The sequence below is a fragment of the Streptomyces sp. HUAS CB01 genome, assembly GCF_030406905.1.
Taxonomy (GTDB): domain Bacteria; phylum Actinomycetota; class Actinomycetes; order Streptomycetales; family Streptomycetaceae; genus Streptomyces; species Streptomyces chengbuensis.
On record NZ_CP129137.1, the window covers coordinates 4,027,666 to 4,142,402 of the forward strand.

A 114,737-nucleotide genomic window follows, 5' to 3' on the forward strand; every position below is an offset into this window, starting at 1 on the left:
GATGTAGTTGGCCTGTGCCCAGGGGTCGGGAAGTCGCGCACCTCGGTGTCGGTCGAAAGTCCTGGTGGGGCCCGTTTCTCGTGTGAGCCGTGCCCGGCTCGGGCTTCGACCGGTTTCACTCGGACCGGTTGAGCGTCTTTTGTGCGCTTTGTCTCTTTCGCGTTGCGCGGCATCGCGACCTTCGGCGGACAAGGGTGCGACGAAAGTGAGCAGTGGCCGGGCCGCCGGGTGCCTAGGGTGCGGTCGTGGACGCGTCATCGAAGATATGGGCCGGGGTGCGGGCGGGCGGCAGATGGCTGGCGCCGCCGGAGCAGTGGTCCCGACGCAGGTTCGCGGGCGAGGTGACCGTCGCGCTGCTCCTTGCCGTCCTGGCCGCGGGCCTGGGACAACTGCTGGAGGCGTCCACCTCGGCCGTGGTGGCCGAGGCCGTCGCGATCGCGGTCCTCTCGCTGCTGCGGCGGCGCCTGCCGGCGACCGTGCTGGCGGTGACCGCCGCGCTGACCCCGGTGGGGAACGGGTTCCTGCCGCTGATGATGGCCGTTGGCTGGTCGGCCGGGCGCCGGATCACCGGAGCGGGCCGGGCCGTGGCCGCCTTCGCCGGTGCCTACGTCCTCTGTGTCGCCGTGTCGCTCGTCGACACCTGGTCGCCGTCGAGCGCGCTGACCCTGGTGCTGCTCACCACCCTCTACTTCCTCGCGGTCGCGGTGGTGCCCGGACTGGCCAGCCGGTACTGGACGCAACGGCGGACCCTTCTGCACACCCTGCAGGAACGCAACAGCCAGCTGCTGCGCGAGCGGGCCATGGTCGCCGGCCAGGCACGGCTGAGGGAACGGCAGCGCATCGCGCAGGACATGCACGACAGCCTGGGGCACCGGCTCGCGCTCATCTCCGTGCACACGGGAGCCCTCGAGGTCGACCGCGAACTCACCCCGCGACAGCGCGAGGTGGTCGGGGTGCTGCGGGAGGCGTCGGTGACCGCGATGCACGAGCTGCGCGAGGTCGTCGGCATTCTCAGGGACGGGGTGGAGGCGCCCGCGCCCGCCTCCGTGGACGAGTCGGGCCGGGCCGCTCGCGGCACCGCCGGTATCGCGGCGCTCGTCGATGCGGCGAGGGCGGCGGGGAACGCGGTCGAGCTGAAGTACGCGGGGGAGGCGAGGCCGCTCGCCGCGGCCGCCGACCATGCGGCGTACCGCATCGTCCAGGAGGCCCTCACCAACGCCTACAAGCATGCGCCCGGTGCGCCGATCACGGTGGACCTGCGGTACGAGCCGGACTCCTTCGTCGTCGAGATCGTCAATGGGGCCGCCTCTGGACCGGCGGGCGAAGTCGTCAGCGGCGGGCAGGGACTGACGGGGCTGCACGAGCGCGCCCGGCTCGTCGGCGGCATGGTGCACGCCGGTCCGGTTCCGGCCGGCGGGTTCCGGGTGGCCGGAGTCCTTCCGTACGGCGTCGGGGAGGCGTCGCCGTTCGTCGACGGGGTGGACGACTTCCGGCAGCAGCCGCTGAAGGCCCCTTCCGGGGACGGTGTTCCGGTCATGGACTGGACCGTCCCGGAGAAGGAGTGGGCGATGGGTGGCAGGAGCGGGCACAGCAGGTACAGCGGGGTGGCCATCGGGTGCGGGATCGCGGTGGGCGTCGTGATGCTGCTGGGAGTCGCCGTGCTGGTGGGGGCGTTCTTCCTGGTCGGCTCGCTGGACAAGGGCATGATCGAGCCGTCCGAGTACGAGGCGGTCAAGGTCGGGTCGGCGGAGAAGACCGTGCGGGACCAGTTGCCGAGCGGGGACACGATCGCCACCGCGGGGCTGGAGGGCAAGGGGCCGAAGGAGCCGGAGGGTTCGAGCTGCCTGGTACTGATGTCCTCGGCGATGGGGGAGACCCTGGAGTCGGAGCCGGTGTTCCGGTTCTGCTTCAAGGACGGCAAGCTGGTCGAGAAGAAGTCCTACGAGGTCAAGCGCTAGGACAGGCGCTGGGGGAGCAGAGGGGGGCCTGTGACCGGTTCGCCGATCAGGGTCGTGATCGCCGACGACGAGCCGCTGATCCGGGCCGGGATCCGGATGATCCTCACCTCCGATCAGGAGATCGAGGTCGTCGCCGAGGGCGCCAACGGCCGTGAGGCCGTCGAGCTGGCGCGGTCGCACCGGGCGGACGTGGTGCTGCTCGACATCCAGATGCCCGTGATGGACGGGCTCACCGCGCTGCCCGAACTGCGCCGCGCCGCCCCCGCGGCACGGGTCATCGTGCTCACGACCTTCGGGGAGCGCGACAACGTCCTGCGGGCGCTGGAGCACGGCGGCGCGGGATTCCTGCTCAAGGACACCGCTCCGGCGGAACTGATACGGGCGGTGCGGGCAGCGGCCGCGGGGGATGCCTATCTCTCGCCCGCTGCCACGCGCCATGTCGTCGAGCAGCTGGCGTCGGTGCGGGCGGTGACGCGCGACGCGGAGGCCAGGTCCAGGGTCGCGACGCTGAGTGCACGGGAGCGCGACGTGCTGGCGCTGCTCGGCGAGGGGCTGTCCAACGCGGACACCGGGCGCCGGCTGCACATGAGCGAGGCGACGGTGAAGACCTATGTGAGCCGGATCCTGGCCAAGCTCGACTGTGAGAACCGGGTGCAGGCGGCGCTGCTGGCGCGGGACGCCGGGTTGTAGCGCGCCGGCCCTTCGGCCCGCCCCTCGCCGGAATCCCTCCGCCGCGATCCCTCTCGAGGACCGTGGCGGAGGTTTCACGTGGAACATCGGCGGGGCGGCCCCGGCCCTCGGGCATGCCGTTATGCGGCGAGCCGTGACGCCAGGTCCTTGGCCTTCTGGGCGGCCTCGACGAACGCCTTGGAGCGGGACGCCTCGGCCAGCGGAACGAGCTCGGCCATCTCGGGCTTGCTGGGCGCCAGGGTGAGTTCGGGAACGATGAAGTCGACCTCGGCCCCGAACATGCCCGTGAACACCTTCTCCAGGTAGGTCTGGACGAACTCGAAGTCCTCCCGGGGCGTGCCGGGGGCGTACGAGCCGCCGCGGCTGGCGACCACGGTGAAGGGGGTGCGGGACAGCGGTCCGTCCGGGGCGCCCGCGTTGTGACCCACGATGATCACCTGGTCGAGCCATGCCTTGAGCGTGGACGGGATCGTGAAGTTGTACATCGGGGCGCCGATCAACACGGCGTCGGCCTCGGCGAGTTCGGCGGCCAGTTCGGCGCGCAGTGTGTCGTCCGCGCCTGCGGAGACCGCTGCGAAGTCCAGGTGGGGCAGGGGGTTCGCGGCCAGATCGCGGTAGACGACCCGGCCCTCCGGGTGCTCCTCCAGCCAGGTCTTCACGAACGTGGCGGTGACATCGCGCGAGGCGGAGCCCTGCGGGAAGAGGGCGGAATCGATGTGCAGCAGCGTGGCCATGGGGTTCTCCATGAGGGGAAGGAAGGCTCGACGGCTCGACGGCTCGACGGCAGGAGGACGCTCACTACCGTTCCGTTCGCTACTACAAATAGCATAGGTGCTTACTTTTTTTCATCACCGCACGGCGGGGCAGTACGCTGGAGCCATGGCGGAACACGGAGAGCACGCGTGCCGACAGGTCGACGGGGGCATCACGCGCGTCTTCGGGCTGTTCGGGAAACGCTGGACCGGCCTGATCGTGTCGGTGCTGATGCAGCGGCCGGTCTACTTCGCCGAACTGCGGCGGGCCATCCCGGGAATCAGCGAGCGCATGCTGTCCGACCGGCTGACCGAACTCGCGGCCGCCGGGCTGGTCGTGCGGGAGGTCGACGAGGGGCCGCCGCTGCGTGTCGCCTACCGGTTGACCGACGCCGGAGCGGCGCTGGAGCCCGCCCTCAAGGAACTGGGCCGCTGGGCGGAGTCGCACCTGCCCGGCGGGGTCGAGGACGGAGCCTGCTGAGGACGTGACCCGTCACGCCCCGAGCGCCCAGGGGCCCGTACGGAGCCTTGCCGACCGGTGACCTCATCTGACCGCCGACCTCAGGTGGGCCCCGTCCCGGAGCAGGTGGAGCGGGTGATGACGGCGGTTGTCCACAGGGGGAGACGGCGGCCTGCTCCGACGGTACGGTCGTGGGCACTTGATGGTGCACGACAGTGGGGGAGGCGGTCACGCCGTGAGCGAGACCCAGACGGTGGCGTACCGGCGGACGGCGTCGGAGGAGGTGCGCATACCGGAGGTCGCGGGCTTTGCCCGGCGGGTGCCGGGCGGTGTGCCGGACGCCCCCAAGCGGGACGGCAAGGCCCTGCGCCGGCAGGTGCCGCGTTCGTCCCACGACGCGATGGTGATCCCCGAGGGGCGGCCCGACGCGGTACAGGCCGTGGAGGAGTCCAGCCGGGGCCGGGTCCCCGAGCTCACACCGATACGGGTGGGACGGATGGCGGCCGCCCCGTTTGCCTTCCTGCGCGGCTCCGCCGGACTGATGGCGCATGACCTGGCGGGCACACCGGTCACGGGCATCGCGGCGCAGATCTGCGGCGACGCGCACGCGGCCAACTTCGGTCTGTACGGCGATGCGCGCGGCAGTCTCGTGATCGACCTCAACGACTTCGACGAGACCGTCGTCGGCCCCTGGGAGTGGGACCTCAAGCGGCTGGCCACCTCGCTGGTGCTCGCCGGCCGCGAGGCGGGTGCCGACGAGGACGTCTGCCGCAAGGCCGCGTTCGACGTGGCCGGGTCGTACCGCCGCACGATGCGGCTGCTGGCCAAGCTCTCGGTCCTGGACGCGTGGAATGCGATCGCGGACGAGGAACTCGTCTCGCACGCCGACGCACGCGACCTGGTGGGCACGCTGGAGCGGGTCTCGGAGAAGGCCAAGAACAACACGAGCGCGCGATTCGCCGCCAGGTCGAGCGAGGCGTCGGAGGACGGGGGCCGTCGCTTCGTGGACGCCCCGCCGGTGCTGCGCCGGGTCTCCGACGCCGAGGCCGCGGCCGTCGCCACGTCACTCGCCGGCTATCTGGAGACCGTCTCGGAGGACCGTCTGCCGCTCCTCGCGCGGTACGCGATCCACGATGTGGCCTTCCGGGTCGTCGGTACCGGCAGCGTGGGGACACGGTCGTACGTGGTGCTGCTGCTCGACCACCGGGACGAGCCGCTCGTGCTGCAGGTGAAGGAGGCGCGCCCCTCCGTGCTGGTGCCCTACCTGCCCGCCGGCTTCGAGGTGCCCGAGGTCCCGCACGAAGGCCGCCGTGTGGTGAGGGGCCAGAAGCGGATGCAGGTGGTCAGCGACAACCTGCTGGGCTGGACGACGGTGGAGGGCAGGCCCTTCCAGGTGCGGCAGTTCCGCAACCGGAAGGGCAGTGTGGATCCGGCCGCGCTCGCGGCCGACCAGGTGGACGACTATGCCCGCATGACGGGCGCGCTGCTGGCCAGGGCGCACGCGCACAGCGTCGATCCGCGGCTGGTGGCCGGCTACTGCGGCAAGAACGAGGAGCTGGACGAGGCGGTGGCCGGTTTCGCGGTGCTGTACGCGGACCGGACGGAGGCCGACCACGCCGATCTGGTCGCCGCGGTCCGCAGCGGGCGGATAGCCGCCGAGCTGGGGGTGTGACGGGCATCGTCCGTCCGCTCGCCGGAGCGGCCGGTGCTCTGCCATACGCTGGGCGGGTGACTCAGGACGCTCCCGGGGGCCCGGCCACCCGGCACGAGGACGAGCAGGACGACCACCGCGTGGACGATCAGGACGACCACCGCGTGGACGATCAGGACGTGCAGACCGCCCAGGCGGCGCAGGACCAGCCTGGCGCCGCCGGCGTGCGCGAGGACGCCACGGAGGAGTCCGAGCGTGCCGAGGCCCGGCTGGAGAAGGCCGTGCGCGCCGCGGAGCAGGCCCTGATCGAGTTCGAGATCGCGGTCGAGACCTTCCGGGTCGAGGTGGAGAACTTCTCCCGGCTGCACCACCAGAAGCTCGGCCCGATGTACTCGCGCCTGGACGAGCTCGACGCGCTGATCGCCGAGGCCCGGGCGGCCAAGAGCGGCGACCCGGAGGATCTGCGCAAGGCCCGGGAGGCGCGGGCCATCGTGATGCCGATGCCCGGCGTCGAGGAGCTCTTCCACAGCTGGATCGATTCCGACGGCCTCTCCGCCGAGGCCGCGGCCATGCTGACGGACCGGCCCGTGCAGCCACCCAAGCGGGTGCGGCCCACGGACGAGGCCCGGAAGCTCTACCGCGAGCTCGCCCGCAAGGCCCACCCCGACCTCGCCCAGGAGGACACCGAGCGGGCGCGCCGGGAGGAGTTCATCACCCGGGTCAACGCCGCGTACGGACGCGGTGACGAGGCGCTGCTGCGGGAGCTGACCCGGGAGTGGGAGGCGGGGCCCGCGCCCGAGGAGCCGCGGCTCGGTGAGGTCGAGGAGCTCTACGCCCGCCTCGAGTGGCTCGCGCGGCGCAAGGAACTGCTGACGGTGGTCGCCCAGGACCTGGAGGAGAGCGCGATCGGCGCGATGCTGCGGATGGCGCCGGACGACCCCGACCGGCTGCTCGACGAGATCGCGGAGCAGCTGCTGGCCCAGGTCGCGGAGCGAGAGGCCGAGCTGGCCGCGCTGGTGCAGTAGGTTTTCGGGGAGGCCGACCACCTTCCGCGCCCGGACGTGCGGCGGGTGGAAGGCACGACGAGTCCAGGTACGAGAGAAGGCCCGACCATGAACTTCGCCCCGCTGCCATCGGTGGACGCCGCTTCCGTGCCCGCCGGTGCTCTGGTGCTCGACGTCCGGGAGGACGACGAGTGGGCGGCCGGCCATGTCGAGGGTGCGCTGCACGTCCCGATCGGCGACTTCGTGGCCCGCTTCGGCGAGGTCACCGAGGCCGTGGCCGACGGCCGCCGAGCCTATGTGATGTGCCGGGTGGGCGGCCGGTCGGCCCAGGTCACCCAGTACCTGGTGCAGCAGGGCATCGACGCGGTGAACATCGACGGCGGCATGCAGGCCTGGGACGCCGCCGGCCGCCCGATGATCACGGACAGCGGCAACCCGGCCTTCGTCCTGTAGACGTAGGAGGCGGTCTCGGGTCCCGGACAGCGGGGGCCTCCAGCCCCGCCGAGTGGGCCGAGCCCTCTGGCCGCGTACCGCCCCGCCGCTGTGACGTCGGGCCGCGCGGCCACCGGACCTGCGGGTTCCCGCGGCCCCCGTCTCGAGGGAGGACGGGCCCAGCCTCCGTCCCGCCGAAGGAGGGTTCGAGCATGCTGGCCGCGTGCCTGCGGCGCTGCTCCGAAAGCTGACCTCGGCCACCGGACCAGTGAGCCCTACGGTCCGACCCCGAAAGGCACGAGCGCTCGACTGCGTGCCGCGTGCTGCCCCCGATGCCGGACCCCGGCCACCGGGCCCGTGGGGCCTGCGATTCCTGCCCTTCCGGAACGGTGAGGCCCCCGCGGCTCCCGCCAAAGGGACGCGCGGGTTCCTTGGCCGCGTGTGCGCGCCGCTGCTGCGAGGCCGGGACCCGGCCACCGGACCTGCAGGTCCCGCGCCGCAGCTCCGACAACGGACAGGGTGGTTCCCGCCCCGCCGGTGCTCTCCTGTCTCCGGAGGGTGCGTCTGTCTCCGGAGGGTGCGTCGCCGTCAGCCGAGCGGGTGTGCGGCGAGCAGATCTCCCAGGGCCTCCTCGTGAGCGGCCGCGGGCCCGAGGGACAGCTCCAGCTGCTTGGCCCAGGCGTGGTACCGGTGCAGGGCGTAGTCCGTGTCCGCGCCGAACCCTCCGTGCAGATGCTGTGCGGTCTGGACGACCCGGCGGACACCGTCGGACGCCCAGATCTTCGCCACCGCCACATCACCGGAGACGGGCAGTGGTCCGCCCACCGTGCCGCCTGCCGCGGTGGGGGCCCCGAGCCGCCATGCCGCCTGCCAGAGGGTCGCCTCCATCGCCCGCAGGTCGATGTACCGGTCGGCGGCCTGTACGGCCACGGCCTGGAAGGTGGCGATGGGGAAGCCGAACTGCTCGCGCTGACCCGTGTACTCACTCGTCATGGACAGCGCGCGTTCACCGAGACCGAGAGCCAGCGCGCAGGTGCCGGTGGTGAGCAGGTCGCGCAGCCACTCCCAGGCACCTTCGGCGTCGATCACGTCGACGCCGTCGATCCGCACGCCGTCGAGCCGCACCTCGGCGAGCAGTTCCCCGCTGGTGGAGACCTGTCCGGCGAGTGTGACGCCGTCCCGGCTCCGAGGGACCAGAGCGATCACGGCGCGGCCGTCCTCGGCGTGTGCGGGCACGGCGATCAGGTCCGCGCACTGCCCCCAGGGCACGGCGGTCTGTACTCCGTCCAGGAGCCAGGCTCCGTCGCCGGGCGTGCGGTGGGCGGTGACGGCGAGCTCGGCCGGGTCGTGGCCGGTGCGTCCACTCGAACCGGCCGTCAGGACGACCTCGCCGCGGCCGACCCGCGGCAGCAGGCGCGAAGCGGTCCCGGAGGCGCCGAATCGCTGAACGGCCGCCGCCACCGCGCCGGTCTCCAGCAGCGGCACCCGGGCCAGCACTCTCGCCGACTCGCGCAGCACCAGACAGAGCGCGATGGGCTCCAGGCCGGCGCCGCCGTGCTCGGGACCGACGACCAGACCCAGCAGGTCGGCGGCGGCCAGCCTGGCCCACAGCGCCCGGTCGATGTCGTCGGCCACGGCACCCGCGGTGAGGGCGGGACTCGGCACCCCGTCGGGCGCGACGCCCGAGAAGACCGCCCTGGCCGCCTCCACGGCCGCTTGCTGTTCCTCGGTGAAGGTGAAGTCCACAGCCCAGTCCCTCCCGTGCACCGGCTCCGCGCGACGGTCTCGTCGTCCGCCGGCCGGCGTTACCCACCGGCTATCTGACGGACCGTCAAGATAGGGCAGGTCTCCGAGGAAGGGAATGGTGCCGTCAGCGGTCGAAGTCCAGCTCCACGTCCGAGGTCATCGGATGCGACTGGCAGGCCAGCACATAGCCGGCTTCCGTCTCCTCCTGCTCCAGCGCGAAGTTCCGGTCCATGCGGACCTCGCCCGAGACCACGAACGCCCGGCATGTCCCGCACACCCCGCCCTTGCAGGCGTACGGGGCGTCGGAGCGGGCGCGCAGCACCGTCTCCAGCAGCGACTCGCCCTCCTCCACGGGCCAGGAACCCGAGCGGCCGTCCAGAGTCGCCGTCAGCCTGCTGTGCGCGGGCGCCGCGACCGGGGCCGGGGCGGACACGTCGTCGACGTGGAAGATCTCCTCGTGGATACGGCTTCGCTGGACGCCGAGTCCGCGCAGTGCCCGCTCGGCGCCCTGCACCAGCCCGTACGGCCCGCACAGGAACCAGCCGTCCACCTCCGGGACATCGAGCAGCGCCGGCAGCAGAGCCGCCAGCCGGTCCTGGTCGAGCCGGCCGGAGGGCAGCCCCGTCTGCTGCTCCTCCCGGGAAAGCACCGTCACCAGCTGAAAGCGGTCCGGATAGCGGTCCTTGAGGTCGGCCACCTCGTCCAGGAACATCGTCGAGGCGGCCGTACGGTCGCTGCGGATCAGACAGAACCTCGCCGCCGGCTGACGCGCCAGCAGTGTCGCCGCGATCGACAGCACCGGGGTGATGCCGCTGCCGCCGACGATCGCCGCGAAGTGCCCGGCACGCGGCTCCAGGACGAAGCGGCCCATCGGCTGCATGACCTCGAGGGTGTCCCCGGCCGAGAGCTCCTTGAGGGCGTAGGTGGAGAACTCGCCGCCGTCTACGAGCCTGATGCCCACACGCAGCACGGACTCCTCCCCCGCCGCGGCGGCTGGGGAGCAGATCGAGTAGGTGCGGCGGATCTCCTCGCCGTTCGCCCCCGTGCGGCGCACGGCGATGTGCTGGCCCGGTGTGTGGCGGAAGGCCTCACGGAGCTCGGCGGGCACCGTGAGGGTGACGGCCACGGAATCGTCCGTGAGCCGCTCGACCTCGCTGACCCGGAGCGGATGGAACATCTACAACTCCTTGAAGTGGTCGAACGGTTCGCGGCAGCTGACACAGCGGCGCAGCGCCTTGCACGCGGTGGAGGAGAAGCGGCTCAGCAGCTCCGTGTCCGTGGAACCGCAGTGCGGGCAGCGCACCGTCAGCGTGAGCGGCACCGGCCCGTCCACCGCAGTCGGCCGCGGCGGCGCTATGCCGAACTCCGCCAGCTTGCGCCTGCCGTCCGCGCTGATGTCGTCCGTCGACCAGGCGGGGGAGAGGACCCTGACGACCGACACCTCGGCCACGCCGTGGTCGTGCAGCACCTGCTCGATGTCGGCGGTCATCGCCTCGATGGCCGGGCAGCCGGTGTAGGTGGGGGTCAGCTCGACCTCGACCCGGCCCGGGCCGAGGATGTGCACCCCGCGGAGGACGCCGAGCTCCTCCAGGGTCAGCACCGGCAGCTCGGGGTCGGGCACGGAGCCGGCCAGCCGGCGCAGCTCCGCCTCCAGAGCGGTGTCGGTCCCGGTCACCATGACGCCCCCGGGTGGCTCCGGTGCAGATGCTGCATCTCGGCCAGCATCCGCCCGAACGGCTCCGTGTGCAGTCCCTGGCGGCCGGCACCGGCGGACCAGGCACCCGTGTCGGCGGTGTCCGGCACGCTCAGGGTGGCCCGCTTGAGCACGGTCGTGACCGACTCCAGCCAGGCGGACCGCAGCGCCTCCCGGTCCACGTCCAGACCCTCCACGGGCTGGAACATCTCGCCCGTGAACCGCCACAGGGCGTCGCAGCCGCGCTGCATCCGCTCATGGCTCTCGGCGGTGCCGTCGCCCAGGCGCAGCGTCCACTGCTCCGCGTGGTCCTGGTGGTACGCGACCTCCTTGACGGCCTTGGCGGCGAGCCCCGCGAACTCGCTGTCCCCCGCCGCCAGTTGCCCGTACAGCAGCCGCTGGTAGGTGGAGAAGTAGAGCTGGCGGGCGATGGTGTGGGCGAAGTCGCCGTTCGGCTGCTCCACCAGCTGGAGGTTCCGGAAGGCGCGCTCCTCGCGCAGATACGCCAGTTCGTCCTCGTCACCGACGAGGGAGAGCAGCGTCCGGGCCTGCCCGAGCAGGTCCAGCGCGATGTTGGCGAGGGCGACCTCCTCCTCGAGGACCGGGGCGTGCCCGGCCCACTCCCCCAGCCGGTGCGAGAGCACCAGCGCGTCGTCGCCCAGGGCGAGTGCGGCGGTCACAGGTGCTTCACCCCGTCCGGGATCTCGTAGAAGGTCGGGTGGCGGTAGGGCTTGTCCGCCGAGGGCTCGAAGAAGGGGTCCTTCTCGTCGGGCGAGGAGGCGGTGACCGCCGTGGAGGGGACCACCCAGATCGACACGCCTTCGTTGCGCCGGGTGTAGAGGTCACGGGCGTTGCGCAGGGCCATCTCGGCGTCGGGTGCGTGCAGGCTGCCGGCGTGGGTGTGGGACAGCCCGCGGCGCGAGCGCACGAAGACCTCCCACAGCGGCCAGTCCTTCGAGCTGCTCATGCCGTCGCCTCCACCTGTGCTTCGCCGGACTCCGTGCCCGGCCCGTCCGACGCTGATCCGTGCGACGCCCCGGAGCGGCCGGAGGCGTTCTTCTCGGCGTACGCCGCGGCTGCCTCGCGCACCCAGGCGCCTTCCTCGTGGGCCCTGCGGCGCTGGGTGATCCGCTGTTCGTTGCACGGTCCGTTGCCCTTGAGGACCTGCCGGAACTCGTCCCAGTCGATGGCGCCGAAGTCGTGGTGACCGCGCTCCTCGTTCCAGCGCAGGTCCGGGTCCGGCAGGGTCAGGCCCAGGGCCTCCGCCTGCGGGACGCAGATGTCGACGAACCGCTGACGCAGCTCGTCGTTCGAATGCCGCTTGATCTTCCAGGCCATGGACTGCGCGGAGTGGGCCGACGCGTCGTCCGGGGGGCCGAACATCATCAGTGACGGCCACCACCAGCGGTCCACCGCGTCCTGGGCCATCTCGTGCTGCGCCTGCGTGCCCTGGGAGAGGGCGAGCAGCAGCTCGTATCCCTGGCGCTGGTGGAAGGACTCCTCCTTGCAGACCCTGACCATCGCGCGGGCGTACGGACCGTAGGAGCAGCGGCACAGCGGGACCTGGTTGGTGATGGCTGCGCCGTCGACCAGCCAGCCGATCGCGCCGACGTCGGCCCAGGTGAGCGTCGGGTAGTTGAAGATCGACGAGTACTTCTGGCGGCCCGAGTGGAGCTTGTCGAGCAGCTCGTCCCGGCTCGCTCCGAGCGTCTCCGTCGCGCTGTACAGATACAGGCCGTGGCCGGCCTCGTCCTGGACCTTGGCCATGAGGATGGCCTTGCGGCGCAGGGAGGGCGCGCGCGTGATCCAGTTCGCCTCTGGCTGCATGCCGATGATCTCGGAGTGCGCGTGCTGTGCCATCTGGCGGATCAGCGTCGCGCGGTAGTCGTCGGGCATCCAGTCGCGCGGCTCGATGCGCTCGTCGGCGGCCACTGCAGCGTCGAACCGCGCCTGGTGCGTCGAAGCCGCAGTCCCTGCTGTCACTGCCGTCATCGGACCCCCTACCGACCGATCGTTCGGTTGAATGACTTCAATGGTGAGTCGGCGGCCCGTAAGGTGTCAACCCTGTGGATAACCGCGGTGGACCAATGGGGAACGGGGCGGGATGGACTCGTACGACGGCGACGGCGCCGCGCGCGCCGAGGCGGCTCCCTCCGCCGTGCCGGGCGGGATACGCGATTCGGGCAGCTCAGGCGGCCCCGGCGGTCCGGACGGGCACGAGCCGACGGCGGGGGCGGAGGCGACCGGTGAGCCCGATGGGGCCGGCCGCGCGGGCCGTCCGGACGACCCGGACGACCCGGTCGGCCTGGGCGGAACGGGCGAGGCGCCGCTCCGGCAGGGCCCGGCCGGCGGGATCGCCGCACTCTCCCTCCCGTACCAGGTCGTGGCCGCCGTCGCCCTCGGACTCGTCGCCGTCTTCGCGGCCGTTCACCTCGCCGTGGTGTTCCTCCACGTCGCTCCGTCGAACACGCTGACCAAGCAGCACGGCAAGCGGGTCGACGGGTGGGTGTACCCCGAGTTCGAGCAGAACTGGAAGCTCTTCGCGCCCAACCCGCTCCAGCAGAACATCGCGGTCCAGGTGCGTGCCGAGATCGCCGGGCGCGACGGCGGCCGCCGGACGAGCGACTGGGTCGACCTCTCGGCCGGGGACGGTGAGGCGATCCGGGGCAACCTCCTCCCCAGCCACGTGCACCAGAACGAACTCCGACGGGCCTGGGACTTCTACTCCAACTCGCACACCGACGACAACAAGCCCAACGGCCTGCGCGGCCAGCTCTCCGAGCGCTACGTCCGCCGCATCGTCATGACGCGCCTGGAGCAGCACGACCTGGGCGGACGCGTCGAGCGCATCCAGCTCCGCTCCGCCACCCGCTCCGTCAAGGCGCCGCTGTGGAGCCGCGAGAAGATCGACACCCGCCCGTACTACCGGGTGCTCCCCTGGTGGACGGTGACCTCCGCCGATCTGCCCCTCGACGTGCGCAACGGCGCGGGCGACGAGGAGGCGGGCCGGTGACCCAGCCACTCGACCGCGGGCTCGCCGGTGCCGTCCAGCGGGTGACCTCTACGGCGCTCGGCCCCTACCAGAGCGCGATCGTCCGCATCGGCTTCTCCCTGACCTGGCTGCTCTTCCTGCTGCGCGAGTTCCCGCACCGGCGGGAGCTCTACGGGCCGGACGGCCCCTGGAGCTGGGACATGGCCCAGCAGCTGATCGCCCAGAACAACGCCCTCACCGCGCTCATGTGGTCCGACAGCGCCCTCTGGTTCGAGATCGTGTACGCGGTCGCGATGCTCTCCGCACTGCTGCTGCTGCTCGGCTGGCGCACCCGCGCCATGTCGGTGGTCTTCATGGTCGGTGTGCTGTCGCTGCAGAACCGCTCCGTCTTCATGGGAGACGGCGGCGACAACGTGATCCACCTGATGGCGATCTATCTGGTGTTCACCCGCTGCGGCCAGGTCTGGTCCCTGGACGCACGGCGTGCACGGAGCAGGACGGAGGCGGACCGGCCGCAGGACCGGTGGGGACCGGTGCTCTGGACGGTGCTGGGGCTGCTGCTCCTCGTCGGGACGCTCACGCACCGGACCGGCGGCGATGACTGGCTGGCCGTGCTGCTCTGGGGGGCGTGGGTGGGCCAGGGCGTGTGGTGGGCCGTGAACCGCCGCGCGCCGGACAGCCAGACCCGCACCCTGCTCGACGTCCTCGCCAACCTGGCCCACAACGCCGCCCTCGTCGTGATCATGGCGGAGGTGTGCCTGATCTACGCGACGGCGGGCTGGTACAAGATCCAGGGCTCCCGCTGGCAGGACGGCAGCGCGCTGTACTACCCGCTCAAGCTCGACTACTTCACGCCCTGGCCCGCGCTCTCCGACATCCTCGCCAACAGCGGGCTGATGGTGATGGTGCTGACCTACGGCACCGTGCTCGTGCAGGTCGCGTTCCCCTTCACGCTGTTCAACCGGAAGGTCAAGAACGTCCTGCTGGTGGCGATGATGCTGGAGCACGCCGGCATCGCCGTCCTGCTCGGCCTGCCCTTCTTCTCCCTCGCGATGATCGCCGCCGACGCGGTCTTCCTGCCCACCTCCTTCCTGCGCCGGCTCGGCGGCTGGGTGGCCGGTGCCCGGGACCGGGTCCTGCGGCGGGCGGTACGGATCCCCGAGCAGCGCACTACGCCCGAGGAGCAGGCCACCCGTACCCTCGTCGGGTGAGCACCGAGACCCAGGAACCCGTTCAGTACGACGACGGCTACGGCCCGGAGGTGGGCGTCGGGCCCCATCCGGCCCCGTGGCCGGACGGGGCGCCGTACGATCCCGAGCTGCTCGCGCACGGGGACCGGCGCAACGTGGTCGACCGGTACCGGTACTGGACGCGCGAGGCGATCGTCGCCGACCTGGACACGCGGCGGCACGACTTCCACGTGGCCGTGGAGAACTGGGGCCACGACTTCAACATCGGCTCCGTGGTCAGGACGGCCAACGCCTTCCTGGCCAAGGAGATCCACATCGTGGGGCGGCGGCGCTGGAACCGGCGCGGGGCGATGGTCACCGACCGCTACCAGCATGTGCGCCACCACCCGGACACCGAGTCGCTGACCGCCTGGGCGGCCGCCGAGGAGCTCCCGATCATCGGGATCGACAATCTTCCGGGCGCGGTCCCCCTGGAGCGGACCGTGCTCCCGAGGCGCTGTGTGCTCCTGTTCGGCCAGGAAGGTCCCGGGCTCACCGAGGAGGCGCGGAAGCACGCCGCCATGGTGTGCTCGATCGCCCAGTTCGGCTCCACCCGCTCGATCAACGCCGGTGCGGCCGCCGCGATCGCCATGCACTCCTGGATCCAGCGGTACGCGGACGTCCCGCCGGCGTCCTGACCCGCCATGAGAGCGGGACCGGCCGCCCGGCCCGGCCCGCTCGAGCGGGACGCGGGCCGGACCGGACGGGGGGCAGGAGGTCAGGCCTGGCGGCGGATCTCCACCATGCGGAAGCGGTTCGACACGAAGGCGCCGTCGCACAGGGCCGCATTGGCCGCGGGGTTGCCGCCGGAGCCGTGGAAGTCCGAGAAGGCCGCGGTCTGGTTCACGTAGACACCGCCCGTGAGGTTCAGGGAGAGCTGCGCCGACTCCTCCAGGCAGACCTCCTCGACCGCACGCTCGGTCTCCGCCGAGGTCGTGTACGCGCCGACCGTCATCGCGCCCTTGTCGCGCACCGTGCGGCGCAGCAGCTCCAGCGCGTCGCTCGTCGAGTCGACCGCGACGGCGAAGGACACCGGCCCGAAGCACTCGGACATGAACGACGCCTCGTCGTCCGGCTTCGCACCGTCCAGCTTCACGATCACGGGCGTGCGCACGACGGCTTCGGGGAAGTCCGGATTGGCGACCTCCCGGGAGGGCAGTGCCACCTCGCCCAGACCCGCCGCGGCCTCGAGGCGCGCCTTCACATCCGGGTTGACCAGGGCGCCCAGCAGGGCGTTCGCCCGGGCGTCGTCGCCGAGCAGACCGCTCACGGACGCCGCGAGGTCGGCCACCACCTCGTCGTACGACTTGGGGCCGGCGTCCGTGGTGATGCCGTCGCGCGGGATGAGCAGGTTCTGCGGGGTGGTGCACATCTGGCCGCTGTACAGGGACAGCGAGAACGCCAGGTTCGAGAGCATGCCCTTGTAGTCGTCGGTGGAGTCGATCACCACCGTGTTGACGCCGGCCTTCTCCGTGTAGACCTGGGCCTGGCGGGCGTTCTCCTCCAGCCAGTCGCCGAACTCGGTCGACCCGGTGTAGTCGATGATCCTGATCTCCGGGCGGAGGGCGAGCGTCTTGGCGATGCCCTCGCCCGGGCGCTCCGCGGCCAGGGCCACCAGGTTCGGGTCGAAGCCCGCCTCCGCCAGCACCTCACGGGCGACCCGGACCGTCATGGCGAGGGGGAGCACCGCGCGCGGGTGGGGCTTCACCAGCACCGGGTTTCCGGTGGCCAGCGAGGCGAACAGGCCTGGGTAGCCGTTCCACGTCGGGAAGGTGTTGCAGCCGATGAGCAGCGCGATGCCGCGCGGGGCGGCCGTGAAGACCTTCCGGAGCTCCAGCGGATCCCGCTTGCCCTGGGGCTTGGACCAGTCGGCGGTCTGCGGGGTGCGCGTCTGCTCCTCGTAGGCGTACGCCACCGCCTCCAGACCGCGGTCCTGGGCGTGCGGGCCGCCGGCCTGGAGCGCCATCATGAACGCCTGGCCGCTCGTGTGCATCACGGCGTGCGCGAACTCGTGGGTGCGGGCGCTGATGCGCGACAGGATCTCCACACAGACCAGGGCACGCGTCTCGGGGCCCGCGTCGCGCCAGGCCGCCATGCCCGCGCGCATGGCGGGCAGCAGGACGTCGAGGTCCGGGTGCGGATACTCGATCCCCAGCTCCGGGCCGTACGGCGAGACCTCGCCGCCGGTCCAGCCGTCGGTGCCGGGCTGGTCGAGCTCGAAACGGGAGCCGAGCAGGGCCTTGTACGCCGCGAGGCCGTCGGCCGCGCCGGTCTCGCCGTAGGCCTTCGGGTGCTCCGGGTGGGGCGACCAGTACGCCCGGGAGCGGATCGCCTCGAGAGCCCGGTCGAGCGTCGGCCGGTGGGTCTCGGTCAGCTGCATGAAAGACCAACTCCTCGGTGAGCTGGGCAGGGGAACGCGGACAGAGTTAGAGTAACCGAACGATCGGTCGGGACAAGGGGGGTCCGCAGATCCTGTGGATGACTCGTAGGGGAGGATCACTGTCATGACCGTCACCGACGCCGACGCCGCCGGCGGCCAGAGCGGCACCGGCGCCATCGCGCCCGGTCGCACCGTCGCCGTCGTGGGCGCCGGCACCATGGGGCAGGGCATCGCGCAGGTCGCGCTGCTCGCCGGCCATCGCGTGCGCCTCTACGACGTCGCCCCCGACCAGGCGGAGACCGGTGCGGGCGCGATCCTGACCCGCCTGGAGCGGCTGGTCGAGAAGGGGCGGCTGGAGGAGGAGGCCCGCGGCGCGGCCGCCCTCCGGCTGACGCGCACGACGGAGATCTCCGAGCTCGCGGACAGCGCCCTGGTCGTCGAGGCGGTCGTCGAGGACCTCGACGTCAAGCAGCGGCTCTTCCGCGCCCTGGAGGAGGTCGTCGCCGACGACTGCGTCCTCGCCACCAACACCTCCTCCCTGTCCGTGACCGCCATCGCGGGCGCGCTGCGACGGCCCGGCCGCTTCGTCGGGCTGCACTTCTTCAACCCGGCGCCGCTGCTCCCGCTGGTCGAGGTCGTCAGCGGATTCGCCACCGACGAGGACGCGGCCACCCGCGCCTACGAGACGGCCAAGGCCTGGGGCAAGACCCCGGTCCGCTGTGCCGACACCCCCGGCTTCATCGTCAACCGCATCGCCCGGCCCTTCTACGCCGAGGCGTTCGCGGTCCACGAGGAGCGCGGCGCGGACCCCGCCACCATCGACGCGGTCCTGCGCGAGTGCGGCGGTTTCAGGATGGGCCCGTTCGAGCTCACCGACCTGATCGGCCAGGACGTCAACGAGGCGGTCACCCGCTCCGTGTGGGAGTCGTTCTTCCGGAGCCCCAAGTTCGCGCCCTCGCTCGCCCAGCGCCGTCTCGTGGAGTCGGGCCGGCTGGGCCGCAAGTCGGGCCACGGGTGGTACGCGTACGAGAACGGCGCGGAGCGACCCGAGCCGCACACCGCGCCGGCGACCGAGCCGCCGCCCCACATCACCGTGGAGGGCGACCTGGGGCCGGCCGGGGAGCTGATCGCGCTCTGCCGCGAGGCCGGGATCACGGTGTACGAGGAGGACGAGGACCATGGGACCCGTGTCCTGCTCCCGAGCGGCGGGCAGCTCGCGCTCGCGGACGGCCAGACGTCGGCCGAGTTCCGCGACGTCGTCTACTTCGACCTGGCCCTCGACTACCGCGCGGCGACCAGGGTCGCCCTGTCCGCGTCCGAGGTCACCGGCTGGGAGACGCTGCGGCAGTCGATCGGCCTCTTCCAGGCCCTCGGCAAGAAGGTCAGCGTCATCGGCGACGTGCCGGGCATGATCGTCGCGCGGACGGTCGCGATGCTCGTGGACGCCGCTGCGGACGCCGTCGCCAAGGGGGTCGCCTCCCCGGAGGACATCGACACCGCCATGCGGCTCGGGGTCAACTACCCGGTCGGCCCGGTGGAATGGGGTCACCGGCTGGGCCGCGCCTGGGCGCACGAACTCCTCGACGAGCTCCACGCGCGCGTGCCGACCGGCCGCTACGCGCCGTCCCTGGGTCTCTACCGCCAGACGTACGTCCGGACGAAGGGCGAGCAGACCTCATGACGACCGCGAAGCGCGACACCTACACCCCGGAGACGCTGCTCACCGTCGCCGTACAGGTCTTCAACGACCGCGGCTACGACGGCACCTCCATGGAGCACCTCTCCAAGGCCGCGGGCATCTCCAAGTCGTCGATATACCACCACGTGGCCGGCAAGGAGGAGCTCCTGAGGCGGGCCGTCAGCCGGGCTCTCGACGGGCTCTTCGGGATCCTCGAGGAGCCGGGCGCGACCCGCGGACGGGCGCTGGAACGGGTCGAGTACGTGACCCGCCGCACCGTCGAGGTGCTGATGGCGGAGCTGCCCTACGTCACGCTGCTGCTGCGGGTCCGGGGCAACACCAGGACCGAGCGCTGGGCCCTGGAACGGCGCCGCGAGTTCGACCACCGGGTCGCCGATCTGCTCAAGGCGGCCGCGGCGGACGGCGATCTGCGGGCGGACATGGACACGCGGCTGGCGACGCGGCTGCTGTTCGGGATGGTCAACTCCCTGGTGGAGTGGTACAGGCCGCAGGCCGGTACCGGCTACGACCGGCAGCAGGTCGCCGACGCGGTGGTCCGGCTGGCCTTCGACGGGCTGCGCACGGCCTCCTGAGCCCACGGGCGCGCCGCCCGCTCGGGGTCGGCGCGCGCACGGCGCCGGACCTTGCGAGATGCGGTGTGCCGGCGGCCCGGGGGCCACGTCGGCCGGCCCGGGAGCCCGCTGTGCACCCGTGCCCGGGGCGCGGCGCGGGCGCGGCACGTCAGGGCCGGGCCGGACCGTGGGGGCCTTCGGGAGACCCGACCTCAGCGGGCCGGGTCGGGATCGAGGTCCGTCTCCTCGAAGACCAGCAGCGTGCGTGTGGAGAGCACCTCGGGGATCGCCTGGAGCCTGGTCAGCACGAGTTCCCGCAGGGTGCGGTTGTCCGGTGTGTGGACCAGCAGCAGCACGTCGAAGTCGCCGCTGACCAGCGCTATGTGGGCCGCCCCCGGCAGCGCCTGGAGCTGCTCGCGCACCGTGCGCCACGAGTTCTGGACGATCTTGAGGGTGATGTAGGCCGACGCTCCGTGGCCTGCCCGCTCGTGGTTCACCCGCGCGCTGAAGCCCCGGATCACCCCGTCGTCGATCAGCCGGTTGATGCGGGCGTAGGCGTTGGCGCGCGACACGTGGACCCGTTCGGCCACGGACCGTATCGAGGCGCGGCCGTCCGTCTGGAGGATGCGGAGGATGGCGCGGTCGATCGCGTCCAGGGTGCGCGCCGGCGCTCCCTGGTCCGCGCCGGGCACCGCTTCGTACACCGTGCGGTCCTCGCCGTCGGCCATTTGTTCAGCTGTCACGTCCCCCCACCTTTCTGCCGTGGACGACCTGCTCCTATCCCAGGCTGTGGAGAACCGTTTGTCCACAGGCTGAAGGTGCCTGTAGCCAAAATGCGCCCACGACCGAACAATCGGTAGGTGAGGCGCCTCACACTCCGCGCCCTTCATGGGTCCTTATGCCCGCTCCCACGAGGAGGTGCTCGCGTTGAAAAAGAGCAGCATGACGGTCCAGGAGCGGCCGGGTGCGGCCTACCGGCCCACCCCGCCGCCCGCCTGGAAGCCGCGCACCGACCCCGCGCCGCTGCTTCCCGACCCGGAGCCGTACCGGGTCCTCGGCACCGACGCCGCGGCCGGTGCCGACCCCGAGCTGCTTCTGCGGCTGTACGCGGAGCTGGTCCGCGGCCGCAGGTACAACGCGCAGGCGACCGCCCTCACCAAGCAGGGCAGGCTCGCCGTCTATCCGTCGAGCACGGGTCAGGAGGCCTGCGAGGTCGCCGCCGCCCTCGCCCTGGAGGAGCGCGACTGGCTGTTCCCCAGCTACCGGGACACCCTCGCCGCCGTCGCCCGCGGGCTGGACCCCGCGCAGGCGCTGACGCTGCTGCGCGGTGACTGGCACACCGGCTACGACCCGTACGAGCACCGCATCGCGCCGCTGTCCACCCCGCTCGCCACCCAGCTCCCCCACGCCGTGGGGCTGGCCCACGCCGCGCGCCTCAAGGGCGACGACGTCGTGGCGCTCGCCATGGTCGGGGACGGGGGCACCAGCGAGGGCGACTTCCACGAGGCGCTCAACTTCGCCGCCGTCTGGCAGGCCCCGGTCGTCTTCCTCGTGCAGAACAACGGCTTCGCGATCTCGGTGCCGCTGGCCAAGCAGACCGCGGCACCGTCCCTCGCGCACAAGGCGGTGGGGTACGGGATGCCCGGCCGGCTCGTCGACGGGAACGACGTCGCCGCGGTGCACGAGGTGCTGGGCGAAGCCGTCGCACGGGCCCGCCGGGGCGGCGGCCCGACCCTGATCGAGGCGATCACCTACCGCATCGACGCGCACACCAACGCCGACGACGCCACCCGGTACCGGGGCGACAGCGAGGTCGAGGCCTGGCGCGCGCACGACCCGATCCGGCTGCTGGAGACGGAGTTGACGGGCCGAGGACTGCTCGACGAGGACGGGGTACGGGCGGCCGCCGAGGCCGCCGAGACGATGGCCGCACAGCTGAGGGAGCGGATGAACGCCGATCCCGTGCTGAACCCGATGGACCTGTTCGAGCACGTCTACGCCGAGCAGACCAGCCAGCTGCGGGAGCAGGCCGCCCAGCTGCGGGCCGAGCTGGACGCCGAGAGCGGAGAGGACGCCCACGGCGCGGAGGGTGACGCACGATGAGCACGGCAACCGCACGGCAGGCCAAGCCCGCCACGATGGCTCAGGCCCTCCAGCGCGCGATGCGCGACGCCATGGCCGAGGACCCGACCGTCCACGTCATGGGTGAGGACGTCGGCACCCTCGGCGGGGTCTTCCGGGTCACGGACGGCCTCGCCAAGGAGTTCGGCGAGGACCGGTGCACGGACACCCCGCTGGCGGAGGCGGGCATCCTCGGTACGGCCGTCGGCATGGCGATGTACGGGCTCCGGCCCGTCGTCGAGATGCAGTTCGACGCCTTCGCCTACCCCGCGTTCGAGCAGCTGATCAGCCATGTCTCCCGGATGCGCAACCGCACGCGCGGGGCGATGCCCATGCCGATCACGGTGCGGGTGCCCTACGGCGGCGGAATCGGCGGCGTCGAGCACCACAGCGACTCCTCCGAGGCGTACTACATGGCGACCCCGGGTCTCCACGTCGTCACGCCGGCGACGGTCGAGGACGCGTACGGACTCCTGAGGGAGGCCATCGCCTCCGACGACCCCGTGGTCTTCCTGGAGCCGAAGCGGCTTTACTGGTCCAAGGCCGACTGGTCGCCGGATGCCCCGGCGGCCGTGGAACCCATCGGCCGTGCGGTGGTGCGCCGTCCGGGGCGCAGCGCCACACTCATCACCTACGGACCCTCCGTGCCGGTCTGCATGGAGGCGGCCGAGGCCGCCGAGGCCGAGGGCTGGGACCTGGAGGTCGTGGATCTGCGTTCGCTCGTGCCCTTCGACGACGAGACGGTGTGCGCATCGGTGCGCCGCACGGGCCGGGCCGTCGTCGTCCACGAGTCGACGGGCTTCGGAGGTCCGGGCGGCGAGATCGCGGCACGGGTGACCGAGCGCTGTTTCCACCACCTCGAGGCCCCCGTGCTGAGGGTGGCCGGTTTCGACATTCCCTATCCGCCGCCGATGCTGGAGCGTCACCATCTGCCGGGTGTGGACCGGGTGCTGGACGCCGTGGCACGGCTGCAGTGGGAGGCGGAGAGCTGATGGCCCAGGTGCTCGAATTCAGGTTGCCGGACCTCGGTGAGGGCCTGACCGAGGCGGAGATCGTCCGCTGGCTGGTGGACGTGGGCGACGTCGTCGCCATCGACCAGCCGGTCGTCGAGGTCGAGACGGCCAAGGCGATGGTCGAGGTGCCCTGCCCGTACGGGGGTGTGGTCACGCAGCGCTTCGGTGACGAGGGGGCGGAGCTTCCGGTCGGCGCTCCCCTGCTCACCGTCGCGGTCGGCGCGACCGAGCCCGCGCCCGGTGGCTCCGCCGAGCGCGCCGGCGCCGCGGCGAGCAGGTCGGAGGAGTCCTCCGGCAACGTCCTCGTCGGCTACGGTACGGGCGCACCGGCGGCACGCCGCCGGAGGATCCGCCCGTCGTCGCTGTCGGGCGCCGCGGGCGGCGCACGGGCCGCGAGCGGTCCGGGGCCGGTCGGGCCCGCGGAGGGACCGGTGTCCGGAGGGGCTCCCGGGGCGTCCGCCGCGGGACACGAACCGGTGTGGGACAGCGCCGTGGAGAGCCCGGCGCCCGACGCGCCGCGTGGCACGCCCGCCCAGGGCGACGCCGTCCTGGCAACCGTCCCGTCCGCCCACGAGGGACCCGTCGCGGTCATCTCGCCGCTGGTGCGGCGGCTGGCCCGGGACAACGGGGTCGATCTGCGGGCGCTGCGGGGATCCGGACCGGACGGGCTGATCCTGCGCGTGGACGTGGAGCACGCGGTACGGGCCCGCGCCGGCGCGGCCGAGCAGCACGTCGCGACGCAGCCGCATGCGCAGGCCCCCCTGCGCACCACGGTTCCCGCCGAACGCGCACCGGCGCCGGCCGCCACGCGCCCGGTGGCCGGGGGCGAGCGGATCCCGCTGCGCGGGGTGCGCGGCGCCGTCGCGGACAAGCTGTCCCGCAGCCGCCGCGAGATCCCCGACGCGACCTGCTGGGTCGACGCCGACGCCACCGAACTCATGGCCGCCCGCACGGCCATGAACGCGGCGGGTGGGCCGAAGATCTCGCTGCTCGCCCTGCTGGCCCGTGTCTGCACGGCCGCACTCGCCCGCTATCCCGAGCTCAACTCCACGGTCGACCTCGACGCGAGGGAGATCGTGCGGCTGCCCGAGGTCCATCTCGGCTTCGCGGCACAGACCGAGCGGGGGCTGGTCGTCCCCGTGGTCCGTGACGCGCAGGACCGCACGGCGGAGTCGCTCACCGAGGAGTTCGCGCGTCTCACCGACAAGGCCCGCCAGGGAGCTCTCACCCCGGCGGACCTCACCGGCGGCACCTTCACGCTGAACAACTACGGGGTGTTCGGGGTCGACGGCTCCACGCCGATCATCAACCACCCGGAGGCGGCCATGCTGGGCGTGGGCCGCATCGTGCCCAAGCCCTGGGTGCACGAGGGACAGCTCGCCGTCCGCCAGGTCGTGCAGCTCTCCCTCACGTTCGACCACCGGGTCTGCGACGGCGGCACGGCCGGCGGCTTCCTCCGGTACGTGGCGGACTGCGTGGAGCAGCCCGCGGTGCTGCTGCGCACCCTGTGACCGCGCACTAGCACGGAAAACCCGCATCCGCGGGCCGACGGGTTCCGCATCGGCGGTCACGGCCCATACTTCTGGGGTGACTGCCGATGCGGAAGCGGACTACGACGCCATCGTGCTCGCCGGAGGTGCCGCCAGGCGGCTCGGCGGGGCGGACAAGCCCGGTGTGAGCGTCGGCGGCCGGACGCTGCTCGACCGGGTGCTGACCGCGTCCCGGGGCGCCGGCCGCACGATCGTGGTCGGCGGGCGCCGGCCCACCGCGCGGCCGGTGACCTGGACGCTGGAGGCCCCGCCGGGCGGCGGCCCGCTCGCCGCACTCCACGCGGGGCTCCGCCGGTCCGGCGCGCCCACCGTCGTGGTGCTCTCCGCGGATCTCCCCTTCCTCGACGAAGGGACCGTGCGGCGGCTGCTCGACGCCCTGGAGGACGGAGGGCGGGAGGGCGCGCTCCTCGTCGACGCCGACGGACGGGACCAACCGCTCGTCGCTGCCTACCGGGCGGAACCACTCCATCGCGAACTGGCCCTGCTCGCCACCGAGCACGGCGGCCTCACCGGGCTGCCGGTGCGCCTGCTGACGGGCGAACTCGACCTCGACCGGGTGTCCGCCCGACCGCTCGCCGCGTACGACTGCGACACCTGGGAGGACATCGTCACGGCCCGGGCCAGGATCAGGGAGCATGGGAACGTGCTGGATGAATGGATCACCGCAGTCAAGGACGAACTCGGCATCGACCTCGAGGTGGACACGGGTCTGCTGCTCGACCTCGCCCGGGACGCCGCCCATGGTGTCGCCCGGCCGGCAGCGCCCCTGACCACCTTCCTCGTCGGCTATGCGGCGGCCAGGGCGGGCGGGGACGGCGCCCAGGCCGTCGCCGAGGCCGCCCACAAGGCCGCGGCACTGGCCGAGCGGTGGGCCGCCGAGGCGGACGAGGCGGCGACCGGCAGGGCCGGTGCGGACGGACTCGAGGACGACCGGAACGGCTCCGGCCCCGACGACGAGGCCGGCAGCCGATGACCGCACAGGACCATGACCTCGGCGCTGCCGGGGCCCCCGGGGAGCCCGCGACGGGTCCCGTGCCGCACGGCAGGTCCGGTGACCGTGCCTCCGCGCCCGCGGGGGACGGCGACGACGGCGTGGAGGACGCGCTCGCGCTCGTGGGAAGACGGTCGGCCCCCTCGCCGCAGGGTCAGGGGACGCCCGCACCGGGTCAGGACGGACCGCTTCCGCGACGGCATCGCGGGATGCCCTGGAACGAGGCCCGCGCCGTCGCCTCGCGCGCCGGACGGGCCGGTGCGCTGCGCACCGGCCGTGATCCCCTCTCCGCCTCCCTCGGCCGGGTGCTCGCCACTCCGCTCACCGCCTTCATCGATCTGCCCTCGTTCGACACCTCCGCCATGGACGGCTGGGCGGTCGCGGGCCCCGGACCGTGGACGGTGGTGTCCGGTGAGCACGGCATCCTCGCCGGGCACGGCGAGGCCGAGACCCTCGTCGACGGCACGGCCGTACACATCGCGACCGGCGCCCGTGTCCCGCCCGGCGCCACCGCGGTGATCCGCAGTGAGCACGCCCGGACCGACGACAGCGGCCATCTGCACGCCCAGCGGCAGGTGATGCACGGTCAGGACATCAGGCCCCGCGGCCAGGAATGCCGCTCCGGCGACCAACTGCTGCCCGCCGGAACGCTGGTGACCCCTGCCGTGCTGGGTCTGGCCGCGGCTGCCGGCTACGACGAACTGCACACGGTGGTCCGCCCGAAGGTGCAGGTGCTCGTCCTGGGCGATGAGCTGCTCACCGAAGGGCTGCCCCACGACGGGATGATCCGTGATGCGCTCGGGCCGATGATCGGTCCCTGGCTGCGGGCCCTCGGGGCCGAAGTCACCGGCACCCGCAGGGTCGGCGACGACGCCGACGCACTGCAGCGGGCCGTCACCGAATCCGAAGCCGACCTTGTGATCACCACGGGCGGTACGGCCGCAGGGCCGGTCGACCATGTCCACCCGATGCTCCGCAAGGTGGGTGCCGAGATGCTGGTCGACGGTGTCGCCGTACGGCCCGGGCATCCGATGCTCCTGGCCGGGCTCGCTCCCGGCCGGCACCTCGTGGGACTGCCCGGCAATCCGCTCGCCGCCGTCTCCGGGCTGCTCACCCTCGCGGAGCCACTGCTGCGCCAGCGGGCCGGACAGGCAACCCCGGCCCCGTACCGCGCGTCCCTGAGGGACGAGGTCCATGGTCATCCGCAGGACACCCGGCTGGTTCCGGTGGTGCACCGCGGCGACACGGTCGTACCGCTGCACTACCGCGGCCCGGCCATGCTGCGCGGTATCGCCGCCGCGCACGGGCTCGCCGTCGTGCCTCCCGGGGGAGGGCGGCCCGGAGACGAGCTGGAGGTCCTCGATCTGCCCTGGCCACCGACTTCCGAAGGGTGTTTCACGTGAAACTTCCCGGCCATGACGCCATGGCCCGGCAGGCGGACGAACAGCTGGCCGTCTCCAGGGTGCATCTGCCCAGGCAGACCGTCGAGAGACCGCTGGTGCAGGTCACCAAACGGCTGTTGCTGGCCCTGTTCGTCCTCGTCCTGACGGTCTTCATCGTCTGGCTGGACCGCGCCGGCTACTACGACAACGCGGACGAGAAGGTCGACTTCCTCGACGCCGTCTACTACTCCACCGTGACCCTCTCCACCACGGGTTACGGCGACATCGTTCCGCACAGCGACAGCGCGCGCCTGGTCAACGTGCTGCTGGTGACGCCGCTGCGCGTGCTGTTCCTGATCATCCTGGTCGGTACCACCCTTGAGGTCCTCACGGAGCGGACCCGGGACGAGTGGCGGCTGAAGCGTTGGAGGTCCACCTTGCGTGACCACACTGTCGTCATCGGCTTCGGCACGAAGGGGCGTTCCGCGCTGCTGACCCTGTGTGCGACGGGCCTGCAGAAGGCGCAGGTCGTCATCATCGACCCGAGCTCGAAGGTGATCGAGGCCGCGAACGCGGACGGCTTCACCGGCGTCCTCGGTGACGCGACCCGGAGCGATGTGCTGCTCCGGGCCGAGGTGCAGCGGGCCCGGCAGATCATCATCGCCACCCAGCGCGACGACACGGCGGTCCTGGTCGCGCTCACCGCGCGGCAGCTCAACCGGGGCGCGAAGATCGTCGCCGCGGTCCGCGAGGAGGAGAACGCGCCTCTGCTGCGCCAGTCCGGCGCCGATGCGGTGATCACCAGTGCCAGCGCGGCGGGCCGCCTCCTCGGGCTGTCCGTGCTCAGCCCGCACGCGGGCACGGTGATGGAGGACCTGATCCAGCAGGGCAGCGGCCTCGATATCGTCGAGCGCCCGGTGATAAAGAGCGAGGTCGGAAAGAACGTCCGGGAGACGGAAGACCTGGTGGTGAGTGTGCTCCGCGGGCACCGGCTGCTCGGTTACGACGACCCCGAGGCCAGCCCGCTGCAGCTGACGGACCGGGTCATCACCATCGTGCGGGCGACGAACCCGCGGCCCGGAGCGGTGCGGGGTAGCGGTAACGCCAAGCCGGAGTAGCCTCGCGGCCATGCATGCGATCACGATTCCCGAACCAGGTGGTCCCGAGGCGCTGGTCTGGGCGGAGGCGCCGGACCCCGAACCCGGCCAGGGGGAGGTCCTCGTCGAGATTGCCGCGAGCGCGGTCAATCGCGCGGACGTCCTCCAACGGCAGGGGTTCTACGATCCGCCGCCCGGTGCGTCCCCGTACCCGGGGCTGGAATGCTCGGGGCGGATCGTGGCCGCCGGCCCCGGGGTCTCCGGATGGAGCGTGGGCGACGAGGTGTGCGCTCTGCTCTCCGGCGGTGGGTACGCGGAGAAGGTGGTGGTGCCGGCGGGCCAGCTGCTGCCGGTCCCCAAGGGCGTCGACCTCGTCACGGCAGCGGCACTGCCCGAGGTCACCTGCACCGTCTGGTCCAATGTGTTCATGGTCGCCCATCTGCGGCCCGGCGAGACGCTGCTGGCACACGGCGGCGCCAGCGGGATCGGCACGATGGCGATCCAGTTGGCGAAGGCAGTGGGCGCACGTGTGGCCGTCACCGCCGGCGGGCCGGAGAAGCTGGCGCGCTGCGCCGAGCTGGGCGCCGACATCCTGATCGACTACCGCGAGCAGGACTTCGTCGAGGAGCTGCGGAAGGCGACCGACGGGGCCGGGGCCGATGTCATTCTCGACATCATCGGCGCGAAGTACCTGGACAGGAACGTGCGTGCCCTGGCCGTCAACGGACGTCTGGCCGTGATCGGGCTCCAGGGCGGGGTGAAGGGCGAGCTCAACCTGGGGGCGCTGCTCGGCAAGCGTGCCGCGGTGACCGCCACCTCGCTGCGCGCGCGGCCGCCGGAGGAGAAGGCGGCGATCGTCGCGGCGGTGCGGGAGCACGTCTGGCCGCTCATCGAGGCGGGAGCGGTGAAGCCCGTGGTGGACCGCGCCCTGCCGATGCCGGAGGCGGCCGAGGCGCACCGGATCCTGGAGTCCGGCGCTCATGTGGGCAAGGTGTTGCTGGTGGCGCCGGCGGGGCAGCGCTGAGTCACGCCCTCCGCCGATGGAGCCGAGCGCCCAGCGGCCCGGCACATGCCGACGGCGACGGTCGGCGAGGACGACGGGCCCGAAGGGCGAGCCCCCGAACGACGGGCCCCCGGATGACGACGGCCCCGCCCCCTTACGGGGACGGGGCCGCTGTGCGTGGGGTGCCACTCAGAGGTTCATCAGAGGTAGGGACCCGAGCGGGCAGCCCCGCCGTGGAGTGCCTCGTCGTCGGTGGGGGCCCCAGGGGGGAGGGCGCGGCGCATCTGCTCCAGCTGGGCGCGGGCCGCCATCTGCTGGGCGAACAACGCGGTCTGGATGCCGTGGAAGAGCCCCTCGAGCCAGCCGACCAGCTGGGCCTGGGCGATGCGCAGCTCGGCCTCCGACGGCACGGCCTCGTCGGTGAACGGAAGCGACAGCCGCTCCAGCTCTTCGACCAGTTCCGGAGCCAGTCCCTCTTCGAGCTCCTTCACCGAGCTCGCGTGGATCTCCTTCAGCCGGACGCGGCTCGCCTCGTCCAGGGGTGCCACCCGCACTTCCTCCAGCAACTGCTTGATCATGCTGCCGATCCGCATGACCTTCGCAGGCTGTTCGACCATCTCCGTCACCGGGACCTCGCGTGCCTCGCCGTCACCTTCACTGCCGCCGAGCGCCATCCCGTTCTGTCCCACGATGAGGACCGGGGGGTTCTCCTGCGACCGTTCATTCCTCGGCATCTCCATGCCGTCCATTCTCTCGCACATGTGGCTCACCCCACGGTGTGCCCCCGCACCGAGGTGATCCACCCTGGTGCGGGGGCACGATTTCGTACCGCGTGTCCCGAAGGGGCTCAGCTCGCCTCGCGGCGGGCCAGCGCTCCCCGGGACCGGGTGACCAGGGCCGCCAGCAGGGCCGCGCCGAGCGGCACCGCGACCAGCAGCGCGGCCAGCGTCTCCCACGGGATGACGATCGTGGACGTCGGCGGGGTCAGGCTCCCGCCCCAGCCGGAGTCGAGGGCCTGCTCGTACCACGTGAGCTCCTGCCGGTGCTCGGTGAGCCGCAGGCCGATCGCCGGCAGGACTCCGGCGGCCGAGCCGAGGACCACACCCATCGCGGCGATGACTCCGCACTGGAATCCGCTCAGCGTCCGGCGGACCCGGGGAGGGGCTCCCACGGCCGCCAGCGTCTTGAGGTCGGCCTCCGCGTCGGCCTGCGCGAGCCCGGTGGCGATACCGGCCGCCCCGATCGTGATCAGCCCGGCGAAGACCGTCAGAGCCAGCAGAACGATGCTGTTGTCGCTGGTGTAGCCCTCTTCGATGTGCAGATCGATGCTCGCACCCGTCTTGTCGAGCTCGCCTTCCAGCTTCTGTCGCTGCTCGCTGCCGGGTGTCCCGTCCGTGGAGTAGTACGCGCCGAGCGGGACGGTGGTGAGGCCGGACGTCTTGGCCGCCGCCGGCGGCAGGATCATGGCCACGCCGTAGGCGTCGACGTCGTCGGCCGCCTGGTGGGCGGGGAAGGACTTGACCACGCCGGGGACCTCCTTGTCCTGCTCGATCGCCCGGTTCGCGGCCTCCATGTCGGTGATCAGCCGGATGCCGACCGCACCGCTCTTGTCGAGGTTGCGCTTGTCGAAGGAGACGGCCTTGCCGTCGGCGAGGGCCTTCGCGGCGGCGGGATCGTCGACGGCGAGCACCTTCAGCAGTTTCTCGTCGGCGACGAGCACCCCGCTCTCCGTGTAGACCATTCCGGAACTCTCCTTGCACCGCCAGTCCTTGGCGAGTGCCCGACGCTGAGCCTTGGAGAACTTCTCCGCGGGGTCCTCGTCGCCGGAGGTGCCCCACAGCGGGCACTGGTTCGCCTTGGGCACGACGATCTCGTAGGAGCCGCACTCCTTGCCGCCGCCGTACGGCGTGCAGCCCTTGTTCCCGACGACGATCCGGTCCACATCGGCGCGCACATCCACCGGCAGGTACTTCTGCACCATGGTGCGGGCCGCCGGAACGTCCCGTCCGCCGCCTTCGGTGATGACCATCGAGACCGCGCCGTGCGGCAGCCGCGCTTCGTACGCCGCCTCCGCCTGGGCGTCACTGCTGGAGGCGTACGTGGCCACGGCGACGGTCCCGGCGACCGCGGCGAGCACGGCGGCCACCGCCGGTGCCGTGCGGCCGCGGTTGCGCACGGCGTCCCGCAGCGCGAGCCGCGGCGACAGCGGCAGCCAGCGACCGGACCGGCCGAAGAGGCCGACCAGCGCGGGCGTCATGGCGACCACGCCGAGCTCCGCCAGGGCGCTGCCGCCCGCGACGATGATGAACTGCTCGGTGAGCAGCGAACCGTAGAGGGCGATCGCCGCGCCGAGCACCACGGCGACCAGTCCGAGCACGGGCAGCACCCGGTTGCTGCGGCGAATACCGCGGCGCCCGGTGAGCGAGGCCAGAACGGTCTGCCGAGAGGCGGTCACGGCCGGGACGATCGCGGCCAGCAGGCCGGTGACCACGGCGAGCAGTCCGATGCCGAGCAATTCCAGGGGCCGGATGTCGAAGCTGCCGAAGCGCGCGCCGATGTAGTCCTCCAGCAGGGGGCGCATCGCGAAGGTCAGCACCAGGCCGAGGACCGTGCCCACGACAGCGGAGGCGAGGCCGATCACCAGCCCGCCGGCCAGGACGATGGCCCGGATGTGGCGGCGGTCGCCGCCGTTGGCGCCGACCAGCCCGAGCTGGCGGCGTGAGCGCCGGGCGCCCACCGCGAAGGCGGGCCCCGCCAGCAGACAGATCTCCAGCATCGCCAGACCGACGACCGTGCCGACCGCGGCGAGCGCGGCGGCCCGGGCGGCGGTGCTCTGCCCGTAGTCCCTGCTGTCCCAGCCCTTGTGCTTGTACAGCGGCACGTCCGCGTCGGCCGGCGGCGAGAGCTGCACGGCGCGCGACAACACCGAGACGCCCTTGGTGTTGATCTCCTGGACCATGTTCCACGTGAAACCGCCGGGCACGTTGACCAGGTAGCTCGTGGACTTCCCGGTGCCCGACAGGCCGTCTGCGCTGAGCGCCTTGTCGAGGGGGTCCAGCAGCGCGCCGGGGAGCGCGTTGACCTGGTCGCTCTTCAGCGAGTCCGGCAGTTCGTAGGAGCCGGTGATCGTGTACTCGCGGTCCAGCCCGCGCGCCACCAGCTTCGAACCCACGCTCAGCCCGCTGGACTCCAGGAAGTGGGTCGTCGCCGCCACCTCGTCGGGCGTCTTCGGGAAACGTCCGCTGACCGGAGTCATGATGCCCTCGGCCATCGGATCGGTCGCCCTGAGCTCCCGGATCTCGGCGTTCAGCAGCCCGTGCGCGGTGCGCAGCTTTCCGGAACCGGCCGAGTCCTCCAGGGCCTTCGCGCCTGCCGGGAGGGCCTTGCGGACATCCGTGCTGCCCTCGGGCCAAGCCTTGTCCTCGAAGTCCCCGACGGGGTCGACGCCGTTGCCGTCCGGGGTCTGGTGGATGGGCACCCCACCGGTGTGGGCATCCTTCACCTGGGCGTCGGCGCGGCCGAGTGTCCGCTCCAGGGTCTGTTCGGTGGAGAGCTCGGCGCTGCGCAGGGTCAGATCGGCGGCGCTCACCCCGAGGATCGGCAGGGCGATCATCGCCAGGACGAGGAAGCTGCGTCCCTTGGAGCGGACGGCGTCGCGGCGGGCGATACGGATCGCTGCGCGCCAGGAGTGGTACCAGTTCCTCACCGCTCGGCCGCCTGCCCGCTCAGCAGGGAGTCCGCGTCGCTGCGGACGGTCTGGTCGACGACCGAGCCGTCGCGCAGGAAGACGACCCGGTCCGCCCAGGCGGCGAAGCGGGGTTCATGGGTGACGAGGATGCCCGCCGCTCCCGCGTCGCAGCGGGTGCGCAACAGCGCGAGGACGGACTCGCCGGTTTCGGAGTCCAGCGCGCCGGTGGGTTCGTCGGCGAGCACCAGACGGCGGTCACCGACCAGCGCGCGGGCGATGGCCACTCGCTGCTGCTGTCCGCCGGACATCTCGTCGGGGAACCGGTCGGCGAGATGACCGAGGCCCATCTCGTCGAGCGCCGCGACGGCCTCGGACCGGGCCTTGCGGGCGGATCGGCCGTCGAGTTCGCGCGGCAGCGCGATGTTCTCCGCGGCGGTCAGCGCCGGTATGAGGTTGTAGTCCTGGAAGACGTAGCCGATGCTGCGCCGGCGCAGGGCGGCGAGCGTCTTGCGGTCGGCGGTGGTGATGTCGGTGTTCTCGACGATCACCTGGCCCGACGTGGGTGTGTCGAGACCGCCGGCGATCGTCAGGAGCGTGGACTTCCCGGAGCCGGACGGGCCCATGACGGCGACGAGTTCACCGGGGAACACATCGAGGTCCACACCGCGCAGCGCGTGCACTTCGGTGGCGCCGCTGCCGTGCACCCGGGTCAGATTCCGTAGTTGCAGGACGGGCTGTTGGGACTGCTGGGGCTGGTGGGAATGGTCGGACATGAGAGGTCCCCTTTGGCGTACGCCTGGCGCGTACGTGAGCGGATGTGGAAGGCGAGGTGCGTGGGAGGCACCGGGGTGAGGTGCCGGGAACGTGCCCCTGAGGAGGGCCGGGTGGAGCGGGCGAGCGACGCCGGGCGTACGGCGGGGCTTTCACCGGGGACGGCGGTGGATCGATGCCGTCCCCTGCCACCGGCCCCGACGGGGGGCCGGGCTCAGCCGGGCCTCCTCCGGTGACCGTGGACGGGCGCCGCAGCCCGGGCGGATGGGGGTGCGGGCTCCGGGCGCTGTTCCGCCGTCGCCGCGGAGAGCCGGATGAGCCGGGCCTCGCAGTGGTCGAGCCAGCGGGCTTCCGCCTCGGTCTGGAAGATGAGCTGCTCCAGCACGAGCAACCAGGCGATCTCGTCCCGGTCGGCGGGCGCCGGGTCCAGTGCCTGGGCCTTGAGCCGGGTGTAGTCCTGCATCGCCTTCACGGTGTGGCGGCGCTGGGACTGGATGACATCGCGGATGTCGACGGCCGGCGCGCCGACCGCCATGGCGAGCTTGATGGCCAGTTCGTCGCGCGCGGGGCTGGTCCGGTCGACGGGCCGGCCGAACCAGGCCCTCAGCTCGTCCCGTCCGGTGTCGGTGATGGCGTAGAGCGTGTGTCCGGCCTCGTCCTCGCCGTCCTGGACGACCATGCCGTCGCGTTCCAGCCGGTTCAGGGTCGTGTAGACCTGGCCCACGTTGAGCGGCCAGGTCGCCCCCGTACGGGACTCGAACTCCGTGCGGAGCTGGGAGCCGTAGCGGGGACCGTGTTCGAGAAGGGCGAGGAGCCCGTGCCGGATCGACATACCGAGTATGTATACCGGGTATGTCGCCGGCGACCAACCGCCCTGAGACGGACGTCGGGCGTAGGCCGTACGGGGGACACGCGGACCCGGGGAGGACGACACCCCCGTACGCACCCGGACGAAACGGTACGACGCGCTCCGCCCTGGGAGGCACGGGCGCGTCGCGGGGCGGAGGGAGGACGGGCGCGTGGGCCGGACGGAGACGGACGGGCGCCATGGGGGCGGAACCGGGGCGGGTCGAGCGGATCGCGGAAGCGTCCCCGGCGGGTTGCGGGTTGCGGGTTGCGGGTTGCGGGTGCGGCTGGGCTGCGGCTGCGTGTGCGGGCTCAGCCGCGGCGCAGCCGCAGCCCCATGTATCCGAGTCCCAGTCCCATGAGGGCACAGCCTGCGCCCAGCGTCAGCACCGGGATCTGGCGTTCGAGCGGCTCGGACACGGGCTGCTGGTGGGACTCGCCCGCGGCGGCGGGGGAGGCGTCGTCCGCGGGCGTGGACTCCGAGGGGGACGGGGCGTCGGACGCTTCCCTGGACCCGTCCTCGGCCTCCTCGTGCGGCGCCACGTTCTCGTCGCGCCGGCGCTCGTGGTCGTGGCCGAGACCGTGGTCGTCATGGCCGTCGTGCGGCCGAACGGGTGACGTCGGCACGGTGAGCGAGGGAGCGGTGGTCCGGCCGGGCCGCAACCGGCCCTCACCGGCCTGCCGCCCGGCCAGCGACGCGGTGGGCGACGGATCGGGGCGTGCGGCGGCGTTCTCGTCCGGTGGGGTGTGGGGCTTCCCGGCTTGCCCTGGGTGCGCCGGCGGACGATCGCCGTCCGCATCAGGGACCGTTTCCGGTGCCGCGAGGCCGGAGGCCCGCGCGGCCGACGGCGCGCCGTGCGCCGGGCGGCCGTGCGTCCACCGGCCCGGGCCGCCCTGTCCGTCCCGGCTCCGCCCCCGGGACCGCTCGCGATCCCCGTTGCGCGCGTCATGGCCGTACCGCCCGCTCTGGCCGCGGACCTCGCCGTCGTACTGCTCGCTCCGGCCGTGCGCCCCGCCGTCGTACCGCCCGTCCTCGTCGCGATCGAGGGCCCCGTCCCGCCCGTCTCCGCCGTTCTCGCCGCCCGCTCGCCGGCCCTCGCCGTCCCCGCGCGACTCCACGGCGCGGGTCAGGGGGCCGTCGGCGTAGGCGTACGTCGCCACGGGCAGGGCGAGCACCAGTGCCGCGAGGGTCGTCGCGCAGTGCGTGCGGAGCTTCGGAGTCACGAGGTGACCCCCTCCCGAGCCGGGGCGCCGAGGTTTCGGACTCAGCGTCACATGGCCGGGAACTTCCGGCATCCCGGGTAAAACCGGACTTCTTGGCGGTGAGCGGATCGGCACGAACGCGTGCCGGGCCGCTCACTCCCGGGGCCGCTCACTCCCAGGACCGCTCACTCCCGGGCAGTTCGCTCTCGGGGCAGTTCGCTCTCGGGGCAGAAGCCCCGCTCGGCGTGCGAGGGGCGCTCCGCGCGGTCCCTGGGCCGTGCCGGACAGGGCCCCGTCCTGCGGGCGGACGGCGCCATGTGTCGGACACGGCCTAGTAACCCGGGTTCCCCGTGCCGACCGTCAGCTCGAAGGTCTGGTTGCCCGGCACCACGGCGGTGCCCTCCGTCGGGAACTGGTTGATGACCTGGTCCTCGGCGAACTGCGGGTCGTCCTTTTCCGTGACCTTGAACTTCCAGCCCGCGGCCTGCAGGCACGACTTGACGGAGATCACGTCCTTGTAGACGAAGCTCGGCGCCTGGACCTTCGCCGGGTCGTCGCTGTCCTCCGTGGCGTCCGTGCACTCGTCCGTGTCGATCGTGCGATTGCGCTCCGGGGGCTTGTGGCCCGCGACCGACGGTGCCGACACCGACGGGTCGGCGCCGCCTCCGCCTCCGCTTCCGCCTTCGTCGTCGCCCTTGTTCAGGGAGAGCGCCGTGATCACTCCACCGACGGCGAGGAGCGCCACGACGACCGAGCCGACGACCAACGGCATGTTCCGCCTGCCGCTGCCGGACGGTGCGGGGACGCCGGTCGGCTGGGGCGAGAGGTGGTACGCGGGGGGCACCGGGGTCTGGGTCTGGTACGCCGGGACCGGGGCCTGCTGCGGGTAGCCGTAGCTCGGGGCGGGGCCCGGCACCGGGGCCGGGGTCGACGGGCCGTACGGACCGGGCTGGAACGGCTGCTGGACGCTGCCCGGGCCCGGAGCCGGGGTCGACTGGTCCACCGGCGGGAACACCGCGGAGGCCACGCCCGAGCCGCTGTTCGTCGTCGGAGCGCCCTGCACGATGACCGGCGCGTGCGTCTGGCCGGCGCTCGCGACGCGCAGGCACTCGTCGCGCATGGCGGCGGCGCTCGGGAAGCGCTCGTTCGGGTTCTTCTTCAGCGCCCGTGCGACCAGGGCGTCCATCGCCGGGGTCACCGAGCGGTTGATGGAGGAGGGGGCGACCGGCTCCTCCTGGACGTGCGCGTACGCGATCGCCAGCGGCGAGTCGGCGTCGAACGGCAGCCGGCCCGTCAGCAGCTGGAAGAGCATGATGCCGACCGAGTAGAGGTCGGAGCGGGCGTCGACGCCGCGTCCGAGGGCCTGCTCGGGCGACAGGTACTGCGGGGTGCCGACGACCATGCCGGTCTGGGTCATCGACGTGACGCCCGACTGCATGGCCCGGGCGATGCCGAAGTCCATTACCTTGACGACGCCGCGCTTCGTCATCATCACGTTGCCGGGCTTGATGTCCCGGTGGACCAGTCCCATCTCATGGCTGGTCTCCAGCGCCGCCAGCACGTCGGCGGTCACCTTCAGCGCCTTGTCGGCCGGCATCGCGCCGAACTGCCGGGTGTCCTCCTGGAGGACGGACCCGAGCGGCTTGCCCTCCACGTACTCCATGACGATGTACGGCATCACGCCGCCGTCCCCCGCGGCGGAGCCGCTGAACGCCACGGCGTCCTCACCGGTGTCGAAGACCGACACGATGTTGGTGTGGGACAGCTTGGCGACGGCCTGCGCCTCGCGGCGGAAACGCTCGCGGAAGGACTGTTCCCGGCCGAGTTCGGTGTGGAGGGTCTTGATGGCGACCTGCCGGTCCAGCGCACTGTCGTACGCCAGGTACACCGACGCCATCCCGCCTTCGCCGAGAAGGTCGCGAAGCTGGTACCGGCCGCCCGCTACCGAACCGCCCGCGTAGCGGCCGCTGTGTGCGCCGTCCTGGCTCATGACTGTGCTTCCCCCTAGGCACGCACACCGTCGAGCGGTGGCCGCGGTGATCCGGATTACGGGGCAAGTCTGCCCGAGGGCAGTAACACGTCAAGCCGGGTGCCCGTTCCGTGACCGTACGCACAAGAAGCGTCTCGCAAGCGTTACAGGAACCGGACGTGAGTGGTCCGCCGTGGCGGCGGCGGGTTCGCCGACCGGTCCATCCCGGACCGGCGTGTCACCGGAAGCCTGTAGCGTGACGTGTCGAACCACCGAGAGACGCCGCTCGCGCGCAGCGCGCGGCGCGGCAAGACACGACGGCGAGGACTGATGGCACCCGAATCCGAACCACATGGCGGCGGAGTGTCGGATGCTGCTGACTCCTGGGGCGTCGGCGGGCTCGTCGGCGACGGCCGGTACCGGCTGACCCACCGTCTTGGCCGGGGCGGTATGGCGGAGGTGTTCGCGGCGGAGGACGTCCGGCTCGGCCGGACCGTCGCCGTGAAGCTGCTCCGCGCCGATCTGGCCGAGGACCCGGTGTCCAAGGCGCGCTTCACGCGCGAGGCGCAGTCCGTGGCGGGCCTCAACCACCATGCCATCGTGGCCGTGTACGACTCCGGCGAGGACGTCGTGGACGGCCAGTCCGTGCCGTACATCGTGATGGAGCTGGTCGAGGGCCACACCATCCGCGATCTGCTGATCAACGCCGAGGCGCCGCCGCCCGAGCAGGCGCTCATCATCGTCTCCGGTGTCCTCGAGGCCCTCGCGTACTCCCACCAGCACGGCATCGTCCACCGCGACATCAAGCCGGCGAACGTCATCATCACCAACGGCGGCGCGGTCAAGGTGATGGACTTCGGCATCGCCCGTGCGCTGCACGGCGCTTCGACGACGATGACCCAGACCGGCATGGTCATGGGCACGCCCCAGTACCTCTCTCCCGAGCAGGCGCTCGGAAAGGCCGTCGACCACCGTTCCGACCTGTACGCCACGGGCTGTCTGCTCTACGAACTGCTGGCGCTGCGCCCGCCGTTCACCGGCGAGACACCGTTGTCCGTCGTCTACCAGCACGTCCAGGACATCCCGGTGCCGCCCTCCGAGGTCTCGGACGTGGCCCCGCCGGAGCTGGACGGACTCGCGATGCGCGCCCTCGCCAAGGACCCGGACGACCGGTTCCAGAGCGCCGAGGAGATGCGGGCGCTCGTGCAGTACGGGCTGCAGATGCTCCAGCAGCAGGGCAGCCACACCGGCGCCTGGAACACGGGCCCCGTCGAGATGCACGAGGGCGGCCACACCCCGGCGCAGGGCATGGGCGCGACGGCGGTGATGGGGCACCCGCACCACGGCGAGACCTCGTCCGGCCCGCTCCTCCCGCCGCGCAATCCGGAGGACGGCGCGTACAGCGTCGGACCCGGCGGTGGCAGGGGCGGCGGCAAGGGCAAGGTGTGGCTGTTCGTCGCGCTCGCGGTGATCGCGGTCGTGGCGGGCGTGGCCTTCGCGCTGGACCGGGCCGGCAAGCCCGGCACGAAGCCGAAGGACGACCAGAAGGTCTCCAGCACCCCGACCGAGTCCGACTCTTCGCCGACCCCCTCGGAGGAGCAGCCCGAGGAGGAAGAGCAGCCGGACCAGGGGACGAACGGCAATCAGGGCGAATGGCCGCCGAGCGAGCGTCCCTCCCAGCAGGAGCCGCAGCCGTCGCAGCCGCAGAGCCCGAGCCACGATCCCTCGGACACGCCCTCCGACACCGAGGGCACCACGGACGGGACGACGGAGGGCAACACCAGCGAGGGCACGGACGCGGGCACGTCCACCGGCACGGACGCGGGCACGTCCACGGGGACGGACGCCGGCACCACCACCGGTACCGACGCGGGTACGAGCACGGGCACGGACGCGGGCACGACGACCGGTACGGACGCGGGCGCGGACGCCGGCGCCACCACCGGAACCACACCGGGCTGATCCGGGCGGGCCGCCCGGCCGGCGCCGTCATCCGGCGAAGGCCTCGCACACCGCCTCGTACTCCCGCGTCCACCACACCGCCAGGGCCGACACCGCAGGGAACTGCGGGTCGGCCCTTCGGTCGTGCAGCTGGTAGCGCCAGCGCAGTATCCAGAAGTCGTTGAGCCGCTCCCACCACACCCGGTGCACGGCGGCTGCGAGTTCGGCCGGGTCCGCCCCGGCCGCACACCGGTAGGCGCGCGCATAGGCCCGTACCTTCGGGAGTTCCAGCCGGCCCGAGGGCCGCACGAAGAAGATCGCCGCGGCCCGTACCGCCTCCTCGGCCCGCGGCTGGACGCCCAGCCGGTCCCAGTCGACGATCGCGGCCGGCTCCGCGCCGCGGTGGTCGCCCCGGTAGAGCAGGTTGAGCGGGTGGAAGTCCCCGTGCACCCAGCCCCCGACGGCGGCGGGCGGCGGCCTGCGGTGCGCATGGCCTTCCAGCAGGGCGCGGCGCTCCCGCAGCCGGTGCTCGGCGAGGGCGTCGAAGCTGTCCCTGGGGCGGTGGGCGCGGGCCAGTTCCAGCAGTGCGTCGATGAGGGCGAAGGTCTCCTCGGGGTCCGCGCTCTCGTGCGGGCGGACCGCCTCACGTCGCTCCCCCGGCTCCGCGTCCATGACCCGCTCCAGACCGGTGTGGACCAGACCGAGCAGCGCGCCCAGCCGACGGGACTCGACGGTGGTGAGCTGGGCGCCGCGGCGGTGCCGGCCGTCCACCCAGGGGTGCAGGGCGTAGCAGCGGCCGCCGATCACGGCCACGGTGTCGCCGGACCTGTCGGCCACGGGCGGGGCGACGGGGACGCCGAGCGACTGGAGGCGGCGGACGGCCCGGTGCTGGCGGGCGATGGTCTCGCGGTCCGCGGTCGGCTCGTCCACGTGCTGTTTGAGGAAGTAGGAGCCGCGTGTGGTGGCGAGCCGGTAGCCGCGGTTCAGCAGGCCCTGGGTGACGGGTTCGCAGGAGAGGGGTTCGCCGGTGTCCTCGTACCGGCGCAGCAGCTCGGCGAGAGGGGGTGGGGCAATGGGGGGTGGGGCAATAGCAGATGAGCGCGGCACCCGTCAGATGTTAGATCACTCAGCGTGTCGCCGGTGTCGCTGCTCGGGACAGTCCAGGGTGTGCACGGTGACGAAGCGGGGCGTAAGGCGCATGTAGACCGGCTCGAAGGGTTCGCCGTCGACATGGAGCGGGGCCTGGCCGAAGCGCGGGATCTCCTCGTCGGCCGGCCGGACCAGTTCCGCGGTGCCGGTGATCTGCACCGACCAGTGGCCCGCGGCGGGGTGGCCGAGGTTGTCCGCGCCGTAGGCCACCACCGTGCCGGCGCAGGCGTGGTGGTAGCCGGGGCGGCGGTGGAGACGCAGCAGGACGGAGCCGTCGGAGACGACGTGACGGGCGGGCACGACCGTCAGCATGGCGCTCATGGTGGTGGCCAGCCGGCCGTACGGGACCCGCGACAGCAGCTCCACGGCGCGGAGTTCCTCGGCGGAGCAGAGATCCTCGATCGGCATGGTTCCACTCTCCGAGGCCCGCACGTGCGGGGGACAGGGCCGCCCGCCCCCAGTGCGGGGGGCCTTTCGTCCCGGGCGCTGTCGTGCCCCGCGCGGGGTGCCGGGCTGCCGCGGCCCGCGGCCCGGGCGCACGGCCCGCGGACCCGCCGCCTCCGCCGGCGACCACCCGTCAGCCGCGCCCTCCGATCTCACCGGGCAGTACGGCCCGCGCCCTCCGATCTCACCGGCCACTACGGTCCGCGCCCTCCGACCTCACCGGCCACTACGGCCCGCGCCCCGGTGGACAGCGCTTCCGGTCCTACGGGCCCGTCGGGCGACGTCTCCCGCCTCGCGAACCGTCCGTCTCCCGCCCTTGCACGGCCCGGCGGACCTCCCTCGCGCCTCACGGCCCCGGCCGTCCCAAGGCCCGCCCCGGACGCGGCTCACCCGGACGGCTTCGCACCGTCCGGGTGGATTACCGCGCTCCGGGTGTGGACGCGGCGCTCAGTGCCGCTCGGCCTGGAGCCGTGCCACGTACGCGGCGGCCTGGGAGCGCCGTTCCATGCCCAGCTTCGACAGCAGGCTGGAGACGTAGTTCTTGATGGTCTTCTCGGCCAGGTGCAGCCGCTCGCCGATGGCCCGGTTGGTCAGCCCCTCGCCGATCAGGTCGAGGATCCTGCGCTCCTGGTCGGTCAGGCTCGCCAGCTTGTCGTCGGTCTTGGGGGCGTTCCCGTCCCGCAGCCGCTCGAGGACGCGCGCCGTCGCGACCGGATCGAGCAGGGACTTTCCCGCCGCCACGTCCCGCACGGCCGTCAGCAGCTCGGCACCGCGGATCGCCTTCAGGACGTAGCCCGAGGCCCCGGCCATGATCGCGTCGAAGAGGGCCTCGTCGTCCGCGTACGAGGTGAGCATCAGACATTTGATGTCCTCGTTCTGCGAACGAACCTCGCGGCAGACCTCGACCCCGCTGCCGTCGGGGAGCCGTACATCGAGGACCGCCACGTCCGGACGCACCGCAGGGATCCTGACCAGGGCATCTGCCGCCGTACCGGCCTCGCCGACGACCTCGATGTCGTCCTCGACGGAGAGCAACTCGTACACGCCGCGGCGGACCACCTCGTGATCGTCCACCAGGAATACGGTGATTTTTCCTTCTTCGTGCACGGCCCAAGTCTCACATACTCACTCTTCCCATGCCGGGGTGACCGGGATACCGTGCCCGTGTTCCGGCAGCCGGCAAGGCTGTGACCAGTGGTTGTTCCCGTATTTCTCGATTTACTTGGAAATCCAAGCAAAATCGCAGGTCAAATGGGGTTTCGCAGGAATGCGCCCCACTGGGTAACGTGCCTTTGGCAGGCGCTCGCCGGGGCACCTGTCACGCCTGTTCCCGGCCGAGCCGCACCCACCCCGTGCACCGTAGGGACCAGGCGAGCCCCACTGGACCCCGGCGGACCCCGGGGGCCGGACAGACGGAGGAGCACGCACGTGACCGTGGAGAACACTGCCGCGCGCAAACCGCGCCGCAGCAGTAAGCGCGTCAGCGCCGCGAAGAAGCCAACGAGTGCCGAGCCCCAGCTCGTACAGCTGCTGACGCCCGAGGGTGAGCGGGTCCCGAACCCGGAGTACGACCACTATGTCGCCGAACTCGGCCCGGAGGAGATCCGCGGGCTCTACCGGGACATGGTCCTCACCCGCCGTTTCGACGCCGAGGCCACGGCGCTGCAGCGCCAGGGCGAGCTGGGCCTGTGGGCCTCGCTGCTCGGCCAGGAGGCCGCCCAGATCGGCTCCGGCCGTGCCCTGCGCGACGACGACTACGTCTTCCCGACCTACCGCGAGCACGGCGTCGCCTGGTGCCGCGGGGTGGACCCGACGAACCTGCTGGGCATGTTCCGCGGCGTGAACCACGGCGGCTGGGACCCCAACAGCAACAACTTCCACCTGTACACGATCGTCATCGGCTCGCAGACGCTGCACGCCACCGGCTACGCGATGGGCGTCGCCAAGGACGGCGCCGACTCCGCGGTGATCGCGTACTTCGGCGACGGTGCCTCCAGCCAGGGCGACGTGGCGGAGTCGTTCACCTTCTCCGCGGTCTACAACGCCCCGGTCGTGTTCTTCTGCCAGAACAACCAGTGGGCGATCTCCGAGCCCACCGAGCGCCAGACCCGGGTGCCGCTCTACCAGCGCGCCCAGGGCTTCGGCTTCCCCGGCGTCCGCGTCGACGGCAACGACGTGCTCGCGTGCCTGGCCGTGACCCGGTCCGCGCTGGAGCGCGCCCGCCGCGGCGAGGGCCCGACGCTGGTCGAGGCGTTCACCTACCGCATGGGCGCCCACACCACCTCCGACGACCCGACCCGCTACCGCCACGACGACGAGCGGGTGGCCTGGGAGGCCAAGGACCCGATCCTGCGGCTGCGGAAGTACCTCGCCGCCCAGGGCCTCGCCGACGAGGCCTTCTTCACCGATCTCGACGCGGAGAGCGACGCGCTCGCGAAGCGCGTCCGTGAGGCGGTGCGCGCCATGCCCGACCCCGACGACATGGCGATGTTCGACAATGTCTACGCCGACGGGCACGCCCTCGTCGACGAGGAGCGCGCGCAGTTCGCCGCGTACCAGGCGTCGTTCGCCGACGCGCCGCAGGAGGGCAAGTAGCCATGGCCGTAGAGAAGATGTCGCTCGCCAAGGCGCTCAACGAGTCGCTGCGCAAGGCCCTCGACACCGACCCCAAGGTCCTCGTCATGGGCGAGGACGTCGGCAAGCTCGGCGGAGTCTTCCGCATCACCGACGGGCTCCAGAAGGACTTCGGCGAGGAGCGGGTCATCGACACCCCGCTCGCCGAGTCCGGCATCGTCGGCACCGCGATCGGTCTCGCGCTGCGCGGCTACCGCCCCGTCGTCGAGATCCAGTTCGACGGATTCGTCTTCCCCGCGTACGACCAGATCGTCACGCAGCTCGCGAAGATGCACGCCCGCGCGCTGGGCAAGATCAAGCTTCCGGTCGTCGTCCGTATCCCCTACGGCGGTGGCATCGGCGCGGTCGAGCACCACTCCGAGTCGCCCGAGGCGCTGTTCGCCCACGTGGCCGGCCTCAAGGTCGTCTCGCCGTCGAACGCCGCCGACGGCTACTGGATGCTGCAGCAGGCCATCCAGAGCGACGACCCGGTGATCTTCTTCGAGCCGAAGCGTCGCTACTGGGACAAGGGCGAGGTCGACACCGAGTCCATCCCGGACCCGCTGCACGCCGCCCGGGTCGCCCGCGCCGGCACCGACATCACCCTCGCCGCCTACGGCCCGATGGTGAAGGTGTGCCTGGAGGCCGCCGCGGCCGCCCAGGAGGAGGGCAAGTCGGTCGAGGTCCTGGACCTGCGCTCGATGTCCCCGATCGACTTCGACGCCGTCCAGAGGTCGGTGGAGAGGACCGGCCGGCTGGTCGTCGTGCACGAGGCCCCGGTGTTCTACGGCTCGGGCGCGGAGATCGCCGCCCGCATCACGGAGCGGTGCTTCTACCACCTGGAGGCGCCGGTCCTGCGGGTCGGCGGATTCCACGCTCCGTACCCGCCCGCCCGGTTGGAGGAGGAGTACCTTCCGGGACTGGACCGGGTGCTCGACGCCGTCGACCGCTCGCTGGCGTACTGAGGAGAGGGTCGTGACGACGATGACAGACGCTTCCGCCCGCTTCCGTGAGTTCAAGATGCCCGACGTGGGCGAGGGACTCACCGAGGCCGAGATCCTCAAGTGGTACGTCCAGCCCGGTGACACCGTCACCGACGGCCAGGTCGTGTGCGAGGTCGAGACCGCCAAGGCCGCCGTGGAGCTGCCCATCCCGTACGACGGAGTGGTGCACGAGCTGCGCTTCGACGAGGGCACCACCGTGGACGTCGGCACCGCGATCATCACCGTGGACGTGGCGCCGGGCTCCGGCCCGGCCGAGGAGCCGCCGCCGGCGGCCACCGAGCCCACGGTCGCGGCAGCCGAGCCGGAGGCCCCGGCGGAGGACAAGCCCACCGGCCGCCAGCCCGTGCTGGTCGGCTACGGCGTGGCCGAGTCCTCCACCAAGCGCCGCCCCCGCAAGGGCACCTCGGTGCCCGAGCAGGCCCAGCCGGCCGCACAGGCCGAGGCCAAGGCGGCCGTCCAGGCCGAGCTGAACGGTCACGGCACCGCGGCGCCCGCCGCGCCGCGCCCGCTGGCCAAGCCCCCGGTCCGCAAGCTGGCCAAGGACCTCGGGGTCGACCTCGCCACGGTCGTGCCCAGCGGCCCCGACGGGATCATCACCCGCGACGACGTCCGGGCGGCCGTGGCCCCGGCCGAGGCCCCCGCGCCCCCCGCGGTGCCCGAGCCCGTGGTCGCGGAGACCGCGGCGGCGCCCTCCGGGGCGGCGGTGGCCGGTACCCGCGAGACCCGGATCCCGGTCAAGGGCGTCCGGAAGGCCACCGCTTCGGCGATGGTCGGCTCGGCCTTCACCGCGCCGCACGTCACCGAGTTCGTCACGGTCGACGTCACCCGCACGATGAAGCTGGTCGAGGAGCTGAAGTCCGACAAGGACATGGCCGGGCTGCGGGTGAACCCCCTGCTGCTCATCGCCAAGGCGCTGCTGGTCGCGATCAGGCGCAACCCGGAGGTCAACGCCGCCTGGGACGAGGCGAACCAGGAGATCGTGCTCAAGCACTACGTCAACCTTGGCATCGCCGCTGCCACCCCGCGCGGTCTGATCGTGCCGAACATCAAGGACGCGCACGACAAGACCCTGCCGCAGCTCGCCGAGGCGCTCGGCGAGCTGGTGTCCACGGCCCGTGAGGGCAGGACGACCCCCGCCGCCATGCAGGGCGGCACGGTGACGATCACCAACGTGGGCGTCTTCGGGGTCGACACCGGCACGCCGATCCTCAACCCCGGCGAGTCGGCGATCCTCGCGGTCGGCGCGATCAAGCTCCAGCCGTGGGTCCACAAGGGCAAGATCAAGCCCCGCCAGGTCACCACGCTGGCGCTCTCCTTCGACCACCGACTGGTCGACGGCGAACTGGGCTCCAAGGTCCTGGCCGACGTCGCCGCCGTGCTGGAGCAGCCGAAGAGGCTCATCACCTGGGCCTGACCGGCCGGTTCACCACGCGACACCGCACGAAAGAGGTCCCGGGACGCCGCCGCGTCCCGGGACCTTCTCGTTGTTCGGCGGGTGCGGTGATCAGTCCCGCTGGGCGCCGGCCGGGAGCGAACGCAGCTCCATCGTGCGGGCGGTGGTGGAGGCGAAGCCGAAGTCGAGCAGCTTCGCGGCGTCCGTGAAGCGGTTGTCGCCGGTCGTCGAGGCGAGGACGACACCGGTGTAGGTCTTGCCGTTGCGCGTCGCGGCGAAGACGAGGCAGGGGCCCGCGGTCGTGCCGGTGCCGGTCTTCACACCGATGGCGCCGCTGTAGGAACCCAGCAGCTTGTTGGTGTTGTACCAGGTGTACGTGCGGGTGCCGCCGGTGCTGGTCGTGGCCGCGGCCTTGTACGACGTCGGCTTGACGACCTCACGGAAGACGGAGCTGCTCATCGCGTGACGGGCCAGCTTCGCCAGGTCCCACGGGGTCGTGTAGTTGTTCCCGGTCGTGGAGATGCCGTCGAACGAGTCGAACTTGGTGTTGACCAGGCCGAGCTGCTTGGCCTTCGCGTTCATCTTGCCGATGAAGGACTTCGTGCGGGCGGAGGTCGTCGTGCCCGTGCCGAAGGTGTCGGCGAGGGCGTACGCGGCGTCGCAGCCGGACGGCAGCATCAGCCCGGAGAGCAGCTGGCGGACGGTGAGCTTGTCACCGGTGCGGAGGTCCGCGGTGCTGGCGCCCTCGCGGGCGACGTAGTTGCGGTACTCGGCCTTGACGGTGACCTTCTTGTTCAGGTCCACGCCCGGGATGGTGAGGACCGTTATGGCCGTCACCAGCTTCGTCGTGCTCGCCATCTGGCGGCGCGTGTTGTTGGCCTTGCCGTAGACGGGCTTGCCGTCCGCCTGGTCCAGCAGGAAGCCGCCCTTGGCGGTGATGGACGGGATCGGCGTGGCCGCCTGTGCGGGGGCGGCCAGGGGCGAGGCCGTCAGCAGCAGACCACCCGCGAGAGCGACGGTGGCGGCGCGGCGCAGGCCCTTGTGGCTGGTTTTCAAAGGAAACGCTCCGAATAGTCGCGTATGCGTCGAAAGCCTGGGCTTCCAAAGTCGATTGGGACCTGAAGAAAGAACGATCCCGATAGAAGACACGTGAGGGGGGTGAAGGGATGTACGGATGTGGCGTGTGTCTCGCAGGACTTTCCGGGTCTGTCCTCGTGCTCCCGGGCCGGCTCCCGCACGCCGCGCGGTCCCGCCCTCCGCTCCGTCCTGCATGGTGGACACGAGCTGCTGTTGCACACCTGTTGTATCTATGCTGTGCGCATGCCCGCCGCCCCCGTGAGACAGCCCCCTGCCGCCGAACGCGTCTACGCCCACATCAAGCAGGCCGTCCTCGACCGCCGCTACGAGGGCGGCACCCTGCTCACCGAGGGCGAACTCGCCGAGGCCGTCGGGGTCTCCCGCACCCCCGTCCGCGAGGCACTCCTCAAACTGGAGATGGAAGGGCTCCTCAAGCTCTATCCGAAGAAGGGCGCGCTCGTCCTCGCCGTCTCCGCGCAGGAGATCGCCGACGTCGTCGAAACCCGGCTCCTGGTCGAGGAGTTCGCCGTCCGCCGGGCCGTCCCCGCCCCGCCCTGGCTGATCGAACGCCTGGAGGAACTGCTCGAGGAGCAGAAGCGGCGCGCCGAGTCCGGCGACCTCGCCGAGGTCGCCGTCACCGACCGCTGCTTCCACGCGGAGATCGTCCGCCACGCCGGCAACGAGATCCTCTCCCGCCTCTACGACCAGCTCCGCGACCGCCAGTTGCGGATGGGCGTCGCCGTCATGCACTCGCACCCCGACCGCATCGCCAAGAACATCGCCGAGCACGCCGAGATGCTGGACGCCATCAGGACCGGTGACACCGAGCGGGCCGCCGCCTGCGTGCACCAGCACCTGAGCTGGGTCAAGGTGCTGGTCCGGGGTGAGGAGCGGTGAACCGGGAGTCCGCCGCACTGCCCGGCGATCCCCCCGGCGGGCGCCGGGCGGCCCTCGTCTGGGGCATCGGGGTCGCCGTCTACTTCGTCGCCGTCATCTTCCGCACGTCGCTGGGCGTCGCCGGACTCGACGCCGCCGACCGCTTCGACGTCAACGCCTCCGCGCTCTCGACCTTCTCCATACTCCAACTGCTCGTCTACGCGGGCATGCAGATACCCGTCGGCCTCATGGTCGACCGGCTCGGCACCAAGAAGGTGCTCACCCTCGGCGTCGTCCTCTTCACCGCCGGACAGCTCGGCTTCGCACTTTCCCCCTCCTACGGCACGGCCCTCGCCGCACGGGCCCTTCTCGGCTGCGGCGACGCGATGACCTTCATCAGCGTGCTGCGGCTCGGCTCCCGCTGGTTCCCCGCCCGTCGCGGCCCGTTCGTCGCCCAGGTCGCCGCGCTGTTCGGCATGGCGGGCAACCTGGTCTCCACGATCGTGGTCTCCCGGATGCTGGACGGCCTCGGCTGGACCGCCACCTTCGCGGGCAGCGCGGCGGCCGGAGCGGTCGTTCTCGTCCCGCTCGTCCTCTTCCTCAAGGACCACCCCGAGGGCCGGGAACCGCCACCCGCCGAGCACGCCGGGGCGGCCTTCGTCCGCCGGCAGATCGCGCTCTCCTGGCGCGAACCCGGCACCCGGCTCGGGATGTGGGTGCACTTCACCACCCAGTTCCCCGCGATGGTGTTCCTGCTGCTGTGGGGACTGCCGTTCCTCGTCGAGGCCCAGCGGCTCTCCCGGGAGACCGCGGGCGGGCTGCTCACCCTCGTGGTCGTGTCCAACATGGTGGTGGGACTGGTCTACGGCCAGATCATCGCCCGGCACCACGCCGCACGGGCGCCCCTCGCCCTCGGCACGGTCGCGGCGACGGCCACGGTCTGGGCCGCCACCCTCGCCCACCCCGGCGACCGGGCCCCGATGTGGTTGCTGATCACCCTGTGCGCCGTCCTCGGCGCCTGCGGACCCGCCTCGATGATCGGCTTCGACTTCGCCCGGCCCGCCAATCCGCCGGAGCGCCAGGGGACGGCGTCCGGCATCGTCAACATGGGCGGCTTCGTGGCCTCCATGACCACGCTGCTGGCGGTGGGCGTGCTGCTGGACGTCACAGGCGACGACTACCGCATCGCGTTCTCGTCCGTCTTCGTCCTGGAGACGCTGGGCGTGACGCAGATCCTGCGACTGCGGGCCCGCACCGCACGGCGGGAGCGGGAGCGGCTGGTGGCGAGCCGGGTCGAAGCGGTGCACGTCCCGGCGTGAGCCACGCGGTGCGCGCCGGGGGCGGACGCGAACCCGCGTGCCTGGACGGCCGCACGCCCACCCGCCGGACGTTGCAGGGCCGCCGCCGCGTGCCGACCATCACCGAGGCGGAGTTCCCGGCGTGCCGCGAGGCCGTCGAGCGCGACGGCCGGACCGCCGGCGCCCGGGCGCCGGCGAACCACAGGCCACGGCGCCGCGGGCCGCTGACGGACCGCCGGCGCCCCGGGCCGCTGACGGACCACAAGCCCGGCGCCACTGGTCATCGCGGCGACGGGCCAGGACCTAAGGCGTCACCGCGAACGATTCCAGGATCGCCGCCGCGAGGTCGGCGTCGCCCTCGATCTTGATCCGGTCGGCCACGGCCGCCGGCCTCACCCGACCCGCCGCCAGCCGCACGTACGTCTCCCAGTCCAGCGCCAGCGTCGCGGCCGGGCCCAGCGAGGGCGCGCCGTCGATGGTGCCGCGCCCGTCCGCGTCGACCCGCACCGTCCGCAGGAACTCCACAGGACCGTGCACGTCGAAGACCACGGCCGAATGCGGCGGCGCCCCGGCGTCCTTGGCGACGACCCTCGGCAGTACCGCGAGGAAGTTGTCACGGGCGACGAGCGCGCCGGGGGAGTCGAGGTTGCCCGGCTTGTCCAACGCGACGCGCAGGTCCTGTTCGTGCACCCAGATGTCGAACGCCCGCATCCGGTAGGCGAGTTCCAGCGTCTGCTCCGCACCGAGCGGAGCACGCACCAGCGTGTCGGGCGCCCGGTTCTCGTTCCGCAGCTGCCGGTTCCGCCGGATGATCGTGTACTCGAGCTCGGAGGTCATCTCCGGCGCCGTGTGGTGCCGGCGCACATCGACCTGCATCTCCATATAGCGGGCGAACTCGCTGCGCACATGGTAGAGATCGCGCGGCAGGGTGTGGATCGGGCGCGGGTCGCCGAGCATCTCGCACTCCATGCCGATGACGTGCGACACGATGTCGCGCACCGACCAGCCGGGGCACGGCGTCGCGCGGTTCCACTCCCCCTCGGTGAGCGGCTGCACCAGCTCGGATATGGCTTCGACGGAGTGGGCCCAGGCGTCGGCGTAGGTCTGGAGACTGGGATGGACGGTCACGGAACCCCTCGGCGGTCGTGCGCGGGCTGGGTGCAGGCGGCTGCCGGGGGTCCTGGGGGTGACCCCCGGGAGAGAACAGTACGCTGCCCTTGGGCACCCCGGCAGTGCTTTCGTGTGACGATCGTAGGCCCGTGTTGACGGCTCGAATGCCAGGACGGTGGTAGTGTGCGCGCCTCACTCATCCAGATCGCAGTAGACCGGGACGAACCGGTGGATTCCCGCCGTCGCCGAGCGGCCGAACTGGTGGGGGAACAGCGCGGGTCCGACCTCGTCGTCCTCCCCGAACTCTGGCCCGTCGGGGCCTTCGCGTACGAGTCCTTCGAGACGGAGGCCGAGACGCTGGACGGCCCGACCCGCCGCATCATGGCGAAGGCCGCTGCCGATGCGGGAGTCTGGCTGCACGCCGGCTCCGTCGTCGAACGGGCCCCCGACGGCCGCCTCTTCAACACCTCGCTCGTCCTCTCCCCCGAGGGGCGCCTCGCCGCCGTCTACCGCAAGATCCACCGCTTCGGCTTCGACAAGGGCGAGGCCGTGATGATGGCCGCGGGCGAGGACCTGGTGACCGTACGGCTGCCGGAGGCCACCCTCGGCCTCGGCACCTGCTACGACCTGCGCTTCCCGGAGCTCTTCCGCGGTCTGGTCGACGCCGGTGCCGACGTCCTCGTCGTCCCCGCGGGCTGGCCCGAGCGGCGCCGTGCCCACTGGACCCTCCTGGCGCGGGCCCGCGCGGTCGAGAACCAGGCGTACGTCCTCGCCTGCGGCACCGCCGGCACCCACGCGGGCGTGGAGCAGGCGGGCCACAGCATCGTCGTCGACCCCTGGGGAGACGTGCTCGCGGAGGCGGGCGCCGGCGAGGAGGTCCTCACGGTCGACCTCGACCCGAAGAAGCCGGCGGCGACCCGCGACCAGTTCCCGGCCCTCAAGGACCGCCGGCTGGGCCTGGCACCGCCGGCCGCCGCCCGGCCCTGACGCTCCGCGGGCCCCGCCCCCCGTGCCGCCGCGACCCGGCGCGGCATCCCGGGAGGGGCGGCATCTCGCGGACCCGGCGCTGGACCGCCCGGGGGCACGCACTCCGGAAGTGGCACCCTTGAACGCATGAACGCCGCTTCCCCCGCGCCCCGCCGCCGTGCCCGTGTCCGTGCCCCCGAGCTGATCGGCAAGGGCGGCTGGCTGAACACCGGAGGCAACGAGCTGACCCTCGCCGACCTGCGAGGACGCATCACCATTCTCGATTTCTGGACGTTCTGCTGCATCAACTGTCTGCACGTCCTGGACGAGCTTCGCGAGCTCGAGGAGAAGCACCGCGACACCACGGTGATCATCGGTGTGCACTCGCCGAAGTTCGTGCACGAGGCCGAGCACCGGGCCGTCGCCGACGCCGTCGAGCGGTACGAGGTCCACCATCCCGTCCTCGACGACCCCGAGCTCGCGACCTGGAAGCAGTACGCGGTCCGGGCGTGGCCGACGCTCGTGGTGATCGACCCCGAGGGGTACGTCGTCGCGCAGCACGCCGGGGAGGGCCACGCGCATGCCATCGAGCGGCTCGTGGAGCAGCTGGAGATCGAGCACGAGGCGAAGGGGACCCTGCGGCGGGGGGACGGGCCCTATGTGCCGCCGGAGCCGGTCGCGACGGATCTGCGCTTCCCGGGGAAGGCCGTGCGGCTGCCCTCCGGGGGGTTCCTGGTCTCGGATTCGACGCGGCACCAGCTGGTCGAGCTGGAGGCGGACGGCGAGACCGTCGTGCGGCGGATCGGCGACGGTGACTTCCGCGAGCCGCAGGGGCTGGCGCTGCTGCCGTCGGGGAAGGTGATCGTCGCCGACACCGTGAACCACGCCCTGCGGACGTTCGACCCCGGGACCGGCGCGATCGAGCGGGTGGCGGGGACGGGGCGGCAGTGGTGGCAGGGGTCGCCGACGTCGGGGCCGGCGCTGGAGGTGGATCTGTCCTCGCCGTGGGACGTGGCCTGGTGGCAGGGCAAGGTGTGGATCGCGATGGCGGGTGTCCACCAGCTGTGGACGTACGACCCGGAGACCGGCACGGTCGAGGTGGCCGCCGGCACCACCAACGAGGGCCTGGTGGACGGCCCGGCGGCCGAGGCGTGGTTCGCGCAGCCCTCCGGTCTGGCCGCGACCGAGGACCGGCTGTGGATCGCGGACGCGGAGACGTCCGCGCTGCGCTGGATCGGCACCGACGGTGTCGTGCACACCGCGGTCGGTACCGGTCTCTTCGACTTCGGGCACCGCGACGGGGAAGCCGGACAGGCCCTGCTCCAGCACCCGTTGGGTGTCACCGCGCTGCCCGACGGTTCGGTGGCGGTGTCGGACACGTACAACCACGCGCTCCGTCGCTACGATCCGGCGACCGGGACGGTGACGACCCTTGCGACCGATCTGCGCGAGCCGTCCGGCGCGGTGCTGGACGGCGACGAGATCGTCGTCGTGGAGTCGGCGCGGCACCGGCTGACGCGGCTGCGGCTGCCCGAGGAGGCCGTCCGGGTGGAGGCGGTGGCGCACCGTACGCAGCGTGCGGCCACCGAGGTGGCGCCGGGGACGCTGCGGCTCGACGTGGTCTTCCAGGCGCCCGAGGGGCAGAAGCTCGACACCCGTTACGGCCCCTCGACCAGGCTGCTGGTGTCGTCGACCCCGCCGGAGCTGCTGGCCGCGGGCGAGGGTGCCGGCACGGACCTGTTCCGGGAGCTGGAGCTGAATCCGGCGGTGACGGAAGGCGTGCTGCACGTGTCGGCGATGGCGGCCTCGTGCGACGATCCGGCTGGGGGCACCTCCCGGTCGGAGACTGGGGGAGAGTATCCGGCGTGCCATGTGCACCAGCAGGACTGGGGTGTTCCGGTCCGGGTGACGCGCGACGGTGTGGCGCGGCTGCCGCTGGTGCTCGCGGGTATGGACGACGCGTAGCCGGTCCCGGCGGTGCGGCCCGGCGGGTGGGGGTGGCGACCGGGCGGGGTCAGTGGAACAGGCCCTGCTCGGTGGGCTCGCGCCCCGCTGCGGCGTCGAGGCAGCCGGTCACCCACAGACCGGGGTTGTGGGTGGCCCGGCGCGCTCCGGCGCCTTCCCGGAGCAGCCGGGCGCATCCGCCGTCGAGGAGTTCCTTCGTCCGCTCGCCGGTGACGTCCGCCTTCCGGATGCGGTTGGCGAGCAGGTAGCCGCCTTCGTAGGCGACGTCGTCGGCCCACGGCGGACGGTCGTTGTAATGGTGGATGAGCAGTCCGGCGAGGGTGACGACGACCGCGGCCGCCGCTGCGAGCACGGCGGCGCGCTTCTTCCGGGACGGGCCCCGATGACGCACGAGGGCCGTCCCCTGTCCCAGGAGAACCATGCGAAACACCCTGCCCGGCAGGGTGTTTCGCAGTTGTCAGCGGATGTCAGGGGATGCCGGCGGACGCCGGCCGGGGTGTGCGGCCGGCGTCCGGGTCCGATCCTCGCAGTGCCGCCGGCCGGTGCCGTGTCAGCGCTCGTAGCCGCTCCGCGGCTCCTCCACCACGGTCGGGGCGACCGGGGGCACGACCGCGCGGCGACGGCGCGCGATGCTGGTGAAGGTGGCGACGCCGATGATGCCGACGGCCATCATGATCAGCCCGACCAGGTCGAGGTTGACGCTCTCGGTCTTCCAGTCGGTCGCGAAGGTGAGAATCGCCCCCGCGCCGATCAGCAGGATGCAGCCTCCCAGGCCCATGATCTCCGCCTCCTGTGTCGATGTAGGACCTCCGGGTACCCCGGTCCGCGACACCTACGCAGGAAAGCGGCCCGGCGCCGGGCGGCTCTCGGCGGAGCGCCGGCGAGAGATCAGCCTTCGAGGAACGCCGCCAGCGCGTTGGCCAGCAGGTACGGGTCGTCCGCGCCGCAGAGTTCGCGGGCGCTGTGCATCGAGAGGATGGCCACGCCGATGTCGACGGTGCGGATCCCGTGGCGGGCCGCGGTGATCGGGCCGATCGTCGTGCCGCACGGCATCGCGTTGTTGGAGACGAAGGTCTGCCACTCGACGCCGGCGCGCTCGCAGGCGGCGGCGAAGACGGCCCGGCCGCTGCCGTCCGTCGCGTACCGCTGGTTGGCGTTGACCTTGAGGATGGGCCCGCGGTTGGGGCGGGGGTGGTGCGTGGGGTCGTGGCGCTCCGCGTAGTTGGGGTGCACGGCGTGGCCGGTGTCGGAGGAGAGGCAGACGGTGCCGGCGAAGGCGCGGGCGCGGTCCTCGTACGTGCCGCCGCGGGCGAACACCGAGCGCTCCAGCACCGATCCCAGGAGCGGGCCGTCCGCGCCGGTGTCGGCCTGGGAGCCGTTCTCCTCGTGGTCGAAGGCGGCGAGCACGGGGATGTACGCCAGGTCGTCCCGGCCGGAGACGGCGGCGAGCGCCGCGGTGCCGGCGTGCACGGACAGGAGGTTGTCCATCCGCGGACCGGCGACGAGTTCGCGGTGGCGGCCGAGGAACGCGGGGGCCTCCAGGGCGTGGGTCATCAGGTCCCAGCCGGTGACCTCGCCGGGTCCGAGTCGGCTCTCCTCCTCCAGGAACGAGATCAGATCGCCTTCCCTGACGGTGTCGCCGAGGCCCCAGATGGGCTGCATGTGCTTCTGCTTGTCGAGCTGCAGCCCCTTCTCGTAGATCGAGCGGTCCATGTGGATGGCGAGCTGGGGCACGCGCAGCAGCGGCCGGTCGATGTTCACCAGGCGGGTGGAGCCGTCCCGCAGGGTGAGCCGCCCGGCGAGGCCGAGGTCGCGGTCGAGCCAGGAGTTGAGCAGCGGTCCGCCGTAGATCTCGACGGCGATCTGCCGCCAGCCGTGCGCGCCCATGTCGGGCTGGGGCTTGACCCGGAGGTTGGGGGAGTCGGTGTGGGCGCCGACGATGCGGAAGGGGGTGTGGGCCGGTGCGCCCTCAGGCACGTACCAGGCGATGATCGCGCCGCCCCGGAGCACGTACTTCCCGCCGCTGGTCCCGTCCCAGGCGTCGGTCTCCTCCACCCGCCGGAATCCGGCCTTGTCCAGCCGCTCGGCGGCGTTCGCCACGGCGTGGTACGGCGAGGGGCTCGCCGCCAGGAAGGACATCATGTCCTCGGTGTGGCCGCGGTCGAAGGGGGCGGGCGACGGGGAGGCTGCGCGACTGCTCATGGTGTTCACCTTAACGAGCGTTCCTCGTGCGGCCGCTCCGCCCGGGGGACGGGCGGTGCGCGGCGCGGCACGGGGCGGTGGGCCCCGGCACGGCGGAAGGCCCGCTCCCCGGACGGGAGCGGGCCTTCGCGGCGGATGCGGTGCGAGAGGGGACTAGAAGGCCGCCTCGTCCAGCTCCATCAGGTCGTTGTCGACGCCCTCGGCGATCTCGCGGGCGAGCGAGACGCCCGGCAGGACGTTGGCGGCGAAGAACTTCGCGGCCGCGATCTTGCCCTGGTAGAACGCCTTGTCCTTGGCGGAGGCGGTCTCCAGCTTCTCGGCGGCGACGGCGGCACCGCGCAGCAGCAGGTAGCCGACGACGACGTCGCCGGAGGCGAGCAGCAGGCGGGTGGTGTTGAGGCCGACCTTGTAGATGTTCTTGACGTCCTCGCCGGTGGCGGTGAGGTCGGTGAGCATCCGGCCGACGATCGCCTCCAGGTCCACGGCGGCCTTGGAGAGGGCGTCGCGGGCGCCGGCCAGCTCCTCGCCGCCGGTGCCGACCGCGAGGAACTTCTTGATCTCCTCGGCCAGCAGGTTCAGCGAGGCGCCCTGGTCGCGGACGATCTTCCGGAAGAAGTAGTCCTGGCCCTGGATCGCCGTGGTGCCCTCGTAGAGGGTGTCGATCTTGGCGTCGCGGATGTACTGCTCGATCGGGTACTCCTGCAGGTACCCGGAGCCGCCGAAGATCTGGAGCGACTGGGCGAGCTGCTCGTACGCCTTCTCGGAGCCGTAGCCCTTGACGATCGGCAGCAGCAGGTCGTTGAGGCCGTGCAGGGACTTGGCGTCCTCGCCCGCGGCCTCCTTGAACGCGATCTCGTCCTGCACCGCGGCGGTGTAGAGGACGAGGGAGCGCATGCCCTCCGCGTACGCCTTCTGCGTCATCAGCGAGCGGCGCACGTCGGGGTGGTGGGTGATGGTGACCTTGGGCGCGGTCTTGTCCATGAAGTTCGCCAGGTCGGGTCCCTGGACGCGCTCCTTGGCGTACTCCAGCGCGTTGAGGTAGCCCGTCGAGAGCGTGGAGATCGCCTTCGTGCCGACCATCATGCGGGCGAACTCGATGATCATGAACATCTGGCGGATGCCGTCGTGCTTGTCGCCGATCAGCCAGCCCTTGGCGGGGTGCTTGTCGCCGAAGGTCATCTCGCACGTGTTGGACGCCTTGAGGCCCATCTTGTGCTCGACGTTGGTGGCGTAGACGCCGTTGCGCTCGCCCAGCTCGCCGGTCTCCCAGTCGAAGTGGAACTTCGGCACGAGGAAGAGGGACAGGCCCTTGGTGCCGGGGCCGTGGCCCTCGGGGCGGGCGAGGACGTAGTGGAGGATGTTCTCCTCCATGTCGTGCTCACCGGAGGTGATGAAGCGCTTCACGCCCTCGATGTGCCAGGAGCCGTCGTCCTGCTGGATCGCCTTGGTGCGGCCGGCGCCGACGTCCGAGCCCGCGTCGGGCTCGGTGAGGACCATGGTGGAGCCCCACTGCTTCTCGACCGCGATCCGGGCGACCTTCTTCTGCGCCTCGTTGCCCTCGTCGTGGAGGATGCCGGCGAACGCCGGGCCCGAGGAGTACATCCATATCGCCGGGTTCGAGCCGAGGAGCAGCTCGGCGTAGGACCAGACCAGGGAGCGCGGCGCGGTGGTGCCGCCGATCTCCTCGGGGAGGCCCAGGCGCCAGTACTCGGAGTCCATGAAGGCCTTGTAGCTCTTCTTGAAGCTCGCCGGGACCGGGGCGGTGTTGGTCTCGGGGTCGAAGACCGGCGGGTTGCGGTCGGCGTCGGCGAAGGACTCGGCGAGGTCGTTCTCCGCGAGGCGGGCGATCTCGTCGAGGATGCTCTTGGCGGTCTCGACGTCCATCTCCGCGAACGGGCCCGTGCCGTACAGCTTGTCGCGCCCGAGGACCTCGAAGAGGTTGAACTCGATGTCGCGGAGATTCGACTTGTAGTGCCCCATGGCGACGGCTCCGTAACGGATCGGGGAGGAGGCAGGGTTCCTCGTACATCTACCAGCAAGTAGCTACGATGATGCTACCCGTCGGTAATAAGAAGCAACCCCTCACGGGTATCTGTGACGCGGCCCGCATCCAAGGCACTTGCGGCCCGCCGACTCACTCCAGACTGTCCCGTTGTCCGGGCCCCGGTCCACACCCCGGCGCAGACCGACCGCGTCCGGCGGGGCGAGGCCCGCGCCCGGCCCTCGCGGGCACCCGCGACGCCCTTCGCCGAACGCGACCAGGGCCGGGGAGCTCGGGGGCTGAGGCGCGACCGGTGGCCGGGCCCGCGCCCGGCGCGGCCTCGGTAGGCTTGCGCCCATGTACGGCTACGACCAGACCCCCGGCGGTCAGCAGCACTACGGCCCTCCGCCGCAGCAGCCGATGTCGGGTGCGGGCATGCCCGGCGCCGGGATGCCCGGAGCGGGCTACGGCGAGCAGCCGCTGTACCCGGAGCCGTCACCCCCCTCGCTCGCCGACGCGGTGCGGGCCTTCACGACGGGGTCCCTCTCCGCGGAGGACTTCCAGCAGGTCTTCGCGACGTCGAAGGTGTACTGCCCGCGCGGCGACAACCCCGGCTTCCTGGCCCTGCACAACACGCAGCAGCCGGTCATCCCGATGTTCAGCTCGCTGAAGGAGCTGCGCCGGTACGCGGGCAAGGAGTCCAAGTACTTCGTGATCACGGGCGCGGAGGTGATCGACCTGCTTCCCACCGGGTACGGCTTCGTCCTCGACATGGAGGGGGAGCACCGGATGGTCTTCGACGCGAAGGCCGTCGAGCAGATGGTCGACTTCGCGATGCGGCGCATGTACGGCTGATCCCCCACCCCCTCTCCGCCTACGACCGGCGAGCACCTCCCGCGGTGCTCGCCGGTCGTCTGTGTGCGGGGGCTCCGTGTGCGGACCCGCCCGTTCCGGGCCCCTCCCGCAGCGGGCGTCCGGGAATGCGTCCCGGGGGATGCGTGTTGAGGGTGGCGAGAAGTTCAGCATTCAACTAATCTGGACGCACAAGGAGGTCCCCATGCCTGCAGTGACTGTCGAGAACCCGCTCACCCTGCCGCGCGTCACCGCGGCCGACGACGCCGTCCAGCGGCCCGTGCTGGCCGTGAGCACGGCGCCCCAGGGGTACGAGGGGGAGGGCTTCCCGGTGCGCCGCGCGTTCGCCGGGATCAACTACAAGTACCTCGACCCGTTCATCATGATGGACCAGATGGGCGAGGTGGAGTACGCGCCGGGCGAGCCCAAGGGCACGCCCTGGCACCCGCACCGCGGCTTCGAGACCGTCACGTACCTGATCGACGGAACCTTCGTCCACCAGGACAGCAACGGCGGCGGCGGCACCATCCGCAACGGCGACACCCAGTGGATGACCGCCGGCTCGGGGCTGCTCCACATCGAGGCACCTCCGGAGGACCTCGTCATGTCGGGCGGGCTCTTCCACGGGCTCCAGCTCTGGGTGAACCTCCCGGCCGCGAACAAGATGATGGACCCGCGCTACCAGGACATCCGCGGCGGCCAGGTGCAGCTGCTGACCTCCCCGGACGGCGGCGCCCTGCTGCGGGTGATCGCCGGCGAGCTCGACGGGCACGAGGGGCCGGGCATCACCCACACGCCGATCACGATGATCCACGCGACCCTGCGGCCGGGCGCGCAGATCACGCTGCCGTGGCGTGAGGACTTCAACGGCCTGGCCTACGTCCTCGCCGGACGCGGCTCGGTCGGCACCGAGCGCCGGCCCGTCCACATGGGCCAGACCGCGGTCTTCGGCGAGGGCGGTGCCCTGACCGTGCGGGCCGACGAGAAGCAGGACGCCCTGGGCACCGGCGACCTGGAGATCGTCCTGCTCGGCGGCCGGCCGATCCGGGAGCCGATGGCGCACTACGGGCCGTTCGTCATGAACACCCGCGAGGAGCTCCAGCAGGCGTTCGAGGACTTCCAGAAGGGCCGCCTCGGCACCGTTCCGGCCGTCCACGGCATGTGAGTCCTCAGGGCCCCGGGGACCGCGACCCGGCAGGCGGGCGGCGGACGCCGCCCGCCCCGGGAGGCCGGGCATCCCGGCCGCACCCCGCCCGACGGGATCCCCCGTCCGCCCTCCGCTGACGGGACGTCACCCGTCCGGACCGGGCGGACGGGACGGGCCGCGCCGGGCGTGATCGGCTGGGACCGTGCCGCCCCAGACCCTTCTCCCCCGGCCCGTGCAGCGCCTCGCCGCCTGGTGCGCCGCCGCGCTGCTCGTCGCGGGGGTCGCGGCCGTCGGCGTCTGGCTGATCGTCGAGTTCAAGACCGCCGTCACCCCCCTGCTGCTCGCGCTGCTCGGCACGGCGCTGCTCGGCCCGCTGCACCGGCGGCTGATCAGGATGAAGGTGCAGCGTTCCCTCGCCGCCGGGATCACCTGTGCGGCCGTCGTCGCCGTCGTCGGCGGGGCGATGTACATCGTGGTCAACGCGCTGATCGAGTCCGGCGACCAGATCATCGCCTCCCTCAAGCGGGCCGCGGCCGACCTCGCCCGGCACTTCGGCGCCGCCGGCACCTCTCTCGACGACCTGACCACCAACTCCAAGGAACTGCTCTCCAAGTTCGGCGGGACGGCCGCGTCGGGGGTGATCTCCGGCATCAGCGTCGTGGGCGAGACGATCGCCATCGCCGTGCTGGCCCTGCTGCTGATCTTCTTCTTCCTCCGCGACTCCGACCGCGCGGTCTCCACCCTGCGCTCCCTCGTCCCGCAGTCCACCGGGGACATGACGGAGGCGATGGGGCGCCGGGCCTTCGAGGCGGTCGAGGGCTTCATGCGCGGTACCACGTTCATCGCCCTGATCGACGCCGTCTGCATCACCGTGGGCCTGCTGGTCCTGCGGGTGCCCGGTGCGGTCGGGCTGGGCGCACTCGTCTTCGTCTTCGCCTACATCCCCTATCTGGGGGCGTTCATCTCCGGTTCGATGGCCGTGCTCGTGGCGCTCGCCGACCGGGGCTTCGTGATCGCGCTCTGGGCGCTCGGCGTCGTCCTCGCCGTGCAGGTGCTGGAGGGGCACGTGCTCCAGCCGATGATCCAGAGCCGCACCGTCCAGATGCACCCGGCGGTGGTGATGCTGGCGATCACTGCGGGTGCGGGCATCGCGGGCATCCTCGGGATGCTGATGGCCGTGCCGCTGACGGCGGCCGCGTTCGGGATCGTCGGCGAGCTGCGCAGCCGCTACGAGGCCGTCGGCGAGCCCACGCAGGGGCCCGGCGGCACCGCTTCCGGGGGCCCTTCCCCGGACCCCGGCTCGTAGAGCTCGAACCAGATCGACTTGCCCTCGCCCCTCGGGTCCACACCCCACAGGTCGGCGAGCATCTCCATCAGCACCAGCCCCCGGCCGGACGACGCCAGCTCGCCGGGACGCCGCTTGTGCGGCAGCTCGTCGCTCGTGTCCGAGACCTCCACCCGCAGCCGCCGGCAGCCGTGCTCACCGACCGCCTCCGCCACCATCAGCGCGTCCCCGTCGGTGTGCACGAGCACGTTGGTGACCATCTCGGAGACCATCAGCACGGCCGCGTCGATCTGCTCCTCGTCGGCCCAGTCGTGCAGGAGGTCCCGCATCTGCCGCCGCGCCACCGAGATCCGCTCCGGTTCCGCCTGGCACACGGTGAGGACCGAGCGCCGCGGGGCCCGGCGCGCGGGCCTGCCGTGCCGGGACAGCAGCACGACCGCGATGTCGTCCTCGCGCCGGTCCGACAGCGGGCCGGTGGTGTGGTGCGAGGCCGGCCCGTGCACGGCCTGCACCAGGGCGTCCGCGAGCTTCTCCAGCGAGCCCGCCTCGTCCCGGTGCTCCTCCAGCACGGCCCGGATCCGCTCCCACCCGCTGTCCAGGTCGTGGCCGCCCGTCTCCAGCAGCCCGTCCGTGCAGATCATGATCGTCTCGCCGGGCTCGAGCACGATCTGCGTCGTGGGGTAGTCGGAGTCCGGGTCGATCCCCAGCGGCAGACCGCCGGCGGTGGGACGCAGGATCACCGTGCCGTCGGCCATCCTGATCGCCGGATCGGGGTGCCCGGCCCGGGCGATCTCGATGGTGCCGGTCGCGGGGTCGCACTCCAGGTAGAGGCAGGTCGCGAAGCGGGGGGCGGTGTGGCCGCCCACGGGGTCGCCGTCGTCGTACGCCTCGCTCTCCGTGTAGTCGTGCAGCCCGGCCAGGAAGCGCGAGGCCCGCGCCAGCACCGCGTCGGGGCGGTGGCCCTCGGAGGCGTAGGCGCGCAGAGCGGTGCGCAGCTGCCCCATCAGCCCCGCCGCCCGCACGTCGTGGCCCTGGACGTCGCCGATGACCAGCGCGATCCTCCCGCCGCCCGGCCCCTCGGGACGGGAGCCGCCGCCGGGCAGCGGGATGAGGTCGTACCAGTCGCCGCCCACCTGGAGGCCGCCGCCGGTCGGCACGTACCGGGCCGCCACGGACATGCCCGGGATGCCCGGGCCCAGCGACGGCATCATCGAGCGCTGGAGGCCCAGCGACAGCTCCCGTTCGTTCTCGGCGACCCCGGCGCGGGCCAGCGCCTGCGCCAGCATCCGGGCCACCGTGGTCAGGACCGAGCGCTCGTCGGGGGTGAAGGCGACGGGATGGCTGAACGCGGCCATCCAGGTGCCCATCGTGCGGCCCGCGACGATCAGCGGCAGGAAGGCCCACGACTGCCTGCCGTAGACCTCGATCAGCGGCCACATCGTGGGGTAGCGGCGGCGGTAGTCCTCCGGCGTCGGCACGTAGAGCGCCCGACCCGTGCGGATGACCTCGGCCGCGGGGTACGCGGTGTCGAGCGGCATGTCGGCGAGCGGTCCGGCCTCGTGCTCGTCGTAGCCGTGGTGCCCGAGGACCCTGAGCCGGTCCGCCCTGACCCCGAAGACGGCGAGCCCGTCCGGGGAGAAGCCGGGCATCGACAGCGAGGCCGCGACCCGCAGCACCTCGGCGGTGGACCGGGCCTCGGCCAGCGCACGGCCCGCGTCCAGCAGGAACGCCTCCCGCGAACGCCGCCAGTCGCCGGTCACGGGGGTGTGCGCGCTCGTGCCCGGCTGCGGCTCCGGGACCTCCTGGATCGTGCCGAACAGGTGGTAGCCGTCGCCCTCGACCACCGGCTTGGAGCGGCTGCGCACGGTGCGCAGCACCCGCCCCTCCATGTCGACGACCCGTACCCGGGACTCGGCGAGGGTCCCCTCGGCCACCGCGAGTCCGATGATGCCGCTGACCTCGTTCCAGTCGACGGGGTGCAGACGGGAGCGCACTGCCGAGGTGGTGTACGTGCCGCCCCCGCCGGGCAGCCCGAGCAGCCGGGCGGCCTCCGCGTCGAGGCTCACCGTCCCCGACGCGTTGTCCCAGCGCCACAGGCCGGTCGCCGTCGCGGCCAGGACGTCCTCGGTGCGCATTTTCCTACTGTATTCAGGTTGCTCCGGCCCACACCCGCTGGGTCGGAGGGCCCGGCCGGTCACCGGCGATCCGCCGTTCCGCCGGGCCGCGCGGCACCGCGCCGTAATCCGGGAGGGCGACCATGGGCCGGGCGGTAACCTGGGTGGGTCCGCCCACATCCCCCATCGCGAAGACTGGATGAACGACGATGCATCGGTACAGGTCCCACACCTGCGGCGAGCTCCGCGCCTCTGACGTCGGCACCGACGTCCGGCTGAGCGGCTGGCTGCACAATCGCCGAGACCTGGGCGGCATCCTCTTCATCGATCTGCGCGACCACTACGGCCTGGTCCAGCTCGTCGCCCGGCCCGGCACCCCGGCCAACGAGGCCCTGAGCCACCTCACCAAGGAGTCCGTCGTCCGCGTGGACGGCAAGGTCTCCGCCCGTGGCACGGACAACGTCAACCCGGACCTGCCGACCGGCGAGATCGAGATCGAGGTCACCGACGTCGAGGTGCTCGGCTCCTCCGCGCAGGTGCCCTTCACGATCAACACGGACGACGGCGTCAACGAGGAGCGGCGCCTGGAGTACCGCTTCCTCGACCTGCGCCGCGAGCGCATGCACCGCAACATCATGCTGCGCACCGCCGTCATCTCCGCCATCCGGCACAAGATGACCGCGCTCGGCTTCAACGAGATGGCCACCCCGATCCTCACCGCGACCTCCCCCGAGGGCGCCCGTGACTTCCTGGTGCCGTCCCGGCTGAACCCCGGCAAGTTCTACGCGCTGCCGCAGGCCCCGCAGCAGTTCAAGCAACTGCTGATGATCGCGGGCTTCGACCGCTACTTCCAGATCGCGCCCTGCTTCCGTGACGAGGACGCCCGCGCCGACCGCTCGCCCGGCGAGTTCTACCAGCTCGACATCGAGATGAGCTTCGTCGAGCAGGAGGACGTCTTCCGTCCGGTCGAGAAGCTGATGACCGAGCTGTTCGAGGAGTTCGGCGGCGGTCGCCACGTCACCTCGCCGTTCCCGCGGATCCCCTTCCGCGAGGCGATGCTCAAGTACGGCTCCGACAAGCCGGACCTGCGGGCGCAGCTGGAGCTCGTCGACACCACCGACGTCTTCGAGGGCTCGGAGTTCAAGGCGTTCGCCGGGAAGCACGTCCGCGCCCTGCCGGTGCCGGCCGTCCAGGACCAGCCGCGGAAGTTCTTCGACCAGCTCGGCGAGTACGCCGTGGAGCAGGGCGCCAAGGGCCTGGCCTGGGTGCGCGTCGGTGACGACGGCACGCTCTCCGGCCCGATCGCCAAGTTCCTCACCGAGGAGAACGTCGAGGCCCTCACCGAGCGCCTGGGCCTGAAGCCCGGCCACGCCGTGTTCTTCGGCGCCGGTGAGTTCGACGAGGTCTCCAAGATCATGGGTGCGGTGCGGGTCGAGGCCGCGCGCCGCTCCGGTCACTTCGAGGAGAACGTCTTCCGGTTCTGCTGGATCGTCGACTTCCCCATGTACGAGAAGGACCCGGAGACCGGGAAGCTCGACTTCTCGCACAACCCCTTCTCCATGCCGCAGGGCGGCCTGGAGGCCCTGGAGACCCAGGACCCGCTGGACGTCCTCGGCTGGCAGTACGACATCGTCTGCAACGGCGTCGAGCTGTCCTCCGGCGCCATCCGGAACCACGAGCCCGACATCATGTTCAAGGCCTTCGAGATCGCGGGCTACGACCGTGAGACCGTCGAGCGCGAGTTCTCCGGCATGCTCCGCGCCTTCCAGTACGGCGCCCCGCCGCACGGCGGCATCGCCCCCGGTGTCGACCGCATCGTGATGCTGCTGGCCGACGAGCCGAACATCCGCGAGACCATCGCGTTCCCGCTGAACCAGAACGCGCAGGACCTGCTGATGGGCGCCCCCGCGGAGGTCGAGGAAGCCCGCCTGAAGGAGCTGCACATCGGCATCTACAAGGGGCCGGCGAAGCCGACGCCGTACAAGCCCACCAAGTGACGCCGCACCGGCACGCCGGCTGACGAGTCCGACGGCCGACCCCGGCCCCACGGCGGCGCGGGCGCGGTGAAGAACCCCGCAAGGGCCCGGAACCATCAGGTTCCGGGCCCTTCCGCGTTGTTTTCGTGCTCCTTCCGAGTCGTTCACGGCGCCGTGCCGACGACGGGCGGCTCGGCAGCGGGAATGCACGCGAGGAGCCGTCGACGGCCCACCGGGACCCGGCCAGGCGCGGGACGCGCCCGCAGGGGCCGCCCGGTCCGCACGCGTCGTGCGGGACCGCCCGGACCGTCCGGCCGCTCGCACGCACGAGGATCACGAGAGGACATCGCGGAGTGCTCAGCACCGTACTGACCAGAGCAGCGCTGCCACTGCTGGCCGCCGGACTGCTGCTCGGGGGCTGCGCGAAGCCCTCGGCGCCGCCCCCGGCCGCCGGCCCCCTTCCCGCGGCGCCGGACGGCGGAGCGCCGCACGCCGGCCCGCCGGGTTCGCACGCGGGACCGCATGCCGGCCCGCCCGCCGCGGACCGTGTGGGGCCCGCCGGACTCCCCGGGGTCGGCCCCAGGACCAGTGAGCTCGTCCCCGACGGCACCCACCAGGCCTTCGTGGTGAGAGGGAGGTCCACGAACTCCAGCGAGTCCACGGCCACGCTCTACGAGCGCGACGAGGAGAAGGTCTGGAGGGCCGTCGCCGGGCCGTGGCCCGCGCGCAACGCCCTGAAGGGGTGGACCGACGAGCACTGGGCCGGCGACCACCGTTCGCCGATCGGCGTCTTCGGGCTCACCGACGCGGGCGGGCGGCTGCCCGACCCCGGCACGAAACTCCCGTACCACCAGTCCGAGGAGTTCGTCGCCGTCGGCACCGGCTTCCGGGGCGAGACCCTGCGGGGGTCCTTCGACTACGTCGTCGCGATCAACTACAACCGGGAGTCCGGACTGACCCCGCTCGACGAGCGGCGGCCCATGGGTTGGGACCGAGGCGGCGGCGTCTGGATCCACGTCGACCACGACGGCCCCACCCAGGGCTGCGTCTCGCTCGGACTGGACCGGATGGCGGACCTGCTGCGCCTGCTGGACCCGGACAAGCGGCCGGTGGTGGTGATGGGGGACAGCGTCTCACTGGCGCGCTGACGGCCCGGCCCGCAGCCGGGCCCCGGATACGCGGACGGGCCCGGGAAACCGTGTTCCCGGGCCCGTCCGTACGCTCCGGCGCGCGTCGCGCACGCGGCCGGTGAGTCGACGGCGCGTAGCGTCCGCGCCGGCCGCTCAGGCCTTGCTGGGCTCCTCGAGACGCGGGAAGAGCACCGCGCCCTTCGTCACCGTCGAGCCCGCCGGCAGCCCGCCCCACTCCGCCGCGTCCTGGACCCGCTGGTCCGCGAGGGCGCCGAGCGACGCCTCCGCGCCCAGGGAGTCCCACAGCTTCTGCGAGGTGTCCGGCATGACCGGGTTCAGCAGCACGGCCACGGCGCGCAGCGACTCGGCGGCCGTGTAGAGGACGGTCGCGAGGCGGGCACGGCCCTCCTCGGATTCGTCCTTGGCGACCTTCCACGGCTCCTGCTCCGTGATGTAGCCGTTGACCTGCTTCACGAAGTCGAAGACCGCCAGGATCCCGCCCTGGAAGTCCAGCTCCTCGCCGATCTTGCGGTCGGCCTCGGCCACGGCCTTCGCCAGGCCCGCCCGGACCGCCTTCTCGGCCTCGCCGTCGGCGGATGCCTCCGGCAGCGAGCCGCCGAAGTACTTGCCCACCATCGCGGCGACCCGCGACGCCAGGTTGCCGTAGTCGTTGGCGAGCTCGCTCGTGTAGCGGGCGGAGAAGTCCTCCCAAGAGAACGATCCGTCCTGGCCGAACGCGATCGCCCGCAGGAAGTACCAGCGGTACGCGTCCACGCCGAAGTGCGAGGTCAGGTCCTGCGGCTTGATGCCCGTCAGGTTCGACTTCGACATCTTCTCGCCGCCGACCATCAGCCAGCCGTTGGCCGCGATCCTCCCGGGCACCGGGAGTCCCTGCGCCATCAGCATCGCGGGCCAGATGATCGCGTGGAAGCGGAGGATGTCCTTGCCGACGAGGTGGACGTTCGCCGGGAACGTGTCCTCGAACTTCGCCGGGTTCTCGTTGTAGCCGACCGCCGTCGCGTAGTTCAGCAGGGCGTCGACCCACACGTAGATGACGTGCTTCTCGTCCCACGGGATCGGGATGCCCCAGTCGAACGTCGACCGCGAGATCGACAGGTCCTGCAGCCCCTGCTTGACGAAGTTCACCACCTCGTTGCGGGCGGACTCGGGCTGGACGAAGCCGGGGTTGGCCTCGTAGAACTCCAGCAGCTTCGGGCCGTACTCGCTGAGCTTGAAGAAGTAGTTCTCCTCCTTGAGGATCTCCACCGGCTTCTTGTGCACGGGGCAGAGCTTCTCGCCGGCGAACTCGCCCTCGCCGTCCAGCAGCTCGCCGGGGAGCTTGTACTCCTCACAGCCCACGCAGTACGGGCCCTCGTAGCCGCCCTTGTAGATCTCGCCCTTGTCGTACAGGTCCTGCACGAACTCCTGGACGCGATCCGTGTGCCGGCGCTCGGTGGTGCGGATGAAGTCGTCGTTCGCGATCTCCAGGTGCTCCCAGAGGGGCTTCCACGCCTCCTCCACGAGTTTGTCGCACCACTCCTGCGGGGTGACGCCGTTCGCCTCCGCGGTACGCATGATCTTCTGACCGTGCTCGTCCGTGCCGGTGAGGTACCACACCTTCTCGCCGCGCTGACGGTGCCAGCGCGTGAGCACGTCGCCTGCGACGGTCGTGTAGGCGTGGCCCAGGTGAGGAGCGTCGTTGACGTAGTAGATGGGGGTCGATACGTAAAAGGCCTTCACGCCTTCGCTCGTCCCCTGCTTCTCGGATCCAGTGGCCGCCATGGTCGAAATCCTAACGGCCGCCGGAAGATCGACTCACACGCACAAAACGGGTCCACCCGACCGGGGCCACCGCCGGAAGGCACCGCTCCGCCGGTGGAGACGTTCCCGAAACATCCGTTCCGGTAGGAAGGGGGGATGCGGGTACTGGTCGCGGAGGACGAGGAAGTGCTGGCGGCCCTGGTCGCCACCGGGTTGCGGAGGGCCGGTTTCGCCGTCGACACCGTCCACAGCGGTGACGAGGCCCTCGCCCACCTGTGCCTCCACGACTACGACGTGGTGGTCCTCGACCGCGACCTGCCCCGGCTGCACGGGGACGACGTCGCCCGCGAGTTGGTCTCCTCGGCCTCGACGACCCGGATCCTGATGCTGACGGCGGCGGCGTCCACGGAGGACCGGGTGGCCGGACTCGACCTGGGTGCCGACGACTATCTGACCAAGCCGTTCGAGTTCCCGGAGCTGGTCTCCCGCGTCCGGGCCCTGCGGCGGCGCAGCGCCCGGCCCCCGCTCCCCCCGCTGCTGGAACGGCACGGGGTGCGACTCGACACGGTGCGGCGCACGGCGCATCGCGACGGCCGGGACCTGGAGCTCTCCCCGAAGGAGTTCACCGTCCTGCAGATCCTGCTGGAGGCGGACGGCGCCGCGGTGTCCGCCGAGGAACTGCTGGAACGGGCCTGGGACGCCCACGCCGACCCGTTCACGGCCGCGGTGCGGGTGTGCATGAGCAAGCTGCGCGGAAAGCTCGGGGAGCCGGGGCTGATCCGCACCCTCCAGGGCGTGGGATACGTGCTGTGACCGGCCGCCTCGGTACCGGCTCCACGATCAGGACCCGGATCGCGATGGTCTACGGCGCGGTGTTCCTGGTGTTCGGCGCCTGTCTGCTGGCGGTCGTGAACCTGCTGGCCAGGGCCGGTACGAGGGACGAGGCGGCGTCGATCGCCGCGCGCGAGGCCGGCGCGCCGCAGCCGGCGGTGACCGTGCACCGGCTCTCGGACCTCACCGGCACCGTGAGCGACGCGGCATCCGAGCAGATGCTCGTCTGGTCGGCGTTCGCGCTGCTGGGTACGGCGGTGTGCGCGGTGGTCGTGGGGTGGTGGACGGCGGGACGGGTGCTGCGCCCGGTCCACGCGATGACCGCCAGGGCGCGGCGGCTCTCCGAGCACACCCCCGCGGGCGTCCCCCGGGGCGAGGGCTGGGGAAGGATCGCCGTGCGGGGCCCCGACGACGAACTCAAGGAGCTCGGCGACACGATCGACGGACTGCTGGCCCGGCTGGAGAAGGCCCTCGACAGCCAGCGCCGGTTCGTCGCGAACGCCTCGCACGAGCTGCGGACGCCGCTGGCCACCCAGCGCGCCGCGATCCAGGTGGGTCTGGAGGACTCTGACGTGAAGCAGGTCCTGCTGGACACCAATCGCCGCAGCGAGCGGCTCATCGACGGCCTGCTGGTGCTCGCGCGCAGCGAACGTGGCCTGGAGGAGAGGGAGAAGACGGACGTGGGCCTGGGCGGCGTCGTCGAGGAGGAGTGCGCTCGGTACGGCGTCCACGCGGAGGTCACGCGGGCCGGGACGGTCCGGGGCAACCGGCTGCTGCTGGCCCAGCTGGTACGCAACCTGGTGGCGAACGCGGTGGCCCACAACGTCCCGGGCGGGACGGTCGAGGTGTCGGCCGACGGCGGGCTGCTGACCGTCGCGAACACCGGCCCCGTGGTCGACCCCGCGGACGTCGCCGGGCTCTTCGAGCCGTTCCGGCGCGGGGAGGGGCGGGACCGGATGGGACCAGGCGCGGGGCTCGGCCTCAGCATCGTGCGGTCGATCACCGTGGCCCACGGCGGCACGGTACGGGCGGAGCCGGGACCGGCGGGGCCGGGGCCCGGGGGCGGGCTGGTGGTGCGGGTGTCGCTGCCGGTGCGGGGCGGGCGGGGCGAGCCGTGACCGCGGCGGTGAGCCGTGCGGGGCCCGCCCCGCGTGGGGGTTCCCCCGTCCGTGACCGGTGCGGCCGTCGCGGCCGCACCGGTCGGGATCGCGACGGTCAGTCGCCGCGGCGGTCCAGCCACTTCGGGAAGGCACCGAGCAGGCCCTCGTAGAGCTCCTCGTCGGTGAGCTCGCGGGGGTCCGGGCCGGCGTGGAAGAACGCCGCGTTCTCCACGGAGGCGTCGGCATCGAGCTTGCGCAGGAAGTCGAAGCCCTTGGCCTCGTACTCGCCGAACGCGACGAACTGCCAGAACAGCGGCTTGCCGGCGGCGTCCGCCAGCGCCTGCTTGGCGGGCTGCTTGGCGTCGGGTGCGCCGTCGGTCTGGAAGACGACGAGCGCGGGGCCGTCGGCGCCCGACTTCTCGAAGTGCGCGACGACCTCCTCGACGGCCCGGTGATAGCTGGTCCGTCCCATGTGGCCGAGGCCCGCGTGCAGCTCGTCGACGCGGCCCTCGTGCTCGGCGAGCGTCAGCCCGCCGGTGCCGTCGATGTCCGTCGAGAAGAACACGACGTGGACGGACGCGTCCTCGTCGAGGTGGGCGGAGAGCGCCAGGGTCTGCTCGCCGAGCTGCTGTGCGCTGCCGTCCTTGTAGTACGGCCGCATCGACCCGGACCGGTCCAGCACGAGGTACACCTTCGCGCGCGCTCCGGCAGCTCCCGCGCTCTTGAGCACCGCGCCGGCCGCCTTGTACGCCCCGACGAGCCCTGCGGCCCGCGCCTTGACGCGGGCGAGGGAGAGGGCGGGCTTGCCCCCGGCAGGGGTGTCGGCCGGGGTGTCGGACGGGGTGTCGATGGGGGCGGCCGCGGCCGTGACGGGTTCGGCGGTGGGCCCAACCGGCTCGGGCTCGGGCTCGGTGGCCGAGGCGGCGACCGGCTCGGGTTGGGGCTTCGCGGTGGGCTCGGACTCGGTGGCGGAGGCGGCGACCGGCTCGGGCTTCGTGGTGTCGGCCTCGACGGCCTCGACGGCCTCGACGGCCTCGACGGCCTCGACGGCCGTGGTGGCCTCCGTGTCGGGGGCCCGGTCCGCGTCGGCGGCGGGGGCCGTCTCGGCGGGCTCGGCGACGGCGGGCTCGGCGACGGCGGGCTCGGCGACGGCGGGCTCGGGCGTCGTGGCAGCGGCGTCGCCCGTGACGGTCTCCGCCCCGGGGTCCGCTGCCGGGGTCGGCTCGGCCTCGATCGTCCCGGTCGCGGCGTCCGTGTCGGCGGTCGTCGACTCCACGGCGTCGGTGGCGGCGCCTGCAGTGGCGGCCCCGTCCCCGGCCGCTTCGTCCGCCGTGGGGCCGGCTGCCTCGGCGTCGTCGGCGGTGTTCGTCTGCGCTGCAGCCTCGGCAGCCTCCGCAGTCGTGACCGTCGCCTCGGCCGCGACCGGCTCGGCCTGCGCGGCGCCGGACTCCTCCACGCCCGCGTTCGCGTCGGCGGTGGTGGCGTCCTCGTCCGTGGCGGCTTCGGACGTCGCGTCCTCGGCCTCGGTCTTCGTGCCGGCGGTCGCGCCCTCGGCCTCGGACGTCGCGTCGGCGTTCGCGTCGGCGGTGGTGGCGTCCTCGTCCGTGGCGGCTTCGGACGTCGCGTCCTCGGCCTCGGTCTTCGCGCCCGCGCCTGTGGCCTCGGCCTCGGACGTCGCGTCGGCGTTCGCGTCGGCGGTGGCGTCCTCGTCCGTGGCGGCTTCGGACGTCGCGTTCTCGGCCTCGGTCTTCGCGCCCGCGCCTGTGGCCTCGGCCGAACCGGCCGGGGCGGTCCCGGGTGCCGCGCCGTCCGCGTCCTCGGCGGCAGGCATCGGCTCCGGGTCGGCCGCAGGCGTCTCCGCCGCGGGCGTCGCCCGTTCGACGGCGGGCGCGGCCTCGTCCTCGGCGGCCCGGGCGGTCGCGGTCGTGGAGGTGTCCTGCTCCGCGGGCTCCTCCTGCCCGGCCGCGGAGCGTTCCCCGCCCGTGGACGCCTCCGTGTCCGCCGTGTCCGCAGGGTCCGTCGCCTTCTCGCCCACCGCGGCGGGCTCCGGCGTGGACGGCGTCCGGGCGGGCGGGATCGTCGGGCGGGTGCCCGGGGGAGTGTCGAACGCCGCCGCCACCAGATCCGCCGCACGGTCCTGCGGGGTGGGGGCCTCGGCCTGGGGCGGGACGGAGGCGGTGGGGGTCGTCGTGGAGGCCGGTGAGGACGACTCCGTACGCTCGCGTCCAAACACCTTTCGCAGCAAGCTCCGAATGCCCATGGGCGAGGCCTTTCGCGTGAATTGGGTGCGATCAATGTCCGCATTTTCCGGCATTGTCCGGCTCGGCTGTGGCAACGCCGCAGCTCCGGCCGACGCGGACACGTAAGGTTAGCGGCCGCCTCTTCCGGACAGCCGCAAGCCCCTCCCGCGTCAAGAGCGCCCCGGTCGCTCCGGATTCATCCCTCGTTCACCTGGCTGCTGCCGCGCTGCACACATGTGCCCCTACCGTCGCGGCCGGAGACATTCCGACACGATGTCGGCGCGGGGTGCGCCGAGGGGATTGGGGAAGACGTGCGCAGAATCCTGCCGCTCCTGAGCTCGAACCACGCGGGCGGTCGCTCCGCTCTCACCTGCCGCTACCGCTGCGGTGACGCCTGCTTCCACGAGGTGCCGAACACCAGCGACAACGAGTACGCCGGTGACATCATCGCCGGGGCCCTGTCCCGCCGTTCGATCATGCGCACCGCCGCCGTCGTGACCGTCGCCACCGCCGCCGGCGGTGCCGTCATCGCGCAGAACGCGCCGTCCGCGCAGGCCGCCGCGGTGCCCGCAGCGGGCGACGCCCGCCACGGCGGACACGGGGGCGGCACGGCCGACGGCGCCCGCGGTCTGCGCTTCACGCCGGTCGAGCCCAACACCGCCGACAAGGTGACCGTTCCTGCGGGTTACACCCAGAACGTGGTGATCCGCTGGGGCGATCCCATCCTGCGCGGGGCCCCCGCGTTCGACGCGGACCGGCAGACGGCCAGGGCGCAGGCCGGCCAGTTCGGCTACAACAACGACTTCCTGAGCCTGCTCCCGCTGCGCGAGCACGGCCGCCAGGTGCTCGTGGCCAACCACGAGTACACGGACGAAGTCCTCATGTTCAAGGGCTACGACGCCGCCGCCCCGACCCGCGAACAGGTCGAGATCGCCTGGGCCGCGCACGGCCTCTCCGTGGTCGTCGTCCAGGAGGAGCGCAAGAGCGGCAAGCTCACGCCCGTCACCCGCCACTGGCTCAACCGCCGTCTCACGGCCACGAGCGAGTTCCGCCTCACCGGCCCGGCCGCGGGCAGCGACCTGCTGAAGACCTCCGCCGACCCGACCGGCACCAAGGTCCTCGGCACGCTCAACAACTGCGCGGGCGGCACCACCCCCTGGGGCACCACGCTCCACGGCGAGGAGAACTTCAACCAGTACTTCGCCAACGGCACGAGCGCGACGGACAAGCGCTACGGCCTGACCACCGGTGCCACCGAGCGCAAGTGGGAGCGTTTCGACAAGCGTTTCGACGCCGCCCAGGAGCCCAACGAGTCCCACCGCTTCGGCTGGGTCGTCGAGCTCGACCCGTACGACCCGGACTCGACGCCCCGCAAGCGGACGGCCCTCGGCCGCTTCAAGCACGAGGCCGCGCAGCCCCGGCTGACCCGGGACGGCCGCCCGGTCGTGTACATGGGCGACGACGAGCGCTTCGACTACTTCTACAAGTTCGTCTCGTCGAAGCGGATGAAGAAGGGCGACAGCCGGGCCGCCCGCGAGCACAACCTGACGCTGCTGGACGAGGGCACGCTGTACGTCGCGAAGCTCACCGGCGACTCCCCCCAGGACATCGACGGCACCGGCAAGCTCCCGAACGACGGCGAGTTCGACGGCAGCGGCGTGTGGATCCCCCTGGCCACCGGCGACGTCTCGCACGTCCCGGGCATGACCGCCGAGGAGGTGTACGTCTTCACCCGCCTCGCCGGCGACAAGGTCGGCGCCACGAAGATGGACCGCCCCGAGGACGTCGAGCCGAGCCCGCGCACGGGCCGGGTGTACGTCGCGCTGACGAACAACACCGACCGCGGCAAGGCCGGCAAGCCGGGCGCGGACGAGGCCAACCCGCGCAACCTCAACAAGCACGGCCAGGTCCTGGAGCTCGCCGAGCACTGGGACGACCCGTCCTCCGACGGCTTCGCCTGGCGGCTCTTCCTGGTCGCCGGCGACCCGGAGGACCCGGCCACGTACTTCGCCGGCTACCCCAAGGAGACGGTCAGCCCGATCTCCTGCCCGGACAACGTGGCCTTCGACCCGCACGGCAACCTGTGGATCTCCACCGACGGCGCCCAGCTCGGCTCGCACGACGGCCTGTTCGGCGTCGCGACGACCGGTGAGCGCCGGGGTGAGCTGAAGCAGTTCCTCACGGTCCCGAAGGGCGCCGAGACCTGCGGTCCGATCATCCAGGACCGCCGGGTGCTCGTCGCGGTCCAGCACCCGGGCGAGATCGACGGAGCGACCGTCGAGAAGCCCGCCTCGGCGTGGCCCGACGGGCCGGGCCGGGTCGTGCGCCCGTCGGTCGTCGCCGTCTACCGCAAGGACGGCCGCGACATCGGCGTCTGACCCCGGTGAGCCCCGTGGGCCCGGTCGCTCCCGCCGGGCCCACGGGGGACGGGGGCGTCAGTCAGGGTCGGCCGCCGTGCGGAACCGGACGAACTGCTCGGCGGGGTCGCCCGTGTACGACCAGGGGACCCGTGCCGCCCGCGCGCCCAGCATGGTGAACAGCCGGCGCGCCACGTCCGTCTCCCCGGCGTAACAGGCGGCGTGCGTCAGATAGTTCAGCTCGGCCACCTCCTCCGGGAGGACCGGTCCGTCAGGCCGGCCGCCGATCCACCGCTCCCAGGTGCGCCGTACCTCGGTCACCGCCAGTTCGTGCTTCCAGTGCTGGCCGAAGTCGCGTACCGGGGCCCGGCCGCGGGAGCCCTCCGCCACGTAGCGGAACTCCTCCACCCGTGCGATCTGCACGAGCACCGGCAGCGGGGAGCCGGGCGGGGCCGCGCCCGCCGCGTCGCGGGCGACGTCGTACATCGAGCCGTGCGTGCCGTGCCAGCGTGCCGACCAGTAGCGCAGCAACTGCACATGGCCCTCGATGTTGTCCGGGTCCCGCCGACGCAACTCGTCCCACCAGGAGCGCAGTTGGCGCCGCCCTACACCGCCGTCGTAGAGCCGGGCCACCGTCAGCAGCGACACCCAGGGCATGGGGTCGGCGGGCGCCGCCTCGGCGGCACCGATGCAGGCCATCACCGCCACGTCGATCCGGTCGCGGTCCACGGCCGTGCCCCGGCCCCGCGCGATGGCGTCGTCGAAGACCCGGACGACCGCGGTCGCGGCGCGCAGCACGGCCGCGTCGGGGCTGTCGGGTTCGGCCGCCCACCACGCCTCCACGGCCGAGGAACCCGCCGCGGCGTGCGAGAGCTGCCGCAGCCGGTGGGTACGACGCGGCCAGTCCCGCCCGGTGGCGTGCAGCAGGTCGCGCACCCCCTGCCAGCGCCCGATCACGATGTCGTGGCGGGCCTCCGTGAGCGCGCGGTCACCGAAGTCCGGGTCGAAGACCGGCTCGGAACGGCGGCGAGCAGCAACCATGTCCCTGCCTGCTTTCTGCGGTCAGAAGTCCGTCGCCATGGCGTCGCGAGGACCTTCGTGCCGGGTGGAGGAGGCGCCGGAGTACGCGGCCTCCGCCTCGATGGCCCGCGCCGCGTCCAGTTTCGCGGGCCGGTAGTACGTGCTGCCCTGCCGCCAGTACCAGAGCATCGGGACCACCCCGGCCGCCAGTCCGCCGAGGCCGATCACGATCGAGGCGGTGCTCAGCTCGCCCAGTGACTCGAAGAAGATCCAGAACATGAAGGCCGAGCCGAGCAGCGGCCAGGCCCCGCCGAGCAGGAAGTTCTTCACCGACGTCAGCACCATGCCGCGGTACGCGGCGACCGCGGCGAGGCCCGCGAGGCCGTAGTACACCGCGATCTGGAGGGAGATCGCGTTCACGGCGTCGGAGAGCACGTCGCCGACGGAGCCGAGGGCGATCGCGGCGAAGAGCATCACCAGCGCGACCCCGCCCACCACGGCGATCGCGACCCAGGGAGTGTTCCAGCGCTCGTGCACCGTGCCGAGCGCGGAGGGCATCGTGCGGTCGCGGCCCATCGCGAACAGCGAGCGGGTGACCTGGATGAGGGTCGTCTCCAGGGTGGCGACCGTCGACAGCATGACCGCGACGATCAGCAGCTTGCCGCCGACGCCGGGCCAGATCGCGTCGCCCAGCACGCCGAGGACGTTTCCGCTGCCGGTCCGGATCTGCTCCGACGTGAGGACGACGTTGACGGCGACCGTGAACGCCACGAAGAGCAGCAGCACCACGCCGACGCCGACGAGGCTCGCGACACCGGCCGTCCTGCGGCTGTTGCGCGTCTCCTCGCTGAGGTTGCTCGTGACGTCCCAGCCCCAGTAGTAGAACGCGGCGACGAGCGCGCCGGACGCGAAGCCCGAGGCGCCGTCGAAGTGGGAGAAGCCCAGCCAGGACCAGTCGAAGGCGGCCGCCGCACCCTTGTGCAGCAGGGCGGCCAGGAGGAACAGCACCAGCAGCAGCACCTCGACGCCGGTCATCAGCAGCTGCGCCCGCACGGTCAGCCGGGCGCCGCCCAGCACCACCAGCAGCATCACCAGGAACCAGCCCGCGCCGACCAGCGCCGCGAGCGCGGTGTCGTCGGCGAGGCCCGGGTCGAAGAGCGCGAGGGTCATCGCACCGGCCGGCAGGGAGCCGGCCACCATGAAGATCGTCGCGGAGACGACCAGGGCCCAGCCGGAGAGGAAGCCGAGGAACGGGTGGAGCGTACGGCCCACCCAGGAGTAGCTGGCTCCGGCGTTGACGTCGATCCGGCCGAGGCGGCCGAAGGCCAGGACGATGCCGAGCATGGGTATCGCGCAGTACAGCAGTGCGGCGGGACCGGCCATGCCCACGGCGCCGACCAGCACCGCGGTGGTCGCGGCGAGCGAGTAGGCGGGGGCGCTTCCGGCGACCGCCATCACGATGGTGTCGAACGTACCGAGGACGTTGGGCTGGAGCCCTCTGCCGGTGTTGCTGCTCATCGAATGTCCTTGTGTGGCAGGGCATGTGGCGATGGATCAGGGTCTTCGGCCGCGCTGAAGGGGTGGTTCCGCGACGGGGGACGGAGCGCATCGTAGTCGTCCCCCGTACCCTCGGTGGTATGGCGGATGGCTCAGGGGCCCCAGGGGCTGCGGAAGGGACCGTGCGGGTCGACAGCTGGATCTGGTCCGTGCGGCTGACCAAGACCCGGTCACAGGCGGCGACGGCCTGCCGTGGCGGTCATGTCCGGGTCAATGGCGAGCGAGTCAAACCCGCCCACGCGCTGAAGGCCGGGGACGAGGTGCGCCTCTTCCACGCGGGCCGGGAGCGGATCGTGGTGGTGTCCCGCATCATCCGCAAGCGCGTCGGGGCGCCCGCCGCGGTGCAGTGCTACGTGGACAACAGCCCGCCGCCCCCGCCGCGCGAGCTCACCGCCCCGATGGGGGTGCGGGACCGGGGCGCGGGACGGCCGACGAAGCGCGACCGGCGGGAGATGGAGCGCCTCCACGGGCGCGGCACGTCCCGGTGACCGGGGTGCGGGCGGCCGGGTCCTGAGCCCCGGCGCTTTCCCGTACCGGTGGCCGGTGCGGCGGCGCCGGGTCCCGACGACCGCGGCCGGGTCCTGGGCCGTGGCCTCTCGTCCCGTGACCGGTGCGGCGGCGCCGGAACGTCCGTCTCCGCGCTCACGGACCCGGGCCACCGGACACGGGTGACGGGGACGCGATCGTGCGGGCCGCCGTCACCTCCCGGCGCAGCGGCTCGAGGACGCTCCTCTCGTCGCCCTCCAGCTCCGCGCGGACCCCGGTGGGTTGTTCGTCCCGGGAGCGGATGTCCTCCGCGAGTTCGCGCAGGTGCCGTACGACGTCGTCGACCTCGCCCGGCGCGGGCGGCGCGGCGCCGTGGTCCACCCGGACCCTGGCCGCGGTGGTCGCGTCCGCGATCCGCTCGACCGCGACGACGAGCGGCCACCACGCGGCCGCCCGCGTGCCCGTGGGCGGAGGTTCGGTGAGCGCCCGCTGGAACTCCGAGCGCACGGCCGACAGGTCCCGGTACAGCCGGCGCCTGGACCGGACCCGCTCGCCCTGGTCGGCGCCGGCGCCGAACGCCAGCCGCACATAGCCGGCGGCCTGGTCGACGGAGTCGGCGAGCCGGTCCCCGATGCGGCTGTGCCAGCTCTCCGGCCACAGCAGGTACCCCGCGACCAGCGCGATCGCACAGCCGATCAGACTGTCCACGAGACGTGCCCTGACCAGCCCGATCCCCTGCCGGTTGAGCAGGTCGGACAACAACAGGATCACCGGGGTGATCGCCGCCGTCTGGAAGGCGTACCCCTTCGCGGAGAACGCGGGGATGAGCGCGCCGAGGACGATCATGACGGGGACGTCCCACCAGCCGCGCGGCACCTCCGACAGCACGGCCGCGGCGACCACCAGGCCCGCCACCGTGCCCAGTCCGCGTCCCACCGCGCGGGAGAAGACCGAGCCGAAGTCCGGCTTCAGCACGAAGGTGACGGTGAGGGCGACCCAGTAGGACCGGTCCAGTTCCACGATCGAGACCAGCGACTGGGCGAGGCCGATGCACAGGGCGAGACGCAGCCCGTAACGCCAGGACGCCTCGGAGAACAGCACGTCGCGCGCCGTGCGGCGGACGCGGATCCCCAGGGCGGCGGGCCGGCCGAGGCGGTCGTCCACGTTGTGGGGGTCGGGGTCCGTCCCGAGAACGACGGTCGCCGCGTGCCGCAGCGCGTGGTCGACCGCACGCTCGGTGGGTGTGGCGGGCGGTGGCAGGGCCGGCTCGTGAGGGCTCGTGCGGCCTCGTTCGACGGTGTCCGCGAGGGTGCGTACCTCCGCGGGGATCGCGGCGGGCAGCGGTCGGCCCCGCTGGTGCGCGGCCGGGGCCGCCTCGACGACCGGGATCAGGGCGTTGAGCTGGGCCAGCAGCCGCACCAGCGTGGGGTTTCGGCCGTGGTCACGGGCACGGCGGGCGAGGATCAGGTCGTACGAGTCGTCCAGCGCCTGCGTGACCGCCTGGCGGCGCTCGTCGTACGCGCCGCCGCCCGCCGCCTCCAGCAGGTCCGCGACCGCCCGGTAGGCGCGGGCGACCGCCGACCGCTCGGGCGCGCCCCCGCGCAGCGGCCAGCCGAGCAGGGCCAGCGCGAGCACGAGCAGACCGCCGAGACCGAGCAGCAGCGGTGCCGTCCACCAGGGGCTGGGCATCGGCAGCCCCGCCCCGACCACCGCGTTGAGCAGGAGCAGCAGCCCCGAGACCGAGGCGACCGCACCGATCGACGAGATCATTCCGGAGACGAGGGCCACGCCCGTGAGGACGGCGACGGCCAGGAGGGCGTCGTCGTACACGAGCGTGCCGAGCGTGACGCCGACGGCGCCGAAGAGCTGCGGCACGGCGATGTTGAAGATCCGCATCCGGTAGGCGTCGGCGGTGTCACCGATGACTCCGGAGAGCGCGCCCATCGACACCAGCGCCCCGTACACCGGCCGGCCGACGGCGAAGCCCACGGCCAGGGGGGCCGACAGCGCCACGGAGGCGCGGGCGACCGCCGCCCAGTTGACCGGTGTGGGCTGCGGGCGCAGCCCGGACACCAGCCACGCCGGCGGGGCCAGTCGTACGCGCTCCTTCACGGTCACCCCTTGTGCAGGTCGAGGCCGACGATCAGTGCGCGGTGGTCCGTCCCCCGGAGGTCGAGGAACCGTGCGCCGCGTACGCCGAAATCATCGCTCACCAGCACATGGCCGATCTGCGTGCCCAGCGGCCGTGGTGCGGCGGCCGGCCAGGACGGGGTCCGGAACGCCCCGCCGAGGCGGGCGCTGTCGTTCAGCCCGCCCGCGTCGAGGACACGGCGGAAGGCGGCGTGGTCCTGTCCGGCGTTGAAGTCGCCCGCGAGGACGGCCGGGCTTCCTCTGCTGCCGGCCGCCCAGGCCCGTACCCGGGCGAGGCCCGACCGCCAGTCCGCGAGGCCGCCGGGGACGGGCGGCAGCGGGTGGGCGAGCTGCAGCCGGACCGTGCGCCCGCCGATCGTCGTCTCGGCGCCCGGCATGGCGGGCTCGCCCGGGATCCCGTCGGTGCCGCTGAGCGGATGGACGGAGAGGATCGCGGAGCCCGCGGCGAGGTCGCCCTCGACGACACGGCGGTAGGGGTAGTCGCCGCGGGGGACACCCGTCGCGAGCGCGGCGGAGCAGGAGCGGTCGCATTCCTGGACGAAGACGAGGTCGGGCCGCTCGCGCCGGACCGCGGCGATCAGGTCGGGGGTGGCCCGCCCGAACTCCACGTTGGCGGTGAGCACTTCGACCCGGGCGACGACGGGCCCGCGCGGAGGGCCGGGCTCCGGTCCGTAGGGCCGCACGTACCAGCCGGTGACGGCGAGCACGGCCAGCGCCCAGACCAGGAGGACCCGCCGCCGGGCGAACGCGGCGAGCGGCAGCGCCAGTCCGGCGGGCAGCAGCAGCCACGGCAGGAACGCGAGCAACTGGGGCACGGGCGTCGCTCCGTCGATGTCGAGTGCCCGGCATCCGACGACCACCGACACCCCGGCGAGCAGTGCTCCCGCGGTCCACGCGGCGGCGCGCCGCCCTGCGATTCCCGGCTCCATGACCGGCCAACGGCCCACGGCCCGGAAGGGTTCGGCACCGTGACCCGACCCGACCCGACCAGGCCCGACCAGGCCCGACCCGACCCGACCCGGCCCGACCCGGCCCGGACGGCCGTCGGCGGCCGGGCCGGCGTGGCTCAGCCGCCGTGGCGGGCCCTCAGTGCCGGACCGCCTGCCCGATCTCGGCCGGGGGCGTACCGGACAGGTCCCGATGGGTCTGCGCCGTCGCCGACTTCGTGCCGCCCGGGGGGACCGCGTCGATCGACACGACGGTCGAGTCGAGCAGATTCCCGCTGCTGTCCTTCCAGTTGACGAGGACCGTGTAGTCGGCGGCCTTGTCGGTGGGGTTCGTCGCGGTGATCTCGTTGGACAGGCGGTTGTTCTCGGCCTCCGTCGGGCCGGCCTTCACATCGGCCTTGGCGTTCAGACCGCCCTTGATCTTCGCCATCTCGGAGGCCGCGGCCGCGGTCGCCGACTCGACGGCCTCACCCGCCTTGGACGCCACCGACTTCGGCGTCTCGCCACTGTCGTTCGAACAGCCGGTCATCCCTGCCGCGAGCGCGACGGCGGCCGCGGCGGCCATGACGGCGTTCCGTATGCCATGGCTCGATCTCATACGCACCAGCGTGCGCCCCCGTCCGGGGTTCGGCCACTCGGTGGACCCCGGGGCGGAGCCGGGCCGCGTTGCGGCGTGCCCGCGCCCCGGGGTGCGTCACTGCGCGGGTTCCGCCGTGCGGCTCCGGGTCCTCGCCGGGCCCGGCCCGGGCACGGCCGTCCGCGTCAGTCCTGTGCGACCGGGGCCAGGCCGCGCAGCGCCGAGACGAGCAGTTCGACGCCGAAGGCGAACTCGGCCTCGTGGTCGTTCACGGCCAGGATCGGCGCGACCTTCGCGACGGCGGGGAAGCCGGAGCCGGCGAAGTAGGCGGTGCGGGCCGCCAGACGCTCCTCCGGGCCCCGGGCCTCGCGGCCGGACCCCGGCGCGCTGCGGACCTCCTGCAGGAGGGTGCCGACCTGGAAGGAGATGAAGAGCCGCAGCACGTGCACCGCGATCTCCTCGTCGAATCCGTGGTCGAGCATCATCGCGATCATCGTGTCGACGGGTGCGAGCGCGGTGGGGGTGGACAACTGCCGCATCAGCACCAGTTCGCAGGCCCGCGGGTGGCGCAGGGACGCCCTGCGGAAGCCGTAGGCGATGTCGCGGATGCCCTCCTCCCAGCCACCGGTCACCCGGCGCGGCATCCGCATGTCGGTCGTGATGAACTCGGTCACCCCGTCCAGAATGTCGTCCTTGCTCCGCACATGGTTGTAGAGGGACATGGCCTGGACGCCGAGGCGGGCCGCGATACGGCGCATCGACAGCGCCTCCACACCCTCTTCGTCGATGATCACCAGTGCCGCCCCGACGATGCGGTCCCGGCTCAACGGCTCGCGAGGTCCGGGGACTTCAGGTCGTGCTCCTCGGGCCATGAACGACGGCTCCTCTTTCGGGTGGCTACGTGCGGTAACGCTTGACGACTTACAGCGTAAGTGCTTCGCTCCTGTCTCGTACTTACGGTGTAAGTGGCGCAACTGCTGTGGAGGCAGGGCGAGATGCAAGACGGACCGACCGCGCACGACGCGGTCGTCCGTATGAGCGCCTTCCGGGACCGGAGCCACGAGCGAACGGTCCGCCGAGCACAACAGCACAGCCACCATCCTCTCCCAGCCCGGCCGTCTCGCGCCGGGTATCCCCCTGTGAGCAGGAGGCACAGATGTCTGTGCGTACCACCCCGCCCCGTCAGCGGCGCTCGGCCATCACCATCCACCACCTCGACTGCGCGCCGATGCGCCCCCTGGGCGGTACACCGCTCGTGGCGCACTGCCTGCTGATCGCGACCGGGAGTGGGCTCGTCCTCGTCGACACCGGTCTGGGCGCCGCCGAGGTCTCCGATCCGAGGCGGCTCGGCGCACTCTTCCGCCACACGATGCGGCCGGTGCTCGACCTGTCGCGCACGGCCGTCCACCAGGTCCGCGCACTGGGCTACGACCCGTACGACGTGCGGGACATCGTTATCACCCACCTCGACCTCGACCACGCGGGCGGGCTCGCCGACTTCCCGCACGCCCGCGTCCACGTCATGGCCGACGAGTACCGCGCGGCGATGCGGCGCGACACCCGACTCGAGGCGAACCGCTACCTGCCCGCCCAGTGGGCGCACGGCGTCGACTGGGTCGTCCACGACCACGCCGACTCGGACTGGATGGGCTTCCCCGCCTCGCGGGTGCTGCGCGCCCCCGACATCCTGCTGGTGCCGCTGCCCGGCCACACCCGCGGTCACAGCGCCGTCGCCGTCCAGGAGCCGGACCGCTGGCTGCTGCACGCCGGGGACGCCTACTTCTTCCACGGCGAGATCGATCTGCGCCGCCCGCGTTGCCCCCGGGCGCTCGCGCTCCACCAGCGGCTCGTCGCGGACGACCACGAGACGCGGCTGGGACAGCTGGAGCGGCTGACGCGGCTGCGCCGGGCCCATCCACGTCTCGTGCGCATCTTCTCGTCGCACGACCCGTTCGAGTTCGAGCTGATGGCGAACGGCGGCTGAGGCGCCGCCCGGCGTGACCGCGGGTGCGGTCGGCCGGGTCGCCGGCGTCCGTGCCCGATCGGACCGTGCGCGACTCCGTCGTCACACCGTGTTGCGCGACTCCGTCGTCACCAGCGCCCAGATGATGAACACCGAGATGGCCATGGAGAAGATCGCCCACACCGGCTGGTAGGGCAGGAACAGGAACTGGACGATGATGTTCAGCGATGCCAGGGCGACGCCCAGGTACCGCGACCATTCCATGTTCTTGAGGATCCCCCAGCCGGTGACCGCCACCAGGATCCCGAGGACGAGATGGACCCAGCCCCAGGCGGTGAGGTCCCAGGAGAAGACGTAGTTGCCGACCCGGGCGTAGACCTCGTCCTCGACGATTCCGGCGATCCCCTCGAAGAGGCTGATGACACCGGTGACCATCATCAGGACGCCGGCGAAGAGGGTGCCCCCCGCGGCCCAGCCGGACTCCGGTCCCGCTCCGGGCGTGCTCCGTGCAGTGTGTTGGCTCATGGCGCCAGCATGGGCCGGGCGGTCTGCCGCGGACATTCCAGATGGGCCGTTCGAGGTAACGCCCGCGGGCGGTGCCGGACCCGGAGGACGCGCCCCTGGGCGCGGATGCGGCGGGCCTTCCGGCGACGCACGGCGCCGGACCGCGCGGATCGCGGGAGCCCCCGCGCCTGATCCACTTGCCGCACCCGCCGCCCGGGTGTGCGCTGGTGGGAAGGGGAGTCAGGGGGAGCGGAAGGAGTTCTGCCATGGTCCACGCGGCGGTGCCCGAGCGGCACCACGGCACCACCCTCGGCATCGCGTTGCCGGCCGTGATCGGCGTGATCTACGGCCTCTACACGTCCTTCATCGCCCGCATGTCCGGTGAGTCCGCAGGCGCGCAGTTCGCGATCGGGCTCATCTCCTGCCTGGTGATCGCGGGGCTCTGCTACGCGCTCGGCCGCTACCAGCACAGCCTCCCGCGGGAGCTGCGCGCGGTGGCGTACGCGGCGCTCGTCGGCTGCTCGGTCGGCTACCTCAACAGCCTGTCCGGCGACAGCATCCTCACGTCGGTCGTCCTGTCCGTGATCATCGCGGCGGCGACGTTCTGCGTGATGTTCTACACCTTCTACGTGCACGAGGACTGACCTCTCCTCCCCACGGGACCCTCGCGAGGCGCGGCCGCCAGATCCGATCTGGCGGCCGCGCCTCGCGGTCTCGCGCCCACGGGGTGGGACCGGGGCACGGCCGGGTCCCGGGGGAAAACGGGAGGAGGCGCCTCGTGCACGAGCAGCACCTGAAACGGGACCGGGAGGAGGAACGGGACGTCCGGGAGCCTCGCGGCGAGGAGGGGGAGGCGCCGCTGCGCGTCGCCCTCATCATCGGCAGCACGCGCGAGGGGCGCGTCGGTGAGGCCGTGGGACGGTGGTTCGCCGAGCGGGCCGCACCGCGTGACGATCTGGAGCTCTCCGTCGTCGACCTGATCGACTACGACTTCCCGGCGCACTATCCGGGCCGGGCCACCACCGGGATCCTGGGGTTCACCGACGAGGTGGCCCGCGCCGACGCGTTCGTCGTCGTCACCCCGGAGTACAACCGCTCGTTCCCGGCCTCGCTGAAGCAGGCCATCGACTACGCGTACGACGAGTGGCGGGCCAAGCCGGTCGCCTTCGTGAGCTACGGCCACGGCTCACGCGGACTGTACGCGGTCGAGCAGCTGCGTTCCGTTTTCACCGAGCTGCATGCGGTGAGTTTGCGCAACGGCGTCGGTCTGAACCTCCTGGAGGACCTGTTCGAGCCGGACCAGGACAGGTCCGTGGGGCCGATGCTCGACCAGCTCGCCTGGTGGGGCCTCGCACTCCGCGACGCCCGTGCCGCCCGCCCGTACATCTCCTGACCCCACCGGACCCCGAACGCCCCACCGACCCGAACGTCCCGGAGCCCGCCGACCGGCCCGGCCCTCCCGCCCGCACTCCCCACCATCCGCGGACCGCGACCGCGACCGCCACAGCGAAGGAACCGAAGGAACTCGACGATGAGTACAGATCTGGCCATCGAGACGAACGGCCTGGTGAAGGTGTTCGGTGACAACCGGGCCGTCGACGGTGTCGATCTCCGGGTGCCCGCCGGCACGGTCTACGGCCTCCTGGGGCCGAACGGCGCCGGCAAGACGACCACGGTGAAGATGCTGGCCACCCTCCTCAGGCCGGACGGCGGCGAGGCGCTGGTCTTCGGCAGCGACGTGCTGAAGGACGCCGACACGGTGCGCAGCAGGGTCAGCCTCACCGGGCAGTACGCCTCGGTGGACGAGGACCTGACCGGCGCGGAGAACCTGCTCCTGCTCGGCAGGCTCCTCGGCCACGGGAAGCAGGCCTCGCGCGTGCGGGCCGAACAGCTGCTCGAGGCGTTCGGGCTGACGGACGCCGCCGACCGCCAGGTCAAGAACTACTCGGGCGGCATGCGGCGCCGGATCGACATCGCCGCGTCGATCCTCAACACACCGGACCTGCTGTTCCTGGACGAGCCGACCACCGGTCTCGACCCGCGCAGCCGCAACCAGGTCTGGGACATCGTGCGGGCCGTCGTCGCCCAGGGCACGACGGTCCTGCTCACCACGCAGTACCTCGACGAGGCCGACCAGCTGGCCTCCCGGATCGCCGTCATCGACCACGGCCGCGTGATCGCCGAGGGCACCAAGGGCGAGCTGAAGTCGTCCGTCGGCTCCGGGGCCGTCCACGTACGGCTGCGCGACGCCGCCCGGCGCCCGGACGCCGAGCGCGTCCTCACCGTCGCGCTGAACGCCGCGGTCCAGCTCGACACGGACCCGGTCGCCCTGACGGCCCGGGTCAACGGCCACGGCACGGAGCTCGGAGCGGCGGAACAGGCCGCCCGGGCGCTGGCCGAGCTGGCCCGCGAGGGCATCACCGTCGACAACTTCGCGCTGGGCCAGCCCAGCCTGGACGAGGTCTTCCTCGCCCTCACCGACCGCAAGCCCGAGACCGAGAAGGAAACCGTCGCATGAGCACCGCAGCCACCCAGGAAGCCGAGGACCTGACGTTCACCGCTCCGAAGGCGGAGTCCCTGGCGGCCCTGCTCGTCGCCAGGGAGCGCCCACCGCGGCCGAGCGCCCTCTCCGCGTCCATGACCTTCGGCTGGCGCGCCATGCTCAAGATCAAGCATGTGCCGGAGCAGCTCTTCGACGTCACGGCGTTCCCGATCATGATGGTCCTGATGTACACGTACCTCTTCGGAGGGGCGCTGGCCGGTTCGGTCGACGCGTACATCCAGTTCCTGCTGCCCGGCATCCTGGTGATGAGCGTCGTGATGATCACGATGTACACCGGCGTCGCCATCAACACCGACATCGACAAGGGCGTCTTCGACCGCTTCCGCACCCTGCCGATCTGGCGGCCCGCGCCGATGGTGGGCTATCTCCTCGGCGATGTCGTCCGGTACGTCATCGCCTCCGCCGTGATGCTGGCGGTGGGCATGATCATCGGCTACCGGCCCGAGGGCGGGCCGATGGGCCTCCTGATGGGCGTGGCGCTGCTGCTGGTCTTCTCCTTCTCCTTCTCCTGGATCTGGACCATGTTCGGGCTGCTGCTGCGCACGGAGAAGTCCGTGATGGGCGTCAGCATGATGGTGATCTTCCCGCTGACCTTCCTGAGCAATGTCTTCGTCGAGCCGAAGACGATGCCGGGCTGGCTGCAGGCGTTCGTCAACAACAGCCCGGTCACCCATCTGGCCACGGCCGTACGGGAGCTGATGGCCGGCAACTGGCCGACGGCCGACATCGCCTGGACCCTGGGCTGGGCGGGGCTGTTCGTGCTCGGCTTCGGCGCCATCACCATGCGCCTGTACAACCGCCGCTGAGGCGACGGCCGCCGGGCGTCCGAAGGCACGTGGGGCCGCACCGGGCGGCCGCCGGGCCCGTACCGGTGGCCGGTGACGCGTTGACGTGCCGATTGACCCCCCGAGCACGAGCCGTGCTCTCGCGGTCTCGCGGTTCCGAGGGAGGCGCGGGGGGTGACGGCCGGTGGTTCCCACGGGGGTGGAACCACCGGCCGTCGCCCTCTCGTCCTTCTTCCTCCGGTGACGGCCGGCTGTTGACCTTCCCGGCGGGGGAAGCCCCAGCATCGGCCGTACCGGGCGAGGCGCCCGGTACGAGGAGGAAGCGGGGAAGCCGGTATGGGGCTGCTGACCATAGGGGCGTTCGCACGGGCGGCGCGGCTCTCGGCGAAGACGCTGCGCCGCTACGACGAGCAGGGCCTGCTGCGCCCGGTCCGGGTCGACCCCTTCACCGGCTACCGCTACTACGACCCGGCGCAGCTGGAGCACGCCCGGCTGGTGGCCTGGTTGCGGCGCATCGGCATGCCGCTCGCCCGTATCCGCTCCGTCTGCGCACTCCACGCGACGGACCCGGACGCGGCGGCCCGGGACATCCGCGCCTACTGGGCGCGGGTGGAGGCCGAGACGGCGGCGCGGCGCGACCTCGCGGTCTTCCTCGTCGACCGGCTGTCCGACGCGGCAGCGGGAAAGGACCGTCCGATGCGACGACTCGGCGCACCTCTGGGGATGCGTTACGCCGCCCTCTCCGACCGCGGCCTCGTCCGCGACACCAACCAGGACTCCGTGTACGCGGGCCCGCGTCTGCTCGCCGTGGCCGACGGCTACGGCGGCGGTGGGGCCCGGGCGGGCGGCGCGGCGATCGACGCCCTGCGTCCGCTGGAGAGCGTGTCCGCCGAATCCGGTGAACTGCTCAACCTGCTGGCCGACGCGGTGCGGCTGGCCCACCGTGCGGTCCGCGACCTCCCGGCCTCCGGCACCACCCTCACGGCACTGCTCTGGACCGGTTCCCGGCTCGGTCTCGTCCACATCGGCGACACCCGCGCCTATCTGCTGCGCGATGGGCGGATGTTCCGCATCACCCATGACCACACGGTCGTCCAGGCGATGATCGACGACGGGAGCCTCACCGAGGACGAGGCCGGCTCCCACCCCCAGCGCGCGATGCTGCTCAAGGCACTCGACGGAGCGGACACACCTGCCGAACCCGATCTGCGTCTCCATGACGCGCAGGCCGGGGACCGCTATCTGCTGTGCTCCGACGGGCTGTTCACCGTGGTCCCGGAAACGGAGCTGCGTCGTGTGGCGGCCGGTGTCGCCGATCCCGAGCAGGCGGTTCGGGAACTGATCGCCCTCGCCAATGAGGCGGGCGGACCGGACAACGTGGGCTGCGTGGTGGCCGACGTGGTGGAACTGTGAGCTGAGAGAGCGCAGTTCAGAGTTCAGCTCAGATCGGCTCAGATCGGCTCAGTTCAGTTCAGGTTCGGCCCGACTCGGCCCGGCTCCGGCGGTCACGGGGCCGGGTCGTCCGACCCCGCCGCCCGGTCCCGGTCCCGGTCGGTGGGGTTGCGGGCCCGGGCCGTACCCGCGCCGGTACGTGCCGGAGCGGACCGGCCGGGGTCCACACCGTCGACGGGCGAGCGGACGCTGCCGTTCCTCAAAAGGTGCCGTGCCAGAGGGTTCCGTGCGCCGGAGGGCGCCGCGCCTCAGAGCCGCCACCGCACCGGCCGCTCGGGCCGGTACGCGCACGCGGAGCCCGTGGAGACGGACGCGCGAAGATGAGCGGCCAACTCGGGGTGCAGCGTGCCGAGTTTACGGAGCGTGTCACGGATGCGGGCCGTGACCGCCTTGCGGGCACGCTCGGCCTCGTCGCCGAGACGGCGGGTGCGGCCGCCCAGCCCGGCCGCGCTGCGGAGTTCGTCGAGGAGCGCCGCACGTTCGCGGTCGTACGCGGCGGCGCGGTCGTCGTCCCCCGAGGCCGTCGCATGGTCTATCGCGTCGTCGAGCTGCTCCAGGCGTCTGCGGTACCGGGCCTTGGCCTCCTCGTCCAGTACCGGATCGCCGCCGAAGCTCCGTGCGGCGACGGCGGTTTCGCCCGATCCCGCGGCGAGGAGCCGAACGGCCGGGACATCGGTGCCCGGGGCGGCGAGCAGAGCCGCGAGGTCACGCAGGCCCTTGGCATCGGGGACATGGACGGTACGGCCCTCCCAGGCCAGCAGCCATACGGCGCCCTCGCGCCGAAACACGGCCTGCGCGGACCGCCCGGGCGGTTCGGGACTCGGCTCCGGGGCTGAGGGGCCGGCCTGGGAGAACGACGCCTGATCCGCCTGGGCCGACTGATCCGCCTGGGCCCGGGCCGACTGGGCCGACTCGACCGACCCGGGGTGGTGGGCGGACCGCGACGCCGGTGGCGCCTGGGTCGCCCGCGCGGGCGCACCCGCCCCGTGGGGGCGCGGGCTCTGTGGCGCGTCGGGGCGGGGCCGCGGGCCGGCCGGCGCGGACTGTGCCCGCGCCGTGGACCGTTCGCCCGACGGGGCACCGGCTTCCCCGTCGTCCGCCTTCCCCGGCTCCGCCCGCCCCGTCGACGGCCATGCCACCGGGGCCGCGCCGGCCGCCTCCACGCCCAGGGCCCTCGCCTCCTCGGCCACACGGGCATCGAGTTCCCCCGCTCTGGCCCGGTCGGACTCCGTGCCGCGGCGGATCAGCGCCCCGGCCAGGGCCGATCGTGCACGCAGCGCCCAGGGGCGGGCGCTGAGCCGGTCCGCCGACGCTGCCGCCGAGTCGAGCTCCCCCACGGCCTCGTCCCAGCGGCCCGCCGCGGCATCGAGCAGGCCGAGCCACAGATCGACGGGACCGCTGATGTCACAGCCGTACAGGGACACGACCCACTGGCCCCGGTACGGCTCCAGGGCGTTCCGCGCCGACGAGATCAGCGCCTCGTCGCCGGACAGGGCAGCCGCCTGTGCCCGCAGACGGATCCACAGCGGCTCGAAGATGCGCGGGAAGGGCTCGGGCAGTGCCTCCAGTTCGGCCACCACCCGGAGCGTGCGGGCCCGGTCGCCGAGCTCCGCGGCCGTGATGCCCTCCAGCAGCCCCGGATACGGGTGCCCGGCCGAGCCCAGCTGCCCCAGGATCTCCTCCGCCTGCGCGAACCTGCCCCGGAGCAGCCGTAGTCCCCACACGATGTGCAGCGCCATGAAGGCGAAGGGGGAATGCTCGTGACCCAGGTCGGTCACCTGTGCGAGGTGCCCCTCGGCTTCGTCGAAGCGGCCGTTGAGCGCGGCGACGAGGCACTGGTCCACGGAGACGCCGAGGTCCGTGCGGCGCACCCCCATCCGCTCGGCTACGGCCCGCGCGATCCGGAGCTGGTCCAGATAGCGGGGGTCGTCGAGTTCCAGCAGTGTGACCCAGCGCATCGAGGTGGCATGGAACTCCATGTCCCGGTTCCTCGTGCGGCGTGCCACCGCGGCCATCTCGTCCGTGAGGGCGAGCCGTTCCTCGGACGTGCCGAGCCCCCAGATGGAGTCGTGCCGGGCCCAGAGCGAGAAGGCGAGGGCGTCGTCGTCCTCGCCGCGGCGGGCGAGCGTCGTGGACAGCCCCGCGAGCTCCTGGGCGATCAGCTCCGGAGGGAGCCTGTCGGGATCCGGTCGGCCGGGGTCGGTGCCGCCGCCCGTCAGCGCGCGGTACGCATCGCGCAGCAGCGCCGTGCTCCGGCTGCGGGTGGGGCTGTCCGCCAGGGCGCTGTGCGAGTACAGGGTGATGGCGACCCGGGCGAGCAGCTCGCCGTCGTCCAGCGTGGCGGCGAGCGCCGCCGCCCTGTCGAACACCATCCAGGACTCCGCGGCGGCGCCGTGGTGGTGAAGCTCCCCGCCGAGGTCCAGCGCCACCAGCGCGGCCCGCCGCCTCAGCGCCCGCGCCGCGTCGGAATCGTGCGCATCCGTCCGGTCGGCGCGGGCGGAGCGTGCCCCGTCGTCCGCCTCCGCCGGTTCGGCCCCGTGCGGGTCCGTACGCGATGGCTCGGCACCGTGCGGGTCGGTGCCCGGTTGTTCGGCACCGTGCGCGGACACCGCGCGTTCCGCCGCCGACTCGGCGATCTCCAGGGCCCGGCGGTAGTGGCCCACTGCCTCCTCCGATGCCAGCCGCCCCCCGGCGTCGCGGGCCGCCTCCACCAGCAGCTCGACACTGCGCTCGGGCGGCAGTTCGTCGCCCGCCAGATATGCGTGCCCCGCGAGGTCTCCGGGCAGGATCCGCACCTGGTCGGGCAGCCCGGCCGAGCCGTCCAGCGCGCGCACCACGGCTCCGTGGCGAGCGCGCGCGTCCGACTCGTCCAGCGCGTCGTACAGCGTCTCCCGCACCAGGTCGTGGGCGAACGCGAACCGTCCCGACTCCCGTGCCGTGACCAACCGGGCCGACACCGCCCGGTCCAGCAGCCGGTCCACATGCGGGACCGGTGCCCCGGCCACCAGGGCCAGCACCTGACGGTGGAACTCGCGCCCCAGCACCGCGGCCGTGGTCAGCAGCGCGCCGACGGGGCCCGGCAGCAGACCGAGTCGCCGCCGCACCGCCTCCCGCACGCCGGGCGCGACGGCGGTGACCGGACTGCCGCTGTGCCAGAGCCGGGCGGTCTGCTCGACGAAGAACGGATTGCCGCCGGTGCGGCGGTGCACCTCCGCGACGAGCGCGGGGTCCGGTTCGCGACCCGCGGTGACGGCCATCAACGCCCCCACCTCGTCGCGCTCCAGGCCGGTGAGCGTCAGCGTCGTCGCCCGTGAGGCGAGCGGCAGGATCAGCTGCCGGAGCGGGTGGCCGGGCGTCTCCACCTCGACGTCCCGGTACGTGCCGAGAAGCAGCAGCCGCTCGAACCAGGCGTGCTGCGCAGCGAACTCGAGCAGCTTCAGCGACGCGGGGTCCGACCAGTGCAGATCGTCGAGCACGACCACGACGGGGCGGCTCTGCGAGACCGTGACCAGCGCGGTCGTCACCGCGTCGTACACCGCGAACGGCTCCTTGTCCCCGTCGGGCGCGAGCCGCTCCTCGGGCCCGTCGCCCGCTGCCCCGGCGTCGCCCGCGCCGCCGCGCGTCCCGCCCGTCTCCCCGAGGAGCACCGCCAGACGCCCGCCCGCGGCCTCCTCGGCCCGCCCCCACTCCTCCTCGCCGACGGCCCGCCGCAGCGCCCGGACCACCTGGACCCAGGGCCAGTACCCGGGTGCGCTGTCGGAATCCCAGCACGATCCGCCGAGCACCAGCGCGCCGCGCCGCCGGGCCTCCTGCGCGGCCTGGGTGACGAGGGTGGTCTTGCCGATGCCCGCCTCACCCGTGACCAGCACAAGGCCCCCGTGGCTGTCCGTAGCCCGGCCGACCTCGGCGCGCAGAACGCTCACGGGGTGCTCGCGCCCGATGAGTGCGGGAGTCATGGCGGAAACGATAGGAGGCGGCACTGACAAGCGGTATGCGATGCCGCACACGGCTTGTCGCAAGCCGTGCGCTGCTGCCCCTGTGCGCCCCCGTCACCCGGGGCTTCGCCGGACCGGACGCGAAAGCCGGTGCTGACCGGACCGGGCCGGGAGAGCCCGGACGGGAGGACTTGCCGGGACGGGACGGCCGAGCCTGGCCGACGATCGCCCCCGTCGGCCCCGGGCCCCGCCGTCTGCCGGGTGGGGCCCCCGCCTCCGCCGACCGGCCCGGTCGTCTGCCCACGGCCCGGTGCCGTCCCCGACCGGGAACCGGCCCGCCGACCGACCGGCCGAAGGGATCGGCCCGCGGGATCAGCCCAGTGCAGCGGCCCACGGGATCGCTTCGCGGGATCGGTCAGTCCACCGGACCGGCCCGCTCAGTCGAAGCGGAGGTCCGCGAGCTGCCGGTCGAACTCCGTCAGCTCGTCCGTCCCCTCGTCGCGGGCGGGCCGGCTCGCCATCAGCTCGGCCAGTTCCCCGCCGGCCCGGCGGATCCGTGCGGGCAGCCCCTCGGTGTACTCGTCGCCCCCGGAACCCCAGTCCTCCGACGCCGCGTACACGGCGGTCGGCACGACCAGCGCCCGCAGATAGGCGAAGAGCGGCCGCAGTGCGTGGTCGAGGACGAGCGAGTGCCGGGCGGTGCCGCCGGTCGCCGCGACGAGGACCGGCTTCCCGGTGAGCGCCTGCGGGTCCACCAGGTCGAAGAACGACTTGAACAGTCCGCTGTACGAGGCCGTGAAGACCGGGGACACGGCGATCAGGCCGTCCGCCTTCGTGACCGCGTCGATCGCTGCGCCGAGCGTGGGCGAGGGGAAGCCGGTCACCAGGTTGTTGGCGATGGCGGTGGCCAGATCGCGCAGCTCGACGACCTCGACCTCCACCTTCCGGTCCCGCTCCGCCAGCCGCTCCTGGGCCGCCTCGGCCAGCCGGTCCGCGAGCAGCCGGGTGGACGAGGGGGTGCTCAGCCCCGCCGACACGGCGACGAGCCTCAGCTGGTCCATGGTCAGTCCTCCTTGCCGGTGGTGCCGGTGGTGCCGGTGGTCCCGTTCGTGCTCGTGTCGCGGGCGGCGGCCACGGCCGGGTGGACCGGGGCGTCCGGGACCCCGGCGGGCCGCAGGTTGGCGAACTCCTTGCGCAGCACCGGCACGACCTCCTCGCCGAGGATGTCGAGCTGCTCCAGGACGGTCTTCAGCGGAAGTCCCGCGTGGTCCATCAGGAACAGCTGGCGCTGGTAGTCGCCGACGACCTCACGGAAGCCGAGGGTCCGCTCGATGACCTGCTGCGGGGAGCCGACCGTCAGCGGCGTCTGCTCGGTGAAGTCCTCCAGCGACGGGCCGTGCCCGTAGACGGGGGCGTTGTCGAAGTACGGGCGGAACTCCCTGACCGCGTCCTGGGAGTTCCTGCGCATGAACACCTGGCCGCCGAGGCCGACTACGGCCTGCTCCGGCGTGCCGTGCCCGTAGTGCGCGTACCGCTTGCGGTAGAGCGCGACCATCCGCCTGGTGTGCTCCGCCGGCCAGAAGATGTTGTTGTGGAAGAAGCCGTCGCCGTAGTACGCGGCCTGCTCGGCGATCTCCGGCGAGCGGATCGAGCCGTGCCACACGAACGGCGGGACGCCGTCCAGCGGCCGCGGGGTGGAGGTGAAGCCCTGCAGCGGTGTGCGGAACTTGCCCTCCCAGTCGACGACGTCCTCCCTCCACAGCTTGTGGAGCAGGGCGTAGTTCTCGATGGCGAGCGGGATGCCCTGACGGATGTCCTGGCCGAACCACGGATAGACCGGCCCGGTGTTGCCGCGGCCCATCATCAGGTCGACGCGGCCGTCCGCCAGGTGCTGGAGCATCGCGTAGTCCTCGGCGATCTTCACCGGGTCGTTGGTGGTGATCAGCGTCGTCGAGGTGGACAGGATCAGGTTCTCGGTCCGCGCCGCGATGTGTCCCAGCATCGTCGTCGGGGACGACGGCACGAACGGCGGGTTGTGGTGCTCGCCGGTCGCGAAGACGTCCAGGCCGACCTCTTCGGCCTTCAGCGCGATGGCGACCGTCGCCTTGATCCGCTCGTTCTCGGTCGGGGTGCGACCGTTGGTGGGATCGGTGGTCACGTCACCGACGGTGAAGATTCCGAACTGCATCGCGCTTCGCCTCCAGGGTCCAGTTGGTTGAATCTTAAACTGTCATCTGGAACGGACGCCACCCCGGGACTATTCCGCCCTTACGCTGGAGGCCCCGGAGCGCCGTGCCCGGGCCCGGGCCGGGAGGATGCGCCGATGAGTGAGACCGTGCGCGAGAGCGAGCGCGAGAGCGAGCGCTGGAAGGAGCGCGGCGTCGCGCTGCGCGTCTTCGTGTACGTCTTCGCCACACACGCCTTCGCGGGCTTCGTCTGGCTGCTCTTCTACGTGGGGCAGAACGCCCAGAAGTGATCAGCGGCGTACTTCGGGGCGCGCTCGGGATCGATGCCCTGCGAGTAGCCGGCGGGTACGGCACTCACACCGCTCTGCTCCCTTCGCAGGCGCGGGAGTGACGTCACGGATCCACGTGCCCACGGGCATTCCCGGGGGCAGGCGCTTCCGCGCGTCCTGATCGCCCGATCGCGGACACTGCTCGATCCGGCGTTCGAGATGACCGCACCGCGTGCACGGAGGCCCGGAAGTGATCAGCCACCCGACGCGGGCGCCACGGCCCCGTCCGTGGCGGACGCCCCCCTCTCCGCGCCTCTCGGCGGCCGCGGCCGAGGGCTGTGGCGGAGCCAGGACCCGACCCTGTGGACCGCGGGCTCGGTCCAGCGGGCGGCGAGCGGCCCCAGGATCACCAGGATCAGGACGTACGCGGTGGCCAGCGGCACCACACGCGGCTCGGTGGCGGCCGCCAGTCCGGCGATGACGATGGAGAACTCGCCGCGGGCCACCAGCGTGCCGCCCGCCCGGAGCCGGCCGCGCGGGCCGATGCCGGCGCGGCGGGCCGCGTACCAGCCGGTCGCGACCTTGGTCAGACTGGTGACCACCGCCAGCAGCAGCGCCGGCAGCAGCACCGGGGGGATGGCCGTCGGATCGGTCGACAGCCCGAAGAACACGAAGAAGACCGCTGCGAAGAGGTCCCGGAGCGGGGCGAGCAGCCGCCGCGCACCCTCCGCCACCTCGCCCGACAGCGCGATGCCCACCAGGAACGCGCCCACCGCAGCCGACACCTGCAGTTCCTGCGCCACGCCGGCGACCAGCAGGGTGAGGCCCAGCACGACCAGCAGCAGCATCTCCGGGTCGTCCGAGGAGACCGCCCGGCTGAGGTGTCTGCCGTGGCGGACCGCGAGGAGGAGGACGAAGGAGACCGTGCCGACGGCGATCAGCAGGGTGATGCTGCCGCCGGCCAGGCCGAGTCCCGCGAGCAGCGCGGTCAGCAGGGGCAGGTACACGGCCATCGACAGGTCCTCGATGACCAGGACGCCGAGGATCACCGGCGTCTCGCGGTTGCCGAGCCGCCCGAGGTCCGTGAGGATCTTCGCGATCACGCCCGAGGACGAGATCCAGGTGACGCCGGCGAGCGCCACGGCCCCCACCGGCCCCCAGCCGAGCAGCAGCGCTGCCGCGGCCCCCGGCGGGGCGTTGAGCAGGAAGTCCACGACGCCCGAGGGGTACTGGGTGCGCAGACTGGTCACCAGTTCGGACGCGCTGTACTCGAGACCGAGCAGCAGGAGCAGCAGGATCACGCCGATCTCGGCGCCGACGGCGATGAAGTCCCCGCTGGCGCTGAGCGGCAGCAGCCCGCCCTCGCCGAAGGCGAGCCCGGCCAGCAGATAGAGGGGGATCGGGGACAGGCCGAAACGTCCGGCGAACCGGCCGATCAGCCCCAGGGTGAGGATGATCCCGCCGAGTTCGATGAGAAGCATGGTCGTGTCGTGCACGGTCAGCCCCCGGCTCCGGAGTCGGCGGGGTCGTCTCCGGAGCCCGCGACGATCTCGGCGAGCGCGTCCACGCCCTCCCGGGTGCCGACCACCACGAGCGTGTCACCGATCATCAGCCGGAAGCCCGGCCCCGGGGAGGGGTGCACACTGCTCGGGCGGCGGACGGCGACGATCGACGCGCCCGTGCGGGTACGGGCCCGGGTGTCGCCCAGCGGCCGTCCCGCGTACACGGACCGGGACGTGACGGGGATGTGCTCGGTCACCAGGTCGAGCCCGTCCGTGCGCACGCCCTCGACGGGGGACGGGGCCAGCAGGCGGGCGAGCGCACCGGCCTCCTCGGGCGTGAGCGGCACGGACGCCTCGGACTCGTCGGGGTCGTCCGTTGAGTAGAAGCCGAGGAACCGCCGGCCGTCCTGGTGGACGACCAGCGAGAGGTGGTGACCGCTCTCCGAGGTGAAGTCGTACTGCGTGCCGACGCCCGGCAGGGGAGTGCGTCGCGTGGCCATGGCTGCCTCCCGGAGCCGGGTCGGACGACGAGCGTCGGACGACGAGGCGGACGTGGCGGGGCCTGGGCCCGGGGCTGGTTCTTCCTTCATTGTTACGTGATCTTGGAGGCGCCGCGCGCCGGTGCCCCGCCCCGGTGACCGGTGCCCCCGTCCCCGCGAACGGGCCGGTGACCGGTGTCTCATCCCCACGAACTGGCGTTCACCTGCGCGGACAGTAGAGTCCGGTCCGTGAATTCCGACCCCCGCCCCGCCGTCTCCGTCGTCGGGATCGGCGCCGACGGCTGGGACGGACTGCCCGAGAACTCCCGTGCCGCGCTGCGCGCCGCCGACGTGCTCGTCGGCGGCCCGCGCCAGCTCGCACTGCTGCCCCCCGCCGAGTGCGCCGGTGAGCGGGTGCCGTGGCCGTCACCGCTGCGACCGGCGGTGCCCGCGCTGCTCGCCGCGCACACCGGCCGCCGCCTGGCCGTCCTCGCGAGCGGCGACCCCATGTTCTACGGCATCGGCCGCACGCTCACCGAGATCGCCGGCGCCGACGCGCTGCGCGTGCTGCCGCATCCGTCCTCCGTCTCGTACGCCTGTGCCCGGCTCGGCCTGCCCGTGGAGGAGACCGAGGTCGTGACGCTGGTCGGCAGGCCGGCCGCCGCGCTCGCCGCCGCGCTGCACCACGGCCGGCGGCTGCTGGTGCTGAGCGCCGGCGCGGACACCCCGGCCGAAGTGGCGGCGCTGCTGACCGCGAAGGGCTTCGGCCCCAGCCGGATGACGGTGCTGGAACAGCTGGGCTCCGAGCGGGAGCGCCGGGTCGCCGGCCTCGCGGAGACCTGGCGGCACCCGCCGGGCGATCCCCTCAACGTCATCGCCGTCGACTGCGTGCGCGCCCCCGGAGCGCTGCGGCTCGGCGCCGTCCCCGGACTGCCGGACGAGGCGTACGAGAGCGACGGCCAGCTGACCAAGCGCCATGTCCGGGCCGCGACGCTCGCCGCGCTCGCCCCCGCGCCGGGCGAACTGCTGTGGGACGTCGGCGGCGGCTCCGGCTCGATCGCGATCGAGTGGATGCGTACGCACCGGTCGTGCCGGGCGGTGACGGTCGAGCGGGACGCGGAACGGGCGCGGCGCATCGCACTCAACGCGGAGTCGCTCGGCGTGCCCGGACTGCGGGTCGTCAGGGCGGCGGCTCCGGACGGGCTGGCCGGACTGCCCGTGCCCGACGCGGTGTTCATCGGCGGCGGGCTCACCGCGCCGGGACTGCTCGACGCCTGCTGGGACGCGCTCCCGGAGGGCGGACGGCTCGTGGCGAACACCGTGACGCTCGAGTCGGAGGCGCTGCTGGCGGAGCGCCGCCGGCGGCACGGCGGCGAGCTGGTGCGGCTCGCCGTGGCGCACGCCGTGCCCGTGGGCGGTTTCACCGGCTGGCGGCAGGCGATGCCCGTCACGCAATGGTCCGTCACCAAATCCCCTGCAGGAGAACCCTCATGACCGTCCACTTCATCGGTGCGGGCCCCGGTGCCGCCGATCTGATCACCGTGCGCGGCGCCCGGACGCTCGCGTCGTGCCGGGTCTGTCTCTACGCGGGCTCGCTCGTCCCCGCCGAACTCCTCGCCGAATGCCCGCCGGACGCCCGTCTCGTGGACACCGCGAACCTCGATCTGGACGCGATCACCGCGGAGTTCGTCCGCGCCCACGAGGAGGGCCACGACGTGGCCCGGCTGCACTCCGGCGACCCGTCCGTCTTCAGCGCCGTGGCGGAGCAGATGCGGCGGCTCGACGCCGCGGGCATTCCGTACGAGGTCGTCCCGGGCGTTCCGGCGTTCGCGGCCGCTGCGGCCGCGCTGAAGCGGGAGCTGACGGTGCCGACCGTCGGCCAGACGGTCGTCCTGACCCGTGTCGCCCAGCAGGCCACCCCCATGCCCGAGGGCGAGGACCTGGCCACTCTGGGACGCAGCGGTGCCCTGCTCGTCCTGCACCTCGCCGCCCGCTACGTCGACCGTGTGGTCGCCGAACTGCTGCCGCACTACGGGCCGGACTGCCCCGCCGCCGTGGTGGCCATGGCCAGCCGCCCGGACGAACTGATCCTGCGCGGCACGCTCGACGAGATCGCCGGCCTGACGAAGGAGGCGGGCGTCACGAAGACCGCGGTCATCCTGGTGGGCCGCACCCTGGCGGCCTCCCAGTTCCGCGACAGCCACCTGTACGACCCGGCGCGGGACCGGCACGTCTGCTGAGCGCACGGCCGGACTTCTGCCCCTGGTCGCGTGCCGCGGTTCACGCTCGGGGCGTGCCTGCCGGCGAGCTCGTCGAGCGTGCCGCGGTTCACGCTCGGGGCCCTTACCCCGGCGCCTGCCGCAGCTCCGTCACCCGGGCCAGCGCCTCCTCCACCCCCGTCACCGTGGGGACGCCCTCGGGCGTGGGCGGACGGCGGACCACGACGACAGGGACACCCGCCTCGCGGGCCGCGGTGAGCTTGGGGGAGGTCGCCGCGGCGCCGCTGTCCTTGGTCACCAGGACGTCGACGGCATGGTCGGCGAGCAGCCTCCGCTCGCCGTCGAGCGTGAAGGGGCCGCGGTCCAGGAGCACCCGCATCCGCGCGGGGTGCGGCGGCTCCGGCGGGTCCACGGAGCGGACCAGGAACCACAGGTCGTCGAGGTGCGCGAAGGACGCCAGTCCCATGCGGCCGGTCGTCAGGAAGACCCGGCGCCCCAGTGAGGGAAGCGCCTCGGCCGCCTGTGCGAGGGAGTCGACCGGGTGCCAGTCGTCGCCCGCGCCCGGGACCCACCCGGGCCGCCGCAGCGCGAGCAGGGGAACATGGGCCTGGTCCGCGGCGTGCGCCGCGTGGAAACTGATCGTCCCGGCGAAAGGATGGGTGGCGTCGATGAGCACGTCCACCTGGTGCTCCCGCAGCCAGGCGGCGAGGCCCTCCGTCCCGCCGAAGCCGCCGATCCGTACCTCGCCGCGGGGCAGTCTGGGTGCCGCGACCCGTCCCGCGAGCGACGTGGTCACCCGCTCCCCGCGCGCGTGCAGCGACTCGGCGAGGGTGCGCGCCTCCGTCGTACCGCCGAGGACCAGGACGTGCACGGGGGACCTCCATGAGTGAACCGGCGCCCGTGGGCGGACGCAGCGCCCAACTCAAGCACACGGGTCTCCGGCCCGGCTGGACCACCGGGGCCTGTGCCACCGCCGCGACGACCGCCGCCTACACCGCGCTGCTCACCGGCGACTTCCCGGACCCGGTGACGATCACCCTGCCCAAGGGCCGGACGCCCGCGTTCGCGCTGGCCGCGGAGGAGCTGGGGAACGGGAGCGCGACGGCGGCCGTGGTGAAGGACGCCGGGGACGACCCGGACGTCACGCACGGCGCGCTGATCCGGGCGACCGTACGGGTCCTGCCCGCCGGTTCGGGGGTGGTGTTCCGCGCCGGGCCGGGCGTCGGCACCGTCACCCGACCCGGGCTGCCGCTCGGCGTCGGCGAGCCGGCGATCAATCCGGTGCCCCGGCAGATGATGCGCGACCACGTCGCGGAGGTCGCCTCCCGGCACGGCGGCGCGGGCGACGTCGAGATCACGGTCTCCGTCGACCACGGCGAGGAGATCGCGCGGTCCACCTGGAACCCGAGGCTCGGCATTCTCGGTGGACTGTCCGTCCTGGGCACCACCGGCGTCGTGGTGCCCTACTCCTGCTCCGCCTGGATCGACTCGATCCGCCGCGGCGTGGACGTGGCGCGGGCGGCGGGACGCACCCATCTCGCCGGGTGCACGGGCTCGACCTCGGAGAGGACGGCCGTGGCCCTGTACGGGCTGCCCGAGGACGCCCTGCTGGACATGGGCGACTTCGCGGGCGCGGTGCTCAAGTACGTCCGCAGGCACCCCGTCGAGCGGCTCACCGTCTGCGGCGGCTTCGCGAAACTGTCCAAACTGGCGGCCGGCCACATGGATCTGCACTCCGCCCGCTCCCAGGTGGACAAGGGCTTCCTCGCGGAGCTGGCCCGCCGGGGAGGGGCGGACGAGGAGCTGGCGGCCGAGGTCGCCGCCGCCAACACCGGCCTCGCGGCGCTCCAGTCGTGCGCGGCCCGCGGCGTCCCGCTCGGCGATCTCGTGGCCGCGACGGCCCGCGACCAGGCGCTGGAGGTGCTGCGGGGCGCGCCGGTCACGGTGGACGTCGTGTGCGTCGACCGTGCGGGCACGGTGGTCGGCCGCTCGACGCCGAAGGGGCCCTGAGCAGGCGCGAGCCGGTGGCGCGGACGCGAGCCACGGGCCTCGGAACACGACGGCCGCCGGGGCTCGGTGCCCCGGCGGCCGTCTTCGTGGGGCGTCCCCCGGTCCCCTGCTCCGTCTCGGCGCTCAGTCGCTCAGTCGCGCAGCGATCTTCGCCAGCCGCTCGCCCTGGTAGCGCGCGGCCTCGAGCGTCTCGTCGGCCGGGGCACCGGCGCCGCCCGGGTGGGACGTGCCGTAGGGGTTGCCGCCCGCGCCGTACACCACGGGGTTGGTGTAGCCGGGCGAGACGATGATCGAGCCCCAGTGGTGGAGCGTGTTGTACAGCGCGAGCAGGGTGGACTCGTTGCCGCCGTTCGCGTTGTGGGCGCTGGTGAAGCCCGTGGCCGGCTTGTCGGCCATGACGCCCTGCTGCCACAGCCCGCCGGTGGTGTCGAGGTACTGCTTGAGCTGCGCCGCGATGTTGCCGAAGCGGGTGGGCGAGCCCAGGGCGTAGGCGTCCGCCCACTCCAGGTCGTCGAGCGTGGCGACCTCGACGTCCTTCGTCGCCTCGACGTGCTCCCGCCACGCGGGGTTGGCGTCGATGGCGGAGTCCGGAGCCAGCTCCGGCACCCGGCGCAGGCGCACCTCGGCGCCCGCCTTCTCCGCGCCTTCGGCGACGGCCTTGGCGAGCTGGTGCACGTTGCCGGTCGACGAGTAGTAGATGACCGCGACCTTGGCGCTCATGAGTGGCCCCTTTCCGGGGAGACGGTGGAATTCCGGAGGACGAGTAAGCGGATTGCTATCCGCTTCTCTCGCCGGAGTAAACCGGATAGCTATCCACTTGGCAAGTGGGTCCGGTAACCTCGGCGAGGTGGAAGACATCGGCGAGCAGGGCGACAAGCGCGGCACCCTCCGCACCGAACTGGCGATCACCGGCCAGCCGCCGGCCGAACGCGCGGACGCCGCGCGCAACCGCCGGAGGATCCTCGACGCGGCGGCGGGGCTCGTCGCCGAGCGCGGCCCCGAGGCGATCACGATGAACGCCGTGGCGCAGGCCGCCGGGATCGGTGTGGGTACGGTCTACCGCCGCTTCGGCGACGTGGCCCAGTTGCTGTTCGCCCTGCTCGACGACCGCGAGCGGCAGTTCCAGGAGGGGTTCCTCAGGGGGCCGGCCCCCCTCGGGCCCGACGGGCGGCCCGCCGAGCGGCTGCGGGCCTTCCTCCACGCGCTCGCCGACCACGTCGCCGAGCAGCAGACGACGATGCTCGCCGCGGAGGCCGCCTCACCGCTCGCGCGCTACACGAGCGGCGCGTACCTGACCATGCACACCCACGTGTCCATGCTGCTGCGCCAGGTACGGCCCGAGGCGGACGAGGCCGTCCTGGCGCATCTGCTGCTGGCCCCGTTCCTGCCGAGCCTGTTCCGGCACCTCACGGCGGAGTGCGGGAGGTCACCGGAGCAGATCAAGGCGGGGATCGATCAGCTGATGGGGCTCTGTTCCGGCGAGCTGCAGGGATTCTGCCCGGAGTAGCGGCCCGGGCCAGGCCCAGTCCCCCGTCCCCTCTGCCCCCCGTCGCCCCGCCCCTCCTCCGGCGCCCTCCCGGGCGCGTGCCCACGCCGGAGCCGGCGCGTGCTCACTCCGGAGCCGGCGCGTGCTCACTCCGGAGCCGAGGCGTCCTCCGGGTACGTGCGCGGTGTCCAGACGATCTCCTCGCCCGAACCGCGGCGCACCGTCCGGGTCTGCGAGGAGCCGACCAGCAGCAGGGTCCGCATGTCCACCACCGCCGGGTCGAGTTCGCCGAGGCGCACGATCCGCACGCTCTCCTCGGGACCACCGACGTCGCGCGCGACGACGACGGGCGTGTCCGGGGCGCGGTGGCCGAGCAGCAGCTCACGGGCCTTGGCGACCTGCCAGGTCCGGCTGCGCGAACCGGGGTTGTACAGGGCCAGGACGAGATCGGCACGGGCCGCGGCCGTCAGCCGCTCCGCGATGACCTCCCACGGCTTGAGCCGGTCGGACAGGGAGAGGGTCGCGTAGTCGTGCCCCAGCGGCGCCCCGGCGCGCGCGGCGGCGGCGTTCGCCGCGGTGAGGCCCGGCAGCACCCGCACGGGCACGTCCGCGTACGGTTCCTGCGCCGCGACCTCCAGCACCGCCGTGGCCATGGCGAAGACCCCCGGGTCGCCGCCCGACACCACCGCGACCCGCCGGCCCCGCCGGGCGAGATCGAGGGCGAACTCCGCCCGCTCGGCCTCCACCTTGTTGTCCGAGCCGTGGCGGCGCTGCCCCGCACGCACCGGCACCCGGTCCAGATAGGTCGTGTAGCCGACCAGGTCGTCGGCGGCTGCGAGCGCGCCGCGCGTCTCGGGCGTCAGCCACAGCGGTCCGGCCGGTCCGGTGCCCACGACGACGACCTCGCCCTGAGGACGCGCCTCGGGCCGCACCTCGTCGATCCGGCTCGGCAGCACCGCCACCGAGAAGTACGGCACGGACTCCGGGTCCACGTCCGCCAGCCGCCCGGTGCGCTCGCCGGTCATCGTGGCCCGCTCCACGTAGCGCGCGTCCTCCAGCCGGCCCGCCCGCTCCAGCGCCCGCCGCACGGCGGGGAAGGTCCGCCCGAGCTTCATCACCACCGCCGAGTCGGTGGCGGCGAGACGGGCCGTCAGCTCCTCCTCGGGCAGCGTGCCCGGCACGATCGTCAGCACCTCCTCCGCCTCGCAGAGCGGCTCCCCGAGCCGCGCGGCCGCGGCGCTCACCGAGGTCACGCCCGGGATCACCTCGGTCGGGTACCGGTGCGCCAGCCGCTTGTGCATGTGCTGGTACGAGCCGTAGAAGAGCGGGTCGCCCTCCGCGAGCACCGCCACGGTCCGGCCGGCGTCGAGATGCGCCGCGAGCCTGGCCGCGGCCTCCTCGTAGAAGTCGTCGAGCGCCCCCCGGTAACCGCCGGGGTGGTCCGTGGTCTCCACGGTGATCGGGTACATCAGACGCTCCTCGATGTGGTCGGGGCGCAGATGCCCCGCCACGATGGAGCGGGCGATGGAACGGCCGTGCCGGGCGCAGTGGTACGCCACGACGTCCGCCTCCGCGACGACCTGGGCCGCCCGGAGCGTCATCAGCGACGGGTCGCCGGGGCCGAGTCCGACGCCGTACAGCCTGCCGGTCCGCTGTGTGCTCACTCCGCCTCACTCGCCATCGCGTTGATCGCGGCCGCGGCCATGGCGCTGCCGCCGCGCCGGCCGCGCACCACCAGGTAGTCCAGACCGCCCCCGTGCGCGGCGAGGGCGTCCTTGGACTCGGCCGCGCCTATGAAGCCCACCGGGACGCCGACCACGGCGGCCGGACGGGGCGCGCCCGCGTCGATCATCTCCAGCAGCCTGAACAGCGCGGTGGGGGCGTTGCCGACGGCGACCACGGCACCGTCGAGGCGGTCCCGCCACAGTTCGAGCGCGGCCGCGCTGCGGGTCGTCCCGAGCCCGGCGGCCAGCTCCGGCACGGACGGCTCGGACAGGGTGCAGATCACCTCGTTGCCGGCGGGCAGCCGCTTGCGGGTGACGCCGCTGGCGACCATCTGCGCGTCGCACAGGATCGGCGCCCCGGCGCGCAGCGCCTCGCGGGCACGGGCCACCACCCCGGGCGAGTACGCGAGATCGCGGACGAGGTCGACCATGCCGCAGGCGTGGATCATCCGCACCGCGACCTGGCTGACGTCGGCCGGCAGCGCGTCGAGCGCCGCCTCGGCACGGATCGTGGCAAAGGACTGGCGGTAGATCTCCGCGCCGTCCTTCTCGTAGTCGAACACGGTCTTGTCGCTCATTTCGTCGTACGGGTTCTGGCTGTGGCGATGGTGTCGGCGAGCGCGGCACGGGACGGTACGGGTACGGGGCTGCCGTGCGCGGTCACCCGGTACGCGCCGTCCCCGGTGGCCACGACGTCCACGTACTCCCCCTGCGGACGGCCGCAGCGCCGCTCGCAGCCCGACCAGTACACGGGCAGTCCGCCCCGGCCGGGTGTGGCGTCGGCCCGCACGTCGGCCAGGGACTTGGCGCAGCCGGGCCGCCCGGTGCACGCGCCGACCCCGTACCAGGGGGAGTCGGTGCCGGTGATGAGGCCCGCCCGCCCCAGCGCTTCGAGGCGCGCCCGCGCCGAGCCGCGGTCGGCGAAGCCGGGAAGCACCACCCCGCGCCACGGCGTCAGCCGAACCTCGTCCGCGGGGGCCGGCAGCAGCCCGCGCAGCTGGGCGACGGTGAGTCGCCCGAGCGGAGCGAGGACGGACACGGCCCAGCCGTCCGGTCCCTCCACGACACCGGGCAGCGGTCCGGTGCCGGGGCCCGCGCACCCGTCCACGGGCCCGCCCGGGACCGGATCCGGGGCGGAGCCTCCCGTTCCGTCGGGAGGGAGCAGTGGTTCCGCCGCCACCCCCGCCCGTGCCAGCCCCGCGCCCACGGCGATGTCCTGCCCCTCCGGCAGCTCCCGTACGCGCCAGGCGCCCGTGCCCGCTCCGGCGGCCGCGGACAGGAAAGCCTCCGCGGCGGCGAGCGCGGCCCGCGCGGCGTCGACGGCACGCACCCGGAAGGCGTGGCGCCCGGTCCGCAGCACCGCCCGCCCGTCCGCCTCTGCGAGCAACGTCACATCCGCACCGAGCCGGGCCACATCGCCCCGGCCGTCGTCCAGGGCGAAGAGGAACCGTCCCGAAAGTCCCGTGGCCCACCCGCTCGCGCACAGCAGCGCGTCCAGCTCCCGGGCCCACAACTGCACGTCGGCGCGGCCGAGTCCGTCCAGTCCGGCCAGCGGTGAGGCGACGACGTTGCGTACCCGCTCATGGGCCTCGGAGGGCAGCAGCCCGGCCTCGCGCAGCAGTTCCGCGAGTTCCGCCCCGCAGCCGTCCGCCAGGCCGCGCAACTCCGCGTTGCCCCGGGAGGTGACGCTCAGGGCCCCGTCGCCCAGACGTCCGGCCGCGGCAGCCAGCGCATGGATCTGACGTGCCGTCAACAAGCCTGCGGGCAGGCGAAGTCGGGCCAGCCGCCCGTCGTCCGCCGCATGCAGCCGCAGCGCGCCCGGGCAGGCGTCGCCTCGGTCCCGTATACGCGGTTCGCCCCGGTCCGGGGGTGTTGTCGGTGTGGGCGGCATGGCGGCGAGCATACCCACGTCCTTCCAGGTGACCGCCCTGCCGGCGGGCCGCAGCCTCTACTATGCAAAACGGCACAGGGTCCCAGGGCCCTAGGGAGGAAGCCCGGTGAGAATCCGGCGCGGTCCCGCCACTGTGAACCGGGCCCCGGCGACGGGATCCGGTGAGTCAGGAACTCCCGCCGACCACGACCACCCGGGGCGCGGAAACCCCGAGGAAGGCCTGCGCACGCGATGACGCACGCGACGATCCTGCTGCTGTCGACCTCCGACACCGACCTGCTCAGCGCCCGTGCCGCCGAGGGCCCGGTCCGGTACCGCTTCGCTAACCCTTCCCGACTCCCGCTCGACCGGCTGCCCGAGCTCCTCGACGGCACCGATCTGGTCGTCGTGCGCCTCCTCGGCGGCATCCGCGCCTGGCAGGAGGGCCTCGACGCACTGCTGGCGCAGGGCCGCCCGGTGGTCGTCCTCACCGGTGAACAGGCCCCGGACGCCCAGCTGATGGAGGCCTCCACCGTTCCCGTCGGCATCGCGGCGGAGGCACACGCCTACCTCGCCCACGGGGGCCCGGACAACCTGGAGCAGCTCGCCCGGTTCCTGTCCGACACCGTCCTGCTCACCGGCCACGGCTTCGCGCCGCCCGCGCCCGCCCCCACCTGGGGCGAGCTGGAGCGCACCCCGCGTCGCGTCAGCGGCCCGCTCGTCGCGGTGCTCTACTACCGGGCCCACCACATGAGCGGCAACACCGCCTTCGTCGGCGCCCTGTGCGACGCGGTCGAGGACGCGGGCGGCCGGGCCCTCCCGCTGTACGTCGCCTCGCTGCGCGCCCCCGAGCCGGAGCTGCTGGAACGGCTCCGCGACGCCGACGCCGTCGTCACCACCGTCCTCGCCGCGGGCGGCACCCGGCCGGCCGAGGCCCAGGCCGGGGGGGACGACGAGGCGTGGGACGCGGGCGCGCTCGCCTCGCTCGACGTGCCCGTGCTGCAGGCACTGTGCCTGACCGGCTCGCGCAGCGCCTGGGAGGAGAACGACGAGGGCCTGTCCCCGCTGGACGCCGCCAGCCAGGTCGCCGTGCCCGAGTTCGACGGCCGGCTGATCACCGTGCCGTTCTCGTTCAAGGAGATCGACGAGGACGGCCTCCCCGCGTACGTCGCCGACCCGGAGCGCGCCGCCCGCGTCGCCGGCATCGCCGTCCGCCACGCCCGGCTGCGGCACATCCCGAACGCCGAGAAGCGCCTCGCGCTCGTCCTCTCCGCGTACCCGACGAAGCACTCCCGCATCGGCAACGCCGTCGGCCTCGACACCCCCGCTTCCGCCGTGGCCCTGCTGCGCCGCCTCCTCGACGAGGGCTACGACTTCGGCACCGAGGAGATCCCCGGCCTGACGTCCGGGGACGGCGACGAACTCATCCGCGCGCTCATCGAGGCCGGCGGCCACGACCAGGACTGGCTCACCGAGGAGCAGTTGGCGCGCAACCCGGTCCGCGTCCCGGCGGCCGACTACCGGCGCTGGTACGCGACCCTGCCCGCGGAACTGCGCGAGGCGGTCGAGGCGCACTGGGGCCCGGCGCCGGGCGAGATGTTCCTGGACCGCTCCCGCAACCCGGAGGGCGACATCGTCCTGGCCGCCCTGCGCCGGGGCAACCTGCTGATCGTCATCCAGCCGCCGCGCGGCTTCGGCGAGAACCCGATCGCGATCTACCACGACCCCGACCTGCCGCCGTCGCACCACTACCTCGCCGCCTACCGCTGGATCGGCGCCCGGCAGGACGACGGGGGATTCGGCGCGGACGCGATGATCCACCTCGGCAAGCACGGCAACCTGGAGTGGCTGCCCGGCAAGAACGCCGGACTGTCCGCGGCCTGCGCGCCCGACGCCGCGCTCGGTGACCTGCCGCTGATCTACCCGTTCCTGGTCAACGACCCGGGCGAGGGCACCCAGGCGAAGCGCCGCGTCCACGCCACCCTCATCGACCATCTCGTCCCGCCGATGGCGCGCGCCGACTCGTACGGCGACATCGCGCGCCTGGAGCAACTGCTCGACGAGTACGCGCAGATCTCCTCCATGGACCCGGCCAAGCTGCCGGCGATCCGCGCCCAGATCTGGACCCTGATCCAGGCGGCGAAGCTCGACCACGACCTCGGTCTGGAGGACCGCCCCGACGACGACGGCTTCGACGACTTCCTGCTGCACGTCGACGGCTGGCTCTGCGAGGTCAAGGACGCCCAGATCCGCGACGGACTGCACGTCCTCGGCGGCGCGCCCACCGGCCCGGAGCGGGTCAACCTCGTCCTGTCGATCCTGCGCGCCCGGCAGATCTGGGGCGGCACGACCGCGCTGCCCGGACTGCGCGAGGCGCTCGGCCTCGACGAGGCCGCCGCGACCCGGACCACCGCCGACGAGGCCGAGGCCCGCGCCCGCGCCCTGGTCGAGGCGATGGAGGACGCCGGCTGGGCCCCGGCCGCGGTCACCACCGTGGCCGAGGGCCACGGCAAGGCGGTCGCCGACATCCTCGGCTTCGCCGCCCGGGAGGTCGTCCCGCGGCTCGCCGCCACCACCGACGAACTCGACCACGCCGTCCACGCGCTGAACGGTGGCTTCGTCCCGGCCGGACCGTCCGGCTCGCCGCTGCGCGGACTGGTCAACGTCCTGCCGACCGGTCGCAACTTCTACTCGGTCGACCCCAAGGCCGTGCCCTCCCGCCTCGCCTGGGAGACCGGCCAGGCCCTCGCCGACTCCCTCCTGGAGCGCTACCGCACGGACAACGGCTCCTGGCCGACGTCCGTCGGGCTGTCCCTCTGGGGCACCAGCGCGATGCGCACCGCCGGCGACGACGTCGCCGAGGCGCTGGCGCTGCTCGGCGTCCGCCCCGTCTGGGACGACGCCTCCCGCCGGGTCAACGGCCTCGAACCGGTCCCGCTCGCCGAGCTCGGCCGCCCCCGCATCGACGTCACGCTGCGCATCTCGGGCTTCTTCCGCGACGCGTTCCCGCACGTCATCGGCCTCCTCGACGACGCGGTCCGGCTGGCCGCCTCGCTCGACGAGCCCGCCGACGAGAACTTCGTACGCGCCCACGCCCAGGCCGACCTCGCCGAGCACGGCGACGAACGACGCGCCACCACCCGCATCTTCGGCTCCCGCCCCGGCACGTACGGCGCCGGACTGCTCCAGCTCATCGACTCCCGCGACTGGCGCACCGACGCCGACCTCGCCGAGGTCTACACGGTGTGGGGCGGCTACGCGTACGGCCGCGGTCTCGAAGGCCGCGCGGCGCGGGAGGAGATGGAGACGGCGTACAGGCGGATCGCGGTCGCGGCGAAGAACACCGACACCCGCGAGCACGACATCGCCGACTCCGACGACTACTTCCAGTACCACGGCGGCATGGTCGCCACCGTGCGCGCCCTGCGCGGGAGCGCCCCCGAGGCGTACATTGGCGACTCAACCCGCCCGGAGACGGTCCGCACCCGCACCCTCGTCGAGGAGACCTCCCGCGTCTTCCGCGCCCGCGTCGTCAACCCGAAGTGGATCGAGGCGATGCGCCGCCACGGCTACAAGGGCGCGTTCGAACTCGCCGCCACCGTGGACTACTTGTTCGGCTACGACGCCACGACCGGCGTGGTCGCCGACTGGATGTACGACAGGCTCGCCGAGGCGTACGTCCTGGACCCCGAGAACCGCGAGTTCCTCCAGCAGGCCAACCCCTGGGCCCTGCACGGCATCGCGGAGCGACTGCTGGAGGCGGAGTCCCGCGGCATGTGGGAGAAGCCCGACCCGGCGGTCGTCGATGCCCTGCGCCAGGTCTTCCTGGAGACGGAGGGCGACCTGGAGGGCGACGACTGACGAGGGCACCGCGGAGGCACTCCCGCCGGCCCTTTCGTCCGGCGGTGTCCGGACCGGACCGGCAACGGCCGGAGTGCTTCCGTTTTTGTCTGGGACACCCCGAACTCCCTGTACGGAACGCTAGGGTTCAGTCACGTACCGGGGTGTGAGGTGGGTCACCCCGTGTGTCTTTCGGGCTGCCCGGCGAGCCGGAAGCAGCCGTGCATCAGGGGGGCCTCATGCGTGAGATGGTCAGCGGCGCCAACATCGATCTGGCCGATCCCGGCGACGGGGCCCATGCGGTCGTCGTCAGCCTCAGGTGGAGCAGCCCGGCCGGTGACGGCGACGCCGACGTGTCGGTGCTGCTGCTCGGGGCGGACGGCAAGGTCCGCAGCGACGCGGACTTCTTCTTCTACAACAACCCCACGGCCGCGGACGGTTCCGTCCAGTTGCTGGGCAAGATCCCGGCCGAGGAGGGCGACGAGGACCGCATCACGCTCGATCTGGCCGCGATCCCCGGGGACGTCGACCGGATCGTGGTGACCGCGAGCCGCTACGAGGGCGCCCGGTTCAGCGAACTCGACGGGCTGCGGCTCACCCTCGCCGACCGCACCGGGGAACGACTGCTGAGCTACGCCGTCCCGGACGCCGGCGACGTGAGCGCGCTCATATTCGGGGAGCTCTACCGGCGAGGCGAGAGCTGGAAGTTCCGTGCCGTCGGACAGGGGTACGCCTCCGGACTCGCCGGGCTCGCCACCGACTTCGGGATCGCGATCGAGGACGACACGGCACCGGACGACGACCGGGGCGAGCCCACGGAGGCAGCGCCGGCACCCTCGGCGCACGAGCCCGCCCCGGACACGACCCCGCCCCGGACCGGGGAACCGGCACCGGAGACCGCCGTCGGCAGACCCTCGGTACCCCGGCCCCGCACGGTCAGGAAGAAGGTCACCCTGCCGAAGGCGGCGAGGAAGTCCCTCGCCGAGAACGACTCCTGGAGGACCGCTCGGCTGTTCCCCGTGTCCGTGCTGAAGAGCGACCGCGAGCGCGAGATGCGCGCCACGTCCGTCCTGTTGTCGGTGATGTCCCAGATCCCGGAGTTCGGCCGGCGGCTCACGGCCGGCTTCGGCGCACCCGCCGGGCGGGCGGAGACGTTCACGGAGGTCTCGCTGCCGCACGGCGACACACCGAGGAGGCCGGACGGGGTGATCCGGGTGGAGCGTGCGGGCAAGCTGTGGACGGCGCTCGTCGAGACGAAGACCAACGGCAACGCCCTGAAGCCCGAACAGGTTCAGGACTACGTCGACATCGCCGCCCGTCGCGGCTACGAGGCCGTGATCACACTCACGAACGACGTGGCCCTGGAGGGCAGGCCCCTCGTCGACGTGAAGATCGACGGCCGCCGCAGGAACAAGGTCGCGCTGTGGCACCTCTCCTGGGCCGAGGTCGCCCACCAGGCGCAGATGCTGATCCGGCACGAAGGCGTGGGCAACGCCGCCCACGCCTGGCTCCTCCAGGAGCTGCTGCACTACCTCCAGCACGAGAACTCCGGTTGCCACGGCTTCCAGAACATGGGGCCCGCCTGGGTCCCCGTACGGCGGGGCATCGACGAGGAGACCCTCTGCCAGGGCGACCGGCGCGCCGTCGAGGTCGTCGAGAACTGGGAGAGGCTGATCCGGCAGGTCTGCCTCCGGCTCGGCGGCGAACTCGGCCAGAAGGTCCTCCCCGTGCAGCGCGCGAAGCGCGGCACGGACCCCGAGTCCCGCCGTGCGGGACTCGCCGACGACCTCTGCACGGACGGCCGGCTCACCGCGGAACTGCGCATCGAGGGGACTCCCGGCATCATGGCGATCACCGCGGATCTGCGGACCGGGAAGCTCCGCACGTCCATCGAGATCCCGGCACCCGAGCAGGGGTACCCGCTGACGTGGGCGAAGCGGCTCGTGCGGCAACTGGCCGAGGCGCCCGCCGACCTCCATGTCGAGACGCTGACCGACGGCTCGGCGGGAGGGCCGCGCGGCACCCTGGAACGCCTGCGCCCGGAGCCGGGCGACATCCTCCCCCGGGACGACGCGCAGATCACCGGGTTCCGGCTCTCGCTGTTCAAGAGCATGGGCAACACCCGCGGCAACGCGGAGTCCGGCTTCATCCGCAGCGTCGACCAGGCCGTCGACCGCTTCCACGCCGGCGTGGTCACCCGGCTCGAACGCCGGGGCGGACGGCGGCCGTAAGACTTCCGTCACCACCCGGAACGGCCCCTCCGCCGTCCCGCGCGGTTTCAATGGAGGCATGAGGACATCGGTGGTGCGCAGACCCCTCGTGATCGTGGGACTGGTGGTGGTCGCGGTGGTGGCCGTCGTCGGGCTGTACTGGTTCCAGCCCTGGAAGCTCTGGGTGGACGAGACCGTGCGTGAGGAGTTGCCCACGGCCGCCCCCGCCTCACCGGACGGGCCGGGGGCGTCGGCGGACACGGCACCGCCGGCCGCGTCCGCGCCGGAGGTGCTGGCCACGGGGAGCTTCATCAGCCATGAGCACGCCACGACCGGCAGCGTGAAGATCGTCCGGCTCGCGGACGGCTCCCGCCTCCTCCGGATCGAGGACCTGGACACCAGCAGCGGCCCCGATCTGCGCGTGTGGCTCACCGACGCGCCGGTGAAGGAGGGCAGGGACGGCTGGCACGTCTTCGACGACGGGGAGTACCTCAGTCTCGGCAGGCTGAAGGGCAACAAGGGCGACCAGAACTACGCGCTGCCCGCCGGCGCCGATCTGAACCGCCTGACCAGCGTCACCGTCTGGTGCGACCGCTTCGACGTCTCCTTCGGCGCCGCGGAGCTGCGGAAGGCGGCCGCGTAGCCTGGGAGCACGATGAACCTCTTCACCACGCCGTGGGGCGACCTCGGGCTCACCCGCTTCCCCGAGGACCCCCGTGACCAGCTCCGCGCCTGGGACGCCTCGGACGAGTACCTGCTGCGCCATCTGGAGGGCGAGACCCTCGGCGGGACCGTCGTGGCCGTGGGCGACCGCTGGGGGGCGCTGGTCACGGCGCTCGCCGCGCACCGGCCCGTGCAGATCAGCGACTCCTACCTGACCCAGCAGGCGACCCGTGCCAACCTCGCCCGCAACCGCACCGCCGCCGAGGCCGACGGCGTACGGCTGCTGACGACCCGGGACACCCCGCCGGACCGGGTCGACGTCCTGCTGGTCCGCGTCCCCAAGAGCCTCGCGCTGCTGGAGGACCAGCTCCAGCGGCTCGCCCCCCGGCTGACCGCCGGCACGCTCGTCGTCGGCACCGGGATGGTCACGGAGATCCACACCTCCACGCTGAAGCTCTTCGAGCGGATCGTCGGCCCCACCCGTACGTCGTTGGCGGTCAGGAAGGCCCGGCTCATCCACTGCGCTCCCGCCCCGGACCGCATCGGACCGGCGGCCGTCCCGGAAGGCCCCTGGCCCCACAGCTACGCGCTGCCGGCCGGCGTCGGCGTGATGTCGGGACGCCCGGTGACCAACCACGCGGGCATCTTCTGCGCGGACCGTCTGGACATCGGCACCCGCTTCTTCCTCGAGCACCTCCCCGACCGCCGCGGTCCGCTGCGCGTCGTCGACCTGGGCTGCGGCAACGGCGTGGTCGGTACGGCGGTGGCCGTCGCGAACCCGGAGGCCGAGGTGGTGTTCACGGACGAGTCGTTCCAGGCCGTCGCCTCGGCCGAGGCGACCTTCCGGGCGAACGCCGGACCGTCCGCCAAGGCGGTCTTCGAGGCCGGCGACGCGCTGGCCGGCACGGAACGCGAGTCCGTCGACCTCGTACTGAACAACCCGCCCTTCCACACCCACCGGGCGCTGACCGACAGCACCTCGTGGCGTATGTTCACCGGTGCCCGCAGGGCCCTGCGCCCCGGCGGCGAGCTGTGGGTGGTCGGCAACCGGCACCTCGGCTACCACGTCAAGCTGCGCCGGATCTTCGGCAACTGCGAGACCGTCGCGAGCAATCCGAAGTTCGTGGTCCTGCGTGCCGTGAAGCGCCGCTGACGCACGGGGTGTACGGGCGCGGATCCGGGAGCCGCCGGGATCCGACGCGCAGGGGCCCGGCCCGGCCTGCCCGCGGAAAGCGGTCCGCCGAGCCGGGCCCCTGGGCCCTGACCCGTGGTGGACGGGTCAGTGGTTGTTGACGCCGTTGCCGGAGAGCACCGGGACGTCGTCCAGGACGTGCGACAGCGGCTCGTCGCCCTTGGCCTGCGTCGAGGCCTCGGCGCACTGCTGGTCCTGCGGGTTCGACAGGACGTTGAGGTCCTGAGCGCTGACCGGCACCAGACCCACGAGCGAACCGGCGTTGGCCTTGGCGGGCAGCCCCACGCACAGCTTGTTCAGTGAACCCTGGACGGCGCTGAGCTGCGGGCTCTGGGCGCCGTAGGTGGCCGAGTTGCCGTAGGTCTGCGCGGCGTCGTTCCCGCTCAGCGACGTGGTGCCGCCGTCGTCGCCGATGGCCAGCGCGTGCGGGGCGGCGGTCAGCGAGACTCCGGCCACGGACGCGGTCACGGCTGCTGCTGCCCACAGCTTCTTCATGGTGATTCCCTTCGGGGAGGTTCGCGATGGTGCGGGGCGCCGGGATACGCGCTCCAGGTGAGTGACGCAGTGATCAACCCCGCCCTCCGGGACCCGGTTGCGGCCTGTAACCCGATCAGCGGAGCGCGGAGGGTGCTGTTCGGGACGTTCGGTTCTTTCGCACCAATGAGCCCGGGCTGTACGGGATATTGGGGGCATGGCGGAGCACAAGGGCCGTTGGGAACGGCAGGGGCTGATTCCGGCGAGCCGCAGGGAACCGGAACGCGCGAGGGAGCCGGTGGACCGGGTCAGTCCGGCGGCCCGGCCGGTCGCGGACCGCTCGGTGGAGCCCATCTACGCGTCCCTCATGGCCAGTTGGTATGCCCAGGGGAGGACCGTGCCCGGAGTCCAGGACCGCGAGTGGTCGGACCTCGTCTCCTGGTCCTGGCCGCGCTGGTGAGCCGCAGCGCGTCGCTCCCACGGGCTGACGCGGACGGCGAGGCGCGGGCACGGAGCCCGGCCCGGCACCGGCTCCCCGGGCGAGTGGGCGGCGGGGACGTGAACGGGCCGGGCCGCCGCGGAGAACCGCGGCCGCCCGGCCCGGAAGTAGAGAACGACGGTCAGCCGTTGCCCTGACCGTTGGCCGAGAGCACCGGAATGTCGGACAGGATGTGCGACAGGGCCTCGTCGCCCTTGGCCTGCGTCGAGTTCTCCGTGCACTGCTGGGACTGCGGGCTCGACAGGACGTTGAGGTCCTGGACGCCGACCGGCACCAGACCCACGAGCGAACCGGCGTTCAGCTTGGCGGGCAGACCGATGCAGGGCTTGTTCAGCGAACCCTGGACGAGTGCCATCTGCGGGCTCATGTTGCCGTAGGTGGCCGAGTTGCCGAACACCTGCGACGCGCCGACGCCGCTGGCCGACGTGGTGCCCGTGTCATTGCCGACGGCCAGGGCCTGCGGCGCCGCCGCGGCCGAGACGCCGACGACT

Annotated in this window: 97 protein-coding genes and 1 riboswitch (1 of these 98 running past the window's edge); of the genes, 51 read left to right on the plus strand and 46 right to left on the minus strand. The window is 72.7% G+C overall.

Translation table 11 applies throughout. The features are described from left to right. Positions 1–275 precede the first annotated feature (275 nt). Entirely contained in the window at positions 276–1,958 is a 1,683-nt protein-coding gene (locus QRN89_RS17860) for a sensor histidine kinase (RefSeq protein WP_290353751.1), read from the plus strand. A 30-nt stretch (positions 1,959–1,988) separates the two neighbouring features. Beyond that, positions 1,989–2,648 carry a response regulator gene (locus QRN89_RS17865; protein ID WP_290350422.1) on the plus strand — a complete coding sequence of 220 codons (660 nt, stop codon included), beginning with the start codon at positions 1,989–1,991 and terminating at the stop codon, positions 2,646–2,648. A 119-nt stretch (positions 2,649–2,767) separates the two neighbouring features. On the opposite strand, the gene QRN89_RS17870 is transcribed toward QRN89_RS17865, so the two are convergent. Next, the gene (locus QRN89_RS17870; RefSeq protein ID WP_290350423.1) at positions 2,768–3,382 is read right to left on the minus strand and encodes an FMN-dependent NADH-azoreductase; all 615 of its coding nucleotides are present in this window, start codon (positions 3,380–3,382) and stop codon (positions 2,768–2,770) included. A 145-nt stretch (positions 3,383–3,527) separates the two neighbouring features. On the opposite strand from QRN89_RS17870, the gene QRN89_RS17875 reads away from it, so the two are divergent. From QRN89_RS17875 to QRN89_RS17890, 4 genes are all read left to right on the plus strand, one after another. Continuing rightward, positions 3,528–3,881 (plus strand): winged helix-turn-helix transcriptional regulator, encoded by a 354-nt coding sequence (locus tag QRN89_RS17875; protein ID WP_290350424.1) that lies wholly within the window; start codon positions 3,528–3,530, stop codon positions 3,879–3,881. Positions 3,882–4,062: 181 nt separating this feature from the next. Next, positions 4,063–5,532, plus strand: coding sequence for a DUF2252 domain-containing protein (locus QRN89_RS17880; protein WP_290350425.1), 1,470 nt, complete (start codon positions 4,063–4,065; stop codon positions 5,530–5,532). 56 nt (positions 5,533–5,588) lie between these two features. After that, a complete protein-coding gene (locus QRN89_RS17885) occupies positions 5,589–6,536 on the plus strand; it encodes a J domain-containing protein (RefSeq protein WP_290350426.1) in 948 nt (315 codons plus the stop codon). A gap of 87 nt (positions 6,537–6,623) precedes the next feature. After that, positions 6,624–6,968: a rhodanese-like domain-containing protein gene (locus QRN89_RS17890; RefSeq protein ID WP_290350427.1), complete on the plus strand. Its 345-nt coding sequence runs from the start codon at positions 6,624–6,626 to the stop codon at positions 6,966–6,968. A 567-nt stretch (positions 6,969–7,535) separates the two neighbouring features. Here QRN89_RS17890 and QRN89_RS17895 read toward each other — a convergent pair. The 6 genes from QRN89_RS17895 to paaA all read right to left on the minus strand — a co-directional run bounded on the left by QRN89_RS17895 (position 7,536) and on the right by paaA (position 12,378). Then, on the minus strand, positions 7,536–8,693 hold the full coding sequence (locus QRN89_RS17895; RefSeq protein WP_290350428.1) for an acyl-CoA dehydrogenase family protein: 1,158 nt from the start codon (positions 8,691–8,693) through the stop codon (positions 7,536–7,538). 124 nt (positions 8,694–8,817) lie between these two features. Beyond that, a complete protein-coding gene (locus QRN89_RS17900) occupies positions 8,818–9,870 on the minus strand; it encodes a 2Fe-2S iron-sulfur cluster-binding protein (protein WP_290350429.1) in 1,053 nt (350 codons plus the stop codon). Beyond that, a complete protein-coding gene (gene paaD, locus QRN89_RS17905) occupies positions 9,871–10,371 on the minus strand; it encodes a 1,2-phenylacetyl-CoA epoxidase subunit PaaD (RefSeq protein ID WP_290350430.1) in 501 nt (166 codons plus the stop codon). Then, positions 10,365–11,066, minus strand: a complete 702-nt coding sequence (gene paaC / locus QRN89_RS17910) for a 1,2-phenylacetyl-CoA epoxidase subunit PaaC (protein WP_290350431.1) — start codon at positions 11,064–11,066, stop codon at positions 10,365–10,367. The genes paaD and paaC overlap by 7 nt, the downstream gene beginning before the upstream one ends. Next, a complete protein-coding gene (paaB, locus tag QRN89_RS17915; protein WP_290350432.1) occupies positions 11,063–11,353 on the minus strand; it encodes a 1,2-phenylacetyl-CoA epoxidase subunit PaaB in 291 nt (96 codons plus the stop codon). Before paaB ends, paaC begins: the two co-directional genes overlap by 4 nt. Continuing rightward, positions 11,350–12,378 (minus strand): 1,2-phenylacetyl-CoA epoxidase subunit PaaA, encoded by a 1,029-nt coding sequence (paaA, locus tag QRN89_RS17920; protein WP_290350433.1) that lies wholly within the window; start codon positions 12,376–12,378, stop codon positions 11,350–11,352. The genes paaB and paaA overlap by 4 nt, the downstream gene beginning before the upstream one ends. 112 nt (positions 12,379–12,490) lie before the next feature. Here paaA and QRN89_RS17925 point away from each other — a divergent pair, with 112 nt between their 5' ends. Genes QRN89_RS17925 through QRN89_RS17935 form a run of 3 tightly spaced genes read left to right on the plus strand, consistent with a single transcriptional unit; the run spans position 12,491 to position 15,245 of the window. Beyond that, entirely contained in the window at positions 12,491–13,399 is a 909-nt protein-coding gene (locus QRN89_RS17925; RefSeq protein ID WP_290350434.1) for a DUF5819 family protein, read from the plus strand. Continuing rightward, on the plus strand, positions 13,396–14,589 hold the full coding sequence (locus tag QRN89_RS17930; RefSeq protein ID WP_290350435.1) for an HTTM domain-containing protein: 1,194 nt from the start codon (positions 13,396–13,398) through the stop codon (positions 14,587–14,589). The genes QRN89_RS17925 and QRN89_RS17930 overlap by 4 nt, the downstream gene beginning before the upstream one ends. Next, positions 14,586–15,245 (plus strand): TrmH family RNA methyltransferase, encoded by a 660-nt coding sequence (locus QRN89_RS17935; RefSeq protein ID WP_290350436.1) that lies wholly within the window; start codon positions 14,586–14,588, stop codon positions 15,243–15,245. Before QRN89_RS17930 ends, QRN89_RS17935 begins: the two co-directional genes overlap by 4 nt. Before the next feature lie 80 nt (positions 15,246–15,325). On the opposite strand, the gene paaN is transcribed toward QRN89_RS17935, so the two are convergent. After that, positions 15,326–16,987: a phenylacetic acid degradation protein PaaN gene (gene paaN, locus QRN89_RS17940; RefSeq protein ID WP_290350437.1), complete on the minus strand. Its 1,662-nt coding sequence runs from the start codon at positions 16,985–16,987 to the stop codon at positions 15,326–15,328. A 124-nt stretch (positions 16,988–17,111) separates the two neighbouring features. Between paaN and QRN89_RS17945 the strand changes: the two genes are divergently transcribed. Together QRN89_RS17945 and QRN89_RS17950 are read left to right on the plus strand one after the other, a co-directional pair. After that, positions 17,112–18,668: a 3-hydroxyacyl-CoA dehydrogenase gene (locus tag QRN89_RS17945; protein WP_290350438.1), complete on the plus strand. Its 1,557-nt coding sequence runs from the start codon at positions 17,112–17,114 to the stop codon at positions 18,666–18,668. Beyond that, positions 18,665–19,258, plus strand: a complete 594-nt coding sequence (locus QRN89_RS17950) for a TetR/AcrR family transcriptional regulator (RefSeq protein ID WP_290350439.1) — start codon at positions 18,665–18,667, stop codon at positions 19,256–19,258. The genes QRN89_RS17945 and QRN89_RS17950 overlap by 4 nt, the downstream gene beginning before the upstream one ends. Positions 19,259–19,449: 191 nt before the next feature. Here the strand turns inward: QRN89_RS17950 and QRN89_RS17955 are convergent, their stop codons facing one another. Continuing rightward, positions 19,450–19,965, minus strand: a complete 516-nt coding sequence (locus QRN89_RS17955) for an Lrp/AsnC family transcriptional regulator (protein ID WP_290353752.1) — start codon at positions 19,963–19,965, stop codon at positions 19,450–19,452. Positions 19,966–20,179: 214 nt separating this feature from the next. Between QRN89_RS17955 and pdhA (QRN89_RS17960) the strand changes: the two genes are divergently transcribed. The 7 genes from pdhA (QRN89_RS17960) (at position 20,180) to QRN89_RS17990 (ending at position 28,415) form a co-directional block, all read left to right on the plus strand. Then, the gene (gene pdhA, locus QRN89_RS17960) at positions 20,180–21,340 is read left to right on the plus strand and encodes a pyruvate dehydrogenase (acetyl-transferring) E1 component subunit alpha (protein WP_290353753.1); all 1,161 of its coding nucleotides are present in this window, start codon (positions 20,180–20,182) and stop codon (positions 21,338–21,340) included. Further along, positions 21,337–22,350, plus strand: coding sequence for an alpha-ketoacid dehydrogenase subunit beta (locus tag QRN89_RS17965; protein WP_290350440.1), 1,014 nt, complete (start codon positions 21,337–21,339; stop codon positions 22,348–22,350). Before pdhA (QRN89_RS17960) ends, QRN89_RS17965 begins: the two co-directional genes overlap by 4 nt. Further along, entirely contained in the window at positions 22,350–23,882 is a 1,533-nt protein-coding gene (locus QRN89_RS17970) for a dihydrolipoamide acetyltransferase family protein (protein WP_290350441.1), read from the plus strand. The genes QRN89_RS17965 and QRN89_RS17970 overlap by 1 nt, the downstream gene beginning before the upstream one ends. 76 nt (positions 23,883–23,958) lie before the next feature. Then, on the plus strand, positions 23,959–24,894 hold the full coding sequence (locus tag QRN89_RS17975; RefSeq protein ID WP_290350442.1) for an NTP transferase domain-containing protein: 936 nt from the start codon (positions 23,959–23,961) through the stop codon (positions 24,892–24,894). Next, a complete protein-coding gene (locus QRN89_RS17980) occupies positions 24,891–26,315 on the plus strand; it encodes a molybdopterin molybdotransferase MoeA (protein ID WP_290350443.1) in 1,425 nt (474 codons plus the stop codon). Before QRN89_RS17975 ends, QRN89_RS17980 begins: the two co-directional genes overlap by 4 nt. 20 nt (positions 26,316–26,335) lie before the next feature. After that, positions 26,336–27,412 carry a potassium channel family protein gene (locus QRN89_RS17985; RefSeq protein ID WP_290353754.1) on the plus strand — a complete coding sequence of 359 codons (1,077 nt, stop codon included), beginning with the start codon at positions 26,336–26,338 and terminating at the stop codon, positions 27,410–27,412. A gap of 10 nt (positions 27,413–27,422) precedes the next feature. Next, positions 27,423–28,415 carry an NAD(P)H-quinone oxidoreductase gene (locus QRN89_RS17990; RefSeq protein WP_290350444.1) on the plus strand — a complete coding sequence of 331 codons (993 nt, stop codon included), beginning with the start codon at positions 27,423–27,425 and terminating at the stop codon, positions 28,413–28,415. 179 nt (positions 28,416–28,594) lie between these two features. Here the strand turns inward: QRN89_RS17990 and QRN89_RS17995 are convergent, their stop codons facing one another. The 6 genes from QRN89_RS17995 to QRN89_RS18020 form a co-directional block, all read right to left on the minus strand. Beyond that, complete coding sequence (locus tag QRN89_RS17995) at positions 28,595–29,134, minus strand: bacterial proteasome activator family protein (protein WP_290350445.1); 540 nt, start codon at positions 29,132–29,134, stop codon at positions 28,595–28,597. Between the two features lie 107 nt (positions 29,135–29,241). After that, the gene (locus QRN89_RS18000; protein ID WP_290350446.1) at positions 29,242–32,100 is read right to left on the minus strand and encodes an ABC transporter permease; all 2,859 of its coding nucleotides are present in this window, start codon (positions 32,098–32,100) and stop codon (positions 29,242–29,244) included. After that, the gene (locus QRN89_RS18005; protein ID WP_290350447.1) at positions 32,097–32,855 is read right to left on the minus strand and encodes an ABC transporter ATP-binding protein; all 759 of its coding nucleotides are present in this window, start codon (positions 32,853–32,855) and stop codon (positions 32,097–32,099) included. Before QRN89_RS18005 ends, QRN89_RS18000 begins: the two co-directional genes overlap by 4 nt. 212 nt (positions 32,856–33,067) lie before the next feature. Further along, positions 33,068–33,685 (minus strand): PadR family transcriptional regulator, encoded by a 618-nt coding sequence (locus QRN89_RS18010; protein ID WP_290350448.1) that lies wholly within the window; start codon positions 33,683–33,685, stop codon positions 33,068–33,070. 326 nt (positions 33,686–34,011) lie between these two features. Next, complete coding sequence (locus QRN89_RS18015; RefSeq protein WP_290350449.1) at positions 34,012–34,923, minus strand: hypothetical protein; 912 nt, start codon at positions 34,921–34,923, stop codon at positions 34,012–34,014. A gap of 310 nt (positions 34,924–35,233) precedes the next feature. Then, the gene (locus QRN89_RS18020) at positions 35,234–36,892 is read right to left on the minus strand and encodes a protein kinase domain-containing protein (RefSeq protein WP_290350450.1); all 1,659 of its coding nucleotides are present in this window, start codon (positions 36,890–36,892) and stop codon (positions 35,234–35,236) included. A 309-nt stretch (positions 36,893–37,201) separates the two neighbouring features. Between QRN89_RS18020 and QRN89_RS18025 the strand changes: the two genes are divergently transcribed. Next, on the plus strand, positions 37,202–38,833 hold the full coding sequence (locus QRN89_RS18025; protein WP_290350451.1) for a protein kinase domain-containing protein: 1,632 nt from the start codon (positions 37,202–37,204) through the stop codon (positions 38,831–38,833). 27 nt (positions 38,834–38,860) lie between these two features. Here QRN89_RS18025 and QRN89_RS18030 read toward each other — a convergent pair whose 3' ends face one another. From QRN89_RS18030 to QRN89_RS18040, 3 genes are all read right to left on the minus strand, one after another. Then, positions 38,861–39,919 carry a phosphotransferase gene (locus QRN89_RS18030; protein WP_290350452.1) on the minus strand — a complete coding sequence of 353 codons (1,059 nt, stop codon included), beginning with the start codon at positions 39,917–39,919 and terminating at the stop codon, positions 38,861–38,863. 15 nt (positions 39,920–39,934) lie between these two features. Beyond that, positions 39,935–40,369 carry a pyridoxamine 5'-phosphate oxidase family protein gene (locus QRN89_RS18035; protein ID WP_290350453.1) on the minus strand — a complete coding sequence of 145 codons (435 nt, stop codon included), beginning with the start codon at positions 40,367–40,369 and terminating at the stop codon, positions 39,935–39,937. 483 nt (positions 40,370–40,852) lie between these two features. Continuing rightward, positions 40,853–41,512: a response regulator gene (locus QRN89_RS18040; protein ID WP_290350454.1), complete on the minus strand. Its 660-nt coding sequence runs from the start codon at positions 41,510–41,512 to the stop codon at positions 40,853–40,855. A 321-nt stretch (positions 41,513–41,833) separates the two neighbouring features. Here QRN89_RS18040 and pdhA (QRN89_RS18045) point away from each other — a divergent pair, with 321 nt between their 5' ends. Genes pdhA (QRN89_RS18045) through QRN89_RS18055 form a run of 3 tightly spaced genes read left to right on the plus strand, consistent with a single transcriptional unit; the run spans position 41,834 to position 45,436 of the window. Further along, positions 41,834–43,000: a pyruvate dehydrogenase (acetyl-transferring) E1 component subunit alpha gene (pdhA, locus tag QRN89_RS18045; RefSeq protein ID WP_290350455.1), complete on the plus strand. Its 1,167-nt coding sequence runs from the start codon at positions 41,834–41,836 to the stop codon at positions 42,998–43,000. A gap of 2 nt (positions 43,001–43,002) precedes the next feature. After that, positions 43,003–43,983, plus strand: coding sequence for an alpha-ketoacid dehydrogenase subunit beta (locus tag QRN89_RS18050; protein ID WP_290350456.1), 981 nt, complete (start codon positions 43,003–43,005; stop codon positions 43,981–43,983). 10 nt (positions 43,984–43,993) lie between these two features. Then, entirely contained in the window at positions 43,994–45,436 is a 1,443-nt protein-coding gene (locus QRN89_RS18055; RefSeq protein ID WP_290350457.1) for a dihydrolipoamide acetyltransferase family protein, read from the plus strand. Positions 45,437–45,526: 90 nt separating this feature from the next. Here the strand turns inward: QRN89_RS18055 and QRN89_RS18060 are convergent, their stop codons facing one another. Further along, the gene (locus QRN89_RS18060) at positions 45,527–46,450 is read right to left on the minus strand and encodes a D-alanyl-D-alanine carboxypeptidase family protein (RefSeq protein WP_290353755.1); all 924 of its coding nucleotides are present in this window, start codon (positions 46,448–46,450) and stop codon (positions 45,527–45,529) included. 285 nt (positions 46,451–46,735) lie between these two features. Between QRN89_RS18060 and QRN89_RS18065 the strand changes: the two genes are divergently transcribed. Both QRN89_RS18065 and QRN89_RS18070 read left to right on the plus strand, forming a co-directional pair. After that, positions 46,736–47,389 carry a GntR family transcriptional regulator gene (locus QRN89_RS18065; RefSeq protein ID WP_290350458.1) on the plus strand — a complete coding sequence of 218 codons (654 nt, stop codon included), beginning with the start codon at positions 46,736–46,738 and terminating at the stop codon, positions 47,387–47,389. Further along, positions 47,386–48,687, plus strand: coding sequence for an MFS transporter (locus QRN89_RS18070; protein ID WP_290350459.1), 1,302 nt, complete (start codon positions 47,386–47,388; stop codon positions 48,685–48,687). Before QRN89_RS18065 ends, QRN89_RS18070 begins: the two co-directional genes overlap by 4 nt. A gap of 282 nt (positions 48,688–48,969) precedes the next feature. On the opposite strand, the gene QRN89_RS18075 is transcribed toward QRN89_RS18070, so the two are convergent. Next, complete coding sequence (locus tag QRN89_RS18075) at positions 48,970–49,794, minus strand: maleylpyruvate isomerase family mycothiol-dependent enzyme (RefSeq protein ID WP_290350460.1); 825 nt, start codon at positions 49,792–49,794, stop codon at positions 48,970–48,972. A 165-nt stretch (positions 49,795–49,959) separates the two neighbouring features. On the opposite strand from QRN89_RS18075, the gene QRN89_RS18080 reads away from it, so the two are divergent. Both QRN89_RS18080 and QRN89_RS18085 read left to right on the plus strand, forming a co-directional pair. After that, positions 49,960–50,763 (plus strand): carbon-nitrogen family hydrolase, encoded by an 804-nt coding sequence (locus QRN89_RS18080; protein WP_290350461.1) that lies wholly within the window; start codon positions 49,960–49,962, stop codon positions 50,761–50,763. 126 nt (positions 50,764–50,889) lie between these two features. Further along, on the plus strand, positions 50,890–52,707 hold the full coding sequence (locus tag QRN89_RS18085) for an NHL domain-containing thioredoxin family protein (protein WP_290350462.1): 1,818 nt from the start codon (positions 50,890–50,892) through the stop codon (positions 52,705–52,707). A 49-nt stretch (positions 52,708–52,756) separates the two neighbouring features. Here the strand turns inward: QRN89_RS18085 and QRN89_RS18090 are convergent, their stop codons facing one another. From QRN89_RS18090 to QRN89_RS18105, 4 genes are all read right to left on the minus strand, one after another. Further along, entirely contained in the window at positions 52,757–53,128 is a 372-nt protein-coding gene (locus tag QRN89_RS18090; protein ID WP_290350463.1) for a hypothetical protein, read from the minus strand. 129 nt (positions 53,129–53,257) lie between these two features. Further along, positions 53,258–53,485 (minus strand): DUF6458 family protein, encoded by a 228-nt coding sequence (locus QRN89_RS18095; protein ID WP_093653705.1) that lies wholly within the window; start codon positions 53,483–53,485, stop codon positions 53,258–53,260. A 110-nt stretch (positions 53,486–53,595) separates the two neighbouring features. Further along, positions 53,596–54,909 (minus strand): M18 family aminopeptidase, encoded by a 1,314-nt coding sequence (locus QRN89_RS18100; RefSeq protein ID WP_290350464.1) that lies wholly within the window; start codon positions 54,907–54,909, stop codon positions 53,596–53,598. 153 nt (positions 54,910–55,062) lie between these two features. Next, entirely contained in the window at positions 55,063–56,889 is a 1,827-nt protein-coding gene (locus QRN89_RS18105) for an acyl-CoA dehydrogenase (RefSeq protein ID WP_290350465.1), read from the minus strand. Between the two features lie 358 nt (positions 56,890–57,247). Between QRN89_RS18105 and QRN89_RS18110 the strand changes: the two genes are divergently transcribed. From QRN89_RS18110 to QRN89_RS18120, 3 genes are all read left to right on the plus strand, one after another. After that, positions 57,248–57,745: an SseB family protein gene (locus QRN89_RS18110; protein ID WP_093653707.1), complete on the plus strand. Its 498-nt coding sequence runs from the start codon at positions 57,248–57,250 to the stop codon at positions 57,743–57,745. Between the two features lie 202 nt (positions 57,746–57,947). Further along, positions 57,948–58,907: a pirin family protein gene (locus QRN89_RS18115; protein ID WP_290350466.1), complete on the plus strand. Its 960-nt coding sequence runs from the start codon at positions 57,948–57,950 to the stop codon at positions 58,905–58,907. 184 nt (positions 58,908–59,091) lie between these two features. Then, positions 59,092–60,195: an AI-2E family transporter gene (locus QRN89_RS18120; RefSeq protein WP_290350467.1), complete on the plus strand. Its 1,104-nt coding sequence runs from the start codon at positions 59,092–59,094 to the stop codon at positions 60,193–60,195. Here the strand turns inward: QRN89_RS18120 and QRN89_RS18125 are convergent. Beyond that, positions 60,117–62,309: an ATP-binding SpoIIE family protein phosphatase gene (locus QRN89_RS18125; RefSeq protein ID WP_290350468.1), complete on the minus strand. Its 2,193-nt coding sequence runs from the start codon at positions 62,307–62,309 to the stop codon at positions 60,117–60,119. The genes QRN89_RS18120 and QRN89_RS18125 overlap by 79 nt on opposite strands. 188 nt (positions 62,310–62,497) lie before the next feature. On the opposite strand from QRN89_RS18125, the gene aspS reads away from it, so the two are divergent. Beyond that, positions 62,498–64,285, plus strand: coding sequence for an aspartate--tRNA ligase (aspS, locus tag QRN89_RS18130; protein ID WP_290350469.1), 1,788 nt, complete (start codon positions 62,498–62,500; stop codon positions 64,283–64,285). 332 nt (positions 64,286–64,617) lie between these two features. After that, positions 64,618–65,412: a hypothetical protein gene (locus QRN89_RS18135; protein ID WP_290350470.1), complete on the plus strand. Its 795-nt coding sequence runs from the start codon at positions 64,618–64,620 to the stop codon at positions 65,410–65,412. A gap of 135 nt (positions 65,413–65,547) precedes the next feature. On the opposite strand, the gene metG is transcribed toward QRN89_RS18135, so the two are convergent. Then, positions 65,548–67,176, minus strand: a complete 1,629-nt coding sequence (gene metG / locus QRN89_RS18140; protein ID WP_290350471.1) for a methionine--tRNA ligase — start codon at positions 67,174–67,176, stop codon at positions 65,548–65,550. Between the two features lie 135 nt (positions 67,177–67,311). On the opposite strand from metG, the gene QRN89_RS18145 reads away from it, so the two are divergent. Further along, positions 67,312–67,968 carry a response regulator transcription factor gene (locus QRN89_RS18145; RefSeq protein WP_290350472.1) on the plus strand — a complete coding sequence of 219 codons (657 nt, stop codon included), beginning with the start codon at positions 67,312–67,314 and terminating at the stop codon, positions 67,966–67,968. A 44-nt stretch (positions 67,969–68,012) separates the two neighbouring features. After that, positions 68,013–69,104, plus strand: a complete 1,092-nt coding sequence (locus QRN89_RS18150) for a sensor histidine kinase (RefSeq protein WP_290353756.1) — start codon at positions 68,013–68,015, stop codon at positions 69,102–69,104. A 97-nt stretch (positions 69,105–69,201) separates the two neighbouring features. Here QRN89_RS18150 and QRN89_RS18155 read toward each other — a convergent pair whose 3' ends face one another. Further along, the gene (locus QRN89_RS18155) at positions 69,202–71,346 is read right to left on the minus strand and encodes a VWA domain-containing protein (protein ID WP_356948641.1); all 2,145 of its coding nucleotides are present in this window, start codon (positions 71,344–71,346) and stop codon (positions 69,202–69,204) included. Between the two features lie 291 nt (positions 71,347–71,637). On the opposite strand from QRN89_RS18155, the gene QRN89_RS18160 reads away from it, so the two are divergent. Continuing rightward, positions 71,638–73,704, plus strand: coding sequence for a PhoX family protein (locus QRN89_RS18160; protein WP_290350473.1), 2,067 nt, complete (start codon positions 71,638–71,640; stop codon positions 73,702–73,704). 57 nt (positions 73,705–73,761) lie between these two features. On the opposite strand, the gene QRN89_RS18165 is transcribed toward QRN89_RS18160, so the two are convergent. Both QRN89_RS18165 and QRN89_RS18170 read right to left on the minus strand, forming a co-directional pair. Then, on the minus strand, positions 73,762–74,724 hold the full coding sequence (locus QRN89_RS18165; RefSeq protein WP_290350474.1) for a hypothetical protein: 963 nt from the start codon (positions 74,722–74,724) through the stop codon (positions 73,762–73,764). A 21-nt stretch (positions 74,725–74,745) separates the two neighbouring features. After that, on the minus strand, positions 74,746–76,221 hold the full coding sequence (locus QRN89_RS18170) for an APC family permease (protein ID WP_290350475.1): 1,476 nt from the start codon (positions 76,219–76,221) through the stop codon (positions 74,746–74,748). Between the two features lie 119 nt (positions 76,222–76,340). On the opposite strand from QRN89_RS18170, the gene QRN89_RS18175 reads away from it, so the two are divergent. Beyond that, positions 76,341–76,748, plus strand: a complete 408-nt coding sequence (locus tag QRN89_RS18175) for an RNA-binding S4 domain-containing protein (protein WP_384858697.1) — start codon at positions 76,341–76,343, stop codon at positions 76,746–76,748. Between the two features lie 154 nt (positions 76,749–76,902). On the opposite strand, the gene QRN89_RS18180 is transcribed toward QRN89_RS18175, so the two are convergent. The 4 genes from QRN89_RS18180 to QRN89_RS18195 all read right to left on the minus strand — a co-directional run bounded on the left by QRN89_RS18180 (position 76,903) and on the right by QRN89_RS18195 (position 81,293). Continuing rightward, positions 76,903–78,819 carry an FUSC family protein gene (locus QRN89_RS18180; RefSeq protein WP_290353758.1) on the minus strand — a complete coding sequence of 639 codons (1,917 nt, stop codon included), beginning with the start codon at positions 78,817–78,819 and terminating at the stop codon, positions 76,903–76,905. Between the two features lie 41 nt (positions 78,820–78,860). After that, on the minus strand, positions 78,861–79,826 hold the full coding sequence (locus tag QRN89_RS18185) for an endonuclease/exonuclease/phosphatase family protein (protein ID WP_435833305.1): 966 nt from the start codon (positions 79,824–79,826) through the stop codon (positions 78,861–78,863). Between the two features lie 157 nt (positions 79,827–79,983). Further along, a complete protein-coding gene (locus QRN89_RS18190) occupies positions 79,984–80,442 on the minus strand; it encodes a hypothetical protein (protein ID WP_290350477.1) in 459 nt (152 codons plus the stop codon). A 164-nt stretch (positions 80,443–80,606) separates the two neighbouring features. Next, a complete protein-coding gene (locus QRN89_RS18195; RefSeq protein ID WP_290350478.1) occupies positions 80,607–81,293 on the minus strand; it encodes a TetR/AcrR family transcriptional regulator C-terminal domain-containing protein in 687 nt (228 codons plus the stop codon). A 284-nt stretch (positions 81,294–81,577) separates the two neighbouring features. Here QRN89_RS18195 and QRN89_RS18200 point away from each other — a divergent pair, with 284 nt between their 5' ends. Beyond that, complete coding sequence (locus QRN89_RS18200) at positions 81,578–82,405, plus strand: MBL fold metallo-hydrolase (protein WP_290350479.1); 828 nt, start codon at positions 81,578–81,580, stop codon at positions 82,403–82,405. 81 nt (positions 82,406–82,486) lie between these two features. On the opposite strand, the gene QRN89_RS18205 is transcribed toward QRN89_RS18200, so the two are convergent. After that, positions 82,487–82,909: a DUF7144 family membrane protein gene (locus QRN89_RS18205; RefSeq protein WP_290350480.1), complete on the minus strand. Its 423-nt coding sequence runs from the start codon at positions 82,907–82,909 to the stop codon at positions 82,487–82,489. Between the two features lie 245 nt (positions 82,910–83,154). On the opposite strand from QRN89_RS18205, the gene QRN89_RS18210 reads away from it, so the two are divergent. The 5 genes from QRN89_RS18210 (at position 83,155) to QRN89_RS18230 (ending at position 87,649) form a co-directional block, all read left to right on the plus strand. Continuing rightward, the gene (locus QRN89_RS18210) at positions 83,155–83,532 is read left to right on the plus strand and encodes a hypothetical protein (RefSeq protein ID WP_290350481.1); all 378 of its coding nucleotides are present in this window, start codon (positions 83,155–83,157) and stop codon (positions 83,530–83,532) included. Between the two features lie 149 nt (positions 83,533–83,681). Further along, positions 83,682–84,281 carry an NADPH-dependent FMN reductase gene (locus QRN89_RS18215; RefSeq protein ID WP_390701290.1) on the plus strand — a complete coding sequence of 200 codons (600 nt, stop codon included), beginning with the start codon at positions 83,682–83,684 and terminating at the stop codon, positions 84,279–84,281. 138 nt (positions 84,282–84,419) lie between these two features. Further along, positions 84,420–85,406: an ATP-binding cassette domain-containing protein gene (locus tag QRN89_RS18220; protein ID WP_290350482.1), complete on the plus strand. Its 987-nt coding sequence runs from the start codon at positions 84,420–84,422 to the stop codon at positions 85,404–85,406. Further along, on the plus strand, positions 85,403–86,257 hold the full coding sequence (locus tag QRN89_RS18225) for an ABC transporter permease (protein ID WP_290350483.1): 855 nt from the start codon (positions 85,403–85,405) through the stop codon (positions 86,255–86,257). Before QRN89_RS18220 ends, QRN89_RS18225 begins: the two co-directional genes overlap by 4 nt. A 315-nt stretch (positions 86,258–86,572) precedes the next feature. After that, complete coding sequence (locus QRN89_RS18230) at positions 86,573–87,649, plus strand: MerR family transcriptional regulator (RefSeq protein WP_290350484.1); 1,077 nt, start codon at positions 86,573–86,575, stop codon at positions 87,647–87,649. A gap of 287 nt (positions 87,650–87,936) precedes the next feature. Here QRN89_RS18230 and QRN89_RS18235 read toward each other — a convergent pair whose 3' ends face one another. The 3 genes from QRN89_RS18235 to QRN89_RS18245 all read right to left on the minus strand — a co-directional run bounded on the left by QRN89_RS18235 (position 87,937) and on the right by QRN89_RS18245 (position 93,811). After that, complete coding sequence (locus QRN89_RS18235; RefSeq protein ID WP_290350485.1) at positions 87,937–91,644, minus strand: AAA family ATPase; 3,708 nt, start codon at positions 91,642–91,644, stop codon at positions 87,937–87,939. A gap of 416 nt (positions 91,645–92,060) precedes the next feature. Beyond that, positions 92,061–92,684, minus strand: a complete 624-nt coding sequence (locus QRN89_RS18240) for an FMN reductase (protein WP_290350486.1) — start codon at positions 92,682–92,684, stop codon at positions 92,061–92,063. 2 nt (positions 92,685–92,686) lie between these two features. Then, positions 92,687–93,811 (minus strand): LLM class flavin-dependent oxidoreductase, encoded by a 1,125-nt coding sequence (locus tag QRN89_RS18245; RefSeq protein ID WP_290350487.1) that lies wholly within the window; start codon positions 93,809–93,811, stop codon positions 92,687–92,689. A gap of 135 nt (positions 93,812–93,946) precedes the next feature. On the opposite strand from QRN89_RS18245, the gene QRN89_RS18250 reads away from it, so the two are divergent. Beyond that, entirely contained in the window at positions 93,947–94,099 is a 153-nt protein-coding gene (locus QRN89_RS18250) for a DUF6126 family protein (RefSeq protein ID WP_290350488.1), read from the plus strand. Positions 94,100–94,332: 233 nt separating this feature from the next. Here the strand turns inward: QRN89_RS18250 and QRN89_RS18255 are convergent, their stop codons facing one another. After that, positions 94,333–95,574: a cation:proton antiporter gene (locus tag QRN89_RS18255; RefSeq protein WP_290350489.1), complete on the minus strand. Its 1,242-nt coding sequence runs from the start codon at positions 95,572–95,574 to the stop codon at positions 94,333–94,335. A 2-nt stretch (positions 95,575–95,576) separates the two neighbouring features. Further along, entirely contained in the window at positions 95,577–96,080 is a 504-nt protein-coding gene (locus tag QRN89_RS18260; protein WP_290350490.1) for a cation:proton antiporter regulatory subunit, read from the minus strand. 228 nt (positions 96,081–96,308) lie between these two features. On the opposite strand from QRN89_RS18260, the gene cbiE reads away from it, so the two are divergent. Together cbiE and cobM are read left to right on the plus strand one after the other, a co-directional pair. Beyond that, the gene (cbiE, locus tag QRN89_RS18265) at positions 96,309–97,553 is read left to right on the plus strand and encodes a precorrin-6y C5,15-methyltransferase (decarboxylating) subunit CbiE (protein ID WP_290350491.1); all 1,245 of its coding nucleotides are present in this window, start codon (positions 96,309–96,311) and stop codon (positions 97,551–97,553) included. Beyond that, positions 97,550–98,299, plus strand: a complete 750-nt coding sequence (gene cobM, locus QRN89_RS18270; protein ID WP_290350492.1) for a precorrin-4 C(11)-methyltransferase — start codon at positions 97,550–97,552, stop codon at positions 98,297–98,299. The genes cbiE and cobM overlap by 4 nt, the downstream gene beginning before the upstream one ends. A gap of 103 nt (positions 98,300–98,402) precedes the next feature. Here the strand turns inward: cobM and QRN89_RS18275 are convergent, their stop codons facing one another. Then, positions 98,403–99,149 (minus strand): cobalt-precorrin-6A reductase, encoded by a 747-nt coding sequence (locus QRN89_RS18275; RefSeq protein ID WP_290350493.1) that lies wholly within the window; start codon positions 99,147–99,149, stop codon positions 98,403–98,405. Between the two features lie 11 nt (positions 99,150–99,160). Between QRN89_RS18275 and QRN89_RS18280 the strand changes: the two genes are divergently transcribed. Next, positions 99,161–100,288 (plus strand): cobalt-precorrin-5B (C(1))-methyltransferase, encoded by a 1,128-nt coding sequence (locus QRN89_RS18280; protein WP_290350494.1) that lies wholly within the window; start codon positions 99,161–99,163, stop codon positions 100,286–100,288. A 123-nt stretch (positions 100,289–100,411) separates the two neighbouring features. Here QRN89_RS18280 and wrbA read toward each other — a convergent pair whose 3' ends face one another. Further along, a complete protein-coding gene (wrbA, locus tag QRN89_RS18285; RefSeq protein ID WP_290350495.1) occupies positions 100,412–101,008 on the minus strand; it encodes an NAD(P)H:quinone oxidoreductase in 597 nt (198 codons plus the stop codon). Positions 101,009–101,144: 136 nt separating this feature from the next. Between wrbA and QRN89_RS18290 the strand changes: the two genes are divergently transcribed. Further along, complete coding sequence (locus QRN89_RS18290; RefSeq protein ID WP_392856485.1) at positions 101,145–101,795, plus strand: TetR/AcrR family transcriptional regulator; 651 nt, start codon at positions 101,145–101,147, stop codon at positions 101,793–101,795. A gap of 125 nt (positions 101,796–101,920) precedes the next feature. On the opposite strand, the gene QRN89_RS18295 is transcribed toward QRN89_RS18290, so the two are convergent. From QRN89_RS18295 to QRN89_RS18305, 3 genes are read right to left on the minus strand one after another with little or no spacing between them, the layout of a single operon-like run. Then, positions 101,921–103,438, minus strand: a complete 1,518-nt coding sequence (locus tag QRN89_RS18295) for a precorrin-2 C(20)-methyltransferase (RefSeq protein WP_290350496.1) — start codon at positions 103,436–103,438, stop codon at positions 101,921–101,923. After that, the gene (locus QRN89_RS18300; protein WP_290350497.1) at positions 103,435–104,076 is read right to left on the minus strand and encodes a precorrin-8X methylmutase; all 642 of its coding nucleotides are present in this window, start codon (positions 104,074–104,076) and stop codon (positions 103,435–103,437) included. The genes QRN89_RS18295 and QRN89_RS18300 overlap by 4 nt, the downstream gene beginning before the upstream one ends. Beyond that, entirely contained in the window at positions 104,073–105,401 is a 1,329-nt protein-coding gene (locus tag QRN89_RS18305) for a ferredoxin-like domain-containing protein (RefSeq protein WP_290350498.1), read from the minus strand. The genes QRN89_RS18300 and QRN89_RS18305 overlap by 4 nt, the downstream gene beginning before the upstream one ends. 50 nt (positions 105,402–105,451) lie before the next feature. After that, a riboswitch (cobalamin riboswitch) is annotated at positions 105,452–105,578 on the plus strand. Between the two features lie 42 nt (positions 105,579–105,620). On the opposite strand from QRN89_RS18305, the gene cobN reads away from it, so the two are divergent. The 4 genes from cobN (at position 105,621) to QRN89_RS18325 (ending at position 113,234) form a co-directional block, all read left to right on the plus strand. Further along, the gene (cobN, locus tag QRN89_RS18310) at positions 105,621–109,229 is read left to right on the plus strand and encodes a cobaltochelatase subunit CobN (RefSeq protein ID WP_290350499.1); all 3,609 of its coding nucleotides are present in this window, start codon (positions 105,621–105,623) and stop codon (positions 109,227–109,229) included. A gap of 218 nt (positions 109,230–109,447) precedes the next feature. After that, positions 109,448–111,439, plus strand: a complete 1,992-nt coding sequence (locus QRN89_RS18315) for a TerD family protein (RefSeq protein ID WP_290350500.1) — start codon at positions 109,448–109,450, stop codon at positions 111,437–111,439. 58 nt (positions 111,440–111,497) lie between these two features. Next, positions 111,498–112,061, plus strand: coding sequence for a DM13 domain-containing protein (locus tag QRN89_RS18320; RefSeq protein WP_290350501.1), 564 nt, complete (start codon positions 111,498–111,500; stop codon positions 112,059–112,061). A gap of 12 nt (positions 112,062–112,073) precedes the next feature. Then, entirely contained in the window at positions 112,074–113,234 is a 1,161-nt protein-coding gene (locus QRN89_RS18325) for a methyltransferase (protein ID WP_290350502.1), read from the plus strand. A 126-nt stretch (positions 113,235–113,360) separates the two neighbouring features. On the opposite strand, the gene QRN89_RS18330 is transcribed toward QRN89_RS18325, so the two are convergent. Continuing rightward, positions 113,361–113,768, minus strand: coding sequence for a rodlin (locus QRN89_RS18330; RefSeq protein WP_290350503.1), 408 nt, complete (start codon positions 113,766–113,768; stop codon positions 113,361–113,363). A 196-nt stretch (positions 113,769–113,964) separates the two neighbouring features. On the opposite strand from QRN89_RS18330, the gene QRN89_RS18335 reads away from it, so the two are divergent. Further along, complete coding sequence (locus QRN89_RS18335; protein WP_290350504.1) at positions 113,965–114,207, plus strand: hypothetical protein; 243 nt, start codon at positions 113,965–113,967, stop codon at positions 114,205–114,207. A gap of 160 nt (positions 114,208–114,367) precedes the next feature. Here QRN89_RS18335 and QRN89_RS18340 read toward each other — a convergent pair whose 3' ends face one another. After that, positions 114,368–114,737, minus strand: the 3' portion of a protein-coding gene (locus QRN89_RS18340) for a rodlin (RefSeq protein WP_290350505.1). It continues 41 nt past the right edge of the window; 370 of the gene's 411 nt are visible here — the last part of the coding sequence; the start codon falls outside the window, past its right edge; the stop codon is at positions 114,368–114,370.

Coding starts and splice junctions, on each gene's coding strand:
- QRN89_RS17870 (WP_290350423.1), bottom strand. CDS start 3,382: ATGGCCACGCTGCTGCACATCGATTCCGCCCTCTTCCCGCAGGGCTCC.
- QRN89_RS17875 (WP_290350424.1), top strand. CDS start 3,528: ATGGCGGAACACGGAGAGCACGCGTGCCGACAGGTCGACGGGGGCATC.
- QRN89_RS17880 (WP_290350425.1), top strand. CDS start 4,063: ATGGTGCACGACAGTGGGGGAGGCGGTCACGCCGTGAGCGAGACCCAG.
- QRN89_RS17890 (WP_290350427.1), top strand. CDS start 6,624: ATGAACTTCGCCCCGCTGCCATCGGTGGACGCCGCTTCCGTGCCCGCC.
- QRN89_RS17900 (WP_290350429.1), bottom strand. CDS start 9,870: ATGTTCCATCCGCTCCGGGTCAGCGAGGTCGAGCGGCTCACGGACGAT.
- paaD (WP_290350430.1), bottom strand. CDS start 10,371: ATGGTGACCGGGACCGACACCGCTCTGGAGGCGGAGCTGCGCCGGCTG.
- paaB (WP_290350432.1), bottom strand. CDS start 11,353: ATGAGCAGCTCGAAGGACTGGCCGCTGTGGGAGGTCTTCGTGCGCTCG.
- paaA (WP_290350433.1), bottom strand. CDS start 12,378: ATGACGGCAGTGACAGCAGGGACTGCGGCTTCGACGCACCAGGCGCGG.
- QRN89_RS17925 (WP_290350434.1), top strand. CDS start 12,491: ATGGACTCGTACGACGGCGACGGCGCCGCGCGCGCCGAGGCGGCTCCC.
- paaN (WP_290350437.1), bottom strand. CDS start 16,987: ATGCAGCTGACCGAGACCCACCGGCCGACGCTCGACCGGGCTCTCGAG.
- QRN89_RS17945 (WP_290350438.1), top strand. CDS start 17,112: ATGACCGTCACCGACGCCGACGCCGCCGGCGGCCAGAGCGGCACCGGC.
- QRN89_RS17950 (WP_290350439.1), top strand. CDS start 18,665: ATGACGACCGCGAAGCGCGACACCTACACCCCGGAGACGCTGCTCACC.
- QRN89_RS17955 (WP_290353752.1), bottom strand. CDS start 19,965: ATGGCCGACGGCGAGGACCGCACGGTGTACGAAGCGGTGCCCGGCGCG.
- pdhA (WP_290353753.1), top strand. CDS start 20,180: ATGACGGTCCAGGAGCGGCCGGGTGCGGCCTACCGGCCCACCCCGCCG.
- QRN89_RS17965 (WP_290350440.1), top strand. CDS start 21,337: ATGAGCACGGCAACCGCACGGCAGGCCAAGCCCGCCACGATGGCTCAG.
- QRN89_RS17970 (WP_290350441.1), top strand. CDS start 22,350: ATGGCCCAGGTGCTCGAATTCAGGTTGCCGGACCTCGGTGAGGGCCTG.
- QRN89_RS17980 (WP_290350443.1), top strand. CDS start 24,891: ATGACCGCACAGGACCATGACCTCGGCGCTGCCGGGGCCCCCGGGGAG.
- QRN89_RS17985 (WP_290353754.1), top strand. CDS start 26,336: ATGGCCCGGCAGGCGGACGAACAGCTGGCCGTCTCCAGGGTGCATCTG.
- QRN89_RS17990 (WP_290350444.1), top strand. CDS start 27,423: ATGCATGCGATCACGATTCCCGAACCAGGTGGTCCCGAGGCGCTGGTC.
- QRN89_RS17995 (WP_290350445.1), bottom strand. CDS start 29,134: ATGGAGATGCCGAGGAATGAACGGTCGCAGGAGAACCCCCCGGTCCTC.
- QRN89_RS18005 (WP_290350447.1), bottom strand. CDS start 32,855: ATGTCCGACCATTCCCACCAGCCCCAGCAGTCCCAACAGCCCGTCCTG.
- QRN89_RS18010 (WP_290350448.1), bottom strand. CDS start 33,685: ATGTCGATCCGGCACGGGCTCCTCGCCCTTCTCGAACACGGTCCCCGC.
- QRN89_RS18020 (WP_290350450.1), bottom strand. CDS start 36,892: ATGAGCCAGGACGGCGCACACAGCGGCCGCTACGCGGGCGGTTCGGTA.
- QRN89_RS18025 (WP_290350451.1), top strand. CDS start 37,202: ATGGCACCCGAATCCGAACCACATGGCGGCGGAGTGTCGGATGCTGCT.
- QRN89_RS18035 (WP_290350453.1), bottom strand. CDS start 40,369: ATGCCGATCGAGGATCTCTGCTCCGCCGAGGAACTCCGCGCCGTGGAG.
- QRN89_RS18050 (WP_290350456.1), top strand. CDS start 43,003: ATGGCCGTAGAGAAGATGTCGCTCGCCAAGGCGCTCAACGAGTCGCTG.
- QRN89_RS18065 (WP_290350458.1), top strand. CDS start 46,736: ATGCCCGCCGCCCCCGTGAGACAGCCCCCTGCCGCCGAACGCGTCTAC.
- QRN89_RS18085 (WP_290350462.1), top strand. CDS start 50,890: ATGAACGCCGCTTCCCCCGCGCCCCGCCGCCGTGCCCGTGTCCGTGCC.
- QRN89_RS18090 (WP_290350463.1), bottom strand. CDS start 53,128: ATGGTTCTCCTGGGACAGGGGACGGCCCTCGTGCGTCATCGGGGCCCG.
- QRN89_RS18095 (WP_093653705.1), bottom strand. CDS start 53,485: ATGGGCCTGGGAGGCTGCATCCTGCTGATCGGCGCGGGGGCGATTCTC.
- QRN89_RS18100 (WP_290350464.1), bottom strand. CDS start 54,909: ATGAGCAGTCGCGCAGCCTCCCCGTCGCCCGCCCCCTTCGACCGCGGC.
- QRN89_RS18105 (WP_290350465.1), bottom strand. CDS start 56,889: ATGGGGCACTACAAGTCGAATCTCCGCGACATCGAGTTCAACCTCTTC.
- QRN89_RS18110 (WP_093653707.1), top strand. CDS start 57,248: ATGTACGGCTACGACCAGACCCCCGGCGGTCAGCAGCACTACGGCCCT.
- QRN89_RS18115 (WP_290350466.1), top strand. CDS start 57,948: ATGCCTGCAGTGACTGTCGAGAACCCGCTCACCCTGCCGCGCGTCACC.
- QRN89_RS18125 (WP_290350468.1), bottom strand. CDS start 62,309: ATGCGCACCGAGGACGTCCTGGCCGCGACGGCGACCGGCCTGTGGCGC.
- aspS (WP_290350469.1), top strand. CDS start 62,498: ATGCATCGGTACAGGTCCCACACCTGCGGCGAGCTCCGCGCCTCTGAC.
- metG (WP_290350471.1), bottom strand. CDS start 67,176: ATGGCGGCCACTGGATCCGAGAAGCAGGGGACGAGCGAAGGCGTGAAG.
- QRN89_RS18145 (WP_290350472.1), top strand. CDS start 67,312: ATGCGGGTACTGGTCGCGGAGGACGAGGAAGTGCTGGCGGCCCTGGTC.
- QRN89_RS18150 (WP_290353756.1), top strand. CDS start 68,013: ATGGTCTACGGCGCGGTGTTCCTGGTGTTCGGCGCCTGTCTGCTGGCG.
- QRN89_RS18155 (WP_356948641.1), bottom strand. CDS start 71,346: ATGGGCATTCGGAGCTTGCTGCGAAAGGTGTTTGGACGCGAGCGTACG.
- QRN89_RS18165 (WP_290350474.1), bottom strand. CDS start 74,724: ATGGTTGCTGCTCGCCGCCGTTCCGAGCCGGTCTTCGACCCGGACTTC.
- QRN89_RS18170 (WP_290350475.1), bottom strand. CDS start 76,221: ATGAGCAGCAACACCGGCAGAGGGCTCCAGCCCAACGTCCTCGGTACG.
- QRN89_RS18175 (WP_384858697.1), top strand. CDS start 76,341: ATGGCGGATGGCTCAGGGGCCCCAGGGGCTGCGGAAGGGACCGTGCGG.
- QRN89_RS18185 (WP_435833305.1), bottom strand. CDS start 79,826: ATGGAGCCGGGAATCGCAGGGCGGCGCGCCGCCGCGTGGACCGCGGGA.
- QRN89_RS18190 (WP_290350477.1), bottom strand. CDS start 80,442: ATGAGATCGAGCCATGGCATACGGAACGCCGTCATGGCCGCCGCGGCC.
- QRN89_RS18195 (WP_290350478.1), bottom strand. CDS start 81,293: ATGGCCCGAGGAGCACGACCTGAAGTCCCCGGACCTCGCGAGCCGTTG.
- QRN89_RS18200 (WP_290350479.1), top strand. CDS start 81,578: ATGTCTGTGCGTACCACCCCGCCCCGTCAGCGGCGCTCGGCCATCACC.
- QRN89_RS18205 (WP_290350480.1), bottom strand. CDS start 82,909: ATGAGCCAACACACTGCACGGAGCACGCCCGGAGCGGGACCGGAGTCC.
- QRN89_RS18210 (WP_290350481.1), top strand. CDS start 83,155: ATGGTCCACGCGGCGGTGCCCGAGCGGCACCACGGCACCACCCTCGGC.
- QRN89_RS18220 (WP_290350482.1), top strand. CDS start 84,420: ATGAGTACAGATCTGGCCATCGAGACGAACGGCCTGGTGAAGGTGTTC.
- QRN89_RS18225 (WP_290350483.1), top strand. CDS start 85,403: ATGAGCACCGCAGCCACCCAGGAAGCCGAGGACCTGACGTTCACCGCT.
- QRN89_RS18230 (WP_290350484.1), top strand. CDS start 86,573: ATGGGGCTGCTGACCATAGGGGCGTTCGCACGGGCGGCGCGGCTCTCG.
- QRN89_RS18235 (WP_290350485.1), bottom strand. CDS start 91,644: ATGACTCCCGCACTCATCGGGCGCGAGCACCCCGTGAGCGTTCTGCGC.
- QRN89_RS18240 (WP_290350486.1), bottom strand. CDS start 92,684: ATGGACCAGCTGAGGCTCGTCGCCGTGTCGGCGGGGCTGAGCACCCCC.
- QRN89_RS18245 (WP_290350487.1), bottom strand. CDS start 93,811: ATGCAGTTCGGAATCTTCACCGTCGGTGACGTGACCACCGATCCCACC.
- QRN89_RS18250 (WP_290350488.1), top strand. CDS start 93,947: ATGAGTGAGACCGTGCGCGAGAGCGAGCGCGAGAGCGAGCGCTGGAAG.
- QRN89_RS18260 (WP_290350490.1), bottom strand. CDS start 96,080: ATGGCCACGCGACGCACTCCCCTGCCGGGCGTCGGCACGCAGTACGAC.
- cobM (WP_290350492.1), top strand. CDS start 97,550: ATGACCGTCCACTTCATCGGTGCGGGCCCCGGTGCCGCCGATCTGATC.
- QRN89_RS18280 (WP_290350494.1), top strand. CDS start 99,161: ATGAGTGAACCGGCGCCCGTGGGCGGACGCAGCGCCCAACTCAAGCAC.
- wrbA (WP_290350495.1), bottom strand. CDS start 101,008: ATGAGCGCCAAGGTCGCGGTCATCTACTACTCGTCGACCGGCAACGTG.
- QRN89_RS18300 (WP_290350497.1), bottom strand. CDS start 104,076: ATGAGCGACAAGACCGTGTTCGACTACGAGAAGGACGGCGCGGAGATC.
- QRN89_RS18305 (WP_290350498.1), bottom strand. CDS start 105,401: ATGCTCGCCGCCATGCCGCCCACACCGACAACACCCCCGGACCGGGGC.
- cobN (WP_290350499.1), top strand. CDS start 105,621: ATGACGCACGCGACGATCCTGCTGCTGTCGACCTCCGACACCGACCTG.
- QRN89_RS18315 (WP_290350500.1), top strand. CDS start 109,448: ATGCGTGAGATGGTCAGCGGCGCCAACATCGATCTGGCCGATCCCGGC.
- QRN89_RS18320 (WP_290350501.1), top strand. CDS start 111,498: ATGAGGACATCGGTGGTGCGCAGACCCCTCGTGATCGTGGGACTGGTG.
- QRN89_RS18325 (WP_290350502.1), top strand. CDS start 112,074: ATGAACCTCTTCACCACGCCGTGGGGCGACCTCGGGCTCACCCGCTTC.
- QRN89_RS18330 (WP_290350503.1), bottom strand. CDS start 113,768: ATGAAGAAGCTGTGGGCAGCAGCAGCCGTGACCGCGTCCGTGGCCGGA.
- QRN89_RS18335 (WP_290350504.1), top strand. CDS start 113,965: ATGGCGGAGCACAAGGGCCGTTGGGAACGGCAGGGGCTGATTCCGGCG.